The 115,343-nt window shown below is 36.7% G+C and carries 90 protein-coding genes, 1 other RNA gene and 1 riboswitch (2 of these 92 only partly in view); of the genes, 17 read left to right on the forward strand and 74 right to left on the reverse strand.

Annotated elements, in window-relative coordinates; genetic code table 11:
- The 7 genes from rfbA to map form a co-directional block, all read right to left on the reverse strand.
- Window positions 1-443, reverse strand: the 5' portion of a protein-coding gene (gene rfbA / locus IGL93_RS08780) for a glucose-1-phosphate thymidylyltransferase RfbA (RefSeq protein ID WP_002364387.1). Its footprint begins 424 nt before the window's first position; only the first 443 of its 867 coding nucleotides appear in the window; its start codon is at window positions 441-443; its stop codon lies off the left edge, out of view.
- 121 nt (window positions 444-564) lie between these two features.
- A complete protein-coding gene (locus IGL93_RS08785) occupies window positions 565-1,278 on the reverse strand; it encodes a glycosyltransferase family 2 protein (RefSeq protein ID WP_002362119.1) in 714 nt (237 codons plus the stop codon).
- 3 nt (window positions 1,279-1,281) lie between these two features.
- Window positions 1,282-2,109 carry a glycosyltransferase gene (locus IGL93_RS08790; RefSeq protein WP_010713251.1) on the reverse strand — a complete coding sequence of 276 codons (828 nt, stop codon included), beginning with the start codon at window positions 2,107-2,109 and terminating at the stop codon, window positions 1,282-1,284.
- A complete protein-coding gene (locus IGL93_RS08795) occupies window positions 2,109-2,897 on the reverse strand; it encodes a glycosyltransferase family 2 protein (protein ID WP_002359892.1) in 789 nt (262 codons plus the stop codon). Before IGL93_RS08795 ends, IGL93_RS08790 begins: the two co-directional genes overlap by 1 nt.
- 121 nt (window positions 2,898-3,018) lie before the next feature.
- A complete protein-coding gene (locus IGL93_RS08800) occupies window positions 3,019-4,155 on the reverse strand; it encodes an MraY family glycosyltransferase (protein WP_002366956.1) in 1,137 nt (378 codons plus the stop codon).
- A 110-nt stretch (window positions 4,156-4,265) separates the two neighbouring features.
- Entirely contained in the window at window positions 4,266-5,174 is a 909-nt protein-coding gene (locus IGL93_RS08805; RefSeq protein ID WP_002383768.1) for a YihY/virulence factor BrkB family protein, read from the reverse strand.
- 15 nt (window positions 5,175-5,189) lie between these two features.
- The gene (map, locus tag IGL93_RS08810; protein ID WP_002389095.1) at window positions 5,190-5,954 is read right to left on the reverse strand and encodes a type I methionyl aminopeptidase; all 765 of its coding nucleotides are present in this window, start codon (window positions 5,952-5,954) and stop codon (window positions 5,190-5,192) included.
- Between the two features lie 174 nt (window positions 5,955-6,128).
- On the opposite strand from map, the gene IGL93_RS08815 reads away from it, so the two are divergent.
- Window positions 6,129-6,572, forward strand: a complete 444-nt coding sequence (locus tag IGL93_RS08815) for a flavodoxin (RefSeq protein WP_002356885.1) — start codon at window positions 6,129-6,131, stop codon at window positions 6,570-6,572.
- Window positions 6,573-6,645: 73 nt separating this feature from the next.
- On the opposite strand, the gene IGL93_RS08820 is transcribed toward IGL93_RS08815, so the two are convergent.
- Window positions 6,646-7,119: a TspO/MBR family protein gene (locus tag IGL93_RS08820; RefSeq protein ID WP_002356884.1), complete on the reverse strand. Its 474-nt coding sequence runs from the start codon at window positions 7,117-7,119 to the stop codon at window positions 6,646-6,648.
- A 157-nt stretch (window positions 7,120-7,276) separates the two neighbouring features.
- On the reverse strand, window positions 7,277-7,849 hold the full coding sequence (locus tag IGL93_RS08825; protein WP_002356883.1) for a TetR/AcrR family transcriptional regulator: 573 nt from the start codon (window positions 7,847-7,849) through the stop codon (window positions 7,277-7,279).
- Between the two features lie 250 nt (window positions 7,850-8,099).
- Between IGL93_RS08825 and IGL93_RS08830 the strand changes: the two genes are divergently transcribed.
- Complete coding sequence (locus tag IGL93_RS08830) at window positions 8,100-9,338, forward strand: aminopeptidase (RefSeq protein WP_010713248.1); 1,239 nt, start codon at window positions 8,100-8,102, stop codon at window positions 9,336-9,338.
- An 87-nt stretch (window positions 9,339-9,425) separates the two neighbouring features.
- On the opposite strand, the gene ffs is transcribed toward IGL93_RS08830, so the two are convergent.
- An RNA gene (gene ffs, locus IGL93_RS08835) (signal recognition particle sRNA small type) lies at window positions 9,426-9,512 on the reverse strand.
- Between the two features lie 39 nt (window positions 9,513-9,551).
- A complete protein-coding gene (gene tadA / locus IGL93_RS08840; RefSeq protein ID WP_002362126.1) occupies window positions 9,552-10,073 on the reverse strand; it encodes a tRNA adenosine(34) deaminase TadA in 522 nt (173 codons plus the stop codon).
- Between the two features lie 77 nt (window positions 10,074-10,150).
- On the opposite strand from tadA, the gene IGL93_RS08845 reads away from it, so the two are divergent.
- A complete protein-coding gene (locus tag IGL93_RS08845) occupies window positions 10,151-11,002 on the forward strand; it encodes a PucR family transcriptional regulator (RefSeq protein WP_002398570.1) in 852 nt (283 codons plus the stop codon).
- Between the two features lie 56 nt (window positions 11,003-11,058).
- Window positions 11,059-11,904, forward strand: a complete 846-nt coding sequence (locus IGL93_RS08850; RefSeq protein ID WP_010713247.1) for a PhzF family phenazine biosynthesis protein — start codon at window positions 11,059-11,061, stop codon at window positions 11,902-11,904.
- Window positions 11,905-11,930: 26 nt separating this feature from the next.
- Here the strand turns inward: IGL93_RS08850 and IGL93_RS08855 are convergent, their stop codons facing one another.
- Both IGL93_RS08855 and IGL93_RS08860 read right to left on the reverse strand, forming a co-directional pair.
- Window positions 11,931-12,269 (reverse strand): hypothetical protein, encoded by a 339-nt coding sequence (locus IGL93_RS08855; protein ID WP_002356871.1) that lies wholly within the window; start codon window positions 12,267-12,269, stop codon window positions 11,931-11,933.
- Window positions 12,270-12,352: 83 nt separating this feature from the next.
- The gene (locus IGL93_RS08860) at window positions 12,353-13,057 is read right to left on the reverse strand and encodes a zinc metallopeptidase (RefSeq protein WP_002384290.1); all 705 of its coding nucleotides are present in this window, start codon (window positions 13,055-13,057) and stop codon (window positions 12,353-12,355) included.
- Window positions 13,058-13,255: 198 nt separating this feature from the next.
- Here IGL93_RS08860 and IGL93_RS08865 point away from each other — a divergent pair, with 198 nt between their 5' ends.
- Window positions 13,256-13,609, forward strand: a complete 354-nt coding sequence (locus tag IGL93_RS08865; protein WP_002398569.1) for a YxeA family protein — start codon at window positions 13,256-13,258, stop codon at window positions 13,607-13,609.
- Window positions 13,610-13,646: 37 nt separating this feature from the next.
- Here the strand turns inward: IGL93_RS08865 and IGL93_RS08870 are convergent, their stop codons facing one another.
- Together IGL93_RS08870 and treP are read right to left on the reverse strand one after the other, a co-directional pair.
- Window positions 13,647-14,651 carry a nucleoid-associated protein gene (locus IGL93_RS08870; protein ID WP_002356866.1) on the reverse strand — a complete coding sequence of 335 codons (1,005 nt, stop codon included), beginning with the start codon at window positions 14,649-14,651 and terminating at the stop codon, window positions 13,647-13,649.
- Window positions 14,652-14,778: 127 nt separating this feature from the next.
- Entirely contained in the window at window positions 14,779-16,245 is a 1,467-nt protein-coding gene (gene treP / locus IGL93_RS08875) for a PTS system trehalose-specific EIIBC component (protein WP_002383776.1), read from the reverse strand.
- Window positions 16,246-16,456: 211 nt separating this feature from the next.
- Between treP and gloA2 the strand changes: the two genes are divergently transcribed.
- Window positions 16,457-16,837 (forward strand): SMU1112c/YaeR family gloxylase I-like metalloprotein, encoded by a 381-nt coding sequence (gene gloA2, locus IGL93_RS08880; RefSeq protein ID WP_002366964.1) that lies wholly within the window; start codon window positions 16,457-16,459, stop codon window positions 16,835-16,837.
- Window positions 16,838-16,858: 21 nt separating this feature from the next.
- The gene (locus tag IGL93_RS08885; RefSeq protein ID WP_010713246.1) at window positions 16,859-17,341 is read left to right on the forward strand and encodes an SRPBCC family protein; all 483 of its coding nucleotides are present in this window, start codon (window positions 16,859-16,861) and stop codon (window positions 17,339-17,341) included.
- Window positions 17,342-17,384: 43 nt separating this feature from the next.
- On the opposite strand, the gene IGL93_RS08890 is transcribed toward IGL93_RS08885, so the two are convergent.
- Entirely contained in the window at window positions 17,385-18,485 is a 1,101-nt protein-coding gene (locus IGL93_RS08890) for an FUSC family protein (protein WP_010775975.1), read from the reverse strand.
- A 172-nt stretch (window positions 18,486-18,657) separates the two neighbouring features.
- On the opposite strand from IGL93_RS08890, the gene IGL93_RS08895 reads away from it, so the two are divergent.
- Window positions 18,658-20,799 (forward strand): GH92 family glycosyl hydrolase, encoded by a 2,142-nt coding sequence (locus IGL93_RS08895; RefSeq protein WP_284954802.1) that lies wholly within the window; start codon window positions 18,658-18,660, stop codon window positions 20,797-20,799.
- Between the two features lie 40 nt (window positions 20,800-20,839).
- On the opposite strand, the gene IGL93_RS08900 is transcribed toward IGL93_RS08895, so the two are convergent.
- From IGL93_RS08900 to IGL93_RS08935, 8 genes are all read right to left on the reverse strand, one after another.
- Window positions 20,840-22,321 (reverse strand): response regulator transcription factor, encoded by a 1,482-nt coding sequence (locus IGL93_RS08900; RefSeq protein ID WP_002356858.1) that lies wholly within the window; start codon window positions 22,319-22,321, stop codon window positions 20,840-20,842.
- Between the two features lie 11 nt (window positions 22,322-22,332).
- Window positions 22,333-24,063, reverse strand: coding sequence for a sensor histidine kinase (locus IGL93_RS08905; protein WP_016616597.1), 1,731 nt, complete (start codon window positions 24,061-24,063; stop codon window positions 22,333-22,335).
- On the reverse strand, window positions 24,017-24,652 hold the full coding sequence (locus IGL93_RS08910) for a YesL family protein (RefSeq protein WP_002362905.1): 636 nt from the start codon (window positions 24,650-24,652) through the stop codon (window positions 24,017-24,019). Before IGL93_RS08910 ends, IGL93_RS08905 begins: the two co-directional genes overlap by 47 nt.
- Window positions 24,653-24,722: 70 nt before the next feature.
- Complete coding sequence (locus IGL93_RS08915; RefSeq protein WP_010775977.1) at window positions 24,723-26,189, reverse strand: ABC transporter substrate-binding protein; 1,467 nt, start codon at window positions 26,187-26,189, stop codon at window positions 24,723-24,725.
- 23 nt (window positions 26,190-26,212) lie between these two features.
- Complete coding sequence (locus IGL93_RS08920) at window positions 26,213-27,136, reverse strand: carbohydrate ABC transporter permease (RefSeq protein ID WP_002359877.1); 924 nt, start codon at window positions 27,134-27,136, stop codon at window positions 26,213-26,215.
- 11 nt (window positions 27,137-27,147) lie between these two features.
- Window positions 27,148-28,104 (reverse strand): ABC transporter permease, encoded by a 957-nt coding sequence (locus IGL93_RS08925; RefSeq protein WP_002356852.1) that lies wholly within the window; start codon window positions 28,102-28,104, stop codon window positions 27,148-27,150.
- Window positions 28,105-28,640: 536 nt separating this feature from the next.
- Window positions 28,641-32,783, reverse strand: a complete 4,143-nt coding sequence (locus tag IGL93_RS08930; protein ID WP_033789427.1) for an isopeptide-forming domain-containing fimbrial protein — start codon at window positions 32,781-32,783, stop codon at window positions 28,641-28,643.
- Between the two features lie 473 nt (window positions 32,784-33,256).
- The gene (locus IGL93_RS08935; protein ID WP_002395516.1) at window positions 33,257-34,072 is read right to left on the reverse strand and encodes a MerR family transcriptional regulator; all 816 of its coding nucleotides are present in this window, start codon (window positions 34,070-34,072) and stop codon (window positions 33,257-33,259) included.
- A gap of 66 nt (window positions 34,073-34,138) precedes the next feature.
- On the opposite strand from IGL93_RS08935, the gene IGL93_RS08940 reads away from it, so the two are divergent.
- Together IGL93_RS08940 and IGL93_RS08945 are read left to right on the forward strand one after the other, a co-directional pair.
- The gene (locus IGL93_RS08940; RefSeq protein WP_002359874.1) at window positions 34,139-35,866 is read left to right on the forward strand and encodes an ABC transporter ATP-binding protein; all 1,728 of its coding nucleotides are present in this window, start codon (window positions 34,139-34,141) and stop codon (window positions 35,864-35,866) included.
- 52 nt (window positions 35,867-35,918) lie between these two features.
- Window positions 35,919-37,697 carry an ABC transporter ATP-binding protein gene (locus IGL93_RS08945; RefSeq protein WP_010729996.1) on the forward strand — a complete coding sequence of 593 codons (1,779 nt, stop codon included), beginning with the start codon at window positions 35,919-35,921 and terminating at the stop codon, window positions 37,695-37,697.
- Window positions 37,698-37,750: 53 nt separating this feature from the next.
- Here IGL93_RS08945 and trpS read toward each other — a convergent pair whose 3' ends face one another.
- The 10 genes from trpS to IGL93_RS08995 form a co-directional block, all read right to left on the reverse strand.
- A complete protein-coding gene (gene trpS, locus IGL93_RS08950) occupies window positions 37,751-38,755 on the reverse strand; it encodes a tryptophan--tRNA ligase (RefSeq protein WP_002356846.1) in 1,005 nt (334 codons plus the stop codon).
- A gap of 161 nt (window positions 38,756-38,916) precedes the next feature.
- Entirely contained in the window at window positions 38,917-42,696 is a 3,780-nt protein-coding gene (locus tag IGL93_RS08955; RefSeq protein ID WP_010775981.1) for an Ig-like domain-containing protein, read from the reverse strand.
- Between the two features lie 10 nt (window positions 42,697-42,706).
- Window positions 42,707-43,675 (reverse strand): hypothetical protein, encoded by a 969-nt coding sequence (locus tag IGL93_RS08960; protein WP_010775982.1) that lies wholly within the window; start codon window positions 43,673-43,675, stop codon window positions 42,707-42,709.
- Between the two features lie 100 nt (window positions 43,676-43,775).
- Window positions 43,776-44,447 carry a hypothetical protein gene (locus IGL93_RS08965; RefSeq protein ID WP_002389950.1) on the reverse strand — a complete coding sequence of 224 codons (672 nt, stop codon included), beginning with the start codon at window positions 44,445-44,447 and terminating at the stop codon, window positions 43,776-43,778.
- A 12-nt stretch (window positions 44,448-44,459) separates the two neighbouring features.
- Window positions 44,460-45,377, reverse strand: coding sequence for a carbohydrate ABC transporter permease (locus IGL93_RS08970; RefSeq protein WP_002383582.1), 918 nt, complete (start codon window positions 45,375-45,377; stop codon window positions 44,460-44,462).
- On the reverse strand, window positions 45,350-46,252 hold the full coding sequence (locus IGL93_RS08975; RefSeq protein WP_002356840.1) for a carbohydrate ABC transporter permease: 903 nt from the start codon (window positions 46,250-46,252) through the stop codon (window positions 45,350-45,352). The genes IGL93_RS08970 and IGL93_RS08975 overlap by 28 nt, the downstream gene beginning before the upstream one ends.
- A 150-nt stretch (window positions 46,253-46,402) precedes the next feature.
- Window positions 46,403-47,680: an ABC transporter substrate-binding protein gene (locus tag IGL93_RS08980; RefSeq protein WP_002356838.1), complete on the reverse strand. Its 1,278-nt coding sequence runs from the start codon at window positions 47,678-47,680 to the stop codon at window positions 46,403-46,405.
- A gap of 49 nt (window positions 47,681-47,729) precedes the next feature.
- The gene (locus IGL93_RS08985) at window positions 47,730-48,872 is read right to left on the reverse strand and encodes a glycoside hydrolase family 88 protein (RefSeq protein WP_010713237.1); all 1,143 of its coding nucleotides are present in this window, start codon (window positions 48,870-48,872) and stop codon (window positions 47,730-47,732) included.
- Window positions 48,873-48,887: 15 nt separating this feature from the next.
- On the reverse strand, window positions 48,888-50,687 hold the full coding sequence (locus IGL93_RS08990; protein ID WP_002359866.1) for a DUF2264 domain-containing protein: 1,800 nt from the start codon (window positions 50,685-50,687) through the stop codon (window positions 48,888-48,890).
- Window positions 50,668-51,054 carry a hypothetical protein gene (locus IGL93_RS08995; RefSeq protein WP_002356835.1) on the reverse strand — a complete coding sequence of 129 codons (387 nt, stop codon included), beginning with the start codon at window positions 51,052-51,054 and terminating at the stop codon, window positions 50,668-50,670. The genes IGL93_RS08990 and IGL93_RS08995 overlap by 20 nt, the downstream gene beginning before the upstream one ends.
- Window positions 51,055-51,229: 175 nt before the next feature.
- Here IGL93_RS08995 and IGL93_RS09000 point away from each other — a divergent pair, with 175 nt between their 5' ends.
- Window positions 51,230-52,291, forward strand: a complete 1,062-nt coding sequence (locus IGL93_RS09000) for a LacI family DNA-binding transcriptional regulator (RefSeq protein ID WP_002356832.1) — start codon at window positions 51,230-51,232, stop codon at window positions 52,289-52,291.
- Window positions 52,292-52,331: 40 nt separating this feature from the next.
- Here IGL93_RS09000 and IGL93_RS09005 read toward each other — a convergent pair whose 3' ends face one another.
- The 12 genes from IGL93_RS09005 to lepA all read right to left on the reverse strand — a co-directional run bounded on the left by IGL93_RS09005 (window position 52,332) and on the right by lepA (window position 66,988).
- On the reverse strand, window positions 52,332-53,165 hold the full coding sequence (locus IGL93_RS09005; protein ID WP_002400814.1) for a hypothetical protein: 834 nt from the start codon (window positions 53,163-53,165) through the stop codon (window positions 52,332-52,334).
- Between the two features lie 202 nt (window positions 53,166-53,367).
- On the reverse strand, window positions 53,368-53,691 hold the full coding sequence (locus tag IGL93_RS09010; RefSeq protein WP_016617553.1) for a PTS sugar transporter subunit IIB: 324 nt from the start codon (window positions 53,689-53,691) through the stop codon (window positions 53,368-53,370).
- 9 nt (window positions 53,692-53,700) lie between these two features.
- Window positions 53,701-55,296 carry a solute:sodium symporter family transporter gene (locus IGL93_RS09015; protein WP_002388280.1) on the reverse strand — a complete coding sequence of 532 codons (1,596 nt, stop codon included), beginning with the start codon at window positions 55,294-55,296 and terminating at the stop codon, window positions 53,701-53,703.
- 23 nt (window positions 55,297-55,319) lie between these two features.
- Complete coding sequence (gene iolE / locus IGL93_RS09020; RefSeq protein WP_010775986.1) at window positions 55,320-56,210, reverse strand: myo-inosose-2 dehydratase; 891 nt, start codon at window positions 56,208-56,210, stop codon at window positions 55,320-55,322.
- 21 nt (window positions 56,211-56,231) lie between these two features.
- Complete coding sequence (gene iolG / locus IGL93_RS09025) at window positions 56,232-57,251, reverse strand: inositol 2-dehydrogenase (protein WP_010775987.1); 1,020 nt, start codon at window positions 57,249-57,251, stop codon at window positions 56,232-56,234.
- A 23-nt stretch (window positions 57,252-57,274) separates the two neighbouring features.
- Window positions 57,275-58,282, reverse strand: a complete 1,008-nt coding sequence (locus IGL93_RS09030) for a Gfo/Idh/MocA family protein (RefSeq protein ID WP_002364407.1) — start codon at window positions 58,280-58,282, stop codon at window positions 57,275-57,277.
- A gap of 173 nt (window positions 58,283-58,455) precedes the next feature.
- Complete coding sequence (locus tag IGL93_RS09035; RefSeq protein WP_010823828.1) at window positions 58,456-59,913, reverse strand: CoA-acylating methylmalonate-semialdehyde dehydrogenase; 1,458 nt, start codon at window positions 59,911-59,913, stop codon at window positions 58,456-58,458.
- Between the two features lie 39 nt (window positions 59,914-59,952).
- On the reverse strand, window positions 59,953-60,792 hold the full coding sequence (gene iolB, locus IGL93_RS09040) for a 5-deoxy-glucuronate isomerase (RefSeq protein WP_010775990.1): 840 nt from the start codon (window positions 60,790-60,792) through the stop codon (window positions 59,953-59,955).
- A 38-nt stretch (window positions 60,793-60,830) separates the two neighbouring features.
- Window positions 60,831-62,747, reverse strand: coding sequence for a 3D-(3,5/4)-trihydroxycyclohexane-1,2-dione acylhydrolase (decyclizing) (gene iolD, locus IGL93_RS09045; protein WP_010775991.1), 1,917 nt, complete (start codon window positions 62,745-62,747; stop codon window positions 60,831-60,833).
- A gap of 10 nt (window positions 62,748-62,757) precedes the next feature.
- The gene (gene iolC, locus IGL93_RS09050; RefSeq protein ID WP_010823830.1) at window positions 62,758-63,792 is read right to left on the reverse strand and encodes a 5-dehydro-2-deoxygluconokinase; all 1,035 of its coding nucleotides are present in this window, start codon (window positions 63,790-63,792) and stop codon (window positions 62,758-62,760) included.
- A gap of 158 nt (window positions 63,793-63,950) precedes the next feature.
- Window positions 63,951-64,967: a LacI family DNA-binding transcriptional regulator gene (locus tag IGL93_RS09055; RefSeq protein ID WP_010775993.1), complete on the reverse strand. Its 1,017-nt coding sequence runs from the start codon at window positions 64,965-64,967 to the stop codon at window positions 63,951-63,953.
- Window positions 64,968-65,152: 185 nt separating this feature from the next.
- Window positions 65,153-66,988 carry a translation elongation factor 4 gene (lepA, locus tag IGL93_RS09060; RefSeq protein ID WP_002362155.1) on the reverse strand — a complete coding sequence of 612 codons (1,836 nt, stop codon included), beginning with the start codon at window positions 66,986-66,988 and terminating at the stop codon, window positions 65,153-65,155.
- Between the two features lie 246 nt (window positions 66,989-67,234).
- On the opposite strand from lepA, the gene IGL93_RS09065 reads away from it, so the two are divergent.
- The 3 genes from IGL93_RS09065 (at window position 67,235) to IGL93_RS09075 (ending at window position 70,988) form a co-directional block, all read left to right on the forward strand.
- On the forward strand, window positions 67,235-68,455 hold the full coding sequence (locus IGL93_RS09065) for a GNAT family N-acetyltransferase (protein WP_002356813.1): 1,221 nt from the start codon (window positions 67,235-67,237) through the stop codon (window positions 68,453-68,455).
- A 23-nt stretch (window positions 68,456-68,478) separates the two neighbouring features.
- Window positions 68,479-68,955, forward strand: coding sequence for a nucleoside 2-deoxyribosyltransferase (locus IGL93_RS09070; protein ID WP_010713229.1), 477 nt, complete (start codon window positions 68,479-68,481; stop codon window positions 68,953-68,955).
- Between the two features lie 209 nt (window positions 68,956-69,164).
- On the forward strand, window positions 69,165-70,988 hold the full coding sequence (locus IGL93_RS09075) for a hypothetical protein (protein WP_010775994.1): 1,824 nt from the start codon (window positions 69,165-69,167) through the stop codon (window positions 70,986-70,988).
- Window positions 70,989-71,020: 32 nt separating this feature from the next.
- Here the strand turns inward: IGL93_RS09075 and clpB are convergent, their stop codons facing one another.
- The 12 genes from clpB to IGL93_RS09135 all read right to left on the reverse strand — a co-directional run bounded on the left by clpB (window position 71,021) and on the right by IGL93_RS09135 (window position 87,888).
- A complete protein-coding gene (clpB, locus tag IGL93_RS09080) occupies window positions 71,021-73,627 on the reverse strand; it encodes an ATP-dependent chaperone ClpB (RefSeq protein WP_002362158.1) in 2,607 nt (868 codons plus the stop codon).
- A gap of 272 nt (window positions 73,628-73,899) precedes the next feature.
- Window positions 73,900-74,271, reverse strand: a complete 372-nt coding sequence (locus IGL93_RS09085) for a DoxX family protein (protein ID WP_002359784.1) — start codon at window positions 74,269-74,271, stop codon at window positions 73,900-73,902.
- Between the two features lie 191 nt (window positions 74,272-74,462).
- On the reverse strand, window positions 74,463-79,112 hold the full coding sequence (locus tag IGL93_RS09090) for a WxL domain-containing protein (RefSeq protein WP_174094372.1): 4,650 nt from the start codon (window positions 79,110-79,112) through the stop codon (window positions 74,463-74,465).
- A gap of 33 nt (window positions 79,113-79,145) precedes the next feature.
- Complete coding sequence (locus IGL93_RS09095; RefSeq protein WP_029644921.1) at window positions 79,146-80,207, reverse strand: DUF916 and DUF3324 domain-containing protein; 1,062 nt, start codon at window positions 80,205-80,207, stop codon at window positions 79,146-79,148.
- A 386-nt stretch (window positions 80,208-80,593) separates the two neighbouring features.
- Window positions 80,594-81,889: an adenylosuccinate lyase gene (purB, locus tag IGL93_RS09100; protein WP_002356808.1), complete on the reverse strand. Its 1,296-nt coding sequence runs from the start codon at window positions 81,887-81,889 to the stop codon at window positions 80,594-80,596.
- Window positions 81,890-81,931: 42 nt separating this feature from the next.
- Window positions 81,932-83,047: a 5-(carboxyamino)imidazole ribonucleotide synthase gene (gene purK / locus IGL93_RS09105; RefSeq protein ID WP_010775997.1), complete on the reverse strand. Its 1,116-nt coding sequence runs from the start codon at window positions 83,045-83,047 to the stop codon at window positions 81,932-81,934.
- Window positions 83,048-83,375: 328 nt separating this feature from the next.
- Window positions 83,376-84,695, reverse strand: coding sequence for a nucleobase:cation symporter-2 family protein (locus IGL93_RS09110; RefSeq protein ID WP_002382793.1), 1,320 nt, complete (start codon window positions 84,693-84,695; stop codon window positions 83,376-83,378).
- 2 nt (window positions 84,696-84,697) lie between these two features.
- Window positions 84,698-85,279: a xanthine phosphoribosyltransferase gene (locus IGL93_RS09115; RefSeq protein ID WP_002356804.1), complete on the reverse strand. Its 582-nt coding sequence runs from the start codon at window positions 85,277-85,279 to the stop codon at window positions 84,698-84,700.
- Window positions 85,280-85,433: 154 nt separating this feature from the next.
- Window positions 85,434-85,531, reverse strand: a riboswitch (purine riboswitch).
- 146 nt (window positions 85,532-85,677) lie between these two features.
- The gene (locus tag IGL93_RS09120) at window positions 85,678-86,364 is read right to left on the reverse strand and encodes a hydrolase (RefSeq protein WP_002356802.1); all 687 of its coding nucleotides are present in this window, start codon (window positions 86,362-86,364) and stop codon (window positions 85,678-85,680) included.
- 19 nt (window positions 86,365-86,383) lie between these two features.
- A complete protein-coding gene (locus tag IGL93_RS09125) occupies window positions 86,384-87,025 on the reverse strand; it encodes a glycoside hydrolase family 73 protein (protein WP_002366997.1) in 642 nt (213 codons plus the stop codon).
- A 99-nt stretch (window positions 87,026-87,124) separates the two neighbouring features.
- The gene (locus tag IGL93_RS09130) at window positions 87,125-87,304 is read right to left on the reverse strand and encodes a hypothetical protein (RefSeq protein WP_002384259.1); all 180 of its coding nucleotides are present in this window, start codon (window positions 87,302-87,304) and stop codon (window positions 87,125-87,127) included.
- A gap of 59 nt (window positions 87,305-87,363) precedes the next feature.
- The gene (locus IGL93_RS09135) at window positions 87,364-87,888 is read right to left on the reverse strand and encodes a hypothetical protein (protein ID WP_002382789.1); all 525 of its coding nucleotides are present in this window, start codon (window positions 87,886-87,888) and stop codon (window positions 87,364-87,366) included.
- A 166-nt stretch (window positions 87,889-88,054) separates the two neighbouring features.
- On the opposite strand from IGL93_RS09135, the gene IGL93_RS09140 reads away from it, so the two are divergent.
- Window positions 88,055-89,014 (forward strand): Gfo/Idh/MocA family protein, encoded by a 960-nt coding sequence (locus IGL93_RS09140; protein WP_002382786.1) that lies wholly within the window; start codon window positions 88,055-88,057, stop codon window positions 89,012-89,014.
- Window positions 89,015-89,060: 46 nt separating this feature from the next.
- On the opposite strand, the gene asnS is transcribed toward IGL93_RS09140, so the two are convergent.
- From asnS to rseP, 9 genes are all read right to left on the reverse strand, one after another.
- Window positions 89,061-90,413 carry an asparagine--tRNA ligase gene (gene asnS, locus IGL93_RS09145; protein ID WP_002376912.1) on the reverse strand — a complete coding sequence of 451 codons (1,353 nt, stop codon included), beginning with the start codon at window positions 90,411-90,413 and terminating at the stop codon, window positions 89,061-89,063.
- 16 nt (window positions 90,414-90,429) lie between these two features.
- Complete coding sequence (locus IGL93_RS09150) at window positions 90,430-91,629, reverse strand: pyridoxal phosphate-dependent aminotransferase (protein WP_002359774.1); 1,200 nt, start codon at window positions 91,627-91,629, stop codon at window positions 90,430-90,432.
- A gap of 38 nt (window positions 91,630-91,667) precedes the next feature.
- On the reverse strand, window positions 91,668-92,186 hold the full coding sequence (locus tag IGL93_RS09155; RefSeq protein ID WP_002382785.1) for a DUF5590 domain-containing protein: 519 nt from the start codon (window positions 92,184-92,186) through the stop codon (window positions 91,668-91,670).
- Window positions 92,187-92,261: 75 nt separating this feature from the next.
- On the reverse strand, window positions 92,262-95,051 hold the full coding sequence (locus tag IGL93_RS09160; protein WP_025192011.1) for an ATP-dependent DNA helicase DinG: 2,790 nt from the start codon (window positions 95,049-95,051) through the stop codon (window positions 92,262-92,264).
- A gap of 180 nt (window positions 95,052-95,231) precedes the next feature.
- The gene (locus IGL93_RS09165; protein WP_010775998.1) at window positions 95,232-96,608 is read right to left on the reverse strand and encodes a hypothetical protein; all 1,377 of its coding nucleotides are present in this window, start codon (window positions 96,606-96,608) and stop codon (window positions 95,232-95,234) included.
- A gap of 217 nt (window positions 96,609-96,825) precedes the next feature.
- A complete protein-coding gene (locus IGL93_RS09170) occupies window positions 96,826-98,283 on the reverse strand; it encodes an amino acid permease (protein ID WP_002356790.1) in 1,458 nt (485 codons plus the stop codon).
- 210 nt (window positions 98,284-98,493) lie between these two features.
- Window positions 98,494-102,849 carry a PolC-type DNA polymerase III gene (locus IGL93_RS09175; RefSeq protein WP_002400824.1) on the reverse strand — a complete coding sequence of 1,452 codons (4,356 nt, stop codon included), beginning with the start codon at window positions 102,847-102,849 and terminating at the stop codon, window positions 98,494-98,496.
- A gap of 250 nt (window positions 102,850-103,099) precedes the next feature.
- A complete protein-coding gene (locus IGL93_RS09180) occupies window positions 103,100-104,818 on the reverse strand; it encodes a proline--tRNA ligase (RefSeq protein ID WP_002359769.1) in 1,719 nt (572 codons plus the stop codon).
- A 71-nt stretch (window positions 104,819-104,889) separates the two neighbouring features.
- Window positions 104,890-106,158, reverse strand: coding sequence for an RIP metalloprotease RseP (gene rseP / locus IGL93_RS09185; protein ID WP_002362168.1), 1,269 nt, complete (start codon window positions 106,156-106,158; stop codon window positions 104,890-104,892).
- 415 nt (window positions 106,159-106,573) lie between these two features.
- On the opposite strand from rseP, the gene IGL93_RS09190 reads away from it, so the two are divergent.
- Both IGL93_RS09190 and IGL93_RS09195 read left to right on the forward strand, forming a co-directional pair.
- Complete coding sequence (locus tag IGL93_RS09190; RefSeq protein ID WP_010713222.1) at window positions 106,574-107,353, forward strand: SDR family oxidoreductase; 780 nt, start codon at window positions 106,574-106,576, stop codon at window positions 107,351-107,353.
- Between the two features lie 85 nt (window positions 107,354-107,438).
- Entirely contained in the window at window positions 107,439-108,041 is a 603-nt protein-coding gene (locus IGL93_RS09195) for a YczE/YyaS/YitT family protein (RefSeq protein ID WP_002389010.1), read from the forward strand.
- 731 nt (window positions 108,042-108,772) lie between these two features.
- Here the strand turns inward: IGL93_RS09195 and IGL93_RS09200 are convergent.
- The 7 genes from IGL93_RS09200 to IGL93_RS09230 all read right to left on the reverse strand — a co-directional run.
- On the reverse strand, window positions 108,773-109,270 hold the full coding sequence (locus tag IGL93_RS09200) for a hypothetical protein (protein ID WP_010713221.1): 498 nt from the start codon (window positions 109,268-109,270) through the stop codon (window positions 108,773-108,775).
- Complete coding sequence (locus tag IGL93_RS09205) at window positions 109,260-109,499, reverse strand: hypothetical protein (protein ID WP_010775999.1); 240 nt, start codon at window positions 109,497-109,499, stop codon at window positions 109,260-109,262. The genes IGL93_RS09200 and IGL93_RS09205 overlap by 11 nt, the downstream gene beginning before the upstream one ends.
- Window positions 109,500-109,615: 116 nt before the next feature.
- Window positions 109,616-109,927 (reverse strand): nucleotide pyrophosphohydrolase, encoded by a 312-nt coding sequence (locus tag IGL93_RS09210; RefSeq protein ID WP_010713220.1) that lies wholly within the window; start codon window positions 109,925-109,927, stop codon window positions 109,616-109,618.
- Window positions 109,928-109,939: 12 nt separating this feature from the next.
- Window positions 109,940-111,604 (reverse strand): DUF2075 domain-containing protein, encoded by a 1,665-nt coding sequence (locus IGL93_RS09215; RefSeq protein WP_010713219.1) that lies wholly within the window; start codon window positions 111,602-111,604, stop codon window positions 109,940-109,942.
- A gap of 909 nt (window positions 111,605-112,513) precedes the next feature.
- Window positions 112,514-113,908 (reverse strand): Fe-S cluster assembly protein SufB, encoded by a 1,395-nt coding sequence (gene sufB, locus IGL93_RS09220; RefSeq protein WP_002356769.1) that lies wholly within the window; start codon window positions 113,906-113,908, stop codon window positions 112,514-112,516.
- A gap of 18 nt (window positions 113,909-113,926) precedes the next feature.
- A complete protein-coding gene (gene sufU, locus IGL93_RS09225) occupies window positions 113,927-114,394 on the reverse strand; it encodes a Fe-S cluster assembly sulfur transfer protein SufU (protein WP_002356768.1) in 468 nt (155 codons plus the stop codon).
- Window positions 114,381-115,343 carry the 3' portion of a cysteine desulfurase gene (locus IGL93_RS09230; RefSeq protein WP_002372178.1) on the reverse strand. It continues 273 nt past the right edge of the window, so 963 of the gene's 1,236 nt are visible here — the last part of the coding sequence; its start codon lies off the right edge, out of view; the stop codon is at window positions 114,381-114,383. Before IGL93_RS09230 ends, sufU begins: the two co-directional genes overlap by 14 nt.

Consider the following 115,343-nt stretch of genomic DNA (forward strand, 5'->3'; position numbering starts at 1 on the left):
AATTCTACCACGCCGAAACGCTCTGGATCATTTACATGGTAACCAAAGACTGTTGCCCCTGACTCTTTAGAAGCCGCTCGTTGCAACATTTTTGATAAGCCGCCACCATAATAAATATTGTCCCCTAAAACTAAACAGACACTATCATCACCAATAAATTCTTCACCAATAATAAATGCTTGCGCCAAACCATCTGGACTTTCTTGCACCGCGTATTCGATATGAATGCCTAAATCATGGCCATCGCCGAATAAGCTTTCAAAACGTGGTGTATCTTCTGGTGTAGAGATAATCAAAATTTCATTAATTCCCGCCAACATTAACGTTGACATTGGGTAATAAATCATTGGTTTGTCGTAAATTGGCATTAATTGTTTTGATGTTGCTTTTGTTAACGGATATAAGCGTGTCCCGCTTCCGCCTGCTAAAATAATTCCTTTCATGAACAATCTCCTTAAATACTTCTATTTTTAGTTTCTATAAAACCAAATATCCTTCCCTATTATCGCATTAAGCATAGGGTTTGTCATGTTTTTTACGTAAATTTTACAAATCTGTAAAGGTTTAGCGCTGTTCCTTTAAACGCTGATGTAAAGCTTTTAATAAATTCACACGCCAATTTAATTTTTGTTGGAAACTTGTTTTGGTAATAATGGGGCTGACATTCGCTCCATGTCTTCGGTAAAGCACTAATGGTTCTTTAATGAGACCCGTTTGCTTCTTCCGTGCAGCTAATAAACCAATCCACATATCATGCATAGGAACTTCCGGCGGAATGGGTAAAATGACGTTTTTCATCTCTTGACGAAAGGCCATACCTGCCCCAATATAGCCACTTTTTATCGCATTTCGCCAAAATCCTGGTTTGACTTTTCGAAACTTAAAATAAGAGGGATTGGTAACTTGTAAATCCGCATCAACAATTTTCAAGTCACTAATAACCACTTGGATGTCAGGGTGCGTTTCAAAATATTCTGTCACCGTCGTTACTTTATTTGGCAACCAAACGTCATCTTGATCTGCTAAAAATATTACTTCGCCTTTCGTATGCGTAAGCGCAAATGCAAAATTAGCAATCACTCCTTGCCCTGGACCTTGTAACAATTGAATTTGGGGATAATTCGCTGCATACGTCCTCAAAATTTCCAACGTATGATCAGTAGAACCATCATCTGAAATAATTAGTTCATCTTCTTCACTGACTTGTAAAAGAATACTATCTAATTGTTCCGCGAGATATTTTTCTCCATTATATGTCGCAATACAAACTGAGATCATAGATTATCCTTTCATTAACTTGAGAAATTCTGCCAATGTTTGCCGCCAAATTTGGCGATTTTTGACAGTTAAAAATTGCTTACTACTGCGTAAAAATAAATGGCGTCGATGATGGGAAAACTTTTCTTGATCATATCGACGATAAAATAACGTTTCTGCTTCAATAATAGAGCGATAACGTTGAGGACTCATTGTACGATAATCTAAAACAGACAATTCTTGTTTTAGGTGGATTGGTAAGACTTCAATCTTTTTATTGGCTTGATTTAATTGATAAAAGAACCAATGGTCTAAATAGTCCAAAGGAAATTCTTCCGAAAATCCTTCCAACCAGCGTAGCGTTTCTGCCGTAATAACTGTACCAGAATTGATAGCCATCAACGGTTGGTTGGCTATCCCTGCTGCTGGCTTTGCTCCTTTAAGCCCAACGTATTGATCACTATATACTGGCGAAATTTGTTGTCCATTTGCTTCTACAATTGGAACATAGACTGCCACAGTCGGATCTAATGGCATGATGATCAACGTATCAAAATAAGAGGCTGGCACTTCTGTGTCTTGGTCAAGGAGCAACAATAATTCACATTGATTCGCTTGACTAAAAGCAATCGCTTCATTATAAGCGGTCGCTAGGCCTGGATTATCAGGATTATGTCGATAAGTAACATTTTGTTGTAAAAATAATGCATCTTCTTGAGGAAGTGGGCTGTTGTCATAAATAAATAAGTGCAATTCGGGATGATTTACCACTTCTTTTAATAACAAATAATTCGGCGTATCAGCCATTTTCATTTGATATAAGACGATGACTACCGCTAATCTTTGACTCATTAAAAGAACCTCCAGCCCCATTTGTTAAAAAATTTCCCCATTGATTGCATAAAGATTTTAAACAATTTCCGACTTTTATGGGCGCCCTTTTCATACATGTGAACAACCGTTTCAAAAGGCGTATAGAGAATCCGATAGCCTGCTTTGCCAAAACGTAAACATAAATCGTTGTCTTCAAAGTACATGAAGAAACGTTCATCGAACCCACCAATTTCAACGAATTTTTCACGATCAATCAACATAAAACAGCCTGAGCCCATTTTAATATCCGTTGTTTCTGTATCCGACAAATCGCGACATTCATAAATACTCAAACGTTTATCAAAAATTTTCTTTACAAATTGAAAGGGAATAAAACGTAACATATAATCGAAGACATCTAATTTTTGACGAACTAAATATTGCGTCGTGCCATCTTCATTTAACACTTTAGGGCTAACGACTGCAATGTTCTTATCTATTTTGATACGGTCTAATAGACGATCAAGCACGTCTTTAGTAACCAAAACATCGGGATTAAAAATAATTGCATATTTTGTCGAAGCATTGAATAACACTTGATTATGACCATGACCAAACCCTTGATTTTCTTCAGCGCGATGGATAGTAATAAATGGTTCATATGTTGTTAATTTTTCAAGATACGCTGTTTCAGAATGATTGTCATAGATATGAATATCATAAATACTATCAGTACCTAGTTCAGCTTTTAATTGGTCTAGTACATTAAAAATGTAACGACTATTATAAGTGACAATCGAGATTGTTACCATTTCTTGCATGCTCATTTCTCCTTACTACTGAAACATCGTCTTAAAAAAAAAGCATATGTTTCACACATATACTTTTTTAAGTTTAATGGAATTATATCATAGGTTTACGCTCTCGCAAAGCAACCTAAAGATTTCTTTACTTTCTCTTAGAATGCTTGCCAAGTCGCTTTTTCATTTGCTCCTGACGATATTCACGATTCCCTAAAATCCGTAACAAATACATCAACGGTTGATGTCCTTCGCCAACTAGACCGATTAGTTCAATGAATAGTTCTAAGCCAATTAAACAAAAGACAATTAATAAAATTGATGCTACTGTACTTGAATAGCTGAACAATAAAGAGACAAAGGAAAAAACTAACGCTAATGCATAAATAGTCATGACCGCCCCTTTATGGGTAAAACCTAAGGATAACAAGCGGTGATGCAAATGCATTTTATCTGCTGAGGAAATGGGCTTCTTGTTCAATAGCCGTCGAATAATTGCATAAACCGTATCCGTAATTGGCACACCTAAAATCACCATTGGCGTAATTACCGTAATAAACGTAGCATTTTTCAAGCCCTGTAACGACATTACTGCAATCATAAACCCGAGGAATAACGCCCCGGTATCTCCTAGAAATATTTTAGCCGGATAAAAATTGTATGGGAAAAATCCCGCAATGCTCGCAACTAAAATAAAAATAACAATTGGAATATAGACCGTTTTAGCATGTAGGAAAAAATACCCTGTAATACCAATCGTGGTTAATCCAATAATGGATACGCCTGATGCTAAACCATCCAAACCATCAATTAAATTTACTGCATTCGTAATCGCTAAAATCCACAATAAAGTTAGTGGTAAACTAAACCAGCGCAAATCAATCATTCCAACAACTGGCAACGTCACAAAATCTATCCGAATTCCAGCAACAAAATAAATAACTAATGCTGCTAACAAAATACCGATTGTTTTTTTCATTGGAGTAATCTCTTTAATATCATCAATGAGGCCTGTCAAAACAACCATTCCACCAGCCAAAATAATCGGCCAAATATAATCTTGTGGGATAATCGAACGAAAAATCAATAAACATGAACTAGCAAAAGCAATGTAGATTGCAAGTCCTCCTGCTGTAGGCATATTTTTGGTATTGATTCGTCGCTCTCCTGGTGCATCGTAGGCGCCAATCCGAAACGCTAGAAGCTTAACAAGTGGTGTTAATAGCAAAGATAAGATAAATGTCATAAATAAACGTATTAAAACTTCATAAATAAATAGTGACATAGTCGAACCCACTTTCTTCTCGTTCAGGGTATATTATACCGTAAACTGAAGCATTTACAAGCTGAAACATGTGTTCTGGCAACGGTTTAGACTTTTTTAAAGAAATCCATTTATTTTTTCTTTTTAAACCATCTAAACAAGCGTTGTTCAAAACTTGGTTGTTTCTTTTCTTTATCTCCAGATAAGTATTCATCGACAACAGCGTTGACAATTGCTCCTAAAATAATAATCGTGGCAGCAAAATTCAGCCATAACATTAAGATGATAAAACTCCCGATGATTTGATAACTTGCGATTCTAGAACTAAAATATTTTACGTACAAACCAAAAATTTGTGATAATAACATCCAACCGACTGTCGAAAAAATAGCCCCTGGCAAAATGGAACGTAACGATAATTTCCGATTAGGAACGACCGCATAAATCAAACACATAATCACTAATAAAACAACGGTCGTTAACGGCCATTTTAACGCTTGGAAAGTATCGATCACAGATGTTGAGTAGTGGAAAATTGGTTGCAGTAATTCAATAATGTACTGACCCAAACCTAAAATTACTACTACACCAACAATCGCTACCATAAATAACAAAATAACTAAAAATGAGACCACTCTTACGAGAATAAAATTTTTCCTTTGTTCGACACCAAAAGCTTTATTCATCGCGTTTTGTAGTGCATTAATACTTTGACTGGCACTCCAAAATGCTGCTAAAGCGGAAACAGAAAGCAACCCGCCTGAACGTTGAGTCAGTAGTGAACGAATCGCTGGTTCTAAGTTCTTATAAACATCTTTCGGAATCGCCTCTGCAATATAAGGCAACACAGAATTAGGGTCGATTCTTAAATAAGGTAAGACATTACCTACCGCAATCAGTAATGGAAACAGCGAGAGTAATAAATAATAGGCAACAACCACTGAGCTGTTGCCTATTTCGGCTGTGACCATGTGACTTTGCGTTGTCTCAATAAAACGCATCAAAGATTGATTCTTTTTGATGTTGTCGAGAAACTTCATCACACACTCTCCTTATTAATAAGTCAATTCTTCGCCTTGTGACGTTAAGATTCTTGGACCTTCTTTCGTAATCGCTAATGAATGTTCATATTGACAACTTAGACCGCCATCTTCAGTATAAGCAGTCCAACCATTTGGGTCCATTTTCATGCGCCAAGTTCCTGTGTTAACCATTGGCTCAATGGTAATAACCATTCCCTCTTTTAAACGTAGTCCTTTACCTGCTTCACCATAGTGAGGAATCATTGGACTTTCATGGATAGTTGGGCCAATGCCGTGGCCTACAAAATCGCGAACTACCCCGTAGCCTTCTCCTTCTACATACGTTTGAATTGCATGACCAATGTCGCCAATTCTATTTCCTACTTGTGCTTGGTCAATCCCAAGATATAGCGCTTTTTTGGTTACTTCCATCAAGCGGTCAATTTCAGGTGTTGATTCACCCACGACATAAGACCAGCATGAATCAGAGATTGCGCCTTTTAAGTCGACACACATATCTACTTTGATTAGGTCGCCATCTTTTAATACTTTTTTACGAGGAAATCCGTGGCAGATTTCGTCGTTGATACTACAACAAGTAGCATATTTGTAACCTTCATAGCCAATTTGAGCCGCCACGCCACCATGACTTTCAATAAAGTCTCTCACAAATACTTCAATATCCCAGCTTGTAATGCCAGGTTTAATAAACGTCCGTAAATGACGGTGAACATCCGCTAATAATTCCCCTGATTCATCCATCATTTCAATTTCTCGTGGTGATTTTAATGTAATCATACTATCTCTCCTAAACTTGTTTCATTCAAATTATTTTATCACATTTTTTGCAAAAAAGATTGTTCAAACACCAATTTTCAAAAAGTCCCTTAATAAAAGCACTCGCTAGTCTTTTATAAGAAATGCGCATCTGCTATAATAAGTGACAGAATTGTATGAGGGGGAAGAAAGTTTATGACGTTAGCTAAAATTGTGTATGCAAGCATGACTGGGAATACAGAAGAAATTGCCGACATTGTTGCAGAAGCATTTGAAGATTTAGAATTAGAGGTCGAAATTGATGAGTGTACGCAAGTCGATGCCGCTGATTTTGAAGAGGCCGATATCTGTGTAGTAGCTACATATACGTATGGCGATGGCGATTTACCTGATGAAATTGTCGACTTTTATGAAGACTTACAAGAGATTGATTTATCAGGAAAAATCTTCGGCGTTTGTGGTTCAGGAGACACGTTTTATGATGATTTTTGTAAATCGGTGGACGACTTCGAAGCAGTCTTTACTCAAATTGGGGCAAAAAAAGGCGCCGACAGCGTTAAAGTTGATTTAGCCGCTGAAGAAGACGACATCCAACGTTTAGAAGAATTTGCGAAAAAATTAGCAACTGCCGCAGAATAACTACGTTGAAATAAATAAAAAAACACCAGAGAAAAATGGCTAGTTCCCATTTTTCTCTGGTGTTTTGATATTCCTAATTTAAAAATAAAATACTGTAATTTAAAGCTGCCGCAAAAGTAACCCAAAGAATATAAGGAATCATCAACCAGCCACGCGTTATTAATTTATAACGCAAGTAGTCCCACTGTTGAACTATTAATAATAGCCATAACAATGAGATATCAATCACAGATAATAAATTATTTTGTAAAGAAAAAAAGAAAAATGTCCAGAAAAAGTTCGCAATAAATTGTAAAATAAATAGCGTAATCATCCGTTTTTTCTGTTGTTTATTTGGATGAACTAAGATGAAATAAAAAGTAATGCCCATAAAAATATACAACACCAACCACACTGGTCCAAATAACCAGCCTGGCGGAGCAAAACTTGGTAATCTCAACGCTTGATAATATTCTCTCGCATTTACTGAAAATAAGCCCGACAAGAGCCCTAGTCCGGTAATTCCTACAATACTTAGCCATAAACGCTTATCTTTCACTCGGTTCATGTTTTTTGCCCCTTTCTATTTCTCTTCTTTACTGTAGCATGGTTGCGAATAATCTACCATTAATACACTTAACAAAAAAAGACCGTTCTTTTAAGAAACAGTCTTTTGCTGTTACCTCACAGAAGTTATCAGCATGAGGTTACACTTTTTTTAATTTTTATAGGTCAATATCAATTGGTTCATCTCGTTCAAGAATTGCTTCAATACTATCTTTCATTAAATGAATGATTTGTTCTTCTGAAGGATGGATAATTCCAGAAGTCATTAATGCAGCCACACCAGTAGCGACCACCCATGTTCCCATGTGTAAAGAGTCAATTTGAACATCGTTTAAATTAGCATACTCAGGATCAGCTTTTACCGCTTCAGTAAAATAGTGATAAGAGAATTCTTGCATTTTTTTGCCGCCACCATATTCTTCTAAATAAAGCGCACGGTATAACTTACTTTCACTTGTCGCAAAATGAATATAGTTTAAAGCCAAATCAACAATTGTATTCCCGGTATGTTTTACTGGAAAGACTTCTTTCGCTAAGTATTTATGAATTTTTTGGAATAAAGCATCGCGTAAATCATCCATGTTTTTAAATTCCAAATAAATCGGTTGGGTGGAACATTTCATTTTATTAGCAATATTACGTGCAGTGAACTTCGAAAATCCTTCAGTGGCGACTACTTCATAGGCAGCTGTTAAAATCTGCTCTTTCGTAATGGTTTTTTTTCTTGCCATAATTCCCTATCCCCTTTATTCATTCATATACAACGCTTCCAAATAAATGCTTATGGTTATTGTAACACGATTTTTCTATTATGCAAAATTAGAACAACTCTTTGTACAAAAGTTCACTGAGCGGGAGCACGACAACTTTTACCCCAACTTAAAATAACAGTTGATAAAGGCTTTATTTCGTTGAGTTCCCTGCTCTTCCGTGTTATGATATGAGCAGTCATTACCCATCAAAATGAAGGAGGAATCACGAATGACCTTAGAGAATTTTAATGAAAATCTAAAGAAATATGCACGTTTAATTGCTGAAACGGGTGTCAATGTTCAGGACAATCATACGGTTGTTTTACAAATCAGTGTCGATCAAGCGCCCCTTGCCCGCTTAATTACGGAAGAAGCTTATCGCTTAGGTGCGGCCGAAGTAATTGTTCAATGGAGTGACGAAACCATTCAACGTGAATTTTTAGCTCATGCTGCAACTGATCGTATTGAAAATGTTCCTCAATATAAAATTGATCAAACCGATGATTGGATTGCCAAAGGCGCAAGCCGAATTAGCGTGGTTTCTTCTAATCCTGATGCATTAGCTGGCGTGGATGCACAACGTGTAGCAGCTTTCCAAGCGGCTAATGGGAAAGCATTGGTCAACCTACGAAAAGCAACACAAGCCAACAAAGTAAGTTGGACTGTTGTAGCTGCTGCTAGTGAAGGCTGGGCAGCTAAAGTCTTTCCAGAATTAGCAACAAGTGAAGAACAAGTTGATGCACTTTGGAATGAAATTTTCAAAACAACACGAATTTATGAAGAAAACCCAGTTATTGCTTGGGATATCCATGATAAAAAATTACAAGAAAAAGCGGCTGAATTAAACGAACAACAATTTACTGCTTTACACTACACAGCTCCTGGGACAGATTTAACGATTGGTTTGCCTAAAAACCATTTATGGGAAGGCGCTGGTAGTTATAACGCTCGTGGGGAAGAATTTATGGCTAATATGCCAACAGAAGAAGTTTTCACCGCCCCAGATAGTCGCCGCGTTGATGGTTATGTTTCTAGTACAAAACCACTAAGTTATGCTGGCACAATCATTTCGGGAATGAAATTTACATTTAAAGATGGAAAAGTTGTTGACTTCTCAGCTGAACAAGGCGAAGAAGCATTGAAAAATCTCTTAGCTATTGATGAAGGTGCCAAACACTTAGGAGAAGTTGCTTTAGTACCAGACCCTTCACCAATTTCACAATCCGGTTTGATTTTTTATAATACATTGTTTGATGAAAATGCCTCTAATCATTTAGCCTTTGGTTCGGCCTATGCCTTCAACTTACAAGGCGGCACGGAGATGAGCGAAGAAGAATTAGCTGCAGCTGGTTTAAATCGTAGCCAAACACATGTGGACTTTATGGTAGGATCTGACAAAATGAATATTGACGGCATTAAGGAAGACGGGACGATTGTTCCAGTTTTTAGAAATGGCGATTGGGCATAAATTTAAAAAGAAGCAAGCCGTTATTTTTTACGGCTTGCTTCTTTTTATTTCAAATAAAAAAAGGCTTCTCAGCCTTGATACGTTCCTTATTCAATCAGACACATGGCGGCACTTGCTTAGTGCTGCTTCCTTCCGGATCTGACACAATTCACTAGCCCGCCATTGTCCTAGCCTTTCGGCAAAACCTAGTATAACGTATTTTTATTCTTTTGACTAGTCTTTCTTTTGATTTTTTAAAAGTTTCTCTTCTTTTTTCTTTGCCCGTAACTTTTTAAAGAACTGAACTAACAATAAGCGACACTCTTCTTCTAAAACGCCTGCTTCGACATAGGCCACATGATTGAAGCGTTCATCTTCTAATAAATTCATCAAAGTCCCAGCAGTGCCTGCTTTAGGATCAGTTGCGCCATAATAAACTTCTGGAATTCGTGCTAAAAGCATCGCCCCACTACACATTGGACAAGGCTCTAAAGTTACAAATAATTGGGTTTCTTCTAGACGCCAATTTTCTATCCCGCGACACGCTTCTTGGATTGCATACATTTCTGCATGCGCCGTTGCTTCTTGCCGTGCTTCTCTCAGATTATGCCCGCGGCCAATAATTTCCCCTTGCCGAACAATTACAGCTCCAATAGGCACCTCAGCCAAACCTTCTGCTTTTTTCGCTTCTGCAATGGCTTCTCGCATAAAAAATTCTTTTTCTTCTTGTGTTAACGTTGTTTCTTTTTTTCCCAATTAATTTCCACCTTTCGGCTTTTTCCCACTAAACTTCTGTCTTGCTTCATGGTACAATAAATCAGTGAGGTGTGTCTATGATTATTGAAAATTTATCTCAGCTTTATCCCAAAGGCTATTTATCAAAAACAATTGGTTCCGAAGCCACCTATTCAATTCCTGTTGACGACCAATTTTTCATTGTGAATAAAGCTTTCTTAAGTATTAAAGAACAACATTTGTTGGAAGCGCTTTTCCCGATTTCTGAAAACCCAACAATTACTGGTAACCATCCTTGGTTCAGTTACTTATTTCAACAGGCAAAATTACCTGCCGAAGGGACCTTTCGTATGTTGCAAATTCAAACGAATGTCCCAAAAGAATTACAAGCTGAATGGCAATTTAATTTAACAAAGATGTTTCCAGATACAGTTGATTGTTTCAGTCCAAGTAATAATATGTATATTTTAGTTGAAGAACAGTCAAAAAATACCTTTCAACAAGAAGAAATTCAAGGGATCTTTTTAACATTAGATACAGACTTTGATTGCACTAGTGCTGTATTTGTTGGCAATTTTTATTCCTCTGAAGACATTCTCCGGCGTTGTTTCCATGAAGAACAACGTATTTTTTCAGAAGAACTTAATTCCTCTAGTCGGACGACTGTTTTTAGTTTAACCGATGTCGCCCTCCACTATTTTACCAAGGAAGCTATGAGCCAAAATGTACTTGTTGAGTATTATCGTCGTTTATTAAATAAAGACACCGATATTCAGCCAATCATCAGCGCTTTGTGGAAAAATCAAGGCAATATCAGCTCCACTGCAAAAGATTTATTTATGCATCGAAATACTTTACACTATCGGTTGGAAAAGTTTTTTGAACAAACTGGCTTATCTTTAAAAAAAATGGATGATTTAATCTTTTGTTATTTGTTATTAAGAAAGTAGCACGTCCATTTTGTACTCGTATGTTTTTTATTCCCAATTAGAAAGTAGGCGTTCCAATGAAAATTACCGCATATGTCGCTAGTGCATTTAGTAAAAACCACGAAGGTGGCAACAAAGCAGGCGTTGTTTTTATGACACAGCCCTTAACGAGAACCCAAAAAATGGCCATCGCCAAAGAACTAGGATTTGCAGAAACTGCTTTTATTTCAGACTCAAAGATTGCTGATTTCCGCCTTGAATATTTTACACCAAAAGAAGAAGTCGACTTATGTGGCCACGCGACAATTGGCGCTTTCACCATTATGAAGCACTTAAATAAATTATTGCAAACAGAATATACAATCGAAACGAACAGCGGTTTGCTCGCAATCACGGCGAACGGTGAACAACTATTTATGGAACAAACTGTCCCAACTTTTTATGATACGCTCACTTTAGAAGAATTGAGCGGATGCTTTGATTTAAACGCAGTGGCAACTGCTTTTCCTATCCAGATTGTGTCAACGGGCCTAAAAGATATTTTGGTTCCCATTAAAAATACGCAATTATTACAGGATTTACAACCAAACTTTGAAAAAATTAAGTTACTTAGTCAAAAGTATGGAGTTATTGGGATGCATCTTTTTGCTTTGTCTGAAGAAAATATCATTTGTAGGAATTTTGCGCCCCTTTATGACATCGATGAAGAAGCCGCTACTGGTACATCAAATGGTGCGTTAGCTTGTTATCTGTACCATCACCAAATTTTACAAAAAACCAATTACACCTTTGCCCAAGGTTATACCTTAAACGCTCCTTCAGAAGTCTTAGTGCGTTTGAACACTACATCCCAAAAGACAATTGATCAAGTTTTAGTTGGTGGCAGAGGCTATTATGTTGAAACAAAAGAATTATTTTTATAAAAAAAAGATGGCCTAGGCCATCTTTTTTACTTCATTGCATCTTCAATAAATGTGAAAAAGCGTTCTTTTAAAGAATCTGTATTGTCTTTAACTTTTTCGCCATATTCAGCTAATTTTGAACCGCCATCTTTCACACGATCAACAACATTTAAAACAGAATCTAATTCATCATCGGATAAATCATCGACAATCGATAATAATTTTTGGTTTCCATCAAATTTATCGTCTACAAACTTTTTAACTTTATAACGATTGGAAACATGAGATACCTTCTTAATAATTTTTTCAGAAGCGATGACTGCAACAGAGACACTTGCAACTGCAGCAATGCTTAAACCGATACCAATTTTTGTTGATGCTTTCATTTCCTTCAGCTCCTCTGTTATTTTCTACTTTAATCATAACATATTATTACTTTTATGCGTAATAGAAAGACCTTTACTAGCACTTAGTCTCGTCGGTTGTTACCACCAAATAAAATAACCAAACGTAAAAGTTGTAAAAAGGTCGAAAGCGCCGCTGCTACGTAGGTAAGTGCAGCTGCAAAAAGAACTTTTCTGGCCATTGGGACTTCTTCTTCTGTTAATAACCCACCTTCAGAAAGAATACTTAATGCACGTCTAGACGCATTAAACTCCACCGGTAAAGTCACCAATTGAAAAATCAAGGCTAATGAAAAAGCCAAAATTCCAATGTTGATTAATGTTTGATTCCAACTAAATAAAACACCAATCAAAATTAGTGGAAAGGAGATGGTTGAGCCAATGTTGGCAACTGGAACAATGGCTGCACGAAGACGTAAAGGCACATAGTTCGTATGATCTTGTACCGCATGTCCGCATTCATGAGCCGCCACGCCAATAGCCGCGACCGATGTCGATTGAGCAGTGGCTTCGGATAAGCTCAACATTTTGTTTCCAGAATTATAATTGTCGGTTAAATCACCCGCAATTTGCTGAACTCCAACATCATTAATTTGTTCTTTTTGTAAAATATATTGTGCTGCCTGCGTGCCTGTAACATGTTTACTGCTTCGTACTTGATCATATTTACGAAAGGTACTGTTAACATATGCGGAGGCCGCACCAGAAATCGCAATTCCAATAATTACCAATATATAGGTTGGATCGATTCCAAAATAAAAGGGCATCATTGTCCTCTACCTCCATCTTTTTTTCTTTATTGTAGCATGATAGAGAAAAAAAGGGAGCGACAAACGTTGTCTTTTGTTTAAAAAAATGATGAATTTTTCAAGAAAGTACCAAAACTAACAAAAGTGTCACTCAATTAACGGAAAAAAATATGGCAAATTTTCTAAAAAAAAGGCATACTATTCCTTGAGGTGAGGAAAATGAAAACATTACTAAAAATATTAATCCCCTTAGTCATTTTAGCCGGTGGTAGCTGGGGCGTTTATAATTACTATTACGGCGGAGAAGCCTATTATACACAAATCACAACATCTGGTGAAAAGAAAGATGAAAAATCAGATTCTGGTGAACCGACGACCATGTATTACTATCAACAACCTGCGTTTAATAAAAACGGCGAAGAAAAGACCGTGGAATTAAATGAATACCGTGATCAACCTTTACGTATGAAAGCCTATCTAAAATTGAAAGTCAATCCCCGTAAAGGCGTGATTAGTTGGAATGAAGTGACAGAAAAAGAAGTCCCTGAAAAAGCTTTAGAAAAATTAAAATAAAGAAAAAACCGTTGGCAAACGACCAACGGTTTTTTCTTTATAATTGATTACTAATTTTTTCGATATTTTTTAGCATAATGGACACTGTGCCATCTGGATTATTGACGAATTCAATTAAATCGCCATTGCGGTAAACATCTAACGGAACAATTAATTCAATACCGTTATCCATTTTTAACTTTTGTTTGCCAAATTTCTTTTCAGAAATTTCGCGAGATTCTCTGACTGGCGGTGTTTTGTCGACAAACTTCGACTCATTCACTTCTTCTTGGTAAGCTAATTTAGCTGATACATTTTCTTTAAACACTTGCTCAGCAATTTGCTCATTGTCAATCGTTCCCGTTTCCTCAATGCTATCATATACCGCTTCTTTTACCGAAGCCATTAGTTCAAACTCATCTTCGTTAAATTTCTTTCCAATGCGTTTGACTGCCTTTTTAATTTCTTTGATATTTTCTTCCATGGAAGGTGCCGCTTGCGTCTCAATCACTTTTTCAGAGAAATACCAGATTTTTTCTCCTGAAAATTCATATCTTTTCTCTAGTAATTCAAATGCTAATGTATCTAAGTCAACCGTAATCCCTTCATCTGGTTTTTGTGATTTTGAAGACAAAATTGCTCGATTGATAATCAGTTTGTTATAAACGGATTCTTCTTCATAGTCGACGTAATGCGTGTAACTTTCTTTATAGTTTAATTTAATCATTGCGACATGTAACACCGTATCTAATTCATATAAAATGAACAAAATATCAGCACTAGGCGCATCTTCGCTTCCTGAATAAACATCATACCAATGTTGGGTAACTTCTTGGCTTTTCTTCACAAAATCACTAGGAATCCCACGTAACGTGTCAACAAAGGAACTATTTTCCGCCAATGTTCCAGTCTTTGTTTGTGCAGTCGAAAGTTTTGAAATTTTTGCAGTTAAATACGTTCGAATATACTCGGTCGTTAAATCTAGTTCCTTTTCAGAGAAAACCGGCGTCCCAGTTTCTCGATCAATAATGTGTAAAATTGCTTTTTTTAAATAAATATCCATTTTTACGCTCTCCTTTTCTCAACCTTTTTAGTCTAACTGAAAGAGAGAAAAAAGCCAATAGTTTCTATAAAAAGAAGAAGAATTCGTAGACAAATGTCTACGAATTCTTCTTTACTTCAAAAAGCGATTACCCTTCTTCGCTGTATAACATCCCTGTTGCTTCATCAACTGGATCGACTTTATTAAAGATGCCTTTCTTTCTGAAAATATAAGTTAAGCCCATTGGTACGATAATCGCAATCACCATTGCGCCTAAAAACGGCAAGTAATATTGTGGCACAATAGATAAAATTCCTGGCAAGCCACCGACGCCGATACTGGTCGCACGAACGCCCATTAAAGTGGCAAACATTCCTGCCATTGCCGAACCAATCATGCCCGCAACAAATGGATAAACATATTTTAAGTTGATCCCAAACATCGCTGGTTCAGTCACACCTAGGTAACAAGAAATCATTGCTGGAATCGAAACTTGTTCTTCTTTTTTGTTTCCACGATGCATAAAGATAACTGCTAAAACCGCTGAACCTTGTGCAATGTTTGATAGAGCAATCATTGGCCATAAGTTGGTTGACTGAAAGTCAGCAATCAACTGTAAATCAATCGCATTACTCATATGATGCAACCCAGTGATGACTAATGGTGCGTACATAAAGCCAAAGACGGCGCCAAATAACCAATTAAATGTTGACGTTAATCCTGCATTTACGATATCAGAAACCCAACTACCAATCGTCCAACCGATTGGTCCTAAAATGACATGTGCAGCCAATACTGTTGGTACTAAAGCAAACAATGGGACAAAAATCATTGAAATTGCTTGAGGAATCACTTTTCTAAAGAAAATTTCAAGATAGGCAAGCAAGAAGCCGGCTAACATAGCTGGGATAACTTGCGCTTGATAACCAATCATGTTAACTTGAGCAAACCCAAAATCCCAGAAAGGAATTTCTGCTGCTTTAGTCGTCGCAACTGAATAAGCATTCAGAAGTTGTGGTGAGACTAATGTAATCCCTAGGACAATCCCCAAAATTTGTGTGGTTCCCATTTTCTTCGTAATACTCCACGTAATCCCAACTGGCAAGAAGTGGAAAATTGCTTCGCCGATTAACCATAAGAATGAATTGACTCCATTCCAAAATTGAGAAACTTCCACGATTGTTTGACCATCAAGAAAGCCAAATGGAACCCCTTCCAAAATATTGCGGAATCCTAAAATCAATCCCCCGATAACAAGTGCAGGAATTAATGGTGTAAAAATCTCAGCTAAAACAGAAACAACTCGTTGAACAGGACTCAAATTACTTTTGGCAGCTGCTTTCCCTTCTTCTTTTGAAACCCCTTCTAAACCGGAAATTGCAGAAAAATCATTATAAAATTGTGGGACTTCATTCCCAATAATTACTTGAAACTGTCCAGCATTGGTAAAGGTTCCTTTTACAGAAGGAATATCTTCAATCACAGGTACATCCGCTTTTTTTGGATCTTTTAATACAAAACGCATTCGAGTTGCACAATGAGAAACAGCTGAAATATTTTCTTTGCCTCCTACTGCTTTCAACAACTGTTGTGCATCGCTTTGAAACTTACCCATTTTACATTCTCCTCTCAAACTTGTATATACAATTAAGTTGTATATACATCATACTTGATTATTCTTTTTTTGGCAAGCGCTTTCTTTCAAAAAAATAATTTTATTTTTTTACAAATCCCTTGTCTTTTCTTAAAGAGTCAAACAGAACGCTTTTTTAGCTGCTTCTTTATTGCTATACTACAGAGGGAAAAAACGAAAAGGAGTATGAAAAATGTTTTTTAAAGAAATTCATCATGTGGCAATCAATGCCTCAAATTATCAAGTAACTAAAAATTTTTATGTCGAAAAGTTGGGCTTTGAAGTTCTTCGCGAAAATCATCGTCCCGAAAAAAACGATATTAAATTAGATTTAAAATTAGGCAGCCAAGAATTGGAAATTTTTATTTCTGATCAATTTCCCGCTCGCCCCTCTTATCCTGAAGCTTTAGGATTACGTCATTTAGCTTTTAAAGTTGAACATATTGAAGAAGTGATTGCTTTTTTAAATGAGCAAGGAATTGAAACAGAACCGCTACGAGTAGATGATTTTACGGGTGAAAAAATGACCTTCTTTTTTGATCCAGATGGACTACCTTTAGAACTTCATGAATAATAAATAAAGGAGAGAAACAAAATGAAAGATACCTTTCGCTTAGAAAACCAGACGATTTATTTTGGTACAGAACGAGCAATTTCAGCCAGCCCTCAAACGATTTGGCGCTACCTGACTGAGACAGACAAGCTAAAACAATGGTTTCCAGAATTAGAAATTGGTGAATTAGGTGTTAACGGGTTTTGGCGGTTTATTCTGCCCGATTTTGAAGAAACGATGCCTTTCACTGATTATGCAGAGGAAAAATATCTGGGCGTGACTTGGGATACTGGTATCATCTATTTTGACTTAAAAGAACAAGCACCTCATCAGACCCTGTTAGTCTTCTCAGAATCTCTCCCAGAAAATTTTACAACACCTCGCCATAAAGATATCGCTGGTTGGTCAATTGTTCTCAACCGCTTGAAGCAAGTACTTGAAACCCCTGATGCAGCACCAGAAAAAATAGATTTTCCGCAAATAGAAAATCATTACTTGGAAAAATTAACGAATTTAGAAAATTAAAAAGTGTGGCACAACGGGTAAATCACCCTCTGTGCCACACTTTTTAAAAACGTAAAATACGCTGATAAACAAATAAACCTAAATCAATTAAGCAAACAACAAAAATTGCCAATAATACAAAAGAGACCCGCAACTCTGCGGCGTACATCCCTCGTAAACTAATTGTTGCCAAACATAACCCAAAAATCGTTGCCATTGTCACTTGTAACACGGTTCCTGGTTTTAGGGAATAAACAAAAATGCCAATCAAACTAGAAACAACGAGGTGTGTCAGTGGCAATTGAAGCCAATTGACAACAAACAGACTAAGGAAACATCCTAAAAGAGTCCCCCAAAAACGTGTCTTAATACGCGTATTCATTTCTGCTTTCACTGGATGCAAGAGTAGAAAAACATTCATCGGAATCCAAATTATTTTAATGCCTCCTACACTCCACATTAAAATAAAACTCAGCGTAATGGTGAAGCTCATACGAACAGCTAAACGAAATCGTTGCACCCTTTCGTCAGGACTTTCTAAAAATTGTTTGAAACTTGTGATCCCAAAAAAAGTCTGTTGTAAGTCGTGCCAGAAATTAATAACCGCCAATTTTTGTTGTTTCATATTTAATTGAATGCTTTTATGGCCTCTACTCTTTAAGCTGGTTAACTGACTTAATCCTGTTTGCCACCAAGCGTTTAATGTTAAAGCCAATAAAAAAAGACCAATTAAAAAGGCCACAACTTGAGATTGCATCAAAAATGTATTTCCTTTAACCTGGATTAACTGACAAAACGTAAACATCATCAAATAACTATGATACCGCATCGGTGTCGCAGATGAATAAAATAAATAAACAATTAAAAATGTCACACTACTATTTAAAATAATAGACCAGCTAAAGGAACTACTAGCTATAAATGCTAAAAAACTGATCACAAATTGCCTGATACTCATTTTGAGCAGCGCTACAAATGAATAATCTTTTTTATAGTTAATTTTAAACATAATAGTAAATACAGGCACCATAATTAAATAGCTTGGGGAAAATAAAAAATCCAATGTATAAAAACTAACCAAAAAAAAGGCGATGACTGGGAAAATGGCCCAAACATACGCAAAAAATTGCTGACTTTTTGTACTAAAAAAATAAATAACAATCACTCCAATATCGATTCCTTATCCATTGTAACATGCTTGTCAATTCCCTCTTCAAATTGAATATACCAATTCGTTAAAAATAAATAAAAAAGCGAATAAATACGCTTTCATTTCTCGTTTTTTGTGCTATAATCAGCCTATATGATATATCATTTAAAACAAAGGAGCTACTTTCATGAATATTCAAGCGATTGATACGCGACACGGAACTGCCAACCAACATAGTTTTTCAAATGGGAATTGTCTACCCTATACTGGCGTGCCATTTGGGATGAACTTTTACGCCCCGCAAACAACTGACCAAAAAGGCAGCTGGTGGTTTCATCCAGAAGATCGTACATTTCAAGGCTATCGAGTAACGCATCAACCAAGTCCTTGGATGGGTGATTTTAGCCATTTATTAATGACCCCTGTCAGTGGTTCATTGTCGGAACTTTCTTTATTCCATGCCCAAAGTTCTTATCGTCCAGAAGAAAGCCTTTTTTCTCCTGTCGAAATTAACTTAACTCAATTACGCTATCAAATAACTTCTCAATTAATCCCAAGCATGTATGGTGGTATCTTAACCATTGATTATCAACAAAAAGATAATCACTTACTGCTAACTCTGCCTGGACGTTATCAAGTAAAACAATTAGATGACCATCAAGTGGCTGTAAAAGTCATCAACTATTCTGGTTGTGAAGATCCAGATTTTAGTTTTTATTTCGTGCTTCATTTTGAACAGCCTTTAACCAAATGGTTTGCCCCTTCTTCAGGTGAAGATGGCAAAATCCTTCTTTCTTTTGGAAATATTGCTCAACAAGTTGTTCATTTTAGTAGTTCATTTATTTCTGAAAAACAAGCGCAGTTAAATTTAGCGCGAGAAATCTCTTTGCATTCTACTGAGATGCTGCAACAAGGAATCGCAGATTGGCATAATTATTTCGATCGCCTTAAAGTAACGCATGAAAACCCTGAACATACTAAAACGTTTTATCATACACTGTATCGAACATTCCTATTTCCGCAAACCTTTTATGAATTGGACGAAAATCAGCAGCCGATTCATTATGATACGTTCTCACAAACGGTTCGTCCTGGTGTACTATATACCAATAATGGCTTTTGGGATACTTATAAAACGGTTTACCCATTGTTCTCACTCATTGCTCAAGAAAAATACGAAGAGATGCTAGAAGGCTTTTTAAATAGTTACAACGAAACAGGTTTCTTGCCAAAATGGTTATCGCCAGATGAGCGTGGTTTAATGCCTGGCACCTTGATTGACGCTGTCATTGCTGATGCCGCCGTGAAAAAGATTCGTCCTGACTTGATGCCTCAGTTCCTAGAAGCGATGAAAAAAGGCGCTACACAACAAAGCGAACGAGAAAATTATGGACGTCAAGGAACTCTGGATTATCTAAAATATGGCTATGTTCCTTCAACCTATCATGAATCTGTCAATCATACCTTAGATTATGCGTACAGCGATTTCTGCATTTCACAAGTTGCAAAAACACTGAATGATTCAGAGACCGCAACGCTTTATCGTCAACAAGCCTTGAATTATCAACAACTTTTTAATCCTGAAACTGGCTTTATGCAAGCAAAGGATACTGAAGGCAATTTCCGTCCTGACTTTTTAGATATTCGTTGGGGCAAAGATTACGCCGAAGGAAGTGCTTGGCAATCAAGTTTTGCGGTTTATCAAGATTTTGCAGGTTTGATTAAGCTATATGGTAGCGAGTTAGCTTTCGAAAAAAAATTAATTCAGCTCTGCAATCAAGCGCCTAACTTTAACGTTGAAGGCTATGGTTTTGAAATTCATGAAATGAGTGAAATGGCCGCAATTGATTTTGGTCAATTAGCCATCTCAAATCAACCAAGTTTCCATTATCCGTTTCTATTCAGCTACATCGGCAAACCAGAGATGGCTCAACCACTTTTAAAACAACTAATGCAAACATTTGATGCTTCACCAACTGGCTATCCAGGTGATGAAGACAATGGTAGCATGTCTGCTTGGTATATTTTTAATAGCTTAGGCTTTTATCCCGTCACACCAGGAACTGGTGAATATGTAATCGGGATGCCTTTAGTCCAGACGGCGGAAGTAAAACTATCAAATGGTAAACAATTAACCATTCAAACATCACCAAACAAAGTCCAACAACAATTTATTCATGAAATTCAGTTAAACCAAGAAAAACATACTGCGCCTTATTTTACTCATCAAGAACTATTAAATGGCGGGACTTTAGATTATCAATTAGGGATCGTCCCGAATCCACAAAACACAGCAGAACGACCGTTTTCATTAAGTACGGAAAAATAATAAAAAGAAAGATGTTCATAAAAATTGAACATCTTTCTTTTTATTCTTCGACACCTGCGTAATTTGATTGGTATTGCTCTCGAAATTCTTTTGGCGTAATTCCATTTAATTTTTTAAACATTTTTGAAAAATAGTTGGTATTGTTAAATCCTACTTTTTCTGAAATTTCGTTGATTGTATCATCCGTGTACAATAATAATTTTTGGGCATGCTTGGTACGCACTTGATTCAAATATTGAGAAAAACTCCGCTTGGTTTCTTTTTTGAAAATTTGGCCTAAATAACTAGGATTCAAATGAAGCTCATCCGCCACCGTTTTTAAGTTTAATTCTTCTAAATAGCCTTGTTCAATTCTTTCTACAGCTTGGCTAACACTTTCTGAATATTTTTTTATTTTAGGTTTATTTTTCACTTCTGCCAAGACTTGCTGCATTAACGCATACAGTGTATTAAGATTGTTGCTGGCTCGAATTTCTTCCACGATTTTTTCATAGTTTTCTTCTAACACAGTTGGATACTGACGGGAAATATCTGAAAAAAGTAAAAAGACTACATAGCGTACATATTCTGGTGTAGCGTGTTGTTGACTTAACTGATTGAAAATGGCATCTAATTCCCGTTGAATGGTCTGCATATCCCCAATCATCAAGGCTTGGTTAAACGCTAGAAAAGTAAAATCTTCTGCCGAACGATTCATTTGTTCTTTTTGATTATTTGGCAGAAATTCTTGATAAAACGTTTCAATTGCTTGCAACTGTTTTACTTTCTCATAACTTTCATAAACCGTTTCCCATTCATTGACAGATTCCCCTACAAAAATCTGACCTTGACCAGCTAGAATCGCTTCAATTTCACGAATAAATAAGAACGCTTCTTGTCTAGCCCCTTTATAGATAAGTAACAATTGGTGGTACGTACTCATCCAACTTTCAATGAATAACAGTTGACCTTTTTTCATAAATAGTTCCTTGATTGTTTCTAAAAATGGCATCTCAGCTTCAACCAATAAAACGGTAAAATCACCTGGTTTTATAGTCGTAAATTGCTGCATTAACTCTTCGTATTCCCCTTCGCTGATTTCATCATTAAGCCAACGCATCAAGCCATTTTCTAAATATAGACGCACGCGAGCATGGGATTTTTTTTGTTGGTCCAATTCTGTTTTGATTCTTTGGATATTGGCTAATAGTTCTTGCTTATTGACTGGTTTCAAAAGATAATCTTGGACCTGCAAAGCCATGCCTTTTTTGACGTAATCAAACTCTTGATAACCTGATAAAATTAAACTAATAAATTGATGTCCTTTTTTCTTTGCTTGCTCAATTAATTCGATCCCACTCATTTCCGGCATCGTAATATCTGTTAATAAAACATCAATGGATTCTGTTTCTAAAAAAGCCAATGCTTCTTGCGCACTACGCGCTGTTTTAACAATTTCAAAGCCTAACTCTTGCCAAGGAATAATCCATTTTAAGCCTTCTAAAATCATATATTCATCATCAACAAACATCACTCGATACATCTTTTCACCCCTTATGCTACAAACGAAAGACGAATTGTCGTCCCTTCTCCTTCTTTCCCTTCAATGGTTAAACCATAACTCTCCCCAAAAAAGCGTTGTAAACGTTCATGAACATTTCTTAATCCAATGGATTGTTCCGTTTCTATTTCTGTTTGATTTAAACGTTCGCGAATTTCCTCTAACCGATTGGCGGTAATTCCTTTTCCATTATCCACAACAGCCACAATAATTTTTTCGCCTTCTCGGTAGGCATGGACCTTGATAGCATTGTCTTGTCGTTGATAGTCAATTCCATGCACAAAATAATTTTCGACAAGCGGCTGAATGATGAACTTAGGAATTTCAACATCAGCAATTGTTTCTTCTATTTCGAACTTATAGGCAAATTGGTCGGGATAACGCATTTGATACAAATACACATATTTTTCGCAAAATGAGATTTCCTCTGCCAAGGTCGTGGTTTTTTCTTGGTTAATATTATTCCTAAGTAACGTTGAAAAAGCATAGACAACATCAGCTAGTTCTTCTTGTTGCCGACTCAAGGCATACATACGAATATATTCCAACGTATTATAAAGAAAATGAGGATTAATTTGCGACTGTAACGCTCTCATGTGAGCATCGCGTTGCTTAATTTCTAAAGTATAAATATCGTGAATGTATTGATCTAAACTGTCTACCATAAAATTAATCGCGGAAGCAATATCATTCAACTCTTCCTGAACTTGATTCGTGTCAATTCGTTCTTTTAAATTGCCATCGCCAATGGCTCGTGTCGCTTCTAAAATTAATTGGACTTGTTGAGAATAGCGTTTAAACAGGCGGTTTAAGCCCACTAATAAAATAACAATCAAAAGTAACCCAATCCCTAAAATGGCCGCATAATTCATAAACAATTGCTGAAATAAGACTCGGCGGCTTGTTAATAAGAGAATGGTACTCCGGCCACTGCTTTCTATTTCCGTAATATCGTAGCGATTATGAAAAACCTGTTGAATGTCACTATCGGTGTGCATTCTTTTATCTAGTTGCCGCTCTTCTTCTTTGGTAAATTGTGCTTTTTCAGAAAAAATTTGATTTCCAGCACTATCATAGATAAACGCATTAATACCTGATTTTTTCAATAAGTCTGCTTGGTTGCCTAGCAATTCTTGACTTGAAAACACAGTGTACAATTCTCCCAGTGGTTGTCCTGTATAAGGATCGGAGATAATTCGCATTAGTTGAAAGCCATGTTTTTTAATTGATGACATATCCATTTTTTTCCCATTTGTAGCTGTGCGATTGGCGAACAAAACCTGATCAAATTCATCTAAGCGAATAATCACTTCTTCTAAGTCAGGAAAGGTGCTAAATAATGTACTTAAATTATTTCCAAAGTGGGTACTGACCCGATCTTCCGACCATTGGCTGTACGTATAGTCAAAATACTCAGGAGGAGAAAGTTCCATATATTTTCGCATGTTTTCAATTTTACTTGCAGAGCCAGCTAATTCATTAATCATATTCGTCGCCGCATTATTTTTATTCGTTACATAGCTGTCAATTTGGGAAACGGCGTTATTTTTTTGTGAATCAATTGATAAGTTAATTGTATAAGTAACATAAACGCACAAAGCAGCCACCGTTAACAAAATAATACTTGTTAACAGTAGACTGTATTTTTGTACTAATCGATTTAATAAATATTTTTTTTTAAACAGTTTTTTGAAGATTTGCTTCATTTTGTTCCAACTTTCCATCAATAAACTGGCGATTTTTGCGCGTGACATAGGCACACCACATCATAATTAAGGCAAACGAAGCAAATAGTAGCAGTCCTTTCATTTTCCAAGTTAAAGCAACGATACTAATTACACCGAATAAGACTTTAAAAAATACACCGAGGTTTAAAAAGATACTGATAAATGAAAGCTTCATTAAATCAATAGTTGAGATAAAATAGCTTCCTTCATATAGTAGCATATAAATGTAAAAAATAACGAGTATTAGGGAAACAAAAAATAAAATAAATGTAATAATTAACCACATTATTCCGGTAAATTGAACGGCTAAATAAATATTATAAAAAACAAATCCTAAAGTGAAGAGAAAAAGTAAAAAATAACAGTTACTTCTTTTAAAATGTGCTTTCCATGATTCAAATGCTCGTTTAACGGTGATTGCTTGATAATTCATGCCCTCTTCCAAAATGAAATCAGTCATCATTTGGAGTGCTGGGCCAACACCAAAAATAATCCCTCCAGCTAAACTAAATAAAACAAACAGTAAATTTAGTTTGATTACTGTCCAGGAAAGGTAAAACAACCGCTGAATCCCTGTACTTTCCATCTTCCTCTTCCTTTCTATTATGTAAAAGGCTGAGCCAAAAGCGCTCAGCTAATGCCTCAGCCTCCTGTGATTATTTTTGAGATTGGATATATTCGTCTAATTGTGTTTGCATTTCTTTTTGAACTTTATCCCAGCCAGCTGTTTTTAGGTCATCCATTAATTTTGGAAGTGTTTCTTCTGGATCAACAGTTCCTGTATTTAAGCTTGCTGCGTAACGATTCATAACTGTAGCAACGTTAGTGATTTCAGTTTTCACTTTATCATTTACAAAAGTAAAACCAAGAATTGGTGAATCTTTTGCTTCTTCGATGCTCTTATCACGTTCTTTAACCATTTCTTCAGTGACAGATTCTTCTGGCCAAATGATTAAGTTGTTTCCTGTGTTCCAAGCACTCAAATGAGTTGTTGGTGTGTAATCTTTCAATAATTTCACGCGATCATCGCCAACTTTTTCATATTGTTTGCCTTCTTCACCATAAACAAGTCCGTTTAACAATTCTGGATTGCTGTTTAATAAGCCTAGCAATTCAACAGCTTTTTCTTTGTTTTTAGACGTATTTGCAACAACATAGTTAGCCATTTGCGCTTGTGCTGTTGTTTTTAATGGTTCTGTTAGTGGACGAGAAACAAGTGGTTTGCCAGCAGCTTGTGTTAAGATTGTATCACCATAATCCATAGGTCCTTGTGTTTCTTGACGCATGAACCAAGTATTGGTATTTAAGTCATATGGTGTTGTACTTGTAGCAGCATCTGTTGGAATCAAGCCATCTTTATACCATTGATGTAAGACTTTTAAGTTATTAATCATGTCTTTGTCGGCATATTGGTTAATAATTTTTGGTGAGCCAGTATCAGTTGTTTTCACTGCAAATGGATATTGGTTACCAATAGGGAAGTCATAATTACCTGTTGCAAAGAATGTTTGGCCGATAGCAAAAGCAGCAATATTTGGTTCTTTTTTATGGAATTCTTTTAGAACTTCGGTTGCACTTTCATAACTACCATCGACTTTACTAATATCTAAATTGTATTTATCGACATATTCTTTATTAAAAGTTAAAACTTGTTGACCGTAAGAGTTACCTAAAATTGGGAACGCATACAGTTTTCCATTGATCGTATTTCCTTTAATATAGTTATCTGGTAATTGATCATAAGCTTCTTTCGCATATTTAGGTGCTAAATCAGTTAAATCAGCATAGGCGCCTTTTTGTGCATTCGTTGCATAATTTTGTGCTAATGAAATATCATAGCTTTCACCAGAAGCAACGATTGTTGACATTTTTTGGTCCCAATCGCCCCAACCAACAAATTCCATTTTTAATTTTGCCCCAATTTTTTTCTCGATAATTTTATTCGCATTATCGATTAATTGGTCATAATTATCTGGTTTGTCCCCAACACGATACATTAATAACGTTGGTGTACTATCATCACCTTTTGACGCTGCATCTTTTGAAGATTTACCGCACGCGCTTAGTCCTACAGCTAAAGCTGCTGCGCCAGCTACGGCTAATCCTTTTTGCCATTTTTTCATTCCTTATTTCCTCCTGTACAATTTTATTCTTTCACGCCGCCGATTGTTAAACCACCCACGAAATATTTTTGGAAGAATGGGTAAGTTAACGCAATTGGTAACGTAGATAAGACAACAATCGCCATTCGAGCCGATTCACTTGGTAGAACGCCTAACCCTTCTTGTGCTGCTGCACCCATATCCGTACTTCTTGATAAGAACTCTAAGTTGTTTTGAATTTTCATCAATAAGTACTGTAATGGTACCAAGGTATCTTTTTGAATGTAAAGTAATGCATTGAACCAATCGTTCCAATAACCCAAAGCCGCAAATAAACTAATTGTGGCAATCCCTGGAACGGCTAGCGGTAACACAATGCTGACAAAAATGCGCATTTCACTTGCGCCATCAATACGTGCCGATTCAATAATACTGTCAGGCACGGTTTTCTTGAAAAACGTTCGCATCACTAAAATATTAAATGGTCCTAAAGCTAAAGGCAAAATTAACGCCCAAATTGTATCTTTCAATTGCAATAAGTTTGTCATTACTAAATAGTTCGCAACCATCCCTGGTGAAAATAACATTGTAATTAAAGCAAACAATGTAAAGAATTTTTTAAACGGAAAGTTGGAACGAGAAATGACATAGGCATATAATGACGTCATTGTTGCATTGACAATCGTCCCTGTCACCGTAATGAAGACCGTTACCCCTAAGGCATGAATAATGCGTTGACTCATTGCCCCTTGGAAAATGTAACGATAGGCCTCCAATGAAAATTCTTTTGGCCAAAACCGATAGCCGTTTGCTGCTAATGATCCTTCACTTGTCAATGAAATCATAATAACAAAGAAAAACGGAACCACACAGGAAATAGCAAAAATAGCAATGACAATATTGAAAATCAAATTCGCTGTCGGGTTGAAGGATCGAACGTTAACGCTAGTGACTTTTTTCTTTTTCATAATCCTTCCTCCTAAAATAGTGCTGAATCTGGTTCAATTCGACGAACAACTAAATTCGCAATTAATAACAAACATGCCCCAACGACAGATTGATATAACGCTGCAGCTGCCGTCATGCCTACATCACCAGTAGCCGTTAAGCCATTGTAAATATAGGTATCTAACACACTTGTCACGTTGTAAAGCGCACCTGAGTTTCTTGGTACGATGTAGAACAAACCAAAGTCTGCTCTGAAGATACCGCCGATGTTTAAAATTAATAAAACAGACATCATTGGTAAAATTTGTGGAATCGTAACATTTTTTATTTGTTGCCATTTGTTGGCACCATCCACCATCGCTGCTTCATAGTATGTCGGATCAATCCCCATCACAGAAGCATAGTAGATAATACTGTTGTAGCCTAGACTCTTCCAAACATTTAGGAAGACAAAAATTACTGGCCACCAACGTGGATCTGCATACCAGTTAATCATTGTGCCGCCATTACCAGTAATCCATTGATTCAAAATCCCTTTATCTGGACTTAAAAAGGCATAAACAAAATAGTTAATAACCATCCAAGATAAGAAATATGGTAGCAATGACATCGTGTGATAAACTTTAACCAAGCGACGATTTCTTAATTCACTCATAATAATAGCAAAAGCAATCGCGAAGAATAAGTTAAAGGCTAAAAAGACGACATTGTACAAAATGGTGTTTCTAGTAATTAACCAAGCATCTTTTGACGCAAATAAAAATTTAAAGTTTTCAAAACCAACCCAAGGACTTTCTCTTAGACTAGCTAAGAAACCATCTGGTGAAATATGAAAATCTTTAAATGCGACCACATTGGCTAAGACTGGTATATAGAAGAAAAATATAAACCAGATAAATCCTGGTAACGCCATAAGGATTAAGGCCTTATAACGCCATACATTTTGAAAAAACCCGTTTTTCTTCTTCATTCGTTTCGCTCCTTTCATAAATATAATAGCGTTTTCATAATATCTTTTTAAGGAACAAATTATAGGATTTGAGAAACAAATTATAGATTTTGTGTCATTTAAGGTAAAAATTTGCCGAATTGACCGTTCTTTGTGAAAACGTTTATCTGATATTTTTTTTACAACTGTTTAAGAACCTTAAAAATAATTGGATAAGCCTCACTCATAAAGCGATTTTGCTAGTGTGTATTTGTTTTATAAAACCTGAGAACTTGATAGTTTCACAAAGGTTATCCTCTAATTATTTTTGAGGAGGACTATTTTTGAATTTTATCCGTAAAAACACTAGAGCAATTCGTTTAATTGTAGTTTATTTTTTTGCAGTTTTAATGCAAGCTGGTTCTTTATTATTACTAGCTATTTCACTACTATTTTTCTATTTGACTTTATGCACACACAATATGTTGGGTTTCTTGTTATAAATCAAAAAGAGTTGGCGACATAGGTCATTTTGACTTATGTTGCCAACTCTTAAATTTTCAGCTAATTAGTCGTTCTAAAACAATCGATTTTGTTTACTCCTCTTTTTCTTTGTTTCTCTTTATAACATAGAGAATTAATACAATTAAGATCAGTCCTACACCCAGATACGCAAATATTTTTTGGACTTTTTCTCCTGTTTTTGGTAAATAGGATGATTTAGACGTTTCTTTCTTGTTTATGGCAATTTCATTTTTACTATTTTTTGTAGGTTTGTTCTGGTCTGTAACAACTTTTTTTGTTTCCTTTTTATTTTTCGCTGGTTCTTCAGGCGTAATGGGCACTTCTGGTTCTTCGGGTGGATTAACTGTGTCATCTACTTTGGCTTTGTTGAGAATTATTTCGCCTGCCTTGGCTTCTTCATTAACGATCACTTTAAAACGAATACTCCGTTCTTTCATATCGGTGATACTTGGGTATTCCGCTGTGATTGTGCCGTTAGCTTCTTTCAAGCTGGTTGGTTTTGGTTCATCACCAACACTTGTTAGGCTATCTTTGACATACGTTAGTCCTTTGGGTAGTTGGTCTGTGATAACTACTTTGTTTAGGACGCCGTTTTCGACAGTGTTGCGGAAGCTAATGGTGTACTCGATAGTTTCGCCTAGTTTTGGTTTAGCGTTATTAACGGTTTTTGTTGCGGTTAGTTTGCCTTCTTTTATTCGAGGTGTGATTGGTTCTTCGGGTGTAATGGGCACCTTTGGTTCTTCTGGTGGATTGACTGTGTCATCTACTTTGGCTTTGTTGAGAATTGTTTCGCCTGCTTTGGCTTTTTCGTTAACGATCACTTTGAAACGAATACTCCGTTCTTTCGTATCGGTGATACTTGGGTATTCCGCTGTGATTGTGCCGTTAGCTTCTTTCAAGCTGGTTGGCTTTGGTTCATCACCGACACTTGTTAGGCTATCTTTGACATATGTCAGTCCTTTGGGTAGTTGGTCTGTGATAACTACTTTGTTTAGGACGCCGTTTTCGACAGTGTTGCGGAAGCTGATGGTGTATTCGATAGTTTCGCCTAGTTTTGGTTTGGCGTTATTAACGGTTTTTGTAGCGGTTAATTTGCCTTCTTTTGTTCGAGGTGTGATTGGTTCTTCGGGTGTAATGGGCACCTCTGGTTCTTCTGGTGGATTGACTGTGTCATCTACTTTGGCTTTGTTAAGAATTGTTTCGCCCGCTTTGGCTTCTTCATTAACGATCACTTTGAAGCGAATACTCCGCTCTTTTGTATCAGTGATACTTGGGTATTCCGCTGTGATTGTGCCGTTGATTTCTTTCAAGCTGGTTGGTTTTGGTTCATCACCGACACTTATTAGGCTATCTTTGACATACGTCAGTCCTTTGGGTAGTTGGTCTGTGATAACTACTTTGTTTAGGACGCCATTTTCGATAGTGTTGCGGAAGCTGATGGTGTATTCGATTGCTTCCCCTAGTTTTGGTTTGGCGTTATTAACGGTTTTTGTTGCGGTTAGTTTGCCTTCTTTCGCTTCTGGTACCACCGGCACCTCTGGTTCTTCGGGTGGATTGACTGTGTCATCTACTTTGGCTTTGTTGAGAATTGTTTCGCCCGCTTTGGCTTCTTCGTTAACGATCACTTTGAAACGAATAATCCGCTCTTTTGTATCAGTGATACTTGGGTATTCCGCCGTGATTATGCCGTTGGTTTCTTTCAAGCTGGTTGGTTTTGGTTCATCACCAACACTTGTTAGGCTATCTTTGACATACGTTAGTCCTTTGGGTAGTTGGTCTGTGATAACTACTTTGTTTAGGATGCCGTTTTCGATAGTGTTGCGGAAGCTGATGGTGTATTCGATTTCTTCCCCTAGTTTTGGTTTGGCGTTATTAACGGTTTTTGTTGCGGTTAATTTGCCAGTTACCTGTTCGTCCGCAATTTTTGCTTCTACTATATTAGAAGTTTCGTTGACTTTTGCAGATGTTAAAATATCTACTGCCTCAACGGTTGCGCTATTAGGCACTAATTCATTTGCTTTTGCTCGTTCATTTATCTGCGCTTTAAATTCGTAAATTGTTTCAGCTGTATCAGCTTTGTAGCTACCTCCTTGTGTAGCAGTTGCACCATTGCCGACACGGACTATAATTTGTTTATTGGTTTCATCATATTCAGCTTGATCATCGCCTGAAGCATCCGTTTTTTCACCAGAATTTGGTCCACTAATAATTTTTAAAGAGCCTGGCAAATAATTTAAGCGACCATCTAGTGCATCCTTCGAGACTGAATTTATCGCTTCTGAATCAGCTTTTGTATTTTTTAGTGAGACACGATACGTGATTGTTTCACCAACTTTGTAAGTTTCTTTTGGTTCCACAATTTCTTTCTTAATTTCAAATTCAGGTGTTTCTGCGTTTACAGCAAAACCAATCGCATTCGTAGAATAATCGTCACCACTACTTGTTGTTCTAAAATTAATTTGGTTTTGTCCAGCATTTAAAACACCTTCGGGAATTGCCATACGATCGATATCAATATCTAAAAAATTAGGATGATCCGGCGCAAATTTTCCTGGATACTTATCTACCATATGTTCATCGTTATCTGTCACAGTTGCGTTCATAGCATTATTAACTGGATTGAGCGTGTTCGAAATATTTACCCAAGTTCCTGCGCTATTTTTAATTTGTGCGTTGTCTCCAGTCCAGTATTTATCTCCTTGAACAGTAAACCAGGTCACAATTGGATCAAGATTTCCTTGTTTTGCTGTTAAAAAGTTGCTCATAGTAAATTCATTATTAGTTCCAGCAGCATTGCCACGTGCTCCATAGTAAATACTAAAAGCTCTTGACTTACTTGCCTGATCCTTTGTAACAACAAACAAACTCCAACCACTAAAGTTATAATATTGATATTGACCATTTAAACTACTTGTCATAGGAATATCTGCTAACGTATAACTTCCTGTCGCACTTTTATCCCCTTGTAAAATTGAAGTTACATCTGCATAATTAGAAAATCCAGTATTATTGTATCCGAAACGTTGTCCTGGATTTGTTGCATCTTGATCGATACGATGGTACCTTTGGGGCGAAACGCGCTGTACGGTTCCATTTGGTGTTGTAAATTGAACTGGTGCACTAATTTCTTCATCAGAAAGATTTGTTCCGTAAGCAGGGCCTTTATATCTAGATGCACTCCAAAATAAGCCCGCCCAAGCAATCTCTTTTGCACCATTTAAATCAATATAAGCCCGACTAGAGTTATACGTATTTGGATCATTGTCAACATCTGCAAATTCTAAAGGAAAATTGTTAATTGCATAACCACTACTTGCTCCTCGTGTGTTTAAAAATGTTTGCGCAGCCGCCGTACTTTCATTCGCAATTTTTAAGTTGGTATTTCCCGTTGAAAAAAGTTCTCCTTTATGAACGCTTTGATAAATCGGTGTATTAAACCCCCGACCAGGTGTTGGTGGCACTAACGGACCAGTAGGTTGCGCCTTTAATGGAGGTTGCTCAGGACTTTCGGTAGCCTGCATTAGTGCAGTCTCTTGAATACTTTCTGTCGCCTTTCCTGCTTCAGGCTTTGTTTCGTTACTAGTAGTTGCGGTCATTTCATTTGTAGAAGAGGCTGTTTCGCTTGCCTGATTTTCTACTTTTGTTTCTGAAGTTTCCTGTTTTTCCTTCGAAACAAACTCTTTATCTGCTAGCATATCTTTACTAGGTAAATCAATTACTAGTGTCCCTTTTTCATTATCTTCTATTAGTACGCTGACCAATAACTTGCTCGACGCTTTTGTAGTTATTTGCCCATTTATGGTAATCTTTCTTGTCGAATTTGGTTGAAGGTTAAGCAGTTTAATATCGGTTGTTCGATCTTTCTCATTTGTTTCAACCTTTGCTTGTTCTTCTAAAGACGTAGGTCCTCGCTCTTCGCTTAAAGTATCTAATACAAATTTGATTGGACTATCATTGTTATTTTTTTGTTTTAAAATGAGATTTTTGATTGGTACATCTCGTGTATTTGTTACTTCGTAAGTGACCGTTTTAATATCTTCTTGAGACGATGTATCTTCTATTTTCCCTATTACTTTGAGCCCGTCTTTTTCAACAGTATTCTCAGCATCACTTGTTACTTCTTGAGCAAATGCGTTCATCATTGGTAACAAATTTAAAATAAACAGCATGGTAATCATAAGGTAACTCACAAAATTTTTAACTGCTTTATTCATTTACATTCTCCTTCGTTCTTTTCATTTACTTAAACAAATCATCTTCAAACAACTTTTACAATTACTAATTGTTTCTCAATATCCACCTCCATAAAATACTTTTCAACCTTCAATTCTTTCTTTATTTAGCTACAACAACTTTTTTTAACGTACGATTTTCCGTTTCTCCTTATAATCAAAAAGTAACACATTATATTAGCTAAAAAAAGAAAAAAACCCGATATTTCAACAAAAAATAGCGAATTAAATAACACGTTTTATATGAAGCAAATATATTGACTTTCCCTAAAAAAATACAAATATAGGTAAGTTCTAGCTTTAAGAGTAATTTTTTTATTGTTTTCCCTTTAATAACATTCGTTCTAAATTGTTTTAAAAACTAAAACTTTTTTCATGTAATTTTCATTACATTTACCAAAAAAAGAAACTAGCTTAGCTACATTTGCTATTGCTAGTTCCTTTTTTTAATTGTTTTACTTTTCCCCTAAAATTTCAATCCAACCATAATAATATTCAATATATTGATTTTCCTCTTCTAGTTGTGTCAAGATATGCTCCCCGACAACGATGCCTGTTTCAAATCCTTGTTTTGCTAAACGCTTTTTTACTTCTTCGATATTATTCAAACGGGTATCTTGTGTATTGACTTTTAAAATAAAGCCTTTGTATTGGCTACTTGGTTCTTTGAGCCAAATCACTTTGTCTAAACTTTTTTTATTCACATGATTTGCCAAACAAATCCCATACGTCAATTCATTGGATTCACTTAAATCCCCGTAAATACCTAAAGTTGAAATGTGTTCCATGTAAACTTTCATCTCTTCTGGATCCTCAATATCAACAACAACAATTTTATCAAAAGGAATTGGTTCATCTGAAAAAACCAATGTTTCTAAATCAATTAACGCATGTAAATGTAATTTTCTTTTCTTGATTTCTTTGTATTTATGCTGAAGCCTTTTTATTTCTTGCCCCAGTTGTTCTTCTGTTGCTTCCATGGTGGCATAGAGATCGGTAGGAGTCTTTTTATATAAATTCAACATATCTTTGATAGGAATCCCCATTTTTCGATAAAAATCAATATCATATATTTTGAACAAATCTTCTAAATCAAAGGTTCGATATCCGTTTTCTTCATTGCGTGTTGTACTAATCAACCCTTGCTCGTCCCAATAACGAATCGTGGACTTAGGGATATTTAACAACTCAGAAACATCTTTTATTGTGTAATTTTTTTCCATACTGTTCCCTCCATCAAAAAGTTTAGCATTTCTACTGTTGACATTCAAGTTACTTGAACGTGTACAATGACTCTTTGTAACAGCTAAAACGGTATTGTTTAAGGAGGAAATTTCATGAAATTAATGAAAGAGTTTATTAAAGAAAATAAATGGATTGTTCTTGCGACAACTTTAACCATCTGTTTGCAAATCGCAGGAACCCTTGGCGTCCCTAAATTAGTTGGCAAGTTGATTGATGTGGGCATCGTTAGCGGTGACCAACAAGTAATTAAAACGATTGGCATACAAATGTTTCTTGTGGCATTCATTGGAACAATTGCCGCAATTATTTCTAGCTATTTGTCTGCTTTAGTAGCTGCTAAGTTTGGTTTTCAAGTTAGAGGATTGTTCTTTAAAAAATTTCAACAATTCTCGATGAAAAATGTTGATAAATTTGGTTCAAATTCTTTGCTAACTAGAATGACCAACGATGTAGACAATGTTCAAACAATGATTGTGCTGTTTTGCCAATTAATCTTTCCAGCGCCTATTATTAGTTTATTTGCCTTAGTGATGACATTTTCTTATTCAGTTTCACTCGCTTGGGTAACATTGGCTTCCATCGTATTTTACTTAGTCGTTGTTTATTTTTTAATGAAAAAAGGTACCCCTTTATCTTTAAAAATTCAACCAAAAATGGATCGAATTACTACGACTTTACGAGAGTTCTTTACTGGAATTAATATGATTCGTGCGTTCAATAATCAAGACTTTGAAGAGCAGCGAACCAATCAAACATTTAAAAATTATGCTGAACGCATGAGTAAAGTGAATCAAATCTTTGCTTGGATTACTCCCGTTGCCTTTTTATTAATGGGCGTTGTGTACGCCTCTATTTTGTGGTTTGGCGGTAATTTAGTTGCAGTAGGCACCCTACAAATTGGCACCGTTACAGCTGTGATTGAATATACGCTTCTAACTTTGGCCTACTTAATGATTGCGGCTATGGTATTAGTTGTCATTCCACGGTCCGTTGCTTCCTTGAATCGCTTGCAAGAAGTTTTGTCAGAAGAAATTGAAATTAGCGATCCTCATACTGAAGCAACCATTGCTTATCATCCTGAGAAAGCCTTGATTTGCTTCGATCACGTCACGTTTCAATACACAGAAACAGCTGATCCTGTTTTAGAAAATGTTAGTTTTGTCATCCCTAAAGGAAAAACAACGGCGATTGTTGGGGCAACTGGCGCTGGTAAAAGTACTTTAGTTAAGTTACTTTTACGAATAAATGAGGTCACAGCCGGCACGATTAGCTATTCTGGCACAGATATCCGCTCATTATCTCAGCAAACGATTCGCCAAGTCATCAGTTATGTGCCACAAAAAGCCTTTCTTTTCAGTGGGACAATCTTATCAAACTTATTAATGGGAAATGCCAAAGCAACTACAGAAGAAATAAGAACGGCACTAGAAATTTCACAATCTTCTGAATTTATCGATTCCTTACCACAAGGGATTGAAAGTTTCGTAGCACAAGGCGGGTCCAACTATTCTGGTGGTCAAAAACAAAGAATGTGTATTGCACGAGCCTTAATCAAACCGGCAGACGTTTATATTTTCGATGATAGCTTTTCCGCATTAGATTACAAAACTGACGCCGCTCTACGTGCCGCTTTACATGCACAAATGTCGGACAAAACTTTACTCATTGTTGCTCAACGGTTAAGTACAATCATGAACGCTGACAATATTATCGTCCTAGATGAAGGAAGGATTGTTGGTCAAGGCACCCACGCTGATTTACTTACCACTAATAGCTATTACCAAGACTTTGCTAAATCGCAAGGTATCTTACCCAAGTAACTAAAGAAAGGATGTGACTGCTTGAAAGAAAGTTTTCTTTTCAAGCCATACAATGAAAAAAACAATGAATCTTCAAAGCTTTAAACGTTTCTGGAAAATGATTAAACCTGAGCATCCAATCTTTTATGGTCTAATGATCTGCAGTTTAATTGGAAACTTATTAATTGTTGCCATGACCTATATTATGGCAATCGGGATTGATAACCTCTTAGAAGCTATCAAGCGTGTCGGGCTCAAAGGCATGACACTTCCTTTAGTTGAAGAAGCACTCTTAGGTCCCGTCTTACTTTTAATTCTCTTTTCAATCATTAGTAGTATCACTTCTTTTATTCAGGAACGAGCAATGGCTTCTTTAAGCGAACGGGTTACTTTAAGAATTAGAAAAGAAGTGACAAAAAAGTTTAAAACTTTACCAATGGCCTTCTTTGACAATCACCAAGTGGGCGATATCATTAGTCGTTCAACAACTGGCTTAAACCAATTGTCACAAGTTCTTTTAACAGGCATCAACCAATTTTTCACTTCCGTCGTGACTATCCTTTTTGCAGGAATCATGTTGTTCTATATTGATGCAAAATTAACCATTTTAGTGTTGCTCCTAATTGGCGGCAGTACTTTCATGACGACAAAAATCGCGAATAAAAACAAGGTGTTTGCTGATCAAAGTCAAGCTGAATTAGGTCAATTAAATAATAAGATGGAAGAATATTTAGCAGGAAATTTGGTCACAAAAACCTTTAATCAACAGCAAAATGCTGAAAAAACAATTGATGCTGTTAATCAACAACATTATCGTGCCTTTAAAAAAGCACAGTTTCTAAATTTTGCGATTTATCCAGCTATTCGTTTTATCAATCAGTTGGCTTTTATTATTAGTGCTATCTTCGGCGCAATGCTCGTTTTATCTGGTGGTATTACGATTGGTTTCTTGCAAGCATATTTGCAATATATCAACCAAATTTCTGAGCCGATTTCTACCGCTTCTTATGTCATTAACTCAATTCAAGCAGCGATGGCTTCCATTGATCGGATTTTTGTTATCTTAGATGAAGCTGATGAACAGCCAGAAGCAACTCATTTAGAAACTATTTCTTCTCCTAAAGGAGCCATTGAATTTAAAAATGTTCAATTTGGCTACACACCAGAAAAAATTTTAATGAAAAATGTTGATTTTTCTGTTCAACCGAAAAAAACAGTGGCCATTGTGGGACCCACCGGCGCTGGTAAAACAACATTAGTTAACTTATTAATGCGTTTCTATGAAATAAATCAAGGCGCCATTACTTTTGATGGGATTGATATTACGAAACTTTCTCGACAAAATCTAAGAAATTTATTTGGCATGGTTTTACAAAACACTTGGCTATTTGAAGGAACCGTAGCAGATAATATTGCCTATGGAAAAAAAGATGCTTCTCGTGAAGAAATAATTGAAGCAGCTAAAATTGCTCAATGTGATCATTTTATTCGGACCCTTCCTCAAGGATATGACACAATTATTTCTAGCGAAAATGGTGCATTATCACAAGGGCAACAACAGTTATTAACCATCGCCCGAATCATTTTAGCAAATCCGCCCGTTGTTATTCTCGATGAAGCAACTTCGAGTGTGGACACACGAACAGAAGCCCATATTCAAAAAGCGATGGAAACTGTCACAGAAAATCGAACAAGCTTCGTTATCGCTCATCGATTATCTACGATTGAAAATGCTGATTTAATTTTAGTGATGAAAAATGGCGATATTATTGAAAAAGGAACGCATCAGGAACTATTACAAGCTCCGACTCTTTACGCCAGCTTATATAATAGTCAATTTCAAACCACTTAAAAAGAACTGGAACAAGTCATTCTTCTTTTGACTTGTTCCAGTTCTTTTATTGCTTAGAAATATTGAATTCCCATCGCTTTTTTGACTTCTGTTAAGGTTTGTGCTGCCACTTTTTCAGCAGCAAGACTTCCTTTATGCAACATTTCCATAATCGCTTCTGGATTTTTAGCCAGCTCTTCACGACGTCGACGAATCGGTGCGAGTTCTTCTTCTAGGACATCAATTAAGTAACGTTTAATTTTCACATCTCCTAAACCGCCATGACGATAGTGCTCTTTTAATTCTTCAATATATTCTTTCTCTTTCCCAAAGACATCCAAGTAAGTAAAGACCATATTTCCTTCAACTTGTCCTGGGTCCTCTATACGAATATGATTTGGATCGGTATACATACTCATTACTTTTTTCTGTACCACTTCAGCTGGATCTGAAAGATAAATACCATTGCCTAAAGACTTACTCATTTTTCCGTTTCCATCAATTCCTGGCAAGCGTCCCATGCCTTTTGGTGGTAACACAGCTTCCGGTCTAACTAAAACTTCACCGTACGTCTGATTAAAACTATGCACAATTTCTTGCGCTTGTTCCAACATTGGTTTTTGGTCTTCCCCAACTGGGACTAAGTTCGCTTGAAAGGCAGTAATATCAGCAGCTTGTGAAACGGGATAAATAAAGAATCCTGTCGGAACACCTTCCCCAAATTTTTTTTGCTCAATTTCTGCTTTGACCGTTGGATTCCGACGTACACGTGACGTGGTCACTAAATTTAGATAGTACATTGTTAATTCAGCTAACTGTGGAATTTGCGATTGGATAAAAATTGTTGTTTTCGTAGGGTCTAAACCAACTGCTAAATAGTCCAAAGCAACTTCTAAAACATTGGCTGAAACTTTTTCGGGATTTTTTGCATTATCTGTCAATGCTTGTAAATCTGCAATCATGACAAATAATTGATTTGTAGGGTCTGCTTGCATTTCTACTCGTTTTTTTAAGGAACCTACGTAATGTCCTAGGTGCAATTTACCAGTTGGACGATCACCTGTTAAGATAGTATTCATTGTCTACACACCTTTATCGTTTACTTTCATTTATTATTTTACCTTGTTTTAAAAAGAATGAATAGTAGGCAATAGAATATTTATTGATTCTAGATAATCGAAGAGACTAGAAAGATTGCAAGGTACAGCAATTCTTGTTCCAGTCTCTTCAAACAGTTTATTTATTTTGTGACTTTAATTGAAAATTGTGCAGTCACTATCGGCAAAACTTTGCTTGTTACTTTGATTTGATAATTTCCTGCAGCAGTCGTTGCTTCTGTCCTAATCAGACCGTTTTCATCTACACTTACTGTATTGCTAGCATCTGGTGTAACCAACTCATACGTGACTTGCGAGCTCCAAGCATCCGTTTCTGTGTGCGGCGCTTGACCAATCACTTTAGATTGAATTTGATAATTTTCGCCTGATTTTATAGTAGCTGTTTCTGTAGCAAATTGAATTCTTTCAGGAATCGCATGAGTTTGCACGACTTGGAAGATTTTTCGTTCATCGGGATTCGCAATTCCTATTTTTTCTTCTACTGCAGCAGGGAACTGGTAAGTACCTGGCGGGCTACTTGGCGAATAATTACTAACATCGTCATCCCAAGAAATAACCTTCAATTTCGTTTCGCTACCATCATCTAATTTTGCAATTACTTCAGTTGGCAAATTCAGTTCGCCTCGCGAGGTGCCTGTTAGGCGATCCAGCGTAGGCAATTCCTTGAATCCAACAATATGTTTAGCGGTGACTTTTACATTGGCAATAATTGGCATTGAGACACCTGCTGCTCGTCCTACAACAGTGAATGTTCCTTCTTTTTGATAAGAAGATGCTGGAACTTCTGACCAATTGACAGTCACTTCTCGTTGTGAACCATCCGAATAAAAAATAGTTGTTTTTTCTGGTAGATTAGGGGCTTGACCCGCTTCTGTCGTGACCTCAATCGACTCATGTTTGACTTCGAAAACATTCGATAAAACAATTTTAGGAGCTAAACTATCCTCTGTTAGCTGTTGACCAGTTGGCAAGGTCAATTTGCCTGCTAAAAAGTCTTGATAGGCCTTTTGTGCGCCTTCTTTTGAAAAAGCATCAAACCCAGCATTATCAGAATCATAACCAGGCAAACGACTGTCTGTAATCGCTAATAAGAAACTTAACTTGGCTGGAATTGTCTCACCACTTTGAATTAGCTTTCGTAGATAGTTACTAATATCAATAGAGATTGTATTTTGATTATTCATAATTGAACTATTTGTAAAAGATTGTCGAGCAATAAATTCTTCATTTGGTACATTTAAATTATTTGGACCATTATTCCAAGTAATGGTGTTACTCATCCAATTAGTATCTGTTCCATAAACATCTACTTGGAACTGCGTATTTTTCAAACGTTCATCATTTGTATTGCCAGCACCATTCCACGCATCATAACGCATCACATTTAGTTCTAAATTGGCACTTTTTAGTGATTGATAGTTCTTCAATTCTTGTGTATCAATTTCAACGTAAATCCGGCGATTATACCCTGCAGAACTAGCATTTTTTAATTTTAATGCGTAATTGCCCGTATAGTTTACTCCATAAGGATATTTATAGGCGTCTCCTGAACTAATGGCAGCGGTACCGCCTGCTATAGCAGAGTATGCTCGGTTACCATCACTCTTTTGAACATAGGCAGTTTGAGCTGTTTTTAGTTTAACGGTGTCTTTTCCTTCACCAAGTTCACCCTCAAAAGAGACCTTGGCTGTTACTTTGACAGCATCTATCGGTAAGCCGATAACTGTTGCTGCAACTTCAACTGTGCCTGCTGTATTAATTTTTTCTTGAGGGATTGCTTCCCATTGTAACTTAAATTCTTTTTTGCCTGTCGCAACCACTTCTTCATTAACGACTTCTTCGTACGTTAATTCAACTTGCTCTGGCAAATTAGGATACACACCTGTTGCCGAACTAATTTCTAACACTTGATTTTGATAACGAATACTTTTTTCAATTGTGGATGCTTGTTGCGCACCAATATCTAAAACTTTATTTTTCAAGCTATTTCCAAAGAAGTCTTCGGCCGCACTGTTCACTTCCGACAAGCCTTTACCAATCGCTGGCGAGGTTTCTTTTAATTGGAACATTTGTGCTCGCTGACGTAAGCGTTCTTTGGAAGTAAATTCAACCACATTATCTTTTGTTGGTTTCAATGTCGTAAATTCTTGCTCTGCCAACTCTTTCACTTTTTCAGGGTTATCTGTGATTTCTAATTGTGGTTTTTCAAAAATGTTTCCACTTGATACTAATTTTTCAACAGTTGCACCACTTTTTTCTGTAGCAATTTCTTTTGGCCAAATAACATTATTTTTGAAATATTTTTCTGGATTATCGACCATTTTACGTTCAATTGGTTGTGTCCCATTTGTTGGATAATTAGATAAGAATTTTAATTGTCCGGTACCTTCTTTGTATAAAATATTATTGTAAAAATTGGCTACTGTACCACTGTTGTCAGAACTATTTCCTTCACCAAATAATGACGTTGAAATGCCGTCGCCAACATAAATCGTATTATTGTGGATAGTTGGCATTGCCGCTCCATCATTTTTCACCCAATAATGGAAAATGCTTTGTTCTTTATAATTGTAGCCACCAGCTCCGCCTGGATTGTCTTTACCTGTTCCTCGGTTACCACCGCCGTCATTAGCTGAGATATTGTAACGAATAACCGAATTTTTTTGATCAGACATAAGCAATAAAAAGCCGCCAGTATTATGATGTGAATAGTTATATTGATAAATAACATTGTTTGACTGCATGTCCACATCATAAGCTTCGGCATCGTTAAATCCATATTTGATTCCGTATACTTCGTTATATTGGAACAGTCCGTCATCTACAGACATTGCCCAAACGCCCGCGTAATTTTGTGTACCATAATCGGCATTGCACATTCGGACAGCAACATTTCCTTCGACGACACCGCCACTTTTGGCTTCTGACAAGACAATCCCGTCGCCAGCAATATCTTCTAAATAGTTATTACGAATCGTAATATTAGAAAACGTTTTGTAGAAAGTGTTGCCTCTTGAGGTATCTGAATCAGCTTTTGTTCGAATTCCTTCAAGTCCCACTCGTTGAATCACATTATTTTCAATCAAAATATCATTAAATCCAGTCGTTGTTCGATGATCATTAGCTGCCGTTACTACATTGCCATTCTCATCAAACCAACTTCCTAAAACAATAATTCCACCTACCGCTTTTAATCGTTTGGTTGCAGTATTCCCACTTAGATTCAAATAATATTCTGTTTGAACATCATGAACATAGTTATTCCTTATCGTGACACTATTGAACGTTCGATTTTGTTCATATCCTAGGACTAATATCCCCGCTCTTTGAGCATCTCCTGGTTTCTTATAGCCTTCGAGATTATCTAGCTCTGGTGTATTTGTCACTTCTAAGTTTGAAATATCCCAATATTCTTGGTTCACTAACTGCACGGCCCCTGAGATTGCACGTTTGAAAGTCCCTGTGCTGTAGGTGCCACCACCGTTAATAATCGGACGCCGTGTGGTTTCAAAAATGGTTTCTCCTTTGTCATTCGTATCATAAAAATCAATGACAATCTTTTGTGCCGCTGTCCCATTCCCTTTTGGATGTAACAATTGGTTATTCCAGGTACTTTGCGCATTCAGCAAAAGATGGTCGCCTGGCTGAAACTCCGTCTGATTCACTTTTTCAAAATCACGCCAAGCACTGGCTGGAGACTGCCCATCATTGGCATTATTTCCTCCTTCCCCATCCACATAGTAGGTCGTTCCATTTTGAGCGACACCTACTGAACGAAAAAGTAACGGTTGATCACTCACTGTTTCCCCATAAGCAGGAAGACTAAATAATTGAAGCTGGGAAAAAACAAGCAAAATAGAAAGGAAAATGGTTACACTTTTAAAATACGCTTTTTTTCTCATTTTCTGCTCCTTAACTGTTTTTATTTTGATAATTTTGAAAAAACTTTTCTCTGTCTTTCTCCAACAAGTCTACTTTGGTTGCTTGTTGATACGTAGCTAATTTCTCTTTGTAGCATGTGTTGATATAGGCATTTTTGCCAAATTGTGGTGCTTCTTCAAACTGTAAAAGTTGCCCTCCTTCCTTATTAAAAATATAAAAGTATTGGTTTTCGTGGTATCCTTTCACCACGGTACCAACAGCTTTTTCACTAAGAATCTCCCCAACAGACAACGAATAAATATCCTCTTTTTGGATTTCTGCACTCTTCAATTGATACGATGCAATAACAAGATTAGGTAATTTATTTTGCCATTCCAATAACGTCTCCTCATAAGATAGATTCGGAGAGATTGCTTCGGCTATTTTTTCTAATTCTGCTTGCTTACCTGAAAAATTTGGAATTTCAATTGCTTCAATAAAGTAATCGGTCTTTTTATATTTATCATCCAATTGCTCAAAGGCCTGCCGCAATTCTTTTTGCGTTGGCTTTTCTTTCTCCATTAATTTCTCTTTTATTTGGTCCTGTAATTGTTGATCTTTTGCATCTAAAAATTGCCAGAGCGTTAAACTGCTCTTTTGGTCTTGCCATTCTTTTTTTTCTTGCCCAAATGTTTGTGAGTGGGCTATTTCTAACTCCGTCGCCAGCTGTTTAATCATTTTATGTTGTACTAAATCCTTCGTTGCAACCTTCAGTAGTTCCTGAGTGGGTGATTTTCCGTTATACGTTTTGCGCCAGAAATTTTTCCCAAACGAAGTTAAATTATTCTGATCAGAGAATTGCTTCGCTACACGATTCATATTTTTATCGCCATAAACAATCAATTCTTCGACTTGGATTGCTTCGTTATTAATCATACTTTGCTGGCTGGTAGTAAAAATAACGAGCACAAAAATAGCACCTATCAAAAAGCTACTTAAAATAATTATTTTTTTCTTCATTCGTTCGCTCCCTCCACTTTAATAAACAAGGCAAGAACAAAATAAGCAATCCCACCTTCATTCATTTTCCTGAAAATCGAGATTACTTATTAGGTAAAAATTATTTATTCTTTTTTTGCTTTTCATGCAATTTCCCAGTATTTAAATAAATAATCCCTAGGAACAGGACAGGGGTTACAACAAACCCAAACTGTGGCTTCAAAAACATCATTGCAAACATTGAGAATAGTAAAAAAACATTTAGACAGCTGACATACCATTTCCGCAGTCCATAGTAAATTGAAATCCGAAACACATCTTTAAAAGAAGCTTGCGGGTTTCGTACTTGAAAATACCAAGCATTCAGCATAATAGCTAACCCAAAAATTAGCAGAAGGACCATCAATGGAATAAACCATTTACCAATCGTTGTTTTGGCAAAAAAGAATATATCTGTCACACTGATGATGCTACTTCCTAAGCCTAGCAAGCTGATAAGAAAGCCTCTTAACCCAAACTGACGAAACTTTTGGAAAAAAGTTTTAAATGGATCCAGCTCCTTTTCTTCTTTAAAAGTATCGATTAAACCTAAAAGTGCAATCATCCCTGCCCCCATCGGCAACAACGTTACTACAAAAAGTGGGAGGTTTCGTGGATCAATGTCTAAGCTAATCACCGCTATGAAAAAAGGAATGTTCACTAAGAGAAGCCCTAGATTACCGATAAATAAAATGTAAAGCCAGCGAAAAATTTTCATATAGATATTATTATCAAAGGTTTGCTTAGTAAACATTCAAACTTCCTCCTAATTCTTCATTCCAGATGTAGCAATACCTTCAACAAAGTATTTTTGCATTGCTAAAAAGACAATCCCTACTGGTAAAATAGAAACCACTGATGCGGCCATGATTAAGGCATATTCAGCATCAAATAAACCGACGAACATTTTCAAACCTAACTGAATCGTTTTATTCTCAGTAGAAGATAAATAAATGAAAGGTCCCATATAGTCATTCCATGTATTCACAAAAGTAATAATCGTGAGACTAGCTAAAGCTGGTTTGGTTAATGGTAAAATAATTTTCCAATAAATTCCCCACTCACTTAACCCATCAATCCGCGCGCTTTCACATAGTGAATCTGGAATACTGCTGTAATATTGTTTCAGTAAAAAGACCCCAAATGCATTAAATGCTTGTAATAAAACAAGTGACCATAACGTGTCAGTCAAACCTAATTGACGCATCATAATAAATTGTGGAATCATATACGATTGCCAAGGAATAGCAATTGTTGCGATGTACGTAATAAAAAGTGTATCTCTTCCTCTAAAATTCATTTTTGAAAAGCCATATGCTGCAAAACTTGAAGTAAATAGTTGAATAATCGTAATCACAATACTTAAAAATAACGTATTTTTAAAGAAAGTTAACAATGGAATGCGTTCCCAAATAACGGAATAGTTTTCTGGATGCCAACTTTTAGGAATCCATTGAATTGGAATGGTGAAAACTTCATTGTTTGTTTTAAATGATGCTGAAACCATCCAAATGAAAGGCACCAAAGTAATTAACGCAAGTAAAGTTAAGAGAATGATTACAAGGATCCCACCAGGTGTGACTTTTTCTGCTTTTTTCGTTTTTGCTTTTCGAGTATTTTCTTTTTTTGAAAAAGTTGCTTCCATCTTTTCTCCTCCTAAACTTTCTCTTGATGTTGATTCCATTTAAATTGAGCCACAGTAATCGCTAGAACGATGATGAATAAGACCATCGCAATGGCTGATGCATAACCAAAATTAAATTTGACAAAGGCTTCATTGTAAATTTCGTAAACTAACACATTCGTTGCACGTCCTGGTCCACCACCAGTCATAACTTGAACTAAGTCAAACACTTTGAAACAGTTAATTACAAGCATGATAGTCACGAAAAAGGTCGTTGGTCGTAGTGAAGGTAAGGTAACATTTAAAAATTGATTCCATTTACCCGCGCCATCCATTGACGCTGCTTCATATAATTCTCTTGGCACACTTTGTAAACCAGCTAAATACAAAATCATATAATACCCCATAAAGCGCCACACACTAACGATGATAATTGCTGGTAAAGCCCAAGTAGAACTAGATGTCCAGCCAGGAGGATTTTCAATAAATAATTTCAAAAATTGATTAATTGGTCCCATTGTTGGATGAAATAGCATATTCCAAACGACCGCAATCGCAACTAATGACGTTACATAAGGAAAGAAAAAAGCCGTTCTAAAAAATTTCATCCCTCTAATTTTACGATTCAACAAAATCGCTAGTCCTAATGAGCAAATCAATGTTAACGGAACAACACCAATCGTATAGATAAACGTTTGTTTTAACGAAATCCAAAACGTATCATCATGAATCATTTTGGTGAAATTTTTCATTCCGACAAATTCAGGAGTTGAAAAAGAATCCCAACTCATAAAAGCTAAAATCAGTGAACAGATAACCGGGATTAAAGTGAAGAGGAAAAAGCCAATAAAGTTTGGTGCGATAAAAGATAACGCAGTCCACGTATTTTTTCGTCTCAATTTATTTGCTGTTTTTGTTTTTGAAGTAATTTCCATAATTGTATTCTGTTAAGTGAACTTAACAGGCCCTCCTTCCAAACTCAAGCTACATTCTTTATTTAAAAAAATAAGCTGAAATTCATTGTAGGTTACTCATTTCAGCTTATTTTTTTCATCAATCTTTTGTGTTTTTGCAGAAAATAATAATTAGTCTATCTCTGCTTTGACACGTTTTTCCATGTTAGCAATACCATCTTTTGGTTTTTCGTCGCCGACCATAATTAAATCATGTTCTTCTTGTAATACTTTATCAATTGCGGCACCGTTTTTATCAGATGGGAATTCTAAATTAATTGTATCTGGGTTAAAGGCTTTTTGTGAGACTTCATCTGAAGGCATTCCTTTTCTTGCAAAGTAGATTTTATCAATTTCATCTGTTTTATAAGAAGGAACCACCCCTACTTCTGCTAAAAGTTTTGCACCTTCTTTACCTGAAGCAAAGTCTAAGAATTTTTGAGCAGCTTTTTGTTTTTTACTGTTTTTATTAATTGCAAAACTTGTCGGTGAGCCAAAGGTAGTTGCTTTGCCTTTTTCTTGTTGTGGTATTTCGGCAATCCCCCATTCGACATTTGTTTTGCCATCATCAATGTTGGTTAATAAAGTCCCCATGTACCAGCTACCCATGTACATCATCGCCGCTTTTGAATTTTCAAATTGTGATTGATACGTTACTTTTGTTGATTTTGCTGTTCCAAAATCCATTTGTGATTGATCTTTTTGCATTCTCAATGCGCGATCATAATAAGTTTCCATATAATTGTATTTCGGTTCAATCAAATTGGCATTATTTTGAGCAGCAGCAATCGCTTGAACGGTTGAGCGCCAAGTATGTTGATAGGCACCATATACTTGTTCTTCTGGTTTAGATAATTTTTTCGCTAACGCTTCATATTCGTCCCAAGTTAAGTTATCGGGATAGGCAATTCCGGCTTCATCAAACATTTTTTTATTGTAATACAATACCCAGAAATCTGTACGGTAAGGCTGAGCATAGGTTTTACCATCGATTTCATACATCTCGTAACTTGCTTTGGCAGGTGCGATATCTAAATCTTTAACGTGATCGGTTAAATCCACCAATTGATTGCGTAGCGCGTAATTAGAATATGAAAGTAAGTTTTTCATGGTTAAAATATCCGTCGTATCTCCTGATGAAAGCATCGTTGTTACTTTTGTGTCATAATCATCTGAAGCAATGTCCACCGGTTCAATAGTGATATCAGGATTTTCCGCTTCAAAAGCTCTGAATAATTTCTCAAATTCTGGGGTCGTGTCATAATTCCAAGTAGTTACTGTTAATTTTGTTTTGCCATCTTCACTCTTTTCAGTTGCTTTCTTTTCACTTGAACCACCACATGCTGTTAAAGTTACTGCCGCCACCGCTAACAACGCTGCCGCTGTTAAGCCTTTTTTCCAAAATTTCATTTGTACTACCTCCGCTATTTATTATTTTTTAGGAGTTTTCCTCCATGAATTACCAAAAAGAATACCAGCTTTTCGCTAAACGAGTTAACGCTTCCAAATAAAAGTAGTCGCCCCAAATCATGCATTCATCGACTCCTGTATTTGTTTTTTTATCATAGACACCATGAAGCATTAGGCCGTTCGACTCTGGTCGTAAAACCGTTGTATACTTTTCCGCTAATGCTTGTAATAGTTCTAGCGCAACCTTTTCATAATAGCCATGTTTTTCATCATTTAATGGAAGCTGACGAGATAATTCTAGTAAGCCACATGCAGCAATTGCAGCAGATGAGCTATCACGTTCTTCTTCACTCCCTTCATTGAAAATTAAATCCCAGTAACAGATTTTGTCCTCTGGTAATTCTTGAATAAAGTAATCAGCAACATTTTTGGCTGTTTCCAGAAAACTACTATCTCCTGTATATAAATAACTTAACGTAAAGCCGTAAATTCCCCAGGCTTGGCCGCGAGCCCAACAAGAATCATCTGAGTATCCTTGCTGTGTCTTTCCGTACAAGGCTTCGCCTGTTTCCGTATCAAAATAATACGTATGGAACGTAGTGTGATTTTCTCGCACAATATATTTTTGTGTTTGTTTCGCATGATTGTAGGCAGCTTCATAATACTCTTGCTTGCCAGTCATTTTTGCTGCAAAGTATAATAATGGTAAGTTCATTAAACAATCAATAATCATTCTACCTCGTTGCTCTGGATCGTCTAAATTCCCCCAAGCTTGAATAATCTTGGCTTTTGGTGAATAACGTTTCATTAATAAGTCCGCAGCTTGCAAGGCCATTTCTTTTGAGGCCTCATGACCATTGACTTGATAATCAGCAATGGCTGTTAAAATATACAAAAAGCCTATATCATGTGTTTCCAGCTCAATTTGTTCATCCAAGCGATGTTGAAAAGAAGCCATCTGTGTGGCAATCACCTCATCGAACTCTGTTGAATTTGTTAATTCCTTTGCTAAAAATAACATTCCTGGCCAAAAGCTGGCCGTCCAGTCAATATTTTCTTCAGGATAATAAATTTGATTTAAACTTGCCGCGGGTGGAACTAATTCTTTAAATGTCTCTAAATTTCCTCGAACTTTGTTTAAAGCAAAACTGATTTGCTTCGGCAACCACTCAATCTGTCCATTTTCTGTCATTGTGTATTTCTCCCCCTAATTCCCCAAAATTACAACTTTCTCTTCAACTAAAAGCTGATTTTCTTTTAACCTAACTTTAACTGGCTCAATTTGTTCATTCGGTAGTACGCCTGTCACCAATGAAATTAAAAGATGTTTCCCTTTCGACAAGTTTGCTTTCAAATATGGCAACTCCGTTAATGGATAAAGTAAATTTGTATTCGGTTCTGTTCGAATAATCGCAGCTTCAGAAAAGCCGTTGATATTTTCTACTTTTGACACACCTTTTGCATTTTTTACCTCAGCCATTTGATCAGAAACGCAAGTGACCTTTTCATCGAAGAGCGGGATTGAGAAGCCACCTTCATAAGCCACTAATGCACGTTGTGTCTCAATTTCGTGGATCCGTAAATGCTGGCCTTCTAATGGTACAATTGTCGTTTTGATTGCTACATCGGACCAAGGATGCCATTGATGAATGATACGATCATCAAGAATTTCGTACTGATCATCTAATCCCTTCGTGCGGAAATAATGGTCGTCTTCAGCTAAAGCCAAGCAATTATCATAAGCACCTTCATAATACCAATAATCACTCTTTATAGTACTGAAACCAAAATGGGAAGAATAAACAAATTTACTATATTTATCATGCGCATGAGCTTGATAATTAATAAATTGTCCCGCTGGAAACATTAAACCATGTGTCCCTGCATCATTTACTTGATAGTAGTTCCGACTTTCTGGTGAAGGTAAGTGTTTTTCTGGAAAGCTAATAGGCTGTGTTTCTGCTTGCCAATAAGGATGATCTTTTGGAACCGCTAACAAAATAAATGTTTTAAAGGCCCAATAAGGTGAACCAGGACCATTATAGCCTTCAGCAAAGACCATATTTTGATAATCATAACCTACCGACAATAATCCATCTGTTGTAAAAATATCTTTGTTCATCCATTGATGAAGATGTCGGCTGATTAGACCTTTGATCTCACCCCACGGCAATGCTTCAACATCTGCAAAAACTAAGGCACTAAAAAATGACACTTGAGCAAAACGATACGTTAAGCTACGTCCAAAGGGAATCGCTTCTCCTGGCTGAGTAAACCAATATTTAAACTCTTGCGCGAACAAAGTTGCTCGTTCCTTCATAATAGCCACTCTTGCGGTATCTTCCGGGGCAAAACGACAATACAATAAACTATAATAATGAATAGCGAAAGAAACATAATAATCAACTTGTGTCTCGACTCCGTCATAATACCAACCATTACCGACATAAAAACGATCAATTACAGCCAAATCAACAGCGATCTGTTCTTTTGAATACGGCATTTCACAATGTTTCATCGCTAAATTCAGCAACACTCTAAAGAAATGCCAATTATTTGGCGGAATAATGTTTTCATTGGCTTGTATCAGCCAACTGTGTAAATTATTTTGCTGTTCTTTTGTTAGCTGGTCCCACGTTTTTTCTTTGTTTAACAAAAGAAATGTACTTAATGCTGCCATCTCAACAATCAATTGATCATAATCTTTTGTTTTTCCCCAATAAGATGAACTCTCAGGATCGGTGCCTTCGATAATTCCCGTTAGAAAGTCATTCAAATACTCACTTTCATTTTGCGTTACATAAGGACCTAGTCCCCATAATGGTCGTAAAAATGCCTCCGCATCACGTGTTCCTTTAGAATAAACTGTCCCGTGTGTCCCTAAATCCAGATGACCTTGATATTCTCGATCAAAAAACAATTCCAGTGGCGCTAATAAATCTTCAAATCCTTCTGCAACTTCTTCGTATGTTTCAAAAGGATTCTGTCTAATTCGTGGCTGAATCATGATTCTCCTCACTTTCAATTAATGTCCCTTTCAAAAAGCCGTAATATTCTCCGTAAACTGTCACTTCGTCACCAATCTTCAATTTTTTCTTTTGCTCATTAAAAACTTGATATTTACTAGAACCACTTTTCAAAATAAAACGATCACCTTTTTTTATTAAACTGGAACGACTGTCACTCTCAACAATCTCCCCTTTCAAAGAAATATATTCATTTAAACGAACGTCACCATTTTGTAATTCTGTTTCTGAATAAGACTGTGCCGTTTCCTTTAGATTTTGAAGAGATTCTTCATCAAATTCTTTTTCACCGGATTTACAACCTGTTAAAGCAAGTAAAATTAGTAAAAAAAGTGAAAATCTTTTCACTAAACCACCTTCTCCATCGAATTAAAGCGCTTTCTTTGACTTTATAGTATATTTTTTTAGTCAAAAAATCAATAGTTTTTGCTAAAAAAAAGTAAAAAAAGCTTTTTCTTGCTTTTTTTTACTAAAAAGAAATATACTATATGCTATAATAGTACTTGAGAAGGAGGCATTTAGAATGGCAACTATCACAGATATCGCAAAAGTCGCGAATGTTTCAATTTCAACTGTATCGCGAGTTCTGAACTATGATCCAAACTTATCCGTTACAGAGGAAACCAAGCGAAAAATTTTTGAAGCAGCAGAAACCCTGAATTATACGAAATATAAAACTAAAAATAAAAACAAACAGCAGGAGCAACTGACACCTAACCTTTCCGTACAAACAGCTCCGCAAGAGCCTTCGATTGCCGTCGTTCAGTGGCGTTCAGATGACGAAGAACTAACGGATATTTACTATATGTCGATTCGCTTAGGCGCTGAAAAACGGGCCGAAGAATTAGGTTACAATATTCTCAAAGTTTCTCAATTGGAACAACATAACCTTCAAGGGATTGATGGCATTTTGGCAATTGGCAAATTCACTCAAAAGACGTTACAAGAGTTGCAGCAACTACATCCAAATCTTTGTGTAATTGGCAGTAATTTCCCACTGGAAGAATTTGATTCTGTAAATACTGATTTTTATCAAGCAACCGAGATTGCCTTAACCCATCTTTTGGAATTGGGCCACGAAAAAATTGCCTTTATTGGTGCCGAAGAAAGCGAAAATATGTATGGTTTCCGTCGCTATAAAACACCGACAACCAACGCTTATCTTGACATTATGCAGCATTATCACTTGTTTAACGAAGATTATTTTATCTTAAAAGAAAATGGCATGTTGGATGTCAAAACGGGGGAACAATTGACAGAAGAAGCGTTAGAAAAATGGGGAAATGATTTACCTACTGCGATTCTTGCTTATAATGACGCCTTTGCAATCGGTGTGATACATACGTTAGCCGCACACGGTATAAAGGTTCCTGAAGAAATTAGTGTCATGGGGATCAATGATATCTCTATTTCTCAATATGTCTCACCGCCGCTATCCTCTGTCCATGCCTTTACTGAAGAAATGGGCGAGACAGGCATTAATTTATTGCACAAACGAATTCAAATGCCTAGCATTCCTCGTAGAGTCCTGTTAAACACAGAATTGGTTGTCCGCCAATCGACAACTAGCCCACGCCAGAAATAAAAAATAAGGACCGCTCCTATAAAGGAACCGTCCTTATTTTTTATTTGTTTTGACCAAATAATTCAATTTGTGTTAATGCTGGAAATGGTGATGGTTCATCTGCTTGAATTAACTCTGTTAGTATCACCCACTCCGCTGCCCGTTTCGCAAAGGTAAAGCTCTGGCGTTGCTCAGTCTTAACAGTTTTAAAAACTTCATGTGTACCGTCGGAAAATTTTAAAGTCACTTGTTGCCAATAATTATCATGGGGAAAGTCCGCTCGTAATGTTAAGATCACTTTATCCAACAAGACTTCACGCCCAAATTCAATTTTTAATGCGGCATCTAATTGCTGATTAATCCCCCATGATTGATAAGGATACGGCCCATGATAAAGATTAGCAAAGGTACCGTCAATCGCATTGCAAGCAAAAAAAGTGGCATCATTTCGCGTTTCCACGTTGGCAGATGCATGAGGATACGCACCAGTAAAATGTTGTAAATCATGTGGATTTAACGCCCAATTACGATAACTCTTAATTTCTTCTTTAGTGGCAACACGCACACTTATATAAGGTTTCTTGGTTTCAAAACGATACGCTGCTCGCGCTTCGATAGCGTTTTCATTTTTTGTGATTGGAAACGTCCATTTTTGTTCTGGAACATAAATCAAACTGCTATCAAGCGTAGCATCTAACTTCACCATTAAATAAGTATTGGGCGTATCTAAACAAACTTGAATCACATCGCCGTCTTGTAATTGACAATCCCGAGCAGCTAAACAAACAAAATCTTTTCCTGTAATAGTTAACTCTTTCAAAGAATCTGAATCATCTATCTTAGCTTTTCTAACTTCTTGTTCTTGATTTAAAATCGATAATGAAATACACGTCATATGCTTCCCTCCTAGTTTTACCTTTATTATATATTATTTTAGTAAATTAATCTATTTTTTACTAAAATAATAACTTTAGCTTTATTTCTATAAAAGTATTTGGTACTCACTATAAAACGTAAGATTTTGATTCTGCTCTTTTTGAACACAATAAAAAAGCAAGACATCAACCAAAGCTGACTGATGTCCCACTCTCTAAATCTTACTTTTCGATACTTGCGAGTATCTTCTCTGTGTTCATATAACGAAAATCTTCTTGATCGATAAAAACAACCTGCCCCTGACAGCCTTCTATATATTTTTCCACTTTTTCTTTGACACGAGCGACTTGTGGGGTCAACATTAACACATCATACTCTTTATAACCAAGTTTTTCCTCAATCCGACAAACAGGCGCATAATCTAAATCATAAGATAACTCTTTTTCCCTAATTGCTTCAAGTAATTTTGAAACTAACAGCGATGCACTAATTCCTGTCTCACAAATAATCAATATGTTTTTGCTCATAAACTTCTCCTCATTCATGAAATATTTTTATCTAGCAAATCCGATTGGTGAAAATGCTACATAGGTTAGGATAACCACGACAACTAATATACTTGCGACAAGTTTTGTATGTTTCCAAGGTTCAATATTTACTTTCGTATCAAAAGAATTTAAAACAAATTCGCCATCTGGTTTTATTTTAGAAACCACTATTAAAATAAGAATATCTAAGAAGAAGAGCAGGCTTAAGACATATAAAAAATGGATATCTTTCAAAAACACTTTTGACAGCGCATACAAAACAATGTGGATAGCAATTGTCATTTTTGCTCCAAAAGCAGTTGCTTTTTTGGAATAAAACGCAAAAAGTATAATCACTAACAATGGCATATTGTATAATCCATTAAACTCTTGAACAAATTGGTACAATCCAGCTGGTGCAAAAGAAATAAACGGTGCAACGATAATTGAAATAATCCCTACAATAACTGTAACTGTTTTTCCCGCACGAGCAATTTGTTTGTCATCTGCTTTCTTATTGATAATTGGTTTGTAAAAATCTAGTGAAAACAGAGTTGAGGTTGCATTTAAAGCTCCCGCAAAGGAAGATAAAATTGCCCCAAAAATAACTGCAGCAAAAATGCCGAAAAGCATTTTTGGTAAAACTTCAGTTACTAAATATGGATATGCGTTATCAGGATTGGACATCAACGCATCCCCAAAAAGATTTCTTGCAACAATTCCTGGAAATACTAAGAATAATGCACCAAACACTTTGAAAATCCCCACTAAAAAAGCTCCTTTTTGTGCTTCTGCTAAATTTTTTCCTGAAAGTGCTTTTTGAACAATCATCTGATTGGTACACCAGAAATACAAATTATTAAACAACATCCCTGTAAATAATGTTGGCCATGGTACAACAGCAGAATCAATTGCACCTACAGAGTTCAGTAACCATGGTGTGTTTTCAACAACCTGTTCAATCCCACCAATAAAACTGCCATCACCCAGTTTCATTAAACCTAGTATTGGAACCAACAAACCACAAACCAATAAACCAACGCCATAAATCGAATCGCTATTGGCACTTAAAGATAGGCCGCCAATCAGCAGATAAAGAATCCCAACAATACCAATCACCATCGCCACAAGAATGATTGCGACAATAGGTTCGACACCCAGCAGCTCATCAATATGAAAAATCTTATTGAATACTAGTGACCCAGAATAAAGAACTACTGGTAAAAAAGAAATCATATAGGTAACAATAAACAAGATTGAAATAATTCGTTTTGTAACTGTATCATAACGAATTTCAATGAAATCTGAAACCGTATTAATACCGTATTTAAAATATTTTGGTAAAAAAATGACTGCCAATGCGACAATTGCAATTGCAGCAGTTACTTCCCAAGCCATTACTTCCATTCCTGCATGATAGCTTTGACCGTTTTGTCCAACAATTTGCTCTGTGGATAGGTTGGTCATAATAATTGTCCCAGCAATCGGTAAGGCTGTTAAGCTTCGGCCACCCATGAAGAAACCTTCTGATCCAGAAGTATCTACACTTCTGGATCGAGAATAGGCAAAAATCCATACGCAGATGACAATTACTAGGAAACTGATTATTGAAAATAGATTCATTGTCTAGCTCCTTCTCGATTAGATTAAAGATCGGTGACCTTTCGGATATAGTTTCGCGCTTTGACGGCATATTCAAACGGATTGGCTTTGGCAGGATCTTGTTCCGCTTCAACTACAATCCAACCTTTATAGCCACTCTCTTCGATTGCTGACCAAATTGGTTTGAAATCAATCATACCATCCCCAGGGACTGTAAAGACGCCTTTTTTCACGGCCTTTAAGAAGCTATCTTCTTCTGTTCTGACTTCCTCTGCCATTTGTTGGCGAATATCTTTGAAGTGAATGTGTTTAATCCTGTCTTGATAGCGCTGATAGATTGCGATTGGATCTTCTCCTGAGAAGACAAGATGGCCAGTGTCAAACAATAATTTAACTTTTGTCGGATCCGTCATTTTCATTAATCGATCGATTTCTTCAGTCGTTTGGACTCCTGTCCCCATATGGTGATGGTAAACAATCTCCATACCTTTTTCATGTGCCAAGTCTCCTAGTTTTTCTAATCCTTCAGCTAGTTTTTGCCACTCTTCATCAGAAAAAATTGGTTTCTCATTAAAAACAGGAGCCGTCATAATCCCTTGTATGCTGTGTCCTTGTTCAGCCACAACAATAACCTTAGCATCCATTGCATGTAAGAAATCTCGATGTTTTTTGAAGTCTTCCGCGGTTTCTTCGAAAGGTTTTGTTGTTAAAAATGTACTAAACCAGGCACTCGCTACTTTTAGTCCACGAATATCTAAATATTGTTTTAAAACCTGTGGATCTTTTGGATACTTATTGCCAATCTCCGTACCTGTGAATCCAGCTAGCGCCATCTCACTAACGCATTGTTCAAACGTATTTTCGCTTCCTAGCTCTGGCATATCATCATTTGTCCATGCAATCGGCGCAATAGCTAGTTGAATTTGTTTCGCCATTATGTCACTCTCCTACTTCATTTATAGTTGTACCAAACGATTCGTATCAAATGATTCTTGACAAGCTAATGCAATTTTTGTTGATTGTAGACCATCTTCTGCATTAACTGCTGGTTGACGTTTTTCTTGAATACAGGAAATAAATTCTTGTGCTTCTCGAATGAACGCTTCTCTAAATCTTTCTGGAAAGTTTTGAGAGCAAGGTCGCACAATCCCTTGATTATTCATAACAGTCACTAAATTTTTTTCAGGTACTTGCGCTACTCGTAACATCCCTTTGGTGCCCATGATTTCTGTTTCGACATGGTAACCATGTGTAGCATTTCTTCCAGCAACTAGTAAAGCCATTGTTTTATCTTTAAGACTCATCATAGCTGCTCCGGTTTCCAATTCACCGACTTGATCTAAATCTGGATATGCAGCATTTTTACCAATTGCCCAAACTTGTTCTACCTCTTGACCAGTAAACCAACGAACCAAATCAATATCGTGAATCGCCATATCTAGAAATAAACCGCCACTATCATTGTTCATTGCAAACTTAACGAAGCTTTCCAGCCCATCACTCGGATCAATTCCATAACAACGGATTAACGTGACTTCCCCGATTTCCCCATCTTCTACCATTTTTTTGGCATACTGATAAGATTCATCGTAACGGCGCATGAAACCTAACATAAATACTTGCTCGGGATATTTTCCAATAACCTCTTGTGTCTTTTTTATGTCCTCAATTTCAATTCCCAATGGTTTTTCAGTAAATACGTGTTTCCCATTTTCCATAGCTAAACGGACTTGTTCACAGTGGAATCCTGAAGGTGAAACAATAAAAACGGCATCAATTACAGCGCTTTGAACCATTTTTTCATAACTAGAAAACGTATACTTAACACCTAACTCCTTCTGTGCAAATGCTAATTCTGTTTCAACTAAACTACAGGCGGCCGTAAGCTCACAGCCACTAACAGCAGAAGATAAATTTTTTGCGTGTACCTTGCCTAATCTACCTAGTCCTACGATTCCTACTCTAATATTTTCCACAAAACCCCTCCTTTTTTTAAGAATTATTTGGTATATAACGCTGGTTGTTCATCTATTTCAATCATTACTTTTTCCCCTGACTCACGAGATTCATGACAAGCCATCATTGTGATTGCTGCCACGTAGCCATCCCAAGCAGTTGGACCAACAAGTTTATCGTTTTTAATTGAATCAACCCATAACTTAAATTCGTAATCATACGCATCTAAAAAACGCGTTTGCCAGTCGGGCGAAATTGGTGTGTAATTTTTCTCCGCAGCTTTAATTTTGGTATAGGCTGGATCCGTCATTCCGACTTCTGCCGTTTCAAAAACTACGTCACACTTAATGTCGTAGCCAAAACGACAATTAACAAAAATTTCTAAATCAATTGTTACACCTGATTTCGTCTGGAAAATCAGTAATTGAGGATCATGTAAATCTGCATGTGTATGACTGGTTTTCTTTGGTAAAATCATTTGCACTGAGGCATAATCTTCGGCTAATAGCCAACGAAGAACATCAATTTCATGGATTGCAGTATTACTGATTGCCATTGGCGTCTTATAATTTTCATCAGCGCTTGGATTTCTATGCGCACAATGGAGCATCAGAGCTTCACCATACTGTTTTGATTCAATTGCTTCTTTCAACTCAATGTAGCCACGATCGTATCGACGCATGAAGCCCACCTGTACCAATTTTTTACCATAAGCGACTTCTGCATCTACAATTCGGCGACATCCTGCGGCATCCATTGCTAATGGTTTTTCGCAGAATACGTATTTTCCATGCTTGATTGCTTCCAAGACATATTTTTCGTGTGTTGGGTCCCAGGAAGTAACAACAACAACTTCCACTTCTTCAGAAGCAATTAATTCTTCGCCTGTTTTGAAAAATTGAGCCCCAATCTCCTCAGCAATTTTGCTTGCCGCTTCAACATTAATATCTGATACTGCTGTTACAAAAGCGCCTTGTGTCTTGTGATTAATTCTGTTAATATGTTCGATTCCAATCGCCCCTGTACCAATTACGCCTACTTTTACTTTCAATTATTTGTCCTCCGATTTCTTTATTTTATGCGTATTATGTATACGCTTACAATTTTATTTAGTCAATCATTATTTTCAGAAAGTCCTGTCTTACATTTGTACTAACAAAAGATACTTTCACCGCTTTAATCATAGAATCCTCGAAGCTCCTTTGACAGAGCTTCGAAGTAAAACTAGTTTATTTCGCTAGGAGCGTATCGAGCGGTCACAACTTTTCGATGTGTATAAAATTCTACACTGTCTTTTCCATTGGCGTGTAAGTCACCATAGAAAGAGTGTTTCCAACCGGAAAAAGCAAACCAAGCCATTGGTGCTGGTACACCTAAGTTGATGCCTAACATTCCTGCATCAACATTCTCTCTAAAGTAACGGATAGCTGAAGCATTACTCGTATAGAGGCATGAACCGTTAGCAAATTCTGATTGATTGGTCAGTGTAACTGCTGCTTCTAGATTTTTCACACGAACAATTGAGGCAACGGGTGCAAAAATTTCATCTTGCCAAATCTTCATGTCCATTGTGACACGATCAAAGATCGTAGGTCCCACGAAGTAGCCTTTTTCAGGAATATTTTCACGGCCATCTAACAATAAGTCCGCTCCTTCATCAATACCTTTTTGAATGTAATCAAATGTTCGTTGCTGCGCCTCTTTTCGAATCACGGGGCCTAAAAAGACTCCTTCTTCCAGACCATTTCCAATTTTTATCGTCTGTGCTGCAGCCTTAAATTTTTCAACGAATTGATCTGCAATAGTTTCTTCTACAACGATCACCGAAGCAGCCATACAGCGTTCACCCGCTGATCCAAAAGAGCCACCGATAATGTCTTTTACTGCACGATCAAGGTTGGCATCTTTTAAAACGATAACATGATTTTTTGCGCCAGTTAATGCCTGGACTCGTTTCAGATTTTTTGTTCCTTCTTTATAGACATATTCACCAACATTTTTTGAGCCCACAAAGCTAATTCCTTTTACTAATGGATCACGCAATAAAGTATTAACAACATCGTGTGCCCCATAGACAACATTAAAGACGCCACTTGGAAATCCTGCTTCTTCTATTAATTCAACAATTTTTTCCATCAATAATGGCGTTTTTTCGGAAGGCTTCAGCACCACCGTATTCCCTGCTGCTAACGCCATTGGGAAAATCCAAAACGGTACCATCATCGGAAAATTGAAAGGAGTAATTCCCCCAACAACACCGATGGGATAACGGTAATTTGTAATTTCAATATCTGTAGCCGCTGTGGATAGAGAATCACCCATTATTAAATTCGTAATGCCCGATGCATGCTCGACATTTTCAATCCCTCGCTGAACCTCACCTAATGATTCTGACAAAGATTTTCCATTTTCAAGCGTAATTAATCGTGCTAGCTCTTCTTTATTCGTCATCAATAAATGATGCAATTTGAAAAGATAGCGGCCACGAACTGGAACACTTACTTTTTTCCATGTTTGAAAAGCCTCATCCGCTACTCTGATTGCTTCTGCAGTTTCTGCTTCACTAGATAATGGAACATTTACTAATGCTTCTTCTGTTGCCGGATTGACCACTTCTTCAAATTCAGTGGCTGCACTTGTTACCCAGCGGCCACCTATATAATTCTTTAAAAATCGAGTCATTTATTTTCCTCCTAAAAAAGTCTACTTATTTTTTTATTTCTAATTGTTAGTCAATTCGTTCCGATTTAAAATCCACTCGTGTTTTTTCTCGTTATGAAACTTCCAAATTCGTTCAGGTCCTGCCATCACATTTAAATAATAAGAGGTGTAACCATCTGGCACGCCGACAGGATGATATCCCTTAGGTACCTCCACAACATTTTGATGCTCTACAGTCATCGTTTCATCTATAGAATCATCCTCTGTATATACTCGTTGAAAAACAAAGCCTTGCTCTGGATTCAGCTCATGATAATACGTCTCTTCTAAATAAGATTCGTCAGGTAAATTTTCTTGGTCATGTTTGTGTGGTGGATAGCTAGAAAAGTTACCACCTTCAGTGTAGACTTCAACCACCAACAAACTACTGGCAGTATCAACATTGTCTGGTAAAATGTTATGCACTAGTCGTTTATTCTGATATATCCCTCGTTTTTCAACCGTATTTTCCTCAGCGGTAATCACGTGCACTGGTAACGTTTTTTTAGCTGGCGAATAACAAAGGGCCAAACGAACAGTAGCAGAAGTTGCTATTAGTTCAAACGACGTTTTTGCTGAGATATAGATACTATCTGTCGGAATTTTTTCAAAAACAGAGGTTCGTTTACCTAAATTCTCGTACCATTTATCGCTCACCTTAACATTGATTTTGCCAGTTAATACGACGATACAAACTTCCAGTTCATTACCAGCTTCTTGATACATTGCTCCATTATCTAATTCAAGAACTTGAAACTCAATATACTGTAAATCAGTGTTGTTTTTTCGAATATTTTGAACTTGTCGAACACCGGGAGCTAGTTCTTTTATCAACGGTTGATGTTTCAATGTTTTTTTCAATTCATTCGCTCCTAACTTTTTGGTTGTATGACGAATACCTAATATTTTCTAGCAGTTACAAGTTTTTCTTTTTTAACTTGGTATGCTTCTTGAATCGCTGGTTTTTCTGATACTTCAGCAACACCGACATTCCACCAACTACCATCGTAACCAGCAGTCATCGTTTTAGGAAGAACATTTATTTCAATCAATGTCGATTGCGTTTGGTTTTTCGCGTCGACAATCGCCTGTTTTAGTTCTTCAATCGAATGGACTTGATACGCTTTGGCACCATATCCTTCAGCGATTTTAGCATAATTGATATTCATAATTTCGCCTTTTGTATTTCTAAATTCCGTCCCTTGACTTACGCCGCCATTCTCCATTTGCAGATTATTAATGCATCCGAACCCAGAATTATTGAACAGAACAATATTGATTTTTTTGTCATATTGTAATGCAGAGACCAGTTCGCTATGCAACATCAAAAAACTACCGTCACCGACTAATGCGTAAACCTCTTGATTAGGATTAGCAAGCCGTACCCCCATTGCACCAGCAATTTCATAGCCCATACAAGAATAGCCATACTCTAAATGATAAGTATTTTCCTTTACAGGATTCCACAATCGTTGCATATCGCCTGGCAATGACCCTGCCGAACCAATCACAATCGCATCATCTTCGACAAAATCATTCAAATGAACGAAAACCTCTGTTTGTGTCAGAGTTGTATTCAAAGAATCAGCATAATCATTTAAAATATCCTGTGTAAAGTGGTTTTTGATTTCCGGATCAAAATCTTTCCGTTTAAAATGAGTTGTTTTTAATCGCTCCCGCTCTTTCACCCATTCGTTCTTCAGTTCAGTGATTTTTTCACCATAAGCCGTTCGATATCCTTCTATCATTGGCAGAATTCCTTCTAAGGTTGCTCGAGCATCTCCCACAATTTGAAACGCTTCCATTTTGTAAGTCTGTGGTCGACTTACGTTAATATTTATCATTTTTGATTGTTCAAAATTAAAAATACTTTTTGATGCAGTGGTAAAATCCGTATAACGCGTGCCAATTCCAATAATCAAATCCGCTTGCTGAACAGCTTTATTAGCAGCTGAGGTACCTAAAATTCCCAAGCCTCCAAGATTATTTTCAAATTTCCATGAAACAGTTGATTTACCAGCATGTGTTTCAACCAAAGGTATCTGATGAACTTGAGAAATTTTCTGAAGGCTCTCACCTGCTTCTGAATACTTGCAACCGCCCCCCACAATAATTACTGGGTGTTTACTATCCTTTATCAAGTGACTAGCTGTTTCAAGCTCACGAATTGTCGGCATCCGTCGATCGATATAATGAACTCTTTTTCTAAAAAACTCTACTGGATAATCATAGGCTTCTGACTCAACATCTTGTGGCAAACAAATGGTGGCAGGTCCTGTAGTTGCAGGATTGGTCATAACTTCAAATGCCCGTAGCAATGCTGACATCAGTTGTTCTGGCCGATTAATACGATCCCAATAGCGAGAAACTGCTTGGAAAGCATCGTTGGTAGAAAAAGTTACACTTGATTCATGTTCCAACTGCTGTAATACGGGATCTGGTTGCCGAGTAGCAAACGTATCTGCTGGCAGAAACAATACAGGTATATTATTAGCGAAGGCGGTTCCAGCAGCAGTCAATAAATTAGCTGAACCTGGACCTGCAGACGCTGAAACTGCGAATATTTTCTTACGTAAACTTTGTCTAGCAAAAGCGATAGCAGCATGAGCCATCCCTTGTTCGTTTTTTCCACTGTAACTTTTTAAATGTCCCGGATCTTGTTCCAACGCTTGACCAATCCCTAAAACATTCCCATGACCATATACATGAAAGATTCCTTCCACATAAGGTGTTTCTTTTCCATCAATGCTAATATATTGTTGATTCAAAAATTTTAATAATGCTTGTGCTGTCGTTAAACGAATCGTCTTTTCCATTTTATCCACCTTAAATCCTAGCGATCATTTCGCCGTATATTTCCTTCTCCAGTTTAATGAACTCTTTTACTTCTTGCGTCGTTGGTAAAGAATCTGAGCAATTGTTACTTTTGACCATCATCGAAGCTTCCGCTGAGCCAAACTCCAAGCAATCGATAATTTCCCAACCTTCAAATAAACCATATAAAAATCCAGCTGCATAGCCATCACCGCCACCAAATCCCTTGCGTGCCTCCACTGGAAATGGTTTAATTGAAAACTGTTGTTGATCTGCTGTATAAGCTGTTGAGCCTTTCATCCCGTGTTTAATAACGACTATTTGAGCGCCACAATTATGCCAAAAAACAGCGCTTTCATTATCTGTCATATTTGGTTGAATCAATCTTTCAGTTAAATCAAATTCTTCTCTCGAGCCCATAATAATATCTGATTCTTTCGCAACTATTGAATAATAAATAGCGATTTCATCCACATTTTTCCAATTGTATTCTCGATAGTCTATATCAAAAATAATTTTGACGTTGTTTTTTTTCGCTAACATCACAGCTTTTAACACGGCTTCTCTTGAAGGGCTTTCCGCCAAAGCAGTCCCTGAAATTAATAAGGCTTTTGAACGTTTCAAATAATCTTCATCGATATCTTCGACACTTAGTTGTAAATCCGCAGCTTGGTTCCGATACATTAAAATACTACTTTCTTTAGGTGATAGCATTTCTGTAAAAGTCAGACCCAACTTTTCGCCATGCTGCGCTTTACTTATCTGAGAAGTATCAATGCCTTGCTCATTAAAATAATCAATAACATATTCTCCAAACTGGTCATCGGATACTTTCCCAATGAAGCCAGCTTTCATCCCATGTTTGGTGATACCCACGGAAATATTTGCAGGAGAACCTCCCACAAACTTTTCAAACATATGAACATCTTTTAAAGGCTTAAATTCTTCTTTAACTTGCTCATTATAGGCAGGGTTAAAATCGATAGCCACTCTACCTAAAAGAACTAGATCAAATTCTTTTGATTGATCAAAGCTAATATAACTCATAGATCCACCTCTTCTTCGTTCTTCTATTATTTACAAACGAATTATAGCACGCTTTCAAAATGCGTGCAACATTAAATTAGCACATTATATTTGCGTGCATTTTAAAAGAACGCAAAAAAAGAAGCATGAATTGCTTTACAGCAAGCTTCACACTTCTGTTAAAGATTATATTTTGTTTTAATAATGATATCTGTAAATAACATCTCTTCTGTCATAAATTTATTATTCTGTAGTTGATTCGCTAATAATAGTAAAGAACGATAGCCCTGCGTAAAACCATCTTGATCAATTAGAAAATCAACTTGATTTTTTTTCAGCATCTCGATATTTTTCTCAGTTAAATCATAGATAATCACATACGGTCTGTCTTTCCCTGCCCTTTTTTTCAACACACGAGCAATTCCTGCTTGACCTCCTGAAAACACAACGACACCTTTTAAATTAGTGTAGTTCTCTAATGTATCACTTAAAATCTTTTCGACTTCATCGCTCGAATCAAAACTGCTTTGAACACCTGTTAATTTCAATTGTGGAAATGACTGTTTCAATTCTTCAACAAAACCAGCAACTCGTAAACTATTCACACTATTTCCAAAATATCCAGTAATAGCTAGGACATCTCCCTCTCCTTTTGTCAACATTCCTAATAATCCAGCAGCTGTCTTCCCGCTTTTAAAGTTATCCATTCCGACAAAGCATTGACGTTTACTACCAACAATGTCCGAATTGAATGTGATGACCTTAATGCCTTGTTCCGTAAGCTGATTGATTTTTTCCCTAATCGCCACACTATCAACTGGCATGATGGCAATTCCTTTTACACCAAGTTCTAACAAGCGTTCAAGTGCCTGTAACTGCGCCGCTTCATCGACCCCGTCTATTTCCTCTAAAAAGCAATCGATATTTCTTTTTTTTAGATCACCTATAACTGCTTGTAAACCTGATCGAATTGGAATCATAAAAGAAGATTTTGCCAATTGTGTCACAACACCTAATTTGATTGGTTCTTCTTTGGCCATCTTTTTTTTCTTCGGAACATAGTTCATTTCTTTCGCTATTGTTTTAATTTTTTCAGCAACCTCAGGATTGATTCGGCCGCGATTATTCAATGCTCGATCCACAGTTCCCCTAGATACTCCTGCTTTTTCAGCAATTTCTTTTATTGTTCCAGCCATTTGTTCTCTCCTTATTTACTTGATTTGCAAAATTATTTTGATTATTTATAAGCTTTTGTATGTATATTCTATCACAATATAAAAAAGCACGCAATTTTGCGTGTTTTATTTTAAAATGTAGTTTACTTTAATTTATATTTTCAAAAAAAGCACCTCAGCTCAGACTGAGGTACTTTTTTGATAAGTTATTTTTTCTGATCATCTTCATCCATTTTCAGAACCGCCATAAAGGCTTCTTGAGGAACTTCCACGGATCCAATTTGTTTCATCCGTTTCTTCCCTTCTTTTTGTTTCTCTAACAATTTACGTTTACGAGAAACATCGCCACCATAGCATTTAGCCAGTACGTTTTTTCGTAAGGCTTTAATATCTGAACGAGCTACAATTTTTTGACCTATCGCCGCTTGAACTGGGACTTCAAACTGTTGACGTGGAATTAGTTTTTTCAGTTTCTCAACAATCGCTTTACCACGCTCAAATGCGAAATCTCGGTGAACAATAAAGCTTAAAGCATCCACTTTTTCAGCATTTAATAGAATATCCATTTTCACTAGGCGGCTGGTACGATAGCCAGCCATTTCGTAATCTAAGGATGCATAGCCTTTTGTACTTGATTTCAATTTATCGAAAAAGTCAAACACGATTTCAGATAACGGAATTTCATAAACTACGTTTACACGATAATCGTCTAAGTAATCCATTGTAATGAATTCGCCACGTTTACGTTGTGATAATTCCATTACTGCTCCTACATAATCGTTTGGCACCATGATTTGCGCTTTAACATAAGGTTCTTCCACAGATTCAATCGTTACTGGTTCTGGAAATTCAGCTGGGTTGTCAACAACAACGGTTGTTCCGTCAGTTTTATTAACGTGATAGATTACAGACGGTGCTGTTGTAATTAACTCTAAATTAAATTCTCGTTCCAAACGTTCCTGAACAACATCCATGTGTAGCAAACCTAAGAAACCACAACGGAAACCAAACCCTAAGGCTTGCGATGTTTCCGGTTCAAATTGTAACGCCGCATCATTTAATTGTAATTTTTCTAATGCTTCCCGTAAATCATTGTAGCGCGACGTATCAATTGGATATAAGCCACAATACACCATTGGATTCATTTTGCGGTAGCCTGGTAGTGCTTCTGCTGCTGGATTGTCGGCCAAAGTCACTGTATCCCCGACCCGTGTATCTTGAACCGTTTTAATGCTAGCGGTGATATAACCCACATCACCAACCATTAAATAATCACGAGCAATTGGTTTCGGTGAAAAAACGCCGACTTCTGTTACATCAAACGTTTTACCGTTACTCATCATTTGGATTTTATCCCCAGGACGAACGACACCGTCAATTACACGGATGTTTAAAACGACCCCCCGATAACTATCGTAAATAGAGTCAAAAATCAAAGCCTTTAAAGGAGCCTCAATATCGCCTGATGGAGCTGGTACATACTCCACCACTTGTTCTAAAATATCTTCAATCCCAATCCCTGCTTTTGCACTTGCTAAAACAGCTTCCGATGCATCAATTCCAATTACGTCTTCAATCTCTGTCCGAACACGCTCTGGATCAGCGGCGGGTAAATCAATTTTATTAATAACAGGTAAAATTTCTAAGTCATTATCCAATGCCAAATAGACATTTGCTAGCGTTTGCGCTTCAATTCCTTGCGCCGCATCAACAACTAGAACAGCCCCTTCACAAGCTGCCAAGCTACGAGAAACTTCGTAGGTGAAATCGACGTGCCCTGGTGTGTCAATCAAATGGAAAGTATAGGTTTCACCATCTTTGGCTGTATAGTTTAATTCAATTGCGTTTAATTTGATGGTAATGCCGCGTTCTCTCTCTAAATCCATTGAATCAAGTAATTGATCTTGCATTTCTCGACTGCTAACTGTATTTGTTTTTTCCAAAATCCGGTCGGCTAAAGTTGACTTCCCATGGTCAATGTGGGCAATGATCGAGAAATTACGAATTTTCTCTTGTCTTGCTTTCATTTCTTTATTGTTCATTTTTTGCCTCATTTCTTTTAAGAAAAGCTAGCTCCCTGCTAGCTTCATCAATCAATTGTTATATTTTAGTTGCCTTTTTTATCAAATTATCATGTTTAAAGGTCTAGGATAATCAGCACTTTTCATTATACCAATTTTTGAAGAAGATTTAAAGCACTTCCCTTTTATTCTTTTGGTTTCGAAAGGCTAACAGAGTTTCGAAAAATTTGGTATACTAAAAACAGTAAATTTATTGGAGATGGAAAAATGGATGAACAAGAATTTCGAAAGCAACTGACCTTAAAGCCTGTTGAGGAAGAACACATTGATCAATTTAATGAACTTCTTTCCTATGTTTTTCAAGTAACTGAAGCGGATATTGAAGAAAGTGGTTTTGAAAACAAACGCGCATTTATCAAATCAAAACAACCGATTTTAGAACTTTCAAAAGTATTTGGCTGGTTTCACGAAAATCAATTAATTTCACAAATTGCTATCTATCCATGCGAAGTCAATATCCATGGCGCTTTGTATAAAATGGGCGGCGTTACTGGTGTCGGTACCTATCCTGAATATGCCAACCACGGTTTAATGAAAGACTTGATTCAAACGGCATTAGAAGAAATGCGCCAAGATAAACAGTGGATTTCTTATCTTTTCCCTTACAACATTCCTTATTATCGACGTAAAGGTTGGGAAATCATGTCCGACAAGTTATCTTTTAAAATTCGGGATACGCAATTACCAAAAACCGTTCCTGTTCCAGGAATGATTGAACGGTTAGCTGTCGATCACCCAGATGTCTTTGATGTCTATGCGCGATTCGCTCGTCAAAATCACGGCGCGCTCATTCGTAGTGCCTTCAACTGGGAAGAATATTGGCGTTTCGAAAACGAAGAAGAACGGACTGCTGCTGTCTATTATGGTGCCAATCAAGAACCTTTAGGAGTACTTTTTTATTGGGTGGCCGATGAGGTATTTCATATTAAGGAAATGTTTTACTTGAACCAAGAAGCCCGAAATGGCTTGTGGAATTTTATTACTGCGCATTTTTCGATGGTTTATTGGGTCAAGGGCGATATCTATAAAAATGAACCACTAGCCTTTCTTTTAGAAGACAGCCAAATTAAAGAAAGCATTGAGCCCTATTATATGGCTCGAATTGTTGATGTCAAAGCCTTTTTAGAAAACTTTCCTTTTGAAAGTACAGCTAAGCCCTTTCATTTTGTCGTTAAAGATCCTGTTGCTGAGTGGAATAATGGTATTTTTGGCTTAATTTGGGATGAAAATGATCAAGTAACCATTACGGATGAACCTCTAGGCACCGCCGTTCACTTAGATATTCAAACACTAACTTGTTTAGTCATGAATTACCGACGCCCTTCGTACTTACATCGAATTGAGCGCATTGATACAGATAAAGAAACTTTAAATTCTTTGGAACGGATTTTTCCTGACCAAGAAGCTTATTTCAGTGATTATTTCTAAACCCTTGGATTGGAGACAGACAAATGACAAAAATTTATTTTGCAGGACCTTTATTTTCGCAAGCTGACTTACGTTATAATGCCTATTTAGTCGAACAAATTCGACAATTGGATAAAACAATCGATCTTTATTTACCACAAGAAAATGCGGCGATTAACGACAAATCTGCTTATGCCGATAGTAAAATGATTGCCTTAGCAGATACAGAAAACGTCCTTGCTAGCGACTTATTGGTTGCTTTATTAGACGGCCCAACCATTGATGCGGGCGTAGCTTCCGAAATTGGTGTTGCTTATGCCAAAGGAATCCCGGTGGTTGCCCTTTACACAGACAGCCGCCAACAAGGTGCTGATAATCACCAAAAGCTTGATGCTTTGAACGAAGTCGCTGAAAATCAATTCCATTATTTAAACCTTTACACAGTTGGTTTGATTAAATTGAATGGTCGGGTTGTTTCTTCAGAAGAGGATTTGTTGGAAGAAATTAAGCAACGATTGTAAAAGTATATATTATATATAGGGCGAAAGAAAAAACTCAAAAGTTAGTCTAACTTTTGAGTTTTTTCTTTCTAATCCTTACTTTTTTATTTCTTATTTTCAAAACTTAAATTAAGAGACAAAAATATTATTTTAAACTAATTGTCTATGTATAAAGGATATTTTAAGCTATAATAGTTATGATTTTACATTTTACATTTGGGGGTTTATACATGTTTCGTTTTATTATTGGTATAACTGCTTTTATTTTAAGCTTTGTCGGTTACGGCATATCTCTAAGAAAAAAAGAAGTGCCACGTGACTTTATTCCTATTATTATTTTCTCTTCAATAATTGTAGCTATGTTTTTAGGCGGTCTTCTTAACATTCTAAAAGTCATGATACTTATTATTATTTTCAGTGGTATATTCTTATTGTTATTTGATTTTTGGAAAAATAAAAGTATTCGGCGATCTTTAAAAGATCTATTATCGCCAGGTATACTTTTTTTCCTGTTATTTAGTTTTATTTTCTTTCTTGTTAGTCGAAACAGACTATTCATGCATTACGATAATTTTTCACATTGGGCTTTAATTGTTAAATCAATGTCTCTGACAAATAGCTTTCCTAGTTTTAAAACGGATGTCATAATGTTTACTTCTTATCCACCAGGATCGGCTGTTTTTATTTATTATTTTATTAAATTAGTAGGCGTCACAGAAAGCAATGCTATTTTTGCACAAATATTATTAATTTTAGCTTCCATAACGACCATCTTTAATTGGAAAAATATTTTTTCTACCAACTTTTCGCAAAAACAAAATAAAAATGTAAAAAAACTACTCGTATTCTTTTTGGCTGTTTTTTCATTTTACTTGTTTAAAGGCCCAACTTCTCTAATGGATCTTTTGGTAGACAATCTATTGCTGCTTTTGGGAACGGCAACCATGAATATTATTTTTTATTATTATCATGATTTCAAACGCGGCTTAATCCTGTCAAGTCCGTTAATGATTAGCCTTTTACTAGTGAAAAATAGCGGAGTTATTTTCATTGGATTAAATACTATATTTTTATTTATAAGTTTTTGGAATTGCTATGTCTTAGGGAAAGAACGTTGTACAAAAAAAGAACTGTTCCAATTTTTATTAGTCTTACTAACGCCATGGATTTCTTTTTTTCTTTGGCTACGCCATACAAAATATGTATATCCAGATGGAATGTCTGGGAAGCATGATATGAGTATTGCTTACTATAAAAAAATATTTTCAGAAAAAAGTTTTTCAGATATTGTTGAAATAAGCAAACGGTTTTTACTTAGAATGTTCTCCTTTACAAGCTCAAATTTTCTATACGAATTGTTACTTTTCATTATAATTGCACTAGGGATTGCCTTCTATCTTAATAAAAAAACTGCTATTCCGATTAAAACATTAAAGCTACAAATTATCAGTAGTTTGGTTTTATTTTTAGGTTATATGTGTATTTTGTGGGCGATGTATCTTCTTTCTATGCCGACTCCAGAAGCTTTAAACTTAGGAAGTTTTGATCGTTACGCTGGAAGTATTTTTAACTTTCTAATTGCTTTTATTATTGTGCAACTGCTGTGTTATATAGCTAAAACAGACAATTATAAAATTATCATGACTTCCTTGTTATCATTAACGCTATTGTTCTCCTGTGTTATATTTGTTCGAATTTCTGATTACTCATCAATCTTTTTAAGTAATCGTTATCCAAATAGCTTACGCGAACAAATAGAGCAAGCCTTACCTAATTCAAAAAATGCTTTAAAAGACAGAGACACTTCACATTCATATGCTGTCTATTCACCAGCCAGCAAAAATGATGCTGGTTACTCAGGTTTCTTTTTACGATATAAATTATTTAATAAAAATTCTTCTGTAATTTATGATTTAAATGATTCTTCTACTTTTAATGATAAAATTAAAGGTAAGGATTACTTAGTTGTAGTGAAAGATGATCCTAAAATCTTGGAATACATTCAACGTAATAATTTAACTAAAGTAGAAAATAACACGTATAAACTTCAGTAAAAAAAGAACGAGCGAATTCGCTCGTTCTTTTTTTATACTTCTTCTATTGGTTCATTTTCAAAAACTAATTGATTGTCTAATAGACTAATCGTGACTTTTGTTTTTGGCATTACTCGTCCAGAAACAATTTCTTTTGCTAATGGTGTTTCGACTTCGCGAGTAATGAAACGTTTTAACGGACGAGCTCCATAAGCTGGCTCATACCCATTTTCAGCAATCCATGTTTTAGCTTCATCAGTGATTTCCAACACAATTTCTTGTTGCTCTAAACGATGAGCAAGTTGTGCGGTCATTTTACCAATGATTCCTTTCACATTATCCAAGCTCAATGGTGTGAATAAAATGGTATCATCAATTCTGTTTAAGAACTCTGGTTTAAAGTGTCCTTTTAGAATATTCATGACTTGATTTTCAACTTCTTCTGGAATTGTTCCTTCAGGTGTCACACCTTCCAATAAAAGCTGAGAGCCGATGTTACTTGTCATAATTAAAACCGTATTTTTAAAATCAACGACCCGACCTTTAGAATCTGTCAAACGACCATCATCTAAAACTTGTAATAAGATATTAAAGACATCTGGGTGCGCTTTTTCAATTTCGTCTAATAAGACAATTGTATAAGGGTTTCGACGAACAGCTTCTGTTAACTGGCCACCTTCTTCATAACCAATATAGCCTGGAGGGGCACCAACCAAACGAGACACGGCATGTTTTTCCATGTATTCACTCATGTCAATCCGTACCATATGATCTTCAGAATCAAACAAATCTTCAGCTAAAGCTTTAGCAAGTTCTGTTTTACCAACACCAGTTGGTCCTAGGAAAAGGAACGAACCGAGTGGGCGATTTGGATCTTGTAAGCCTGCTCTTGAACGAATCACCGCATCACTAACAGCATCGACGGCTTCATCTTGACCAATCACACGTTTGTGTAATGTTTCATTCAGTTTCATTAATTTTTCTCGTTCGCCTTCAACTAATTTTGTCACAGGAATGCCGGTTAAACGACCGACCACTTGCGCAATTTCGTTTTCAGTAACCGATTCTTGTACCATTTTGACGTTATCTTTAGCGTTCTTTTCTTCCAATTCTTTCAATTCATGTTCTAATTGCGGAATTGTTCCATGACGCAAAACAGCAGCTCGTTCTAAATCATAATTATTTTCAGCATCTTCTAATTCGTGTTTTGCTTTATCAATCTCTGCACGTTTGTTGGAAACCGCATTAACTTCTTCTTTTTCCGTTTCCCATTGCATTTTCATTGAGTTGGCTTCTTCACGCAAATCTGCTAATTCTTCTTGCAAGTTGGCTAACCGTTTTTTACTTGCATCATCCGATTCTTTTTTCAAGGCCGCTTCTTCAATTTCTAGTTGCATTAACCGACGTGTTACTTGATCGAGCTCTGTAGGCATCGAATTCATTTCCACTCGAATCGTTGCGCTTGCTTCATCGACTAAGTCAATCGCTTTATCTGGTAAGAAACGATCAGTAATATAGCGATCGGATAAAGTAGCGGCAGCAACTAAAGCATTGTCATGAATATTCACGCCGTGGTGAATTTCAAATCGTTCTTTTAAGCCACGCAAAATAGAAATGGTATCTTCTACTGTTGGTTCTTTGACTAATACTTTTTGGAAACGACGTTCTAAGGCTTTATCTTTTTCCATATATTGGCGATATTCATCAAGCGTTGTGGCACCGATTAAATGCAATTCACCACGTGCTAGCATCGGTTTTAATAAATTCCCGGCGTCCATACTGCCTTCAGTTTTACCAGCTCCGACGATATTATGAATTTCATCAATGAATAAAATGATTTTGCCATCACTTTTTTTCACTTCTTTTAAAACAGCTTTTAACCGTTCTTCAAATTCGCCACGGAATTTTGCTCCCGCAATTAAGGCGCCCATATCTAAAGAAAAAATAGTTTTATCTTTTAAGTTTTCGGGAACATCTTTACGAACGATTCGTTGTGCTAATCCTTCAACAATCGCTGTTTTACCAACACCTGGTTCACCAATTAAGACTGGATTATTTTTAGTTTTTCTTGATAAAATCCGAATAACGTCACGAATTTCTTCGTCACGACCAATGATTGGATCTTGTTTTCCTGCTTTTACTTGTTGTACTAAGTCAACACCGTATTTTTCTAGTGCTTTATATTGTTCTTCCTGGTTTTGAGAAGTCACACGATCTCCTCCTCTCATCTCTTCAATATTTTTTCTTAACTCTTTTTCTGTAATGCCTTGTTGCATTAAATATTTTGTTAAACGATAATTTTTCAATTTCATTAAAGCTAAAAGTACAATTTCGGTTGATAAAAATTCATCTTGGAATTCTTCTCGAAGTGAATCAGCTTCTTGCAATAAATGGAACAAATTTTGACTTAAATTTTGACCATATTGCACATTACCGCCTGCCACACTTGGATATTCATCTAACGCGTTATCTACTTCTCGTTCAAATGCATCAACATCTAAACCAGCATCTGTGTAAAAATTACGCCCAAAATGGTTTGGTTGAAGAAAAATTTTCCATAAATGTGCAATATCAATTTCTTGATGTTGCCGTGTCACCGCAACTTTTTGAGCTTCAGCAATCGCCTCTTGTAGCGTTGTTGTCATTTTTTCAATATTCATAAACGATCCCTCCCGTTTATTGTTTTGTCTTTTTTTATTTTAACATTCTTTACAATTATTATTATCCGACTTTTGATGGATTTCTTCAAAAGTTAAGGTATTCGTAAACCTTATAAATTTATTATACCCTATTGGTCAGTAAAGGTCAATAAATAAATTGACCTTTTTTGACCTTTTTGATAAAAAAAAACCTAAAACAGTTAAATATCACTGTTTTAGGGCTTTTTTCGCAATAACAACTAGTTTGACCAACTCTTTATTACATTGATTTATTAAAAATAAAGTTTTAACGTAAGATACTTTTTATCGGCATAGCTAACCAAAATAGCCAAACTGGTTATTGCTAAAAATAATTCGTACTCATAACCACTAAAACCACTTGCCAAACCAAAAGAAAAAATAGCTCCGACTAAAACTGCTATGAATCCTACTGATACCAATGGAATTAAAAAACCAATAATCATAAATAATCCACCAATTAATTCAATTGCTGCTACACCATACACGAAAAGGCTTGGCAAACCAATACTAGCAAAAAACGCTAAAGTATCTTCCAATGACGTTACTTTCATCACTCCATGAATTAACATCGTCACCCCTAGCCAAATTCTAATCACTTGAATGCCTCGCTGTTGTTTATCCATACTTCTCCTCCTTTGTTTGCATTTAATAGTTAATGTAACTATCGAAGTTACATTATAAAGGATAAATCGAAAAAAGTATAGAAAAAAACAAACGTATTTAACAATACGTTTGTTTTTTAATATTCCTGTAAAACTTAGAAGCGTTTTTTCTTAATACAATTAACTTTCCTTCTAAGTAAATCATACTAAGATTAGACTACATCGTCCAATGACCAAGTTACTGTCGATTGATATACTTTTGATATTTCTCCTACATTTGCAGGCACAGTTAATTTTATCTCTTCAAAAGGAAAATATAGTTGCCAAGTTCCACTTCCTTGTGCTCCAGTTGCTGTGATTATTGATTGGGCTGTTGCACCCGATCGAAAAGCTTGAGAACCTAACATCGGTCCATTAGTAAAACCAGTCGTTACTGATTCCTCGGCTGTATTAGCATATTGAACTTTTTGAAGTTGAGTGTCCGCAAAGTTCAAGGTAATTCCTTCTCCTTGTGGTAAAGATTTACCAGTTTTATCTTTAAATTCAGATAAACTAACGTTTAATTTCCAACCTGTGCTAGTTGGTCGATTATCTTCTAGACGTAACATAAAACTAGCTTGTTGTAATTCGGGACTTCCGACATAGCTTGCTGAATTTAGTCCATAACTTTTTGCCGTTGGCGAAATCGTTTGTTTGCCAAAATCAAACGTACTTGGTGTCCCCATCAATACAGGTCGTTGCCCACTCCATTTCGCATATAAAGTTACAGTCCCATTATTAGTAGCAGTTAATGTCGAAATTATTTGTTTATCCGTATAGACAACTGCACTTGTCCGTGTCCTTGACCAACCAAGGAACGTATTACTCTCTTTCGTAAAGGTGTTGGCTGGTAATGGCTTGCCTGTTCCATAAATAAAACTAGCGTTAGGCATAGTACCAGTTCCCCCATTTGCATCAAACTTTACGGTATAAGCGTTCCCCTTCCAAACAGCATAATAGGTCTTAGCTGAGGCATAATTAACGAGAGGGTTTGTTGTAATATCTGGTGTTGTGGCACTGGCTGTTGTCGCCCAACCTTGAAAAATATAGCCTGTTCTTGTTGGCTTCACAACCGTGCTTAAATTAACTACTGTCCCAAAAGTATAGGCTTTAGCAGCCGTACCACCCGAGCCCCCATTGGCACTAAAAGTCACATTCACTGAGATTGGTTTCCAAATAGCTTTCAGAGTTATTTTTGTGGTAGTTGACGTAGACGTAAAGCTAATCGTTGCTCCCGGTTGATATTTTTTGGTTGGTGTTTCAACATCTTGCCATTCTACAAAAGTATAACCACTAAGCGTTGGTTTGGCTGTTGGAATGACAATTTTGCCGGCATCATTCACATCTAACTGGATTGTTTGCGGAGAAGGTAAATCTTTCACTCCACTTCCAGGAACTGTAATACTCGGTAAATTTTGTTCATAGGCTACTTGAGCAAACTCTGTGCTAAAGGTAATTTCATCACTAACTGCTGTTAAAGTGGCTCCTGCCTTAGCTTCTTTAGCAGAATATTGAAATTGGTTAATTGCTTTTTGATTCTCTGCATCTGGCACTAAAAAACTCATAATCGCATCTAATGTCTCACTTGGTTTGATTGTCGTTGCGCCAAAATCGACATAGATTGCTGTGATTAAAGCTGAATTAGCGGGTTTAGTTGTAGTGAACCCTAAACTGGTTAGTTTAGTGGCATTCCACGCTTGCAAATCATTGTTAGCATAACTAGGCAATTGTGAGACAGGCTTAGTTGTATAGTAAGTTTTGGCTGTCCCATTATTACTGGTCAAGTTTGTAAACCCGATGCTGCCTGTTGAACCACGACCATCACTAGAAGAAGGTAAAATATTATACAAGCGAACGTTATTGAAGTTTGTATTTCCAGAATTTTTAATGACCGTTTGCATTTGCGGGGTGCCTTTGCGGTCTACCGCAAAGATATTCGTATTTGACCAAGCTTGCGTCGCGGAGCCACGAGCATTAGTAGCGCTGTCTAACTTAGAAGAATCCACAACAGAAAAGCCGACATTAAAAGGAGATGAGTTGATCTCGTAGCTATTTTCTTTCGTGTTGTCTACACCGATTTTTTTAGCCTCTGCAGCGGATAATTGAGTAAGTACACCATGAAAGAAATCAGTTGGCTTAGGGCTACTATAGGCGATATAAGGAATTTGATAGCTTCCAGAAGTAGCTGAACTATCCACTACAAATTCTAAAGGAATCCGAAAAAAACTAGCCTCTCCCGTTACTTTAGATTTATAAGCCGTGCTGGACGTCTTAAAACGATAATAATTGTAAGTTGTATCATTTGTAGCTAAGGTTTCAACGGTCACCGAAGCTGGATAGGTCACTTGATTACTCTCATCAATAAAATCTTTTTTCGTAGTCGCTTTTAAACGTAACTGTTTGGGAACTTTAATTGTAATAATGGGATTCTCCCAATCCCCAGAAGAAGTATCTGTATAGTAGCCACTATTTCTCCCGCTTATTTCATAGTTAATCGTGTCCCCAGGCAGTTTATTTTCACTATTAACACTGGTAAGTCTAGCAGAAACACGTAAGGCCACGCCTTTATTATAATATACTACATTATTGTTTAATTTAAGCTCTGTAGGAGTCCCCGTTGCATCTTGGTACTGCATTGTGGCTCCAAAGGTGATTGGATTAGTCATCTTATAAAGTACTGTCCCATCTGGCCACCGCCCATTTGGCCAACTTTTAATGCCATATCGAAAAATCATTCCGTTCCCTGGAGGTAACGAATTGGCGGTTGTACCATCGGTTCCCATAGGAATAATATCAATGGTTGAAATATACTCATTGGTTGCTAAAGTTGGCAAAGCAGGGCTAAAATAGCCAGTAGTAGCGGGCGTACTGCTCCAACTAGAACGACTCGTTCCAGTTACGGCATTTTTAATATGATACAAAGGCCGATAATAGGCGGGGGTACTCACTCCATCAGTAACACCATAAATATAGAGATTATCAAAATTTCCCTTAGCTGAGCCTGCAGTTAATTCTTGTAATTTGTATGTCACTCCTTGAATTGGTTTAGCGCCAGTATTCTTAATAGTAGCAGAGCGGCTAAATGAACCATAGCCAAAAGTGTAAAAAGTTCCAGCTGTCGCTAAATTGTCTAAGTTATTAACTGTGTTAGTAGAACCTGTGACAGTCGAATGATAGCCTGTTCCTGACAATTGAAAATCTGGCCGAGAACGTTTTACATAACGTTTCGTAGTGGTAAGCGTATTTATTTTCCCATTTAGGAATTTTACCTTCATTCCAAAATTGACAGAAAAAGTACTCCCTTCTGCATACGTTTTATTCAAAGTAACCCTTGTGTTAGTATAGGCTAAATCAATTCGAGTTGCTGGGTTTTCTAAAATATTTGGTGAGAGAGTTACTAATTTCTGATAGTACCGAGTAAAACCCGCTGGCACACTAGGGTCTTGTGCATTTGTGACCCCAGTTTTTAATAACGCATTAGCTAAAGTTCCCGTTAATGTAGCTCCTGTGGGAATTTCAACATACACTTGATGCTCATAACTAGTGTCTAAATTCGCTCTAGCTAAATAATTAAACCGATAAGAGTTTGTCACAACAATATCACCATCAAAATAATTGTCATCACTAGGAACTGCGTAACCAGAAAGCACATATGAAGCACTAGAAACAGCCACATCAGTTTTTAACACTTTATTTGCCGCTGAACTTGCTATTTGTGTCCCCGTATTATCAAATACCTTCGCTTGGAGATTATTCCACACGATTTGTTCAGGTGGGATTTTGGCATCATAGACATCATTAAATTTAAAACGTAAATTAATCGTCTCTAAAGTTGTCTTGGTTTCTTTCAAGCGAATAATTAATTTTTTATTGGCCGTATCATTTACATACGAAGCCACAATGGAGTTAGCACTAGGTGTACTAGGTGTGACCAACGAAAAAATCGGTTCTGTACTATCAAAGTCTTTAAAAATCGGGTCACTTTTACTTGGATAAAAGCCATAAGGAAGCTCAATCGAAGTACCAGTGAGGCCCGCTTGGCTGATGGAAACTGGTAAAGAAACAGTTAAGTAATCTGGTGCTGTTCCTGTCGCAGGGTCAGTATATGTACGATAAGTGGCTGGTGCAGTCAAACCGACCGTAATCCCATTCGCTTTAGCGGCAATGTTTTTAGACTTAACGACGGGGTTGCTTTTTTCATTTTCCTTTGTTTGCTTCTGCTCACTACTCTTCTGGGTCTCTTGTGGCACTACTACTTGCTCTTTCACAATCGTCACGTCTAAATTATTAGCCAACGTTTCTTGGTTTTTATCTTTGACTGACAAGGTAAAGGTTCCTGCTTTTGTTGTCGTTAACAGCAAGTAACTCTCCCCCAACTGGGCTAAGTCTCTTAAAACCAAGCTATGTTGTTCTTGATTATAAGAACTATGCTCCTGCAATTGTTGGTTCTTTTGGGGATTATATTGAATTTCCTGAGGCAATTGGATTTCCGCCCAAGTTACATTACTAGTTATTTTTAGATAAAAATCCGCTCCGGCAGTTACTTGACGTTCTGATTCTTGTTGTGACCAAGTAAAGGAAACAGTTTCTACTTCTTTCGTTGCTTCAGTTGCTTGAGTTTTTTCAATTGAAGAATCGGTTGTTTCAGTTGTTTCTATCGTTTGCTTGGACGGTTCTGATAGCTTAGGTAATGAATCTTCAATAATTTGTTGCATTTCACTCGTTACTGTTGTTGACTCAGTCCCCTCAGCTAAGCCATTAATTGGTAAAATCATCGTGCCTAATAATATGACACAGATTAGATTAGTCATTTTCTTGTTCATAACCAACACCTGCTTTTCCTTTTTATTTCTTTACTATTTAGTTCTACTCTTTTTAAGGTAAAAATAAATGCTAACTACAACGAGGACCATTGCACTACTCCCCACTAACAAAAACGGTTGCCTTTTTGCTGAAGGTGTATTCGTCGACCATTGTTTTATTTGCGTTTGTGTAATTGTAAAATCTTTTCGCCACTGCCATTCGCGATTACCAGCGCTTACTTGGCTGTGAACAGTATAAGTTCCCGCTGGCAGGACAACGTCATTCAATGGCAGATCCATAGCTAATAGCGAATTAGGTGCCACTGTCACATCTGCTTGTACTTTTTTTAGTAACTCTTTTGTCTGACCTTTTTTGGTTAACCAATTGGTAATTGTTGCTTCTTTCATAACTTTTGGTTGCCGATTTTGGTATGTTACTTGAACCACAGGTTGGCCAGCACTGATCGTTGTACCAACTTTTTTTAGTTGCAATTCTGCTCCTTCATCAAATGGTTGTTTATCTTCTGTCAACATGACGGAAATAGTATACGCATAGGTTGATGTAAACTGATTACTTGTTAATGATTCATCCTCTAATTGTTTAATAAACCGTAATGCGCCTAATTTAACTCCAGAAAATGGCTCTTTGGGTATTTTGATTTCATAATTCACTATTTTTTCTTCAAAGTTTTTTACAGTGACCGTAGCTTCCTTATTTTGCAAATGAACAATTTGTGTGATGGAATTTGTCAAACTAGAATCTAGTTTGGGGCTCGTCTGCGTATAGTCAATCTGTCCTTCCGTTCCGTTCACTGCATCATGAATACTTAAAGCGACAGTTACGGGCTCTTTTTGCAAACTTCTGATTTTCACTTGAATAATCTGCTGATTACTTGGCTGAACACCTAAATAAAAATAAGTTTGGTTCTTATCTAGCTGATTATCTGGTATCACACTTTCAACTGTGAAACCCGCCAGTGGCTGTGGCTCTGGTTGTTGGGATAAAGCAACTTCGAAGCGTAAAAAGATTAGATAACAGCTAACTATAAAACAGAGATAACCGAATATTTTTATTCCATTCCCCGTCGTTTTATTTGGGACTTGTGACAATTTCATTACAATCAACTTTCCCTCCATTCTTTTAATAATTATCGTTAATAGACTCATTATAGCTAAAGATACACAAAAAAAAATTTTGAATTTTTAAACCCATAATTAAAAAATGATATATGCTTATCCTATAAGGGTTTGATAGCGCTTTACACCTATGAAAACACCTAAATTCCATCTTTTTTTGAAAATATCTCCTTTATAATCTAAAGAAAAACCAAACAAATAGCGAGCAAACGTCAAAAGGTAAATAAATGAATTATACCTTTTGACGTTTGCTCGCTAAAAATTAATACTTTTTCTTCTCATTTCTACTAAATAACTTTTCAACTTTTTTTCTGAAAACAAAAAAAGCGCTCAGGAAGAAACTGTTTTTTCCTGAACGCTCTTTTTTATCCTAAACCAACACGTTCAAAAATCGTGTCAACATTTTTTAAATGATAATGATAATCAAAGGCATCATCTAGCTCTTCTTTTGATAAGACAGATGTAATTTTTTCATCCGCATCTAACAACGGACGGAACGCCGTTTGATGATCCCATGCGTAAGCTGTTTTTGGTTGGACCAGATCATACGCTTCTTCACGTGTCATGCCATGGTCAATCAATTTTAACAAGACACGTTGGCTATAAATTAGTCCATAGGTCGCATCCATGTTACGCTTCATATTTTCTGGGAAGACCGTTAAGTTTTTGACAATATTACCAAAACGATTCAACATGTAATTTAGTAAAATCGTCGTATCGGGAATAATAATCCGTTCAGCAGACGAGTGAGAAATATCTCGTTCATGCCATAAACTCACATTTTCAAAGGCAGTAATGACATGACCACGAATCACACGTGCCAAACCAGTCATATTTTCAGAACCAATTGGATTCCGTTTATGCGGCATTGCCGAAGATCCTTTTTGTCCTTTTGCAAAAAATTCTTCTACTTCACGCGTTTCTGATTTTTGTAGACCACGAATTTCTGTTGCAAATTTTTCAATACTTGTCGCAATTAATGCCATGGCAGAAACATATTCTGCATGTAAATCACGTGGTAAAACTTGTGTCGAAATCTCTTGAGCACGGATCCCCAAATGTTCGCAAACATATTCTTCAACAAATGGTGAAATATTGGCAAAGGTACCTACGGCTCCACTGATTTTACCCGCTTCGACACCTTTGGCTGCATGTTCAAAACGTTCAATGTTGCGTTTCATTTCAGAATACCACAACGCTAATTTCAAACCAAATGTAGTCGGTTCTGCATGAACGCCATGCGTTCTTCCCATCATGACCGTATGTTTATACTCTTTGGCTTTGGCTCCGACAATCTCCGTAAATGTTTGTAAATCTTTCCGTAAAATATCATTCGCCTGTTTCAATAGATAACCATAGGCAGTATCCACAACATCTGTGCTGGTTAACCCATAGTGCACCCATTTTCGCTCTTCACCAAGCGTTTCTGAAACGGCACGAGTAAAAGCGACAACATCATGACGTGTTTCTGCTTCAATTTCTAAAATACGTGCAACATCAAATGATGCATTTTCTCGGATTTTTTGTACATCTTCTTTAGGAATTTCGCCAAGTTCTGCCCAAGCTTCATCCGCCAAAATTTCAACTTCTAGCCATGCCTTGTAGCGGTTCTCATCTGTCCAAATTGCGCCCATTTCGGGTCTTGTATAACGATCAATCATTGTACCTTATCCCCTCTTTACTCCTCAATTTTTGAAAAATAATTACGACCAAATCTTTGTTTCTTTAATTTCTTCCAGTGTTTCATCGATTTCTTTGGTTAATATAGTAATATGCCCCATCGCTCGTTGCGCTTTTGCTTCACTATGGCCATAATAGTGGAAATGCCAATCTGGATGTTCATTAATAATGTCCATCGTTTCATAGGCTTCATTCCCAAGCACATTGACCGTAACCGCTTCTGACAACAGTTGAATCGTTGGCATTGGCCAATTACATAAACCACGAATATGCGTATCATATTGGCTAAAAGAACAAGCATCTATTGAAAAATTCCCAGCATCTTCTGGACGAGGTAAAATTTTATTTACATAAATCCCGCCTGTTTCTGTATAAAACATTTCAATTGAAAGGGTGCCGACTAAACCAACTGCTTTAGCAATCACCTTAGCAATTCGTTGCAACTCACCACTGACTTCGTCATCAATTCGGGCTGGTGCAATCGTTTCATGTAGCTTACGCTCTTTTTTAATTGTTTCCACAACTGGAAATGTCGCAAATTCGCCACGACCATTACCAGAAATCAGAACAGATAATTCTTTTTCGTAAGGAATCCAAGCTTCCAAGACACAGGTTCCTTCTCTCAGAAGATTCATGGATGGCGCTAAGTCTGAAGTACTATGTAGTACATAACGACCTTCCCCTCGCGTATTCTTCAAGATACACGGATAACCAATGCCATCAATTGCTTCTTGAATATCAGTCGGACTAACAATCGTTGCATAAGGTGCAATCACAATATTATTATCTTCCAAGAAACTTTTTTCCATTAAGCGATCTTGCGTAATCGCTAAAATGTCTGTTCCTTGTGGTATATTCGCTAAATGTTGAATCGCTGTTAACGCATCAACATCTGCATATTCAAATTCATACGTAATCACTTGGGCACGTTTTGCCAATTTCTCTAACGCTTCAGGATCATTATATGCTCCTAATAATTGCCAATCGGCAACTTGTGCAGCAGGACAATCAATTTGTGGATCTAGCACACCCACTCGAAACCCCATTTCTCTTGCACTAAGGGCCATCATTTTTGCTAAATGTCCGCCACCAATGATACCAATCACTTGACCAGGTAATAGTGGTTTATCCAAGTTCATCACAACTTTCCATCACAGTTTTATCCTTAAAATCCTTCTGCGGTTTCTCGTCGCAGTCTAGCCTTTAAGAGTGCTCTTTTTACATGATACAAGGAAAAAGGCTCAACTTCAAGTGCCAGCAGTGTTTCCCTTAGGTTTTCTCATCAGAATTTATTAACATATTTTAGGATAAAACAGCGGTAACTTACTACTCGTCTCTTTGTAACCAAGCTTTTTTCTCTTATTCTCTTCAGATTAATGAAAACATTAAATTTTTCTAAACGATGATGAGGTCAAAAAAGTATGAAAGAAAAGCCACCTGACCTTATCTATCATACTTTTTTTGAAACTATTCGTTACTTTCTGAGGTTTCTTTTAAACCATTGAATAAAAGATTTAAAATAATTGCGGTAATGCTGCTCATGACAATTCCATTACCAGTAAACATGCTAACAGTTTCTGGTACTTTATTAAAGAGCGTCGGCATAATATTAAAGCCTAAACCAAAGCCAATCGAGATGGCAATAATTAATAAATTTTTGTCATTTGAGTAGTCAACTTTTGACAACATGCGCATTCCTTGGACAGCCACCATTCCAAACATAACCAGCATTCCGCCGCCTAAAACTGGCTCTGGGATAATTTGAGCCATCGCACCAATTTTTGGTAATAAGCCTAAAATAATTAAGAAAAAAGCAGAAAAATAAATTGGTCGACGTGTTTTGATCCCAGATAATTGAACTAACCCGACATTTTGCGAGAAACCTGTATAAGGAAACGTATTAAAAATCCCCCCTAAAATGACGGCTAAACCTTCTGCATGATACCCACGACGTAAATCATCTTCGCCAATTTTCTTCCCTGTAATGTCTCCTAAGGCAAAATAAACACCTGTTGATTCAACCATACTAACAATTGAAATAATAATCATCAACACAATAGAAGAAAGATCAAACGTTGGTTTGCCAAAATAAAATGGCTGTGGAAAGTGAAACCACGTAGCTTGACCAACAGGAGACAAATCAACTAATCCCAGAAACGCAGCTAAAATTGTGCCACCGACTAGGCCGATTAACACGGCAATTGACTTGATAAAGCCACGTCCCCAAACTTGCACAACAATGATTAAGGCAATTGTTACAAATGCGAGGAGCAAGTTTTTAGGATCACCAAAACTTTTGTCCGTTGCTAAGCCGCCACCCATTTTTTCAACAGCAACAGGAATTAAGGTCAAACCAATAACTGTAATGACTGTGCCGGTGACTAAAGGCGGAAATAGACGCTTAATTTTTGAGAAAAATCCTGCAATAAGAACGACAAAAATGCCCGAAGCAATAATTGAACCGTAAATTGCACCAACCCCTTTGTTCGTACCAATCATGATTAAAGGCGCAACTGCTTGAATGGCACAACCTAAAACGACTGGCAAGCCAATCCCAAAAAACTTATTCACCGTTAATTGTAAAAGTGTCGCAACGCCGCACATAAAAATATCGATTGAAATCAAATACGTCATTTGTTGCGAATCAAAATTCAAGCCGGTTCCGATTAATAAAGGTACCGCAACTGCTCCAGCATACATCGCTAATAAATGTTGCAATCCTAAAACGGCGGCTTTCCCATTTGGTGTTTCCGTCTGTTGTGGTGTATTCAATTGTTTTGTTTCCAAGATTATGCATCCTCCTCTAAAAACGTCACCGTTCCTTCACTTAATGAAGCGATACGTGCTAAAGAGACTACATTTAAGCCCATGTCTTCTAATAACTGACGACCATCTTGGAATGATTTTTCAATTACGATACCAATTCCTTCAACCTTTGCACCAGCCTGTTGGCATAATTCTACCAATCCTTTAGCAGCTTGTCCGTTAGCTAAAAAGTCATCAATAATCAACACTTTATCAGCATCAGATAAAAATTTTCTTGAAATTGAAATTTGACTTGTCACTTGTTTTGTAAATGAATAAACTGAAGCCGTTAAAAGCTCTTCATCCATGGTTAAACTTTTTGCCTTACGAGCGAAGATCATTGGCACGCCTAATTTTTGCGCTGCGTATAAGGCAGGAGCGATTCCTGATGCTTCAATTGTAATTACTTTGGTAATGCCTGCTTCTGCGAAAACCTCAGCAAAACGATTACCCATAGCCTCCATCAATTCTGGATCCACTTGGTGCGTAATAAAACTATCTACTTTTAAAACACCTTCACCTAATACACGGCCATCATTTTTAATACGTTCGACTAATTCCTTCACAATATGAACTCCTTTACTTATTTTTCGATAGATGCTTTGTTCTCATCCTGAGGAAAGGACGGTTCGTTAAAAACGAACGAAATAAAACAAAGTGCTATTTATATTCGTGTTCTAACAAAAGAAAAAAGCCCATTTTGCCAAAGCAAAAAAGGGCTATCCGCTCTTCTTCACTTATAGACCAGCATTTACGGTGCTGGGTAGAGACGGTCAACCGTATTTTGACCTTATACAAGCTTCTATGTTTCTCTAGGATAGTACAAAAATCTCTAACTTTCAATGGTTTAACAACTTTTTTTCATTAGAATTTTCAAATAATTGGTTCATTCTTCCATTGTTCCGTAAAAGCGAACATTAAATAGCCAAAAACGCTTTGGCAGGATAGACTGCCAAAGCGTTTTTTATTCTTCATCGGTTGCTTTTTCTTGTTCACGATATTTTTTCATTTTTTTGCTGAATAATTCACCGTTACTAGGGGGCGTATATGTAATAGCATTCGCTCCGGCGATAATGGTTTCATGAATACTCGATTCAGTTGGTCCTCCTGTTGCAATAATCGGTAATTCTGGATACTTGCCACGGAAATAGCGTACGGTGGCTGCAGTGTCTTTTCCTGCACTGATATTAATCATATCCACGCCAGCCGCAAGTTTTTCATCAATTGGCGTATGAATAGAAGTTACTGTGCTGATAATAGGAATATCGATTGCTTCATCCACCATTTTAATTGTTTCAATTGGTGTAGGACCATTCAAAACGACACCCATTGAGCCTTGTGCTTCTGCAAATAAACTCATATAAGCAGAACGCATGCCTTGCGTTAAACCGCCGCCGACTCCTGAAAAGACAGGAATATCCGCTGCTTCAATAATGCCTTTTGTAATCGCTGGATGCGGTGTAAAAGGATATACAGCAATCACTGCCTGTGCATCCGTATTGCGGATAATCGCAATATCTGTCGTAAAAATAATTGATTTTATTTTACGGCCAAAAATTTTAATGCCACTGGCTTGCCGAATAATCTCTGGCATTTTTACAATATCTTGTTTCAGCGGCGTCATAATTTCTGGAATCCACTTTTCGCTCATTGTCATCGTTCCTCCATGCTTAACGGTCGTATTTATTTAAATTGTATTCTTCAATTACATGAATGATCTTATCAGCGTATGTAGGATCCGTTGCGTATCCAGCATCTTGAAGCGCTTGTGCGGCCTCTTTATAATTTTTGGCTAACAAGACTTTTTCATATAAATTTGGATCCCAATCGACCCCATCAACAAATAACTTGGTATGATCTCGCATGGATTCTTCCCAATTGTCATAAACTCGAAAATCACCCTGAATCGTAATCCAGACCTCATTGACATACTCTTTTGTTTCTAAATTGACTTTTGGTTGATTGCCATATGCTTTAATCCCAAAAAGATTGTTATATTTCGATGCTAATTGACTTTGTCCAAAATTTGATTCTAAAACTGCTTGCCCCATAATAATACTTGGTAACACCCCGTAAGATTCTTGTAATTCACGTGCATACGGTGTGATTTCAGCAACAAATTCTTCTTTTGAGATGTTTTCATTTTGGCGATTGACTGACTCGCTTTGTCCCTTATCTGAATCAGAAAGGACAGATAACGAAAAGACAAAGGCCAAACCGACGACAACTACGCCTAAGAATAACTTTGGCAAATTCAGCTGCTTTTTTCTTTTTTTCTGATAGTTGCTCACTTCATTAATTCCCCACTTCATCTTTTATTTTCCGATAAAATGTTTCACTATCTTTCACTTTCGTGATTGATTTCATTTGTTACTATAACCGAATAATTGTATCATTTTCACAGAAAATTATCAACTTTCATCACTGCTTACGCTCGTGATTTCAGTACTTGATTCAGTGGTAGCAGTTGAAGAAACTGTACTACTTTCAGAAATTTTAGTGGATGATTTCACTGTTGTTTCAGTTGATGTGTGAACAGATTCTTCAACTGGCTTTTTGCCAAAAAAGACAAAAATTACCGCACCAAACATAATAATCACAGATAAAATCCCAGCAATTGTGTATTTCAAAAGACCATCCTTCCTATTCGTTATTCACCTACGTAAGTATCCATCAGATTTTCATTGACCCAATCTAATAATTCAACTTTTGAACCTTCCAATTGTCGTTGAATCGTAGCTGGTAACCGGAATGTAATAATGTCATCAAAACCCCATTCACCATAGGCCAGCGTCACTTTCAAATCGATATAACCAGCAGCAATTTCTTGTTCCTGTTTATTGTTAGGAATCAATTCTACAACGCCCAAATCAGATTGTAGCCATTTTTTGGCAATTGTTGTTTTTAACCGTTTATATTCCGAAACAGCTAGGTTACGTTTTTCCGGAAATAAGATGGTTTGGCGGAGTATTTTTTGAGTCAGCATCCACTCATAATCTGTAAACAAATTCTTAATTTTTTGCATAACTTCATTGTCCAAACCAAATTGGCCTTCTTTCCAAGCTTGCCAATCGGCTGCTTGAATTTGATAAGCGGAGTAAAAATTTTCTTCTGTTTGATACTGTTCAATAATTGCGTCAACAATAATATCTACATAAACTTGATGCATAATCATTCGCCTCCACTTTCTATTTTACTGAAATTCTCTAAAAAAAGCATCTTTTTATCTCTGGATTTTATCATATTTACTAAATTGTCCTTGTTTTCTAATTTCTCTTGTTTACAGTATAATAAATAATGAAGAAGATTTGAAGAAATTGCATAGATTAGGAGGACTTCTTTTGACAAAAAAATTATATCAATGGGGCATCGTAGGATTAGGTGGGATTGCCCACGAATTTGCTTCAACGTTTAAACAAGAAACTAGCCAACTTGCAGCTGTTGCTTCACGGACATTGTCTAAAGCAGAACAATTTGCCGCTGATTATTCAATCCCTAAAGCCTATGGTTCTTATGAAGAATTGCTAGCAGATGAAACAATCGATGTTGTCTATATAGCAGTGCCAAATAAACAACATGCTGAACACATTTTAAAAGCGCTCCAGGCCGGAAAACATGTGTTGTGTGAAAAAGCTATTACGATGAACGCGGCAGAATTAAAACAAGCCTTGGCAGTTGCAGAAAAAAATGACCTTATTTTAGCAGAAGCCATGACTATTTTTAACATGCCACTATACGACGAATTACGTCGCTTGATGGATGCTGGCAAATTTGGTCAGTTAAAAATGATTCAAGCACCATTTGGAAGTTACAAAGAACCCGATCCTAAAAATCGCTTTTTTAATCCTGACTTAGCAGGCGGCGCATTGTTAGATATTGGTACTTATGCGGTTTCGTTTGCTCGTTGGTTTCTCAGCTCACAGCCAGACGTTTTAGCTTCTAGCATGGTTCCCTTCTCTACTGGCGTTGATGAACAATCGGTGACATTGCTTCGGAATAAAGAAAATGAGTTGGCGACTATTTCATTAACATTCCAAGCAAAAATGCCAAAGCAAGGAATTGTTGCTTTTGAAGATGCCTATATTACCATTACAGATTATCCACGTGCAGATGAAGCAATCGTTCACTACAATGACGGTACGGTTGAGACCATCGTTTCTGGGTACTCAGCTGAAGCCATGAATTATGAAATCTACAATATGGTTGAAGCAATCAAAGGTACTCAACCCAACCGCTCCTTATTTTTCACGACAGAAGTCATTGATATTTTGGACCAGATGCAAAAATTATGGCAGAATTAAAAAAAGAACTTCGGCTTTTGCTGAAGTTCTTTTTTTTTATTGTTCTCTATGGATAAATACGGTTTAACATACGTGGGAACGGAATCGCTTCACGAATGTGTTCATTACCAGTAATGAACGTAACAGCACGTTCTAAACCTAATCCGAAGCCAGAATGTGGTACAGAACCGTATTTACGTAAATCTAAATACCAGCTGTATTCTTCTTCAGATAAGCCAAACTCAGCTACTTTTTCTTTCAAATAATCATAATCAGTTGCACGCTCTGAACCACCGATAATTTCACCATAACCTTCTGGCGCAATTAAATCGGCACAAATTACAACATCTTCACGTGTTGGATGTGGTTTCATATAGAAGGCTTTAATTGCTTTTGGATAATTTAAAATGAATGTTGGAACGCCATAGTAATTTGAAATAAAGGTTTCATGTGGGCTACCAAAGTCTTCGCCCCATTCAATGTGATCATAATCATTGTTTGCTTCTTCTTTTTGTAATAACTCAATCGCATCATCGTAAGTAATACGTTTGAATGGTTCCGAAACATATTTTTCCAGTAAAGCTGTATCACGTTCTAAAACATCCAATGGATATTGTTGATTTTTCAATACTGATTTAATTAAATGTTTTACGTAGGCTTCTTGAATATCTAGTGATTCTTCATGAGTTGTGTATGCCATTTCTGGTTCAATCATCCAGAATTCCGTTAAGTGACGACGAGTTTTGGATTTTTCCGCACGGAAGGTTGGTCCAAAAGTAAAGACTTTTCCAAATGCCATCGCACCAGCTTCTGCATATAATTGACCTGTTTGTGATAAGAATGCTGGTTGTCCGAAGTAATCTGTTTCAAATAATTCTGTTGTGCCTTCTGGTGCTGAGCCTGTTAAAATTGGGCTATCAATTTTAATGAATCCTTGTTCGTTAAAGAACTCGTAAGTAGCACGAATAATTTCGTTACGAACTAACATGATCGCATGTTGTTTGCTTGAACGTAACCATAAATGACGATGATCCATTAAGAAATCTGTGCCGTGTTCTTTCGGCGTAATTGGGTAATCTTCTGAAGCGCCAACGACTTCTAAATCAGTGATATCCATTTCATAGCCGAATTTAGAACGGCTATCTTCTTTGATAACACCAGTAACCATGACTGCTGTTTCTTGTGATAAATGTTTAATTTCTTGGAATTTTTCTGTACCAGCTTCTTCACCAAAGGCTTCAATGAAGTTTGGTTTGAACACGACACCTTGGAAAAAGGCTGTCCCGTCACGTAATTGTAAAAAGGCAATTTTTCCGCTTGAGCGTTTGTTAGCAATCCAAGCGCCAATTTTTACTGTTTCTCCAACATGTTTGTTTGAATCAATAATTTGAATTTGTTCCACGTTTGTCTCTCCGTTCATTTCTTAGTTTATTCTTTTAGGCGTTGTGCTGAATTCGTTTCTTTTCTATAAAGTCATTCATTCGCTCAATCGCTTTTTCTAACGTCATTAAATCTGTCGCATAGCTCATCCGCACATGTTCTGGTGCACCAAAGCCTTCTCCTGTTACCAGAGCAACATGCGCTTCTTGTAATAAATCTTCCACCCAATTAGTCACGTTATCATACCCACAAATTTCTAACGTTTTTTTGACATTCGGGAATAGATAAAATGCGCCTTCAGGTTTTATTAGCGAAACACCTGGCAAAGCTGCTACTTTTGGATAGATATGATTCAGGCGTTTTTCAAAGGCCTGACGCATGTCTTCAACTGTCGACTGTTCACCTGTTAAAGCCTCAATTGCCGCATATTGGCTAACCGCGACTGGATTACTGGTGGATTGTGAAGCGAGTTGTGTCATTGCTTGAATAATTTTTTCATCACCGACTGCAAAACCAATGCGCCAGCCTGTCATTGCATATGTTTTGGAAACACCATTAATAATGATTGTCTGTTGACGAATTGCTTCTGAGATGGTTGCAATTGGTGTGAACCGATGTCCATTGTACACCAAACGACCATAAATATCATCTGCAATAATGAGGATATTATGAGCAACTGCCCATTCACCAATTTGGCGTAATTCTTCTTCCGTATAAATAACACCAGTTGGGTTAGATGGTGAATTTAAAATGATTGCTTTTGTTTTGTCCGTTCGTACAGCTTCTAATTGTGCGACTGACACTTTAAATGATTGCTCTTGCGTGCTTGATACAAATACTGGCTTGCCTTCTGCTAACTTGACTTGTTCACCATAACTTACCCAATAAGGGACAGGGATAATCACTTCGTCCCCAACGTTCAAAATGGCTTGAAATAATAGATACAGCGCATATTTGGCACCATCTGTCACAATAACTTGCTTGGGTTGATAACGAAGTTGATATTCTCGTTCCACATAAGAGACAATTGCTTGCTTTAATTCAGGAATGCCGCCAGAAGGTGTGTAATAACTTGCTCTTCCATCCTCAATTGAAGCAATTGCTGCTTTTTGAATATTTTTCGGGGTTACAAAATCTGGTTCCCCAACCGTTAAGCTTAAAACATCTACACCTTTTGCTTTTAATGCTTTCGCTTTGGCGGCAGCTGCTAATGTAACAGAAGGAGTCAATTGCTGTGCTCGATTTGATACGTTCATACACCTTTCACTCCCACTTTCATCAAAACCTATCTAAATTAAATATCTTTGACAACGTTGATCTCTTCGCCTTTATCAAAGCTCATCAGATAATACGTCAGTACTCCTTGATCATTTTCGGTGACCACTTCCCATGCAGGGCGCTTATCATAAAGCCCTAACGTAGCTTTCATCACCGATTCATCGGGATGGGCTTTAGCAACAATGTCTGTTATTTGTTGTTCTGTTTGACCATCTTTTTGATTTAAGACCGTGACTTTTTCTCCCGATTTAGGGACAATCACGACAATCTCTGTGCCTTTATCATTTTTGCCGGTTAAAGTAAAATACGTATTTTTGCGTGTAAACCAGTAAAATTTATCAACTGTTTCTAAATTAGCAGAAGTTTTGGCAATTGCGGTTGCTTCTTTTTTGGCTTGAGCCATTGGTTGATTGGTTCGTACAAAAAAGATAATTATTGTTACAAGAATTGCTAAAAGGATTGCCAATAGGGTTAAAAGGACAGTAATCCGTTTCTTCTCTTTCTTTTCTTCTAATTCCTCCAAAAATCCTTCCATCCTCTCTAAACTTACTGGGTCTTATTATAGCAGAAAAATAGCGGCCTTTCACAAATATGACCTAAAAATAATCGATTATTTGTTTAAAAATTCCTTTAATTCTTCTAAAATTTCAGGCATGGGCGCTTCTTTTACTGAGAGTCCCTTGGGAAACGCTTTGATTAATCGTTTGCCATATTTTGCAGTGACTAAACGACGATCCAGAATCAGCAATGCCCCTCTATCTTCTTCAGAACGGATTAAACGGCCCAGTGCTTGTCGCAAACGTAAGGCTGCTTTCGGTACCGCTTCTTGAGCAAATGGTTGTATCCCTTCTGCTTCTAAATACGCATATTTTGCTTGCACAAGTGGTCGTTTCGGGTTTTCAAAAGGCAAACGCGTGACTATCAATAACTGTAAAGCTGTTCCTGGTAAGTCCACACCTTCCCAAAAGCTATCGGCTCCTAGCAAGACATTTGGTTTTCCATTAGAGAACCGTTTAAGAATTTTTTCACGACTGCCGCTAATCCCTTGGGCGAGGACCTCTTGTCCTTTTTCCAATAATCTTGGCTGGACTTGATGATACACGGTGGACAATAATTCATGCGAAGTAAAAAGAACCAACATCGAACGTTCCTCTTGCGCCATCAATTTTTCAATGGTATCTGAAATGTATTGACCCATTTCATAGGAAGAGGCATTTTGAATGGCTACTGCTTCTTCCGGTACATAGACTCGCGCATTTTCTGCATAGTTATATGGCGTTGGCAGGGTTTTGAACATCACCTCTGTTAAACCTAACCGTTGCGGTAAATACTTTTTATTGTTGCCAAACTTCAATGTGCCGCTTGTATAAATAATTCGTTCATACCGCGGATACCACTTTGTTTCAGGAAGCAAACTAGCTTCTAAGTCATGAATTTCAATCAAGCCATGGTCTTCATTTTGTGGTAAATATTCTTTTACCCAACGTGGACGCCAATCATCAAGATAAATGGTAAAACAGTGGTGAATACGTTCAATTTCATCAAAAAATTGAAACAAGCGAACAAAAACGATGCGATCAGCCAAACTAAAGGTTTCCAACTGACTCATAATTGTTTGCTGTAACTTACTTTGAATAGTTAACAGCTCCTGCAGTAAAAGCTGGAGCGTTTGACTATGTTTTTCTCCCGCAGCAGATAAATAATCAATACGTTCTTTGGTTAAAAGCAACTCCTGATGGTCTATCCGCTTCTGTGTTTTACTAAATAAACGATGCAGTTCAAAAAGAAAATCTTGCCATTCATCCACAAAATCCAGTAAACCTTGCTGATAAACTTTTACAAGCCGCTGCTCTTCAGAAAACTGTTGAAAAATTTGCTGTAAAGCAACAAAAAGTTGTTCTTTTTCAATAAAATGCGTGACTTGTTTTTTTAGTATCACGCTGTTCACTCGTTCGCTCGCCATCCGACTAGCGATGTCTGGTAAATGATGTGCTTCATCAATAATTAGCCACGGACTTTCAGGTAATAACGGTTGTTTTCTTAGCGACTCTTGCGCCAAAAATGCATGATTAACAATCAACACGTTACTTTGAGCGACTTTTTTATACAAATGTCTTAAAAAGTCAACTTCATAAAGTTCATCTTTTTTTGAAAGAAAATCCAATCCGCGATGTGTAACTTCTTTCCAGAATAAATGATTTAAATTCGTCAATTGTAGTTCATCTAAATCGCCCGTTTCTGTTTCTAGCAACCAGACGAGAACGCCCATTTGATAAAGAGCGTATTGTTTTTGCGGAGTGGGCTGATTCAACGTTGCCTTAAAGCGTTGTAAATCAAGATAGTGTCGATGGCTTTTAATAACAATGCCTCGTAATTTCCCTTGGCAGATTTTATTGGCTAATGGTAAATCTTTTTCCACTAATTGATTTTGTAAAACAATCGAAACTGTTGAAATGATGACTGGTTTTTCTGGCGTTGCTAAATAGCTCATCGGCAACAGATAGCCTAATGTTTTTCCCGTTCCAGTCGCTGCTTCAATAAATAAATCTTTTGTCGTTCCTTCTGTAAAATGATCATAGACTAAATTCATCATCCGACTCTGTTCCGCACGATAAGCGAAACGTTCGCCAAACAGTTTTTCTTTGGCTTTTTTAGTTTTGGGATACGTGCTAGTCTGATAGAACGTTTCTTCAAAAAGAGGAACTTCTTTTTTGCGTAAAGCAATGCCACTGACCACTTGATAAGCTGGATTTAATGGTGTGACTTGTTTTTTCATTTGTTCATACGTTTGTTGAATAAAAGTACTGGTTTCCCGCGCTGTCTGTTGACTTAATTCCGCAATTTTTTCCATAGTGACTAATGGTAAAGATTTCATTTTTTCTTGAATTAATAACAAAAGTTCGGCTGTAACCTGCGCATCACTATCTGCTTGATGGGGATTCTCATGAGACAAACCTAAACTTTCCGACAAATCACTTAAACGGAAACTTTTTTCTGTCGGTAAAAAAATCTGTGCCAATTCCACTGTATCAATGGCTGGAATGGTAAGTGGCGGCGTGCCACACCGTACCAGTTCACGAGCTAAAAAATTATAATCAAAGTGGACGTTATGCGCCACAAAAATAGTATCTTCCAGATAATGATAAATTGTATGTGCTACATCTTCAAAATAAGGCGCTTTTTGAACTTGCGTATTACTAATCCCCGTTAAACTTTGAATTTGTTTTGGTACTACTTGATTGGGATTCACATCTGTCGCAAAGTTCGCAATAATCTTTCCATCTTGAACGAGAACGCATCCAAACTGAATGATCCGATCACTTGTAGGATCTGTTCCAGTCGTCTCAAGGTCAACTACTGCATACACTTGTTTGTCTTTCAATGACTTCACGCCTTTCATTCATCTTTGAAAATTATACTACAATTTATAGGATTTTCACTAGTATTTCAAAAATTCTCTTGAAATCTTTTCCAGAGATAATAAGAAAGAGCCTGAAACAAAAATCCAAAGTGATTTTTGTTTCAGGCTTAAAAGCTGATAAACTGAACGGTTTTGTCTTACCTTCTCCTAAATAAACGATTAATAACAGTCAAGGATTTTCTGCATATACTGGTTTAATTGCCCATAGCCTTCCAATTCTCTGATTACTGGGAGCGGACAACGAACCTTTTTATTAAATAGTGTCCGCTTTTCAACATATTCTGTAACTTCGTCTAAAAATTTATCTAATCCTTTTTCTAATTTCATACAACTTAACTGATTGCAAATTCGCACGTCTCCTGCCTTTTTCTTTTGAACTTGTTTAAATGATTGTGAGAATGCTTTTGCTTCAAACATTTGTGCTTCTAACTGTCTTTTTTCAATCGTTATTTTCGGTACTGCTTGATTTCCATCAGTATCCTCTAACTGGCGACTCATAAAGCGACGATAAATTTCCTCTTCTAATTCGTCCAATTGTCGTTGAAAGTCCGCAGGAATTGTCCGACTTGATGAATTTTCTTTCTCACTTTCCATAGAGACAGCTTCTTTTTCTGGCTTCTGCTCCTCTTCTTTTTCGGCAGACTTATCCACTGAATTTAGCGAGCTTTTTTCTGTTTCTTGTGGAAAAGTAAATAAAGGTTTTGCCGCAGTGCTCTGCTGGTTTTCTTGTTTTTTTTCTAGCTGCGCTTCTTTAATTGGCTCTGGTTCAGATAACACTGGTTCTTTCGCTGGTTCTTCAAGCACTAGTTTGTTAACGGGAAGCACTGCTTCACTTGTTGCTACAGTTGTTTCACCTTCTTGATTTTCCAGATTATCAGGCGAGAGATTGACGTCTGGTTGTTCCGGATTAGTATCCTCTGATACTTTTAGCGATGCCTGTTCTGCGGCTATCACAGGAGAAGCTCTTTTCAAATGGATCGTTTTTATTTGTCTAGAAATGACGGGATTTCTCGTTTGCTTAACGGCTTCATTCAAGGAGGCTAAATTTTCTTTTAAAAGTGTCAACATTTCACGTAAGACAGCAATTTCACCAGCTAATTCCGTTAATTGATTTTCTTGCGGCACTACTTGTACATTGGTTTCATTCATACGGACTGTTTTTTTATTTTTAGTTGTCGGTATTTCATACATCCATTGTTTCAGTGCGAATCGTAAGTCACGAGTGGTCGGCTCAAAGCTTCCAAAATAAACAGTGTAGTACATTAACTCCGTTTCAACATAGACATAAATCTTTTTAACAATTAACTCTTCAAACTGTTCTGATTCATCCCAACTTTCACATAAAGCCTCAAAAAATTGTTCCCCTTCTGCTAAATTTTGGTACTCTTTCGCTAAATAAAGCTTGCGAATTAAGTAAAAATTATACGGTGTTTCAACATTATCCGCATAAATTTCTCGTCCTAAAAAATCTGGATTCGTTTCTTTACAAAGAAAGACCGTTTTCTCTTCTGGTTGTGTTTCAAGTGTTTTAGTCATGAGGTTCACTTCCTTTTTCTCCGTTAATAACCATTTTTAATGATAGATACCTTTAGTATACAGGAGAAATTCTTCTGATTTTCTCATATTTTTAAGAGACAATAGAAATTTTAGAGAAAAATCGACAGAAAAAAACGTGAGACAAACAGTCCTATTGACCATTTATCTCACGCAAAATACTTAAACTGACTATTTTATCCTTGGGACATGTAACCAATTATTCTGCTGAATCAATTGGCAAAATCGTGTCTTTTTTCTCGCGACGTGCAATTGCTGGTAAAATCATTCCTAATAGAATTAAGACGATTGGTGTCACAATGTTAGAAGCTAATTGGAACAACCAGCCTTGAGGGTCTGAGGCATACTCAAATTTAGGCACCATTCCTAGGATACAAGCAAAGGCTGTAAATAGGAAACACCAGAGACCAAACACAAAACCAATTTTAGGATTTTTAACAAATTTATATTCTGAATTAAATTGTTTGTATGCTTTGTTTAGAAGCATATAGGCAAAGAAGACCCACAAGTAACGCATTGGCATAACTACAGAATTTAAGTTAGTTAGCCATTTAACCACTTCGTTCATGTCCTTCAACCCAAACATCGGTAAAGCGATAATAATACTTACTAAAATACCTGTTAATAAGTAACCATTAATTAACGTACCTTTTTTCGTACGTTTACGTAACCAACTTGGAACAAATTCTGGATCTGCTTCAGCTAAAAGAATTTTCAGTGGAGCATCAATTGAAAAGGCTAACGCAGCCACTTGACCCACTGTATTCGTCAAAGCATAAACAATCATTAAGAGATTACCGACACCATAATATGCGCCTAATTTTTGGAAGGCACTGTAGGCACCATTTGCCATTAAATCTTTAGGAATATTGTCACTTGAGAATAACATGCCCATTGCAAATGAACCTAAAACAGCCGATAAACCAACCATTGCTGCTAGGAAAATCATTCCTTTAGGGAACTCTTTGGCTGGATTTTTAGTTGCATTTACGTAAGGAGAAATTTTTTCAGCGCCACCTACCGCAAAAACTAACATTGATACGGTTGTAAAATAACTAAAGTCAAATTTAGGAATGTAGGTGCTGACTTGTGACATGTTTGGCGTCGCAAATTCAACCGTTGAATTAATAAATGGTGCGCCTACCGCTAATAAAATGAATAAAATAGACATCACAAACATGGCGGTTCCAGCTAAACCACCAATAACTTTTAAGGTGGTTAACCCTTTTGTTGATAATAACAAGAAAACCAAGAAAATTATTAATGAAATAAATGATACCGTTACGATTGGCATCGTATTGACTAAGTTTCCATTCCCTTGAACTGCCCAACCTAAGGCAATTAAAATTGCTTGTGGTTTTTGTGCCAAGTAAGGAATGTGCACTACCCAATAAGTCCATGCTGCATAATAGGCTAGACGTTTAGTACTGGTATTTTGCACCCACGAACTAACCCCACCATTACTGTCTTTAAATGTTGAACCTAACTGTCCTACGATTAACGCATAGGGAATAAAATATAAAACTAAAATCAAAAGCCATGAAGTGACCACTGAAATCCCTTGTTGTGCATAATTATTCACAACATTTCCAAGACCCCAGACCATGTTAAAGGCAATTAACCCGACGGTGAACCATCGTAATTGCTTTTTGTCCATATAACCAATTCCTTTCTTATTAAAAAAATAAAGCTCTTCATTTATCATAAGCATTTTACTTTTTATGCACAAGCTCAACATAATTAAATAAAGATGGCTTTTTAATAAGTAATTAAAACGCTTCTAGCAATGATTTTCTAATTTATTTGATGACTAAAAAAGGCCGGTGAATAAGTTGCTTCACCGGCCTTTTTCTAAGAGATTTTTCTTTTATAACATATCAAATAATGATAATTGGTTTTCATCTGGCAAGTCTTTTAAGACACCATTTTCATTCATGTATTCAATTAACGTTTTAGAAACTTTGCCTCGTGTTGCCAAATCTTCTTTCGACAAGAACGGTTGCTCTTCTCGCGCAGCGACAATGGCTTTCGCTACGTTGAGTCCTAAACTTGGCACTGCTCGGAAAGGTGCAATCAAGGTATCCCCTTCAATCACAAAATTTTCAGCGTCCGATTTGTACAAATCAATCATGCCAAATTTATAGCCCCGTTCCAGCATTTCATTACATAATTCTAAAACCGTTAATAAGTTCTTCTCTTTAGTGGAGGCGTCCATCCCTTTGTCCGTAATTTCTTTCATTCGTGCTTTCACAGCTTCTTTCCCTTGTGACATTGCCACTAAGTCAAAGTCATCCGCCCGAACGGAGAAAAATGCACAGTAATATAAGATTGGGAAATAAACTTTAAAGTAAGCGACCCGCAACGCCATTAATACGTATGCTGCCGCATGGGCTTTCGGGAACATATATTTAATTTTAGAACAAGAATCAATATACCAGTCAGGGACGTTGTTTTCTTTCATCGCATTTAAATACGTATCCCGTAGTTCATCAGGAATCTTATTCCATTGTCCTTTACGTACCGTTTCCATAATCTTAAAGGCCATCCCACTGTCCAAACCAGCATGAATTAAATATACCATGATATCATCCCGACAACCAATTACTTCAGCAAGATTGGCTTCGCCACGGCGAATCAACTCTTCTGCATTCCCTAGCCACACATCGGTTCCGTGAGACAGTCCAGAAATTTGAAGTAATTCTGCAAAAGTTGATGGATGGGTCTGCTCTAACATGCCTCGAACGAAACGTGTTCCAAATTCAGGAATTCCTAACGTTCCTGTTTTAGAATAAATTTGCTCTGCATCCACACCTAGAACCTCAGGTCCTTCAAAAATACGCATCACTTCTGGATCGTCTGTTGGGATGGTTTTTGGCTCAATCCCAGATAAATCTTGTAACATCCGAATCACGGTTGGATCATCATGTCCCAGAATATCAAGTTTTAAAATATTATCGTGAATGGAATGGAAATCAAAGTGCGTCGTTTTCCATTCTGCCTCTTGATCATCAGCAGGGTATTGAATTGGCGTAAAGTCATAAACATCCATGTAATCAGGAATTACAATAATACCGCCGGGATGCTGCCCAGTCGTCCGTTTAACCCCTGTTGAACCTTTGGCTAAGCGATCAATTTCAGCACCACGCAAATGTAAATTATGATCTCTTTCATATCCTTTAACAAAGCCATACGCTGTTTTGTCAGCTACTGTACCAATGGTTCCTGCCCGATAGACATATTCTTCACCAAAAAGAACTTTCGTGTAGTTATGGGCTTCGGCTTGATAATCGCCAGAAAAGTTCAAATCGATATCGGGAACTTTGTCGCCATGGAACCCTAAGAACGTTTCAAAAGGAATGTCGTGACCATCTTTAAACAATCGAGCACCACATTTTGGACAGGCTTTTTCAGGCATATCAAACCCTGAACCATAGGAACCATCTTCATAGAACTCAGAATATTGACACTCAGGACAATAATAATGTGGCGCTAAAGGATTTACTTCAGTAATCCCTGTCATTGTCGCAACAAAACTCGAACCGACAGAGCCCCGTGAACCGACTAAATAGCCGTCTTCATTACTTTTATGCACCAGTTTTTGAGAAATTAAATAAATGACCGAGAAACCATTCCCGTTAATCGAATTCAGTTCCTTTTCTAACCGTTTTTCGACAATTTCTGGTAAAGGATCGCCATACAATTCGCGCGCACGATTGTAGCTTAAATCAGTGATTTCTTGTTCAGACCCAGGAATTTTTGGCGTATACAAATCGTCTTTTACTGGAATAACTTCTTCACATAAATCAGCGACTTTGTTGGGATTTTCTACTACAATTCGCTTAGCGACGTCTTGTCCTAAAAATTGGAATTCCGTTAACATTTCATCGGTGGTTCTGAAATGAACCTTTGGTAAACTATGGCGATTTAACGGATTAGCGCCACCCATAGACCCGACTAAAATTTTCCGATAGATGGCATCTTCTTCATTTAAATAATGAACATTTCCAGTGGCGACAACCAGCTTGCCAAGTTCGTCACCGATTTTCACTAGATTACTAATAATTTCTTCCAAATCTGCTTCATTTTTCACCAATTCTTGTTCAATTAATGGCGCGTAAACTGGTTTGGGCATAACTTCAATATAATCGTAGAATTTGGCACGATTTTTTGCTTCTTCGACACCTTTTTGCATCATTGCTTCAAAAATTTCGCCGTTTGAACATGCGGAACCAATTAAAAGCCCTTCTCTTAACTTCGATAATTGCGAACGAGGAATCCGTGGTACTCGGAAAAAATAATCTACATTGGACATGGAAATCAATTTAAAAAGATTTTTTAATCCTGCTTGAGTTGTTGCTAAAATCGTTGCATGGAAAGGTCGAGCTCGTTTGTATGAGTCTCCTTCGCCAATATGACGATTCAAATCATCATGGAAATGCATATCATGATTCTCTTTCGCTTCTTTTAAGAAAATCCAGCACAAATGACCCGTTGATTCCGAGTCATAGATGGCGCGGTGATGTTGTTCTAAGTTGACGCCAAATTTTTTCGATAAGGTATTTAGACGATGGCTTTTGAAATGTGGATACAAGAATCTGGATAATTCTAATGTATCGATGACGGGATTAGCCGCTTCAGGTATTCCATGTTTGCCATAACTTGTGTTTAAGAATCCCATATCAAAAGAAGCGTTGTGGGCCACTAAAATAGTTCCTTCTGAAAACTCTTTAAACATGCGTAAAACTTCTTCTTCGGATTTTGAACCGCGCACCATTTCATCTGTAATCCCAGTTAAATTGATCGTTGTTTGAGATAATGGATGGCCAGGATCAATAAATTGCTCAAATGTCTCAATGACATTTCCTTTGTGCATTTTGACAGCGGCCAATTCAATAATTGTATCATAAACAGCGGAAAGCCCCGTTGTTTCCACGTCAAAGACCACATAGGTAGCATCTGTTAATTCAATATGTTCTTCGTTGTAAGCAATAGGTACACCATCATCAACAATATTGGCTTCCACGCCGTATAAAATTTTAACGCCTGCTTTTTTACCTGCAGCATGGGCATCAGGAAACGCTTGGGCTCCGCCATGATCCGTAATTGCGATGGCCTTGTGCCCCCATTTTCCCGCTTGCGCCACCAAGTCACCGACTTTATTGGTCGCATCCATTGTACTCATGTTACTATGCATGTGTAATTCTACACGTTTTTCACCTTCTGGCGCGTAGTCTTTTCTTGGCGCATGGGCGACTTCCATCAAATCTTGGGCATTCATGACTAAATCACGCATGAAGGTATCTTCTTGTACACTACCACGAACACGAATCCAACTTTGCGGTTGAATCGCATCAAAAACTTGTTCATCTTTTTCCCCATTCGAAAATTTCTTCACCACGAAAGAGGAAGTATAATCAGTAATTTTCAAAATTAAAATTTTTCGTTTAGAACGCAATTCACGCACTTCTTTATCAAAAATAAAGCCTTCAATCGTTATCCGACGTTCTTCTTCCAGTATATTTCCCATTGGCATAATGGGTTCATCATTGGGAATATTCCGCCCTAAACGAATTGGACCATCAAACGCAGGCGCTTGTTGTTGTTTTTCTTTTTTCATTTGTTCATGTTTAACAAGCGATTCAGCAGCTTGTTGTTGAAAGGCTGCGGCTTGTTCTAATTTTTGCTCTTCAAACTTTTTCAGCACTTCTGCAGCTTGCTGTTGATCCATTTTTGGTTCAATATGAAATTTAGGAAACCCGTAAGAGAAATAAAGTTCCTCAATAATTGGTAAATATTGTTGCTTCAAATAAGGAATAACTGCTTCATTATCAACAGGTAAGATAATTTTCCGATCTTCAAATTGTGGTGTCTGTGTTTTTAAGACTTTCTGAACTAACGGTGTATTGCATTGACTATTTAACAAGGCCAATTGCCAATAATCCGTTAATTGTTCCTCAGTAAATGTTGTCTGATTTGTGGTTATTTGAACGGAAACCTGTGCAATTTGTTGAAAAGCTAGTTCCAATTGTTGCATAAATGTTTGATATAGCATCACTGGCATCAATTCATCAAAACTTAAATGAAATTCCCATAAGCGACTTTGTTGGTGAACAATGACCTTGTCAATCCGGCCATTTTGAATTAAGGGATGTTCTTTCGCTGTGTCATCTAACTGAATTTGCGTCATCAGTTTATCAAATAAATCGCGTGCTTTTTCTGTCACAAAATGAACCTCCTTCTATCATTGAAAAAAGGCCCTCAGACAAATCTGTCAAGTGCCTTTTTTCGGTTTCTCTGCATTCGCTTCTCTATTAAGTATACTCGTTTTTTGTAAAAAAACAATCTTGTTTCTTTTCTAAAAAGAGCTAAGAAGAGCTTGAAGCAAAAATCACTTTAGATTTTTGCTTCAAGCTTAAACGCTGATAAGTGGCGGAAACAGTTTATCCTAATCATTCTGTCCGCCCTTTTCATTATTATTCCACTTCTGATGTTGTGTTCATCAAAATAGAAAGTGTGCTTTCTAATTCTTCTTTGCGTACTTCCAACATTTCACCAGTACGTTTGATTTTGACTTCTACCACACCATCGACTGCTTTTTTACCGACTGTGATACGGATTGGACAACCAATTAAATCAGCATCAGCAAATTTTACGCCTGCGCGCTCGTTGCGGTCATCAACTAATACTTCGTAGCCCGCTTCGGTCATCATTGCTTCAACTTCTTGTGATAGTTTTGTTTGATACTCATCTTTCACATTCATTTGGACCACGTGTAAATCAAATGGCGCAATCCCTGTTGGCCAATTAATACCACGCTCGTCTGCATTTTGTTCAACGATTGCTGAAAGTAAACGACTAACGCCGATGCCATAGCAACCCATGATCACTGATTTTTCACGACCGTTTTCATCTAAAACTGTTGCGCCCATAGCATCACTGTAACGCGTTCCTAATTTGAAGATATGACCAATTTCGATTCCTTTGGTAAAGGCTAAGACACCATTGCCATCAGGAGAAGGATCGCCTTCTTGAACAAAGCGTAAATCTTCGTAACTAATTGGTTGGAAATCACGATCTGGATTTACATTTGTCAAATGATAGCCATCTTCGTTAGCTCCAACAATGGCGTTGGCTAAATCTTGAACAGCTAAATCTGCATAAATTTTAACATCTTCGGAAACATTGACTGGACCAATTGAACCAAAGCCCGCTCCTAAGACACGGCGAGCATCTTCTTCTGTTGCTTCATCTAAGAAATCAGCGCCTAAGAAGTTTTTCAATTTGACATCATTGACATCATGATCGCCACGAACCAAGACCATTACTGGCTCTTCATCGGCAATAAATAGTACTGATTTAATAATACGTTGTGGCTCAACTTCAAAGAAGTTTGCCACTTCGGCAATTGTACCCACTTCTGGTGTTGCAATTTTTTCTAAATCTAATTGTGTTTCATGTGATTTTTTCGGCGTATAAAGACTTGTTGCCATTTCTAAATTGGCAGCATAATCACTTTCTGTTGAATAACAAATAGTATCTTCCCCAATTTCAGAAATCGCCATAAATTCTTTAGAATCTTTACCACCCATGGCACCACCGTCCCCAATAATGGCACGGAATTCTAGTCCACAGCGTTCAAAAATGCGTGAGTAAGCTTTTTCGTAATCACGGTATGATTGATCTAAACTAGCTTCATCGGCATGGAAAGAATAGCCATCTTTCATGATAAATTCACGGCCTCTTAATAAGCCAGAACGAGGGCGTTTTTCATCACGATATTTTGTTTGAATTTGGTATAAATTCAAAGGTAATCGTTTGTAAGAATTGATTTCATCACGAATTAATTCTGTGAAGGTTTCTTCATGCGTTGGGCCTAAGATATAGTCACGGTCATTGCGATCTTTTAAGCGATACAAGTTAGGTCCATAAGTTTCATAACGGCCTGATTCTTTCCAAAGTTCTGCTGGTAATAACGCAGGCATTAACATTTCAACTGCATCAATTTTCTCAAATTCTTCTCGCATAATCGTTTTTAATTTTTCTAAAACACGATTGGCTAAAGGTAAATAAGAATAGATCCCTGCAGCGACTTGACGAATATAGCCTGCGCGCAACAGAATTTGATGACTTAAGACTTCTGCATCATTTGGTACTTCTCTTAACGTTGGAATTAACATTTTTGACTGTTTCATTAAAACTCTCCTCTATTTTAAAATCAACTATTTTTGATTTCTTTACACACTTTTTTACTTAAGCTTTCTCCTTAAAAGAAAAAGCGTTGAATATCGTTCCAAGTAACTAACACCATTAACACCATGACAAACCCAAAGCCAATTAACGTAATGATGCCTTCTTTTTCAGGACTAATTGGTTTTCCACGTACACCTTCAATAATGTTTAAGACAATTTTCCCGCCATCTAAAGCTGGGATCGGCAACAAATTAATAATCCCTAAGTTCATTGACAACATGGCCATTAAGAATACAACTGTACTTACTCCAGCATTGGATGCTTCTTCCGATAATTTAAACATCATGACTGGCCCACCTAGTTTGTTTAAGCTAAAACCGGTGAATAGTGAGCCGAGTGCTTTAAAAATCTGTGTCGTACTATTTAAAGTATCCTGAATACCGCCCATCAATTTTGACGGTAAATCGGTTTTCATATAAGGATAAACGCCGACTTTACCAATCGTTTGTTTTTCCACTTTTTGTTTTTCTGGTGTCACTGTTAGTTGCTCTTCTTTGCCGTTACGCTCAACTACGAACGTTAACGGCTTTTCGGGGTTCTTCTGCACAATGGTTGTAAAATCTTCGTATTTTTTGATTTTTTGATTATTAATCGATAAGACTTTATCGTTTTCTTTCAACCCAGCTTCTGCGGCTGGGCCATTAGGAATCACTTGTCCAATTTGATTCGTGTTTAAATCAGTAACGCCTCCTTGTAGAAAGACCGCTAACGTAAACAGAATAAACCCTAAGATAAAGTTATTCATGGGTCCCGCAAAGTTCGTCAAAATGCGTTGCGATAATTTCGCTGATTGAAATTGAACGTCAAGTGGCGCAATCCGCACCTCGGTTCCATCACTTTCAATAATCGTTGCATCATGGTCAACTTTATAAACGGTTTCTTCTTCCTCGTTTCCATTGACATAGCCCTTGATGAATAATTCTTTTTCAAGATCAAAATCAACGACTTCCATCGGAATACTATGAGGTAATTGTACTTTTTTACTTGTATTAATTTTAACCACATTACCCACGGCATTTAACTCAACAGATAGAGGCATACCTGGTGTGATTTCTGTCATGTCTTCGCCCATCCCAGCCATTCGCACATAGCCACCAATTGGCAATAAGCGAATCGTATAAGTGGTGCCATCTTTTCCACGATGCGCAAAAATCTTTGGTCCCATTCCGATTGCAAACTCACGAACTAAAATACCCGCTCGTTTTGCAAAATAAAAGTGGCCAAATTCATGTACGAGGACAAGAATACCGAAGACAATAATGAATGTGATAATTGTTTTCATAGATGTCCTTCTTCCTTCATTCACTGACGTTCAGTGCTTTTTATTATTACATGGGAAAGTCTCGTAAAACTTGCTCTGTTCCCTTCCCGATAAACCAGTGCAACTGTTTACTGAGAACAGTCGCCACTGTTAGTGAACAAATCTTTCCTTATGTAAGACAAGTTTTATTTTAGCATATTCACTCATAAATAACCATTGGACTTGACCACTTCGCCTAGATATTTTGTGTTTTTTTAGAAAACTCTATAAATGAGAGGAATTGATTACTACGACCAGTATTTTTTTAAAGACCTTCAACAATAGTAGCTAACTTTAGACCATAAACTTTTCCGACAGTTTGTCGTATTTTATCAACACGCTGATTGACATGTGCTACCATGAAAGTATTAATAGTAATTTTAGGGGGAATGAATCAATGTATGGAGAATTACATGGTAAAGTGGCCGTTGTCACTGGTGCAGCTACGGGTTTAGGATTATTTATTACTCTGCGTTATATCTTAGAAGGTATGAATGTTGTTGCTGACTATGTCGGTGAGCTGCCTAAAGAATTTGAAGATGTTCAAGCCAAGCACGCAGACCGCGTAAAATTCGTGAAGGCTGATGTCTCTAATGAAGAAGATATTAAAGCGTTAGCTGAAACCGCTTTAAAAGAGTTTGGTCATGTTGACATTTGGGTAAATAACGCCGGTGTGGAGGCTTCTTTTCCGACAATTGATATGCCATTAAAAGAATGGCAACGTGTCATTGATGTCAATTTAAACGGTGTCTTTTTGGGTTCTAGAGAGGCACTCCGAATATTTAGAGAACAAAAAATCAAAGGGTCAATCATTAATATGTCCTCCGTTCACCAAAGAATTCCTTGGCCAACGTTCGCCCACTATGCGGCAAGTAAAGGCGCAACCGAAATGTTCACGAAAACAATCGCTTTGGAATATGCGGAATATGGTATTCGTGCCAACTGTATTGCACCTGGAGCGATTAACACACCTATTAATGCTGAAAAATTTTCCGATCCCGAACAGTTAAAACAAACAACGAGCATGGTTCCTATGGGCATTATTGGTAAACCAAATCAAGTAGCTGCTGCGGCCGCTTGGTTAGCTTCTGATGAATCCTCATACGTAACCGGAACAACACTCTTTGTAGATGGTGGGATGTCTCTATACCCTTCGTTCCAACACGGAGCTGGTTAAAAAGTAGTCTGCAACAAAAATTCTCTATGAATTTTTGTTGCAGACTTTGTACTATCACACACAAAATCTATTCAGGAGGCTTATCATGAAACTAGTCAAAAATGTTCTTTTAATTTTAATTGGTTTAGTTATTATCGGGATTGGCGCATCCACTTTAAGAGTGGCAGGTTTAGGAGTTGATCCTTTCACTGCTATGAATATCGGACTTTCTTCAATGTTTGGTATGCAATTAGGCATTTTTCAAATTATTGTCAATGCGTTTATTCTATTCTATGTCTATTTAAAAAACAAAAAAGCCATTGGTCTAGGAACTATTTTAAATATGCTTTTAGTAGGGATTTTGATTCAACAGATTTCTACTTGGCTTCAACCTTACGCCAATAGTTTAGGAGGCTCAACAATTGGCAAACTACTTTCTTTATTCGTCGGAGTCCTGATTTTTACATTTGGCTGCGCCTTATACATGGCTACAGATCAAGGCGAATCCCCCTATGATGCGATTGCGCCAACCATCTGTCAACAAATCAACAAACCTTACGCTTCTGTTCGAAAAGCACAAGATTTGTTGGTCCTATTAATTGGCTTTATTGCTGGTGGTCCAATTGGGATTGGTACAATTATTTGTGCATTTGGTGCTGGCCCACTCATTAGTTTCTGGAACAAGTTACTTCAACCTTTAGTAAAATAATTTTTTAACTAAAATATAAGAAAAAGCGATGACTTCATAGAGACTTTCTTCTCGAGTCATCGCTTTTTTATTTGTGCTTCTTTGAAGAAGCATGATTAGTATGTTTCTTGTTTGGCTTTCCGTTGTTGTTTTAGTTGATTATTTGTTGGTAGAGTGAAAAACTAGCCGACAGAGCCTTCCATATTGGAAACGACTTCTCAACCAGTGTCATTAACTATCAAACCAAGTTTTTAAGAGTTCTTATAGTAGTTTAGAGACTCAATATTTATCAATGATTATCAAATTAGGATGGTCAAAATCTGGTCAATTTTGATGTGTTATTGGTAGCAAAAAATGTTGGGACATTTCCCAACATTTTTTATTAATTTTATACATATCAATTCAGATACCTTATAGTATTTTTTCTTTTTAAAGAAGTTTTTAAATGAATTATGGTAACTCTTTAGAGTGTGAATTGACTGTACTTATAAAAAAATAAAGTTTGATAACCAAATCCTTAGAGTAATAAATGAAAAAAAATTCTAGATAAAATCAACCAAAAGATCAATCATGCTAGACATTCTAATATTTTTCTATATACTTCGGATAACTCTGAACCAGTATTTATATTAAAATTTAATAGTTCTATACGTTCAAATTCAAATATATCTATGTTATATCGTTCTTTACTAGAAAGATTTTTAATTTTTTTAATTTTTCAGAGTCTTTAACAATACATTTAAATAAATTTTCTAATGTAAATAAGCCAATACTTCTAATAAATCCTCCTCTGAATTTTTAATATCTAAAGGATAAATATTAGCATGAGCATATTGATGACGAGGTTGAATCATACTATCGTAACTTTTAATCTTTGAAAAGTTTTGATTTAAAACAAATTTAAAATTACTATTTAAAGATTTAAATTTAGGATTAGGACTAAACTTCTCTGGATTTAGTTTTCTGAACATAAAATTATTTACATAATCGTTACTATTATTTTTAAATTCCAGACAATGATAGATAGTATTTTTTAATAATTTTTCCGAAAATGTATAACAATCAATCAACAAAGAATACTCTGATTTTTTTATTGATTCCTTGGCTATATTAAAATCTAGACCAATTTCCTCATAAAATCGTCTATAGCTAGAAGAATTATCTGATAGACTGTTTGATACATCAACAATTCTCGAAAAATTCCTTTGAATATCAATTAAAGTGTCCTCACTATTAAATTCATAAATCATCAATACTATCTCCAATAATTTTATCGAATATACTTAATCTGGCATTAATTGATTCCGTTGTTCTTGTTGATATACTAAAAGGATTTACACCAGTTTCTTTTGCTTCTTTATCTATACTAGCCATCTCTTTTTTATAATTAATTAATATTTTCTCATCGTTGATTATTTTGTTATGCATTATTCTATCTATAACTGATGAAATCATTGCCTCAAAAATACTAATATTCATACTTCCAACAAATATAAAATTATCTTTTTAATACCCAGCTTCTTCATTTTTAAACTCTACCCGCTTACAAAAAGAACTTTTTTCAAAAGTATTAAAAGTTATTGATATTGCTTCCTTTATCTTTTTCCCTTACTCTTCTCTACAGTATATTTCTTTCCATTCTTCTTAATCTTATTCTTTATAATCTCTTCCACACTCAAACCTAAATCATCAGCTAACATCAAGCAATAAATCATCACATCAGCAATCTCATCTTTAATATTTTCTAAATCATCAGCTATTGCTTCTTCACTCGACTTCCATTGAAAGTTTTCCAGTAATTCTGAAGCTTCAAGAGAAACTGATAATGCTAGGTCTTTAGCATTATGAAATTGTCTCCAGTCCCTGTCATCTCTAAATTGGTTAATTTCTTTTATTAAGTCTTCCATAATGCATTCCTCCTATAAGCCCACTCGTTCTTTAACTAGTTTCTCTACATTTTTATCTTCAAAGTAAACAGCACAACCATCTATACCTCTTGAAAGTAGTACATAATAAATATTTAATATATACTCTGTTAATTCAGATAAATTAAATCCCTCTTTTAGAGGTGTCCCGCCGATATCTTTGTAGTTTTCTGGCACCGCCACAATTTTTCCATCTTTTACTGTTATATCATTGCCTACTATAACTCCGGAATAGTTTAGATCATATCCTTGAATTGCATGTATTGAACCTATTTCCTTTTCTGAGTTTGGTTTCTTTACCCAATCTTCATAAGTAGAGTTCCATCTTTTTTGTATACCATCTATATTCCAATCGTATGGCAATTCTTCAAATTTTTTACCTTTATTTTCTTTTTTCCCAGTATTTGATACCCACTCTCTGCAGTAACCAGCAATCAGTCTATTGGTCGTTTCTGGATAAGCGTGAGAATAATCATCAACATAGTCAATAACTTCTTTAAAAGTGGCTACAATTTTAAAATAGTCATCTTTAAAAACTTTAGAATTAAAACTTTTGTCATTACTTAATTGAAAACCGTATAATATTCCTTTTAAAAAATCTTCTCCTGAGAAATCTCTATCTCCTCCGATTCTAAACTGTTGCATTAAACAAACTTTTTTATAATCACTCGTAAGGCTTCTTATTTCTGCAGGTCTAATATTCTGAGGTTTAATACCTTGATATGGATCATATAACAGAACTAATCCATCTGTTAATTTTTCAAGAAGAGTGATCTCATCATCACCTTCATCAAGATGTCTTCTTGCATTCGGATGTCCTTTTCTATAGTATTTTTTCAATTTATGAGCTTCATCTACAATAATAATATCGTATTTTTGCTCATTTTTCTTTGCATCCATTATTAGTTGAGAACCTGTTTTTACTATTAATCTATTGTTCAGACCGATCGACTTAAATATCAAATTAAATTGTTTAGTTAAATTTCCTGTTGTTATCAAACCTATTCTTAAATCAGGATACACTTCAGCTAAGGAAAAAGCTAAGTTTGTAAATAGAACTGACTTACCAGAACCTGCTGGTGCTTCAATTAAATATTTTTTTGTTATGTTTTTTTCAATTTCATCAACTATTTCTTTTTGCTTAAATGATAGCTGTTTAAAAGGAGAGTACTTAAACAGAAGTCTTTCTCTTAACTCTTCAACATTAGGATTATCTACTAACCCCAGTGTATACAATTCATTATTCCATAATTTATTAAAAACTTCTGTTAATATTTCTTCCTTATTTTTATATACCAACTTAGTTTGTCCATTATTTCCATTAGCTAATACAAATTTTGTCACATCAGATTCAGCAATCATATAGTTCAATATTAATGATTCCAAATCCAGAATGGACGATTTATCAAATAGACTGGAGTATATGACTAAGCAATTTGTATAATCTCTATAATCCACTTTCGGATTGCTTTCAATCAGATGCTCATAGTGTCTTCTAATGAAGCCATTAGTCTCTCCAACATAAATTTTTTTAGTTTTAAGATTATAGTAAACATAGGTGACTGGATTATTCTCTAATACATTAACATGAATTTTTTCCAATTTATTTGATATTTCCCCATTTTTAAATATTAAATTCATGACTCTGTAACTTGACATTTTATTCACTCCAATTGTTAATTTCCTATCTATAATAAATTGTATCATACTAAGTATAAGATATATAATTAATTATTTAAGTGTATTAAATAAAAAAATAGAAGTGACTATCTCTATATTAAAATATCTCCTAAAGCCCTAATTCATGAGTAGCTTATTCTGCATCTACTCAATCAATTAACAATAAAAACTTATAGATATGAAACATTGTACAAATATTTCATATGAGTATTACAACATGAAATAATTGTAGGTCTGTTTCATCTGCAATAACTGCCACAACTATGTAGTACTTTTTAACTATTTTTAGCAGAAAACTATTTTTTTATTTCCACATAAATGAAACAGAGAATCTCTTTGTATCAGCATTCTTAACCCTAATTTCATTTAGTTTCATCTATCAAAATTTATTAACCTTTTGCAAAAGACAAAAAAAGAGTATCCCAAGTGAGCCGTGTAGCTCAATTAAAGGGTACCCTTAGTACGGTCAAATATCAACGGGGTGGGTTTCTCTATCCTATTCAATTCCTTGTATGATTCTGCCAAAGATATGATTAGCTTGGGTTGGTTGTCCATCAATTAGAGTAAGAGTGTACTCCGTTTCCAGCGGCTCTTTTAAGCTTACTGTAATCCCTTCTCCACCTTCTGCTGAACAGATAGGCAATTGCTTTCAGATGTTCAATTGCTTCTGATATAGCTTGCTGATCATTTGGAATAGACTCATCAACATAAATAGAAAAGTAACGTAATCTATCTATACAGATATTGCGAACAGCGCCCCTAAGAAAACTGGTCAAGAGTTTGCTGATATGATGGCTCATCAGTAAAAAGCTGGTCATTTCTACTATCAAGACAAAATAAAAAAGCTAGAATCCTTATACATCAAGGGTTCTAGCTCCTATAATAGGTTTATCCAACACTGCCTTCCATCTCATAACTAATCAACCGATTCAACTCAACCGCATATTCCATCGGTAATTCTTTCGTAAATGGTTCAACAAAGCCCATAACAATCATTTCTGTCGCTTCGGCTTCAGATAAGCCGCGACTCATTAGATAATATAATTGTTCTTCAGAAATTTTTGAAACTTTGGCTTCGTGTTCTAAGGACACTTGGCTGTTATGGATTTCGTTAAACGGAATCGTATCTGATTTTGATTTTTCGTCCATGATAATCGTGTCGCATTCGATGTGGGAAATCGAGCCTGCGCTGTCTTTGCCAAAAGTCACTTGGCCACGGTAGTTAACTTCGCCGCCGTCTTTAGCAATTGATTTTGAAACAATTGAGCTAGAGGTATTCGGCGCATTGTGAATCATTTTGGCCCCAGTATCTTGGATTTGGTTAGCGCCAGCAAAGGCAATCGATAACATCGTGCCACGGGCACCTTTGCCATCTAAGTAAACGCTTGGGTATTTCATAGTTGTTTTAGCTCCTAGGTTACCATCAATCCATTCGACAGTGGCACCTTCGTAAGCTTTAGCACGTTTGGTTACTAAGTTGTAGACGTTATCTGACCAGTTTTGAATAGTGGTATAACGACAATAAGCATCTTTTCTAGTAAAAATTTCTACGATGGCCGCATGCAAGCTGTTACTTGAATACGTTGGTGCCGTACAACCTTCAACATAGTGAACGCTGGCCCCTTCATCGACAATAATCAAGGTCCGTTCAAATTGGCCGGTATTTTCAGCGTTGATTCGGAAATATGTTTGTAATGGTACATCAACTCGAACGCCTTTTGGTACATAAATAAATGTTCCACCTGACCAAACAGCTGAGTTTAAAGCGGCCAGTTTATTATCTGTTGGCGGCACAAGTTTTGAAAAATACTCTTTGAATAAGTCAGGATATTCTTTTAAAGCAGAGTCAGTATCTGTAAAAATGATGCCTAATTTTTCAAATTCTTCTTTCATGTTGTGGTAAACAACTTCTGATTCATATTGAGCCGAAGCCCCAGCTAGATAAGCACGCTCAGCTTCGGGAATCCCAATTTTTTCAAAGGTTTCTTTGATTTTATCAGGTACATCATCCCAATCGCGTGCGGGTTTGTCACTCGGTTTTTGGTAATATTTAATTTTACTAAAGTCAATATCTGACAGGTCTGGACCCCATTCTTGCATGGGCATTTTATTGAATTGTTCTAACGATTTTAAACGGAAGTCAAGCATCCATTCTGGTTCGCCTTTCACGCGAGAAATTTCACGAACGACGTCTTCGGTTAGGCCGTCTCCGGTACTAAAGACTGGTTCCACATCGTCGTGAAAGCCAAATTTATATTCTTCTAATTCAGGTACTGTACTCAATTCGTCGTCACCCTTTCTTTATTTTTCACAATGTAAATGACCGGCTTCGCCTTGGCCGTTATTAGCAACAGCCTGCTCTAAGGCTTTCCAAGCCAGGGTTGCACATTTAATCCGAGCTGGAAATTTAGCTACGCCGCTTAACATTGCTGCATCGCCTAATTTTTCATCTTCGGCCACTTCATTTCCTTGAACAAGTTGAGAGAAATCCTCTGCTAAGGCCGTTGCTTCGGCGATTGTTTTTCCTAAGACCGCATCAGTCATCATACTAGCACTTGCGGTACTGATGGAACAGCCACTTCCTTGAAAGGCGATATCTTTAATCACACCGTCTTCAATGGCCACATCCAGTTCAATCACATCTCCACAAGTAGGATTATTCAGTTCAATTGTTTGGCTAGACGCATCTAGCGTTCCGTGGTGATGTGGGTGGCTAGAATGGTCCAAAATGACTTGGCGATATAAGTTATCTAATTTAGAAAGTGCCATGCTGGAAAAACTCCTTTGTCGCTTTAATCGCTTCAACTAAGCGATCTGCGTCTTCTTTGGTATTGTATAAATAAAAACTTGCCCGTGCAGTTGCTGGCACGCTCAGATAGTTTAATAGCGGTTGCGCGCAATGGTGACCCGCTCTGACAGCGACCCCTTCCATATCTAACGCCGTAGCCACATCATGTGGATGTAAACCTTCAATATTAAAAGCAATCACACCTGTGTGGTCTTTTGGATTCTGTGGACCATAAATCGTCAAGCCCTCGATAGCTTGCAACTTCGGCAAAACATAGTGAACAAGGGCTGCTTCATGTTGATGAATGGCCTCTAAACCAATTTCTGTTAAATAATCAATGGCGGCACCTAAGGCAATTGCCCCGGCAATATTAGGTGTGCCAGCTTCAAATTTCCAAGGAAGCTCTTTCCAAGTACTTTCTTGAAGATGAACAAAGTCAATCATTTCGCCACCAAATTCCACAGGTTCCATTTGTTCCAATAAATGACGTTTGCCATAAAGGACACCAATTCCAGTTGGTCCACACATTTTGTGACCACTAAATGCATAAAAATCAGCATCGATGGCTTGAACGTCCACAGGCATATGAGGAACTGCTTGCGCGCCGTCTACCACCATCACAGCGCCATTTTGATGAGCTAATTGTGTTAATTCTTCGATTGGATTAATGACCCCTAACACATTTGAAACGTGAGCAATCGAAACAATTTTCGTTTTTTCTGTAATTTGTTGACGTGCACTTGCCATGTCTAAAAAGCCGTCTTCAGTGACGTCTATATACTTCAAAATGGCCCCTGTACGTTGAGCTAATTGTTGCCAGGGAATAATGTTTGAATGATGTTCCATGTAAGATATGACGATTTCATCCCCGGCTGTAACTGCCAAGTCACCATAACTTTTGGCAATCCAATTCAAACTGGTTGTTGTTCC

It is taken from the genome of Enterococcus sp. DIV1328a (assembly GCF_050536905.1).
Lineage (GTDB): Bacteria > Bacillota > Bacilli > Lactobacillales > Enterococcaceae > Enterococcus > Enterococcus faecalis.

Bases quoted from the DNA above. Each gene is read 5' to 3' on its own strand.
- IGL93_RS09120 (WP_002356802.1), bottom strand. From the start codon at position 86,364: ATGAGCGAAAAGTGGATTCCAGAAATTATGACGCCGCTGAAACAAGAT.
- IGL93_RS08940 (WP_002359874.1), top strand. From the start codon at position 34,139: ATGAAATTAATGAAAGAGTTTATTAAAGAAAATAAATGGATTGTTCTT.
- IGL93_RS08975 (WP_002356840.1), bottom strand. From the start codon at position 46,252: ATGGAAATTACTTCAAAAACAAAAACAGCAAATAAATTGAGACGAAAA.
- trpS (WP_002356846.1), bottom strand. From the start codon at position 38,755: ATGAATACTATCTTAACAGGTGATCGTCCAACTGGTAAATTGCACCTA.
- IGL93_RS08790 (WP_010713251.1), bottom strand. From the start codon at position 2,109: ATGAGTCAAAGATTAGCGGTAGTCATCGTCTTATATCAAATGAAAATG.
- IGL93_RS08900 (WP_002356858.1), bottom strand. From the start codon at position 22,321: ATGTATCGAGTGATGTTTGTTGATGATGAATATATGATTTTAGAAGGC.
- IGL93_RS09150 (WP_002359774.1), bottom strand. From the start codon at position 91,629: ATGAACGTATCAAATCGAGCACAGCAATTGACTCCTTCTGTTACATTA.
- IGL93_RS08885 (WP_010713246.1), top strand. From the start codon at position 16,859: ATGAAAGATACCTTTCGCTTAGAAAACCAGACGATTTATTTTGGTACA.
- IGL93_RS08955 (WP_010775981.1), bottom strand. From the start codon at position 42,696: ATGAGAAAAAAAGCGTATTTTAAAAGTGTAACCATTTTCCTTTCTATT.
- IGL93_RS08845 (WP_002398570.1), top strand. From the start codon at position 10,151: ATGATTATTGAAAATTTATCTCAGCTTTATCCCAAAGGCTATTTATCA.
- IGL93_RS08805 (WP_002383768.1), bottom strand. From the start codon at position 5,174: ATGAAGTTTCTCGACAACATCAAAAAGAATCAATCTTTGATGCGTTTT.
- IGL93_RS08945 (WP_010729996.1), top strand. From the start codon at position 35,919: ATGAAAAAAACAATGAATCTTCAAAGCTTTAAACGTTTCTGGAAAATG.
- IGL93_RS09015 (WP_002388280.1), bottom strand. From the start codon at position 55,296: ATGAATCTATTTTCAATAATCAGTTTCCTAGTAATTGTCATCTGCGTA.
- IGL93_RS08820 (WP_002356884.1), bottom strand. From the start codon at position 7,119: ATGAACCGAGTGAAAGATAAGCGTTTATGGCTAAGTATTGTAGGAATT.
- IGL93_RS09135 (WP_002382789.1), bottom strand. From the start codon at position 87,888: ATGATTATGCATCAAGTTTATGTAGATATTATTGTTGACGCAATTATT.
- IGL93_RS09215 (WP_010713219.1), bottom strand. From the start codon at position 111,604: ATGTCAAGTTACAGAGTCATGAATTTAATATTTAAAAATGGGGAAATA.
- IGL93_RS08815 (WP_002356885.1), top strand. From the start codon at position 6,129: ATGACGTTAGCTAAAATTGTGTATGCAAGCATGACTGGGAATACAGAA.
- IGL93_RS08795 (WP_002359892.1), bottom strand. From the start codon at position 2,897: ATGAGCATGCAAGAAATGGTAACAATCTCGATTGTCACTTATAATAGT.
- IGL93_RS08830 (WP_010713248.1), top strand. From the start codon at position 8,100: ATGACCTTAGAGAATTTTAATGAAAATCTAAAGAAATATGCACGTTTA.
- IGL93_RS08870 (WP_002356866.1), bottom strand. From the start codon at position 14,651: ATGGATATTTATTTAAAAAAAGCAATTTTACACATTATTGATCGAGAA.
- IGL93_RS09190 (WP_010713222.1), top strand. From the start codon at position 106,574: ATGTATGGAGAATTACATGGTAAAGTGGCCGTTGTCACTGGTGCAGCT.
- IGL93_RS09205 (WP_010775999.1), bottom strand. From the start codon at position 109,499: ATGAATATTAGTATTTTTGAGGCAATGATTTCATCAGTTATAGATAGA.
- IGL93_RS08895 (WP_284954802.1), top strand. From the start codon at position 18,658: ATGAATATTCAAGCGATTGATACGCGACACGGAACTGCCAACCAACAT.
- IGL93_RS08925 (WP_002356852.1), bottom strand. From the start codon at position 28,104: ATGAAAGGAGCGAAACGAATGAAGAAGAAAAACGGGTTTTTTCAAAAT.
- IGL93_RS08960 (WP_010775982.1), bottom strand. From the start codon at position 43,675: ATGAAGAAAAAAATAATTATTTTAAGTAGCTTTTTGATAGGTGCTATT.
- IGL93_RS09170 (WP_002356790.1), bottom strand. From the start codon at position 98,283: ATGGACAAAAAGCAATTACGATGGTTCACCGTCGGGTTAATTGCCTTT.
- IGL93_RS08980 (WP_002356838.1), bottom strand. From the start codon at position 47,680: ATGAAATTTTGGAAAAAAGGCTTAACAGCGGCAGCGTTGTTAGCGGTG.
- IGL93_RS09055 (WP_010775993.1), bottom strand. From the start codon at position 64,967: ATGGCTGGAACAATAAAAGAAATTGCTGAAAAAGCAGGAGTATCTAGG.
- IGL93_RS09155 (WP_002382785.1), bottom strand. From the start codon at position 92,186: ATGGAAGGATTTTTGGAGGAATTAGAAGAAAAGAAAGAGAAGAAACGG.
- IGL93_RS08850 (WP_010713247.1), top strand. From the start codon at position 11,059: ATGAAAATTACCGCATATGTCGCTAGTGCATTTAGTAAAAACCACGAA.
- gloA2 (WP_002366964.1), top strand. From the start codon at position 16,457: ATGTTTTTTAAAGAAATTCATCATGTGGCAATCAATGCCTCAAATTAT.
- IGL93_RS09000 (WP_002356832.1), top strand. From the start codon at position 51,230: ATGGCAACTATCACAGATATCGCAAAAGTCGCGAATGTTTCAATTTCA.
- IGL93_RS08990 (WP_002359866.1), bottom strand. From the start codon at position 50,687: ATGATTCAGCCACGAATTAGACAGAATCCTTTTGAAACATACGAAGAA.
- rseP (WP_002362168.1), bottom strand. From the start codon at position 106,158: ATGAAAACAATTATCACATTCATTATTGTCTTCGGTATTCTTGTCCTC.
- IGL93_RS09165 (WP_010775998.1), bottom strand. From the start codon at position 96,608: ATGACTAAAACACTTGAAACACAACCAGAAGAGAAAACGGTCTTTCTT.
- IGL93_RS09085 (WP_002359784.1), bottom strand. From the start codon at position 74,271: ATGGATAAACAACAGCGAGGCATTCAAGTGATTAGAATTTGGCTAGGG.
- IGL93_RS08930 (WP_033789427.1), bottom strand. From the start codon at position 32,783: ATGAATAAAGCAGTTAAAAATTTTGTGAGTTACCTTATGATTACCATG.
- IGL93_RS09130 (WP_002384259.1), bottom strand. From the start codon at position 87,304: ATGTTTGGTGCGGTAATTTTTGTCTTTTTTGGCAAAAAGCCAGTTGAA.
- IGL93_RS09075 (WP_010775994.1), top strand. From the start codon at position 69,165: ATGTTTCGTTTTATTATTGGTATAACTGCTTTTATTTTAAGCTTTGTC.
- IGL93_RS09125 (WP_002366997.1), bottom strand. From the start codon at position 87,025: ATGAAGTGGGGAATTAATGAAGTGAGCAACTATCAGAAAAAAAGAAAA.
- IGL93_RS09005 (WP_002400814.1), bottom strand. From the start codon at position 53,165: ATGACGTGTATTTCATTATCGATTTTAAATCAAGAACAAGAAGTTAGA.
- iolD (WP_010775991.1), bottom strand. From the start codon at position 62,747: ATGGAAAAGACGATTCGTTTAACGACAGCACAAGCATTATTAAAATTT.
- map (WP_002389095.1), bottom strand. From the start codon at position 5,954: ATGATTACATTAAAATCACCACGAGAAATTGAAATGATGGATGAATCA.
- IGL93_RS08855 (WP_002356871.1), bottom strand. From the start codon at position 12,269: ATGAAAGCATCAACAAAAATTGGTATCGGTTTAAGCATTGCTGCAGTT.
- IGL93_RS08905 (WP_016616597.1), bottom strand. From the start codon at position 24,063: ATGGAAAGTTGGAACAAAATGAAGCAAATCTTCAAAAAACTGTTTAAA.
- purB (WP_002356808.1), bottom strand. From the start codon at position 81,889: ATGATTGATCGTTATACAAGACCCGAAATGGGCGCAATTTGGACAGAT.
- IGL93_RS09010 (WP_016617553.1), bottom strand. From the start codon at position 53,691: ATGAATGAGGAGAAGTTTATGAGCAAAAACATATTGATTATTTGTGAG.
- sufU (WP_002356768.1), bottom strand. From the start codon at position 114,394: ATGGCACTTTCTAAATTAGATAACTTATATCGCCAAGTCATTTTGGAC.
- IGL93_RS08920 (WP_002359877.1), bottom strand. From the start codon at position 27,136: ATGAAAAAGAAAAAAGTCACTAGCGTTAACGTTCGATCCTTCAACCCG.
- IGL93_RS09035 (WP_010823828.1), bottom strand. From the start codon at position 59,913: ATGACTCGATTTTTAAAGAATTATATAGGTGGCCGCTGGGTAACAAGT.
- IGL93_RS08865 (WP_002398569.1), top strand. From the start codon at position 13,256: ATGAAAACATTACTAAAAATATTAATCCCCTTAGTCATTTTAGCCGGT.
- treP (WP_002383776.1), bottom strand. From the start codon at position 16,245: ATGGGTAAGTTTCAAAGCGATGCACAACAGTTGTTGAAAGCAGTAGGA.
- IGL93_RS08910 (WP_002362905.1), bottom strand. From the start codon at position 24,652: ATGGAAAGTACAGGGATTCAGCGGTTGTTTTACCTTTCCTGGACAGTA.
- IGL93_RS08965 (WP_002389950.1), bottom strand. From the start codon at position 44,447: ATGTTTACTAAGCAAACCTTTGATAATAATATCTATATGAAAATTTTT.
- IGL93_RS09180 (WP_002359769.1), bottom strand. From the start codon at position 104,818: ATGAAACAGTCAAAAATGTTAATTCCAACGTTAAGAGAAGTACCAAAT.
- IGL93_RS08915 (WP_010775977.1), bottom strand. From the start codon at position 26,189: ATGAAAAAATGGCAAAAAGGATTAGCCGTAGCTGGCGCAGCAGCTTTA.
- IGL93_RS08970 (WP_002383582.1), bottom strand. From the start codon at position 45,377: ATGGAATCAACATCAAGAGAAAGTTTAGGAGGAGAAAAGATGGAAGCA.
- IGL93_RS08785 (WP_002362119.1), bottom strand. From the start codon at position 1,278: ATGATCTCAGTTTGTATTGCGACATATAATGGAGAAAAATATCTCGCG.
- IGL93_RS09090 (WP_174094372.1), bottom strand. From the start codon at position 79,112: ATGAACAAGAAAATGACTAATCTAATCTGTGTCATATTATTAGGCACG.
- IGL93_RS08985 (WP_010713237.1), bottom strand. From the start codon at position 48,872: ATGACAGAAAATGGACAGATTGAGTGGTTGCCGAAGCAAATCAGTTTT.
- lepA (WP_002362155.1), bottom strand. From the start codon at position 66,988: ATGAACAATAAAGAAATGAAAGCAAGACAAGAGAAAATTCGTAATTTC.
- iolC (WP_010823830.1), bottom strand. From the start codon at position 63,792: ATGAGTTATATTAGCTTTGATCAATCAAAAGAATTTGATCTAGTTCTT.
- asnS (WP_002376912.1), bottom strand. From the start codon at position 90,413: ATGAACGGAGAGACAAACGTGGAACAAATTCAAATTATTGATTCAAAC.
- IGL93_RS08825 (WP_002356883.1), bottom strand. From the start codon at position 7,849: ATGGCAAGAAAAAAAACCATTACGAAAGAGCAGATTTTAACAGCTGCC.
- IGL93_RS08800 (WP_002366956.1), bottom strand. From the start codon at position 4,155: ATGTCACTATTTATTTATGAAGTTTTAATACGTTTATTTATGACATTT.
- IGL93_RS09065 (WP_002356813.1), top strand. From the start codon at position 67,235: ATGGATGAACAAGAATTTCGAAAGCAACTGACCTTAAAGCCTGTTGAG.
- IGL93_RS09160 (WP_025192011.1), bottom strand. From the start codon at position 95,051: ATGAAAGGCGTGAAGTCATTGAAAGACAAACAAGTGTATGCAGTAGTT.
- IGL93_RS09195 (WP_002389010.1), top strand. From the start codon at position 107,439: ATGAAACTAGTCAAAAATGTTCTTTTAATTTTAATTGGTTTAGTTATT.
- purK (WP_010775997.1), bottom strand. From the start codon at position 83,047: ATGAACTTGGATAAACCACTATTACCTGGTCAAGTGATTGGTATCATT.
- IGL93_RS09200 (WP_010713221.1), bottom strand. From the start codon at position 109,270: ATGATTTATGAATTTAATAGTGAGGACACTTTAATTGATATTCAAAGG.
- IGL93_RS09070 (WP_010713229.1), top strand. From the start codon at position 68,479: ATGACAAAAATTTATTTTGCAGGACCTTTATTTTCGCAAGCTGACTTA.
- IGL93_RS09095 (WP_029644921.1), bottom strand. From the start codon at position 80,207: ATGAAATTGTCACAAGTCCCAAATAAAACGACGGGGAATGGAATAAAA.
- IGL93_RS08860 (WP_002384290.1), bottom strand. From the start codon at position 13,057: ATGATGCCCTTTTATTTTGGAATCGATCCAACCTATATATTGGTAATT.
- IGL93_RS09210 (WP_010713220.1), bottom strand. From the start codon at position 109,927: ATGGAAGACTTAATAAAAGAAATTAACCAATTTAGAGATGACAGGGAC.
- clpB (WP_002362158.1), bottom strand. From the start codon at position 73,627: ATGAATATTGAAAAAATGACAACAACGCTACAAGAGGCGATTGCTGAA.
- iolE (WP_010775986.1), bottom strand. From the start codon at position 56,210: ATGGCGAAACAAATTCAACTAGCTATTGCGCCGATTGCATGGACAAAT.